We start from the raw sequence: 115,343 nt of genomic DNA, 5'->3' as shown, positions 1-115,343 counted from the left end.
CCTCCGCCGGGAAGGCCTTGTTGTCGATGCTGATGCCGCTGTTCGGGCGGAAGCCCTTGGCCGCCGTGGCATACAGCGATATCGTCGATATCGGTTGATACACCAGGCCGGCGCGCGGACTGGTGGCGGTCAGCGACTGGCTGTTCGACACGTTCAGGCGGTAGTTGGTCACCGTCTGGTCATAGGTGTCGGAGCGTACTCCCAGCAAGGCTTTCCACTGGTCGCTCAGGTCGATCTGGTCCTGCGCATAGAAGGCGTGGGCGCGCTGCTCTTCCTTGGTGTTGATCGACTGGGTCAAAGGATCGGCCACGCCGCCGTAGACCGGGTTGTAGATGTCGATCGCATAGGCGTTGGTGGCGCTCGGGTTGCGCCGCAGCTGGATGCGGCGGTCGTTGAAGCGGTAGGCGTCGGCGCCGACCAGGATGTTGTTGACCAGCGACCCGGTGCTGAATTTTCCCACCAATTCCACCCGGCCGGAAACGTCGATCGCCGAGAAGTCGCGGTAGCGGCGCTGGCGGCGCAAAGTGCGGCCGTCGGCCAACAGGTTATTGGCCTCGGTCGAGTAACCGTCGAGCGAACTGTCGCGGTACGATAGGCCCGATTGCAGTTTCCAGTCCCCGTTGAACTCATGTTGCAGGAAGACCTGGTGGCCCAGCGACTTCACCGTGATCGGGCCGTCGGCCGGTTCGCCCAGGAAGCGCGAGTTGGGCACCAGTCCCAGTACGCCTTTGACCGCCACCACGCCGCGGTCGAACGGCACCCGTTGCTCGCTGGCCTCCACCTCGTACGACAGGGTGGTGCTGTCGCCGATCAGCCAGATGAAGGACGGCGACAGGAACGACCGCTCGGTTTTTACCGTGTCGCGGAAGCTGTCGCCCTTTTCGTAGGCGCCGTTCAGGCGGTAAGCCACGGTCTCGCTGATGGGGCCGGTCAGGTCGACCGCCGTGCGCCAGGTATTGAAACTGCCGAGCGACAATTCCAGCATATAGGCCGGCTCGAAGCGCGGCTTCTTGGTGGTGATGTTGACGGTACCGCCGGGCTCGCCACGGCCGTACAGCGCCGAGGCCGGCCCTTTCAGCACTTCGACGCTGTTGGTGCTGGCCGAATCGCGCAGGCCGTTGTAGCCGCGGCTGGAGCTGAAGCCGTTGACCAGGTAGTCGGAGCCGAAGTTGGGGTCGCCGGTAAAGCCGCGCATCGCATAGCTGTCCCACAGGCCGCCCAGGTTGCTCTGGCGGGAAATGCCGCTGGTCAGATCGAGGGCGCTGGCCAGGTTGGTCACGCCGACGTCCTTGAGCAGGTCGGCGGTGAGCACGCGCACGCTTTGCGGCAAGTCCTTGAGCAGCGTGTCGGTCTTGGTGGCGCCGGTGGCCGACAGCGCGCGATAGTTCTGGCGCGCGCCTCTGACCTCGACCACGTCCGGCTTTCTGGGCTCGGTCTGCGTTTCCGCGGAGGCCGCCGCGCCGGCGTCACCGGCTGCGGCGGCTGCGACAGCCAGCGGTGCGGCGGGATCGGCCTCGCCGGCAAGCGCCGCCAGCGGGTAGGTGGCAGCCAAGAACAGGGCCAAGGTGCGGTGACGGGTGGGATACATGACAAACTCCTGGTTAGGTGTGAATGTACTAGATGAAACGTCTACTGAGACTGATTACAACATGGGCAGATCTCTCGTTTATCCTGTAATCGCCCCGTCACAAAACAGAAATAATTGTTTTCCGAATCAGAATCAGCACGCCTTGCTGCATGCCAGCCGCCCGCACCAGCCCAGTGCCGAATCGGGCCCGCCGCCCCAAGCAAGAGCGCCCTACTCCCCGCTTTCGAGCGCGAAATCGATCAGCACCGTCTTGTGCCGCAGGTTCGCCTCGTAAGCCTGGCGGCCCAGGTCCTTGCCCATGCCGGAGCGCTTGAAGCCGCCGGTGGGCAGCACGAAATCGTCGCTGCGGCCGTAGCGGTTGACCCACACCGTGCCGGCCTCCAGCTGCCGCACGCAGCGCAGCACGCGGCCGATATCGGCGGTGTGGACGCCGGCCGCCAGTCCGTACGATGGATGGTCGGCCAACGCCAGCGCCTCGTCGTCGTCGTCGAAGGTCTGCACCGTCAGCACCGGGCCGAAGATCTCGTCGCGCACCGCTTCCATGTCGGCGCCGACGCCGGTGAGGATGGTCGGCTGGTAAAACGCGCCCTCGCCGCCGAACGGCGCCAGCGCGCCGCCGGCGGCGATGCGCGCCCCCGCCTGCACGCTGCGCCGGACCATGCCGTCGATGCGCTGGGCGTCGGCCGGACTGATGATGGGCGAGAGCGTGCTGTCCTGGTCCCAGGTGTGGCCAGGACGCAACGCCTGGAAGGCCTGGGCGATGCCTGCGACCACGCGATCGGCCACGCTGCGCTGCACGATCAGGCGCGAGCCGGCCACGCAGACCTGCCCGGCGTTGCCGGCGATGGCGCCGGCCACCATGCGCGCCACCTTGTCCAGGTCCGGCGCGTCGGCAAATACCAGCTGCGGGCTTTTGCCGCCCAGTTCCAGGGTCACCGGCTTGGTGCCGCTGTGCGCGCAGGCGGCCATGATGGCGCTGCCGGTGCGGGTCGAGCCGGTGAAGGTCACCTTGGCGATGCGCGGATGGCGCACCAGGGCGTCGCCGGTGACGCGGCCGTCGCCCTGGATCACATTGAAGATCCCCGGCGGCATGCCGGCCGCAATGGCCAGCTCCGCCAGCCGCAGCACGGAAAACGGCGTCAGTTCCGACGGCTTCAGCACCACGGCGTTGCCCGCGGCCAGGGCCGGCGCGATCTTCCAGGAGGCCATCACCAGCGGGAAATTCCACGGCGCGATGGCGCCGATCACGCCATACGGCTCGGCCACCGTCATGCCGAACTGGTCGCTGCGGGTGGCCGCCACGTCGCCGCCCTCCTTATCGGCGAATTCGGCGAAGAAGCGGATGCCTTCGGCCGTAAACGGAATATCCCATGCGGCGGCGTTGGCGATCGGACGGGTCGACCCCACCGCCTCCAGCGGCGCCAGTTGCGCCACGTCGGCCTCGATCAGGTCGGCCCAGCGGCGCAGCACGCGCGCCCGGTCGCGCGGCGCCTGGCGCGCCCAATTGCTGGTCTTGAAAGCCTGCCACGCGTTCTCCACCGCGCGGTCGACCAGTTCCGCGTCGGCTACCGGCAGGGAGGCGTAGGCGCGGTTGTCGGATGGCCGGCGCACTTCCAGCGCGGCGCTGGCGGCGACATACTGGCCGCCGATGAAGTGGGCGCTATGGACCTGGACCTGGTCGGGATGAAAGCTGGGCATCGCGGAATTCCTTAGTAGACTGATTGGTGAGCCGGGAGACGGCTGGAATGAAAGCTGCATGGCTTATGCTAAGCGCGAACGCGCAGCATTTAATGCGGTCGTCATGGCCGCGGGAGGCGCAAGCTTGTGTAGTTCGGGCCTCAGCCGTAGATCGTGCTTAGCCGGCCAAAACCGCCGCCGGGTGCCGTTTTCCCTCTGGCGGACGGCTGTTACCGTATGTCCGCGACAACCGGCGTCGCGCCGGCCGCGCCGCGCAGGGGCCGCAGCAAGGTATGCTGTCGGAGTCGGGAAAAACCGTTGTTTCTGTTTCAAGGAGGCGGCAATACGGAATAAAGCGCAGCAGGGGCTATGGTGTAATGAATGTCAGCGGAACACAACGCCAACGCAAGCTGTGCAACCTGCTTCACTAACCTTCAAGGACCAACGATGAGCATCTTACGCCCCAAATACATCACCTTCGACTGCTACGGCACCCTGACCCGCTTCCGCATGGCCGACATGACGCGCGAAATCTTCGCCGACCGCGTCCCGGCCGAGCGCATGGACGAATTCGTGATGCTGTTCGCCGACTACCGCCTGGACGAAGTGCTCGACGCATGGAAGCCATACGAGCAGGTGGTCAAGAACGCGCTGTTCCGCGCCTGCAAGCGCTGGAACGTGCCGGTCACCGAGGCCGAGGCGCAAAGCTACTACAACGCGGTGCCGACCTGGGGCCCGCATGCCGACGTACCGGAGCCGCTGGCCAAGCTGGCCAAGGAATTCCCGCTGGTGATCTATTCGAACGCCGCCAACGCGCAAATCATGCAGAACGTCGAGAAGCTGGGCGCCCCGTTCCATCAGGTGTTCACCGCCGAAAACGCCAAGGCCTACAAGCCGCGCCTGGCCGCCTTCGAATATATGATCGACAACCTGAATTGCAGCCCCGACGACATCCTGCACGTGTCGTCCAGCCTGCGCTACGACCTGATGCCCGCGCGCAGCCTGGGCATCAAGAACAAGGTCTTCGTCAACCGTGGCCACGAACCGTCGACGCCCCACTACGGCTACAACGAGATCAAGGACCTGTCCGGCCTGCCGGCCCTGCTCGGACTGTAATCGCCCGCCCACTGGGAGCAAACATGAAGCTTGAATCGTACTGGCTCGATACCGCCCCGCCCTTTACCGGCGCCGCGCAGGGACAGGTGCCCGTGCGCGCCGACGTGGTGGTGGTCGGCGGCGGCTTTACCGGCTTGTCGGCGGCGCTGGCGCTGGCACGGCGCGGCGCCTCGGTAGTGCTGCTGGAGGCGGGCCGGATTGCCGGCGAAGCCTCCGGCCGCAACGGCGGCCAGTGCAACACCGGGCTGGCGCACGATTACGCCGACCTGTGCGCCCGCATCGGCGAACCGCAGGCGCGCAGCTTCTACCAGGCCTACGACGCGGCGGTCGACACGGTCGAGCGATTGATCAGGGAGGAAAACATCGATTGCGACTTCCAGCGCTGCGGCAAGCTGAAACTGGCCGCCAAGCCGGAGCACTACGCCAAGCTGCAACGGGTGTATGAGCAGTTGCGCGCCAGCGTAGATCCCGGCATCGAGCTGGTGCCGCCGGAGCAACTGGCCAGCGAGGTAGGATCGTCCGGCTTTTACGGCGGCCTGCTGCAGCGCCAGGGCGCTCAGATGCACATGGGGAAATTCGCGGTCGGCCTGGGCGAGGCGGCGGTGCGCGCCGGCGCGCAGCTGTACCAGGATGCGCCGGTCGACGACATCGTACGCATCGCCGGCGGCTTCCGCGTCCGCAGCGCGCGCGGCCCGGTGGACGCGGCCCAGGTGTTTCTGGCCACCGGCAACTCCAGCCTCGGTCCGTTCGCCTACTTCCGCCGCAGGCTGGTTTCAGTGGGCAGCTTCATCATCGCCACCGCGCCGCTGGACAAGGAGCAGCTGGACCGCATCGCGCCCGGCCGCCGCAACTACGTCACCACCAAGAACATCGGCAACTACTTCCGCATCACCCCGGACCAGCGCCTGCTGTTCGGCGGGCGCGCCCGCTTCGCGCTGTCCAATCCCAAATCGGACGCCAAGAGCGGCGCCATCCTGGCAGACACCATGACCCGGCTGTTCCCGCAACTGCAAGGCACACCCATCGACTACTGCTGGGGGGGCCTGGTGGACATGACGGCCGACCGCCTTCCGCGCGCCGGCCAGCATGAGGGCATGTTCTATTCGCTGGGCTACAGCGGCCACGGCGTGCAGATGTCGGTCCACATGGGCCAGCAGATGGCCGAGGTGATGGCCGGCCGAAGCGATTGCAATCCGTGGCGCGGCCTGGAATGGCCGGCGATTCCGGGCTACTTCGGCAAGGCCTGGTTCCTGCCGCTGGTCGGCGCCTACTACAAACTGCAAGACCGTCTGCACTGAGGCCCGGATGAACCGCACCATAGCCAAACTGCTGATCAACCGCCTGGCGCTGGCGGCGCTGACGCTCTTGATCGTGTCGGTGGTGGTTTTCACCATCACCAACCTGCTGCCGGGCGACGCCGCCGAGGAATCGCTGGGCCAGGCCGCCACGCCGGAAACGGTGGCCGCACTGCGTCTGCAATTCGGCCTCGACGACCCGGCCCCGCTGCGCTACGGCCGCTGGCTGCTGCACCTGCTGCAGGGCGACGCCGGCAACTCGCTGGTCAACGGCCAGCCGGTCGGCACGCTGATCGCGACCCGCCTGCCGTCTTCCCTGGTGCTGGCCGGCGCCACCGCCGCCGTCTCGGTGCCGCTGGCGCTGCTGCTTGGCATCGTCTCGGCGATGTACCGCGGCTCGCTGTTCGACCGCGGCATGAACATGCTGGCGGTGTCGCTGGTGTCGGTGCCGGAATTCCTGATCGCCACGCTGGCCGTGCTGCTGTTCGCGGTCAAGCTGCGCTGGCTGTCGGCGCTGTCGCACACCGCCGACATCGCGACACTGGGCCAGTTCCTCGCGGCCTATGCGATGCCGGTGTTCACGCTGTGCTGCGTGATCGTGGCGCAGATGGCGCGCATGACACGCGCAGCCGTCATCGATCAGCTGCGCGCGCCTTACGTCGAGATGGCGCGATTGAAAGGCGCGCGGCCGGTGCGCATCGTGCTGGCGCACGCGCTGCCGAACGCGATCGGCCCGATCGCCAACGCGGTCGCCCTCAGCCTGTCGTATCTGCTGGGCGGGGTGCTGATCGTCGAGAGCATCTTCAACTATCCCGGCATCGCCAACCTGATGATCGACGCCGTCACCACCCGCGACATCCCGCTGGTGCAGGCCTGCGCCATGATCTTCTGCGGCGCTTACCTGCTGCTGGTGATGCTGGCCGATATCTGTGCAATCGTCTCCAACCCGAGGTTACGCAATCTATGAAGCGCCCTGTTCCCCCATCCCCGGCCCGCCTTGCGCGCGTGTTCCGTCCGCGCCTGCCCGCATTGGCTTCGCTGCCGCCGCTGGCCTGGATCGGCCTGGCCATCGTGCTGTTCTGGCTGGCGGTGACGCTGTGCGGTCCATCCATTTCGCCGCACGACGCGGCGGAGATCGTCGACCCCGACGTCTTCGGCGGCATCAGCTGGCAGTATCCGCTGGGGACCGACTACCTGGGCCGCGACATGCTGAGCCGCGTCCTGTACGGCGCCCGCTACACGGTGGCGTTGGCGCTGGCCGCCTCGGTGCTGGCCAGCGCCACCGGCACCCTGCTGGGCCTGTACGCGGCGGTCGCCGGCGGCTGGGCCGACGCCACGCTGAGCCGCGCGCTCGACGCGCTCATTTCCATCCCCAGCAAGATGTTCGCGCTGATGATGGTGGCCTCGTTCGGCTCCTCGGTGCCACTGCTGATCGTTACCGCCGCGGTGGGCTTCATGCCGGGCGCCTACCGCATCGCGCGGGCGCTGGCCGTCAACGTGCAGGCGATGGAGTTCGTCCAGGCCGCCCGCGCCCGCGGCGAGGGAAGGTCTTACATCGCCTGCGTCGAAGTGCTACCCAATATGATACGGCCGGTGCTGGCCGACTTCGGCCTGCGCTTCGTGTTCACGGTGCTGCTGCTGAGCGGGCTGTCCTTCCTCAGCCTGGGCGTGCAACCGCCCGACGCCGACTGGGGTTCGCTGGTGCGCGAGAACATCGGCGGCCTGAGCGAAGGCGCGCCGGCGGTGCTGATGCCGGCGCTGGCGATCGCCACGCTGACCATCGGCGTCAACCTGCTGATCGATAACCTGCGCAACACGCGCCACGCCAAGGAATCCCGATGACACCATTGGTACAAGTGAGCGGCCTGCGCGTGGTCGCGCGCAACGACGCCGGCCTCGACGTCCCCATCGTCAAGGACGTGGACTTCGCGCTGAATCCGGGCGAGGTGCTGGCCCTGATCGGAGAGTCCGGCTCCGGCAAGACCACGATCGCGCTGTCGCTGATGGGCTATGCCCGCAGCGGCTGCCGCATCGCCGGCGGTTCGATACGGGTCGGCGAGCAGCAGGTGCTGGAACTGGACGCGCGCCAGCTGGCCAGCCTGCGCGGCCGCACCGTCGCCTACATCGCGCAAAGCGCCTCGTCGGCCTTCAATCCCGCGCGCACGCTGATGGACCAGGTGGTGGAAAGCGCCTGCATCCACGGCACGCTGCCGCGCGCCCAGGCCGAGGCCAAGGCGGTCGACCTGTTCCGCGCGCTGGCGCTGCCTGATCCGGAAACCATCGGCAAACGCTATCCGCACCAGGTTTCGGGCGGCCAGCTGCAGCGCGTGATGGCCGCCATGGCGTTCATTACCGACCCGGCGCTGGTGATCCTGGACGAACCGACCACCGCGCTGGACGTCACCACCCAGATCGAAGTGCTGCGCGCCTTCAAGGACGTGGTGCGCCAGCTCGGCACCACGGCGGTCTACGTCTCGCACGACCTGGCCGTGGTGACGCAGATGGCCGACCGCATCGTCGTGCTGCGCGACGGCGAGGTGCGCGAGAACGGCGCCACGCCGCAGGTGCTGAAAGCGCCGGCCCATCCCTACACCCAAAGCCTGCTGGCCGCCGCCACGCCGGCCGAACGCGATATCGGCGTCGCGGCGCCCGCGCTGACCCGGCTGGCGCCGCCGCTGCTGGAAATCCGCAACCTGGTGGCCGGCTACGGCGCGCCGGACGCCAGCGGCCTGCCGTCCAGGCGCATCATCAACGACGTCAGCCTGACCATCGCGCGCGGCGCCACGCTGGGCGTGATCGGCGAATCGGGCTGCGGCAAGACCACGCTGGCGCGGGTGGTGGCCGGCATGGTGCCGGGCGCGCGCGGCGAAGTGCTGCTCGACGGCGGTGCGCTGCCCGCCTGCGGGCACGGACGCACCCGCGAGCAGCACCAGCGGGTGCAGTTCGTATTCCAGAATGCCGACACGGCGCTCAATCCGGCCCACACCATCGGCGGCATCCTGGCGCGGCCGCTGACCTTCTATCACAACCTGCGCGGTGAGCAGCGCCGCCGCCGCGTGCTGCAGTTGCTCGATCTGGTCAAGCTGCCGGCGGCGATCGCCGACCGCCTGCCGGGCGAGCTGTCCGGCGGCCAGAAGCAGCGCATCAACCTGGCGCGCGCGCTGGCGGCCGAGCCGGACCTGATCCTGTGCGACGAGATCACGTCGGCGCTGGACACGGTGGTGGCAGCCGCCATCCTCGACCTGATGGCCGAGCTGCGGCGCGAATTGAAAGTATCGTATATGTTCATCAGTCATGACATCAACACCGTGCGCGCCATCTGCGACGACATCGTGGTGCTGTACGCCGGCCAGAAGGTCGAGTCGCGGCCGCGCGCGGCGCCCGCCGACGCACCCTTCCATCCGTATTCGCAGCTGCTGATTTCATCGGTGCCGCAACTGCGCCAGGGCTGGCTGGACCAGGTCTGCGCGCGCGGCGCCGACGCGCTGCCGCCGCTGGCGCCGGACACCGCTGCCGACAGCGGCGCCCTGTGCGCCTTCCGGCCGCGGTGCGCGGTGCGCGTCGACGGTCTCTGCAACCGCCTGCCGCCGCCACAGCAGCACCTGGAGCACGGCGGCACCATCCTGTGCCATCACAGCGGCGCCGACCTGGCGCTGTTTGAGCATGCAGCGCCCTGCGCCGAGGAGGTGGCATGAGCGCGCGCTTCGTACGGCTGGCCGAGCAGGATCGCGCCCCGGTCCACTTCTTCATCGACGGCGAACCGGCCAGGGCGCTGCAGGGCGACACGCTGCTGGTGGCCATACTGGGCGCCGCCAATTCCCTGCGCAGCTCTGAATTCGGAGACGGCCGCCGCGCCGGTTTCTGCCTGATGGGCGCCTGCCAGGATTGCTGGGTATGGACCGCCGACGGCGCGCGCCTGCGCGCCTGCTCCACCGAAATCGCCGAAGGCATGCGCATCATCACCAGGAATACGGAGGCGGCATGGCTGAACCCCGCGTAATCGTGGTCGGCGCCGGACCTGCCGGCGTGCGCGCGGCCGAGGCCTTGTGCGCGGCGGGCATTCGGCCCATCGTCATCGACGAAGGACGGCGCGACGGCGGCCAGATCTACCGCCGCCAGCCCGAAAACTTCACCCGCTCGTACGCCACGCTGTACGGCAGCGAAGCCACGCGCGCGCAGTCCCTGCACCGCTGCTTCGACGCGCTGCGCGAGCGGATCGACTATCGGCCCGACACGCTGGCCTGGAACGTCAGCGAAGGCCATCTGCACGTCGCCAGCCGGCACGGCACCAGCCGCCTGCAGTACGACGCGCTGCTGATCTGCGCCGGCGCCACCGACCGCCTGATGCCGCTCAAGGGCTGGCAATACGCCGGCACCTACAGCCTCGGCGCGGCACAGATCGCGCTCAAGTCGCAGGCTTGCGCCATCGGCGGCAAGGTGGTTTTCGTGGGCACCGGTCCGCTGCTCTACCTGGTCGCGATGCAGTACCTGAAGGCCGGCGCGAATATCGCGGCCGTGCTCGACACCTCCCGGCTGCGCGACCAGATCGCCGCATTGCCTCAGTTGCTGGCCCGTCCCGCGCTGCTGTGGAACGGCCTGCGGTTCATCGCCATGCTGCGGCGCGCCGGCGTTCCCGTGCTGTCCGGCGTGACGCCGCTGGAAATCGAAGGCAGCGCGGACGACGGCGTGCAGGCGCTGCGCATCCGCGACCGGCGCGGCGTCGAACGCCGCTACGCCGGCGACGCCGTCGCCATGGGCTACCACCTGCGGCCGGAGACCCAGCTGGCCGACCTGGCGCGCTGCGAATTCCGCTTCGACGCCGCCGGCCGCCAGTGGTTTCCTCAAGTGAGCGAGGATGGCCGCAGTTCGGTGCCCGGCGTGTACCTGGCGGGAGATGGCGCCCGCATCCTGGGCGCGGACGGCGCCGAGAACGCGGGCCGGCTGGCAGCGCTGGCGATCCTGCAAGACCTGGGGCGTCCGGTGCCGGACCATGAACAACGACGCAGCGCCCTGCTCGGCATCCGCTACACGATGGAGCGCTTCCGCCAAGGCCTGGTGCGCGCCTTCCCGTGGCCGAAGCAGCAGGCCGCGGACTTGCCGGACGAGGCGCTGGTATGCCGCTGCGAATGCATCAGCGCCGGCGAACTGCGCCGCGTCGCCACCGAATTCGGCGCCAGCGAAGCCAATCGCGCCAAAGCCTTCAGCCGGGTCGGCATGGGCCGCTGCCAGGGCCGCTACTGCGCCCAGGCCGGCGCCGAGGTCATCGCCCATGCCTGCGGCGTGCCGTTGGAGCAGGTTGGCCGCCTGCGCGGCCAGGCCCCCGTCAAACCCCTATCGATCCAGACCCGCGAGGAACAGCAATGAGCGTGCCGCAACAAGCCGATGTCCTGATAGTCGGAGGTGGCCTGATGGGCGCGTCGACCGCGTTTTTCCTGCGCCGGCGCGGCCTGTCGGTGATCTTGCTTGAACGAGGGCTGGTGGGGCAGCAAGCCAGCGGCGTCAACTTCGGCAACGTGCGGCGGCAGGCGCGCTTCCTGCCGCAGCTGCCGCTGGCCAATCGCGCCTTCGATATCTGGTGCAAGCTGCCGCAACTGATCGGCGAAGACATCGAATTCCTGCAATCCGGTCATCTACGCGTGGCCTACCGCCCGGAGCAAGCGGCGGTGCTGGAGGACTACGCGCGCGAAGCCCGCCACTACGGGCTGGATCTGGAGCTGATCGCCGGCGAGGCGATGCGCAAGCGCTATCCCTTCCTCGGCCCGGAGGTGCAGGCCGCCTCGCTGTCGCCGCGCGACGGCCACGCCAATCCGCGCCTGGCCGCTCCGGCCTTCGCACGCGCCGCGGTACGCGCGGGAGCCACGATCGTCGAACAGTGCGAGGTACTGGAACTGGAGAAGGACGGGGTGGATTTCCGCGCCAGTTGCGCCGACGGCCGCAGCTTCCGTGCCCCGACGCTGCTGATCGCCAGCGGGGCATGGGCCGGGCGCATGGCGGCCGCCTTTGACGAAGCGGCGCCGATGACGGTACGCGGCCCGCAGATGGCGGTGACCGAACCGATGCCCTATGCCATCGCGCCGGCGGTCGGCGTCGCCACCAAACTGCTGGAGGAAAGCTTGTACTTTCGCCAGGTCAAGCGCGGCAACATCGTGTTCGGCGGCTGCGGGCGGGGTCCCGCCGACATCGACACCAGGCGCGCCTATGTCCAACCCGAGCACACGCTGACGCAGTTCCGCCAGCTGGCCCGCTTGGCGCCCGCGCTGTCACGTCTGAACATCATCCGGGTCTGGAGCGGCATCGAGGGCTACATGAGCGACGACCTGCCGGTGATGGGGCCCAGCACGCGCGTTCCCGGACTGTATTACGCTTTCGGCTTCAGTGGCCACGGCTTCCAGCTCGGTCCTGGTGTCGGCGACGTGATGGCGGAACTGATCGACACAGGAAGCACGTCGACGCCGATCGCCCCGTTTTCGATTCAGCGCTTCGCCGCGGTGCCGGCCTGACAAGCGCGTTTCAGAATCTCCAGTTCGCGCGCACGGTGGCGTTGATGCGGTCGTCGGGAATGCCGCCCACCGAACCGAGGGGAGATGGCAGGCGGCTGTCGCGATCGAACAGGTTCCGCACCACGGCGGTGAGCGTCAGCGACTTCGAGATCATGTGGCTGTACGACAGGTCCGTGCGCGCGTACGAAGGCAGGCGGCTGGGCGCAAACACGTCGCCCCTGGGGATGTCGTCAAAGCCGTCCATCCAGCGCTGGGCCACGCCGATACGGCCGGCGCCGTCGAACAGGCTGCGGGCGGCCGAGACGTTGACCGAGCGCCTGGGATAAATATTGTAGGACGCGCCGGTGCCGGCATTCCGGCTTGCCACCCATGCGCCGCCGGCTTCGCATTGCCAGCCTTCGCTTTGCCAGGTGACGCTGGCTGTGGCGCCGTGCGCCCGGTTACGCTCGACGTTCTGGAACTGGTTGATGCGGAGGTCCGGGCGGAAGACGATGGCAATGCCATCGCGCCAGGCGGTCTCGAAGACACTGGCCTGCCACAGCAGCTTCGCCTGCCGCCGGATGGCCACCAGCTCGAGGCTGTCGATCACTTCCGGTTTCAGGCCCGGGTTGCCCAGCACCGTGTTGACCGTGCCGTTTCGTTCCGCTGCGGACGGGGCGCGAAACGCTTGCCCGTACAGCAGCTTTAGCGCCCCAGTGTCGCTCGGCTGGTAGATCAGCCCAAGCCGGGGCGACGCGTGTCGGCCGAAGTCGGAATAATCGTCCAGCCGGCCGCCCCACACTGCCCGCCAGTCCCGGCCGAAGCGGGAATTCAACTCCAGCGTCGCGCTGTTGACACGGCGGCGCGCGTCCGACGCAGCATTCGGCGTATCGCTCAGGAAGTCCCCCGCCACCGTATGTATCGCCACGTGCACATCGCGCACGTTCAACTTTTCGGTTGCCAAGGCCAGCGCCCAGTCGGTGCGCCACTGCGGCAACAAATCGCGATAGATCGCCTGCAGGCCGAGACGGTCCTGGCGGCTGTACAGGTCGCGCTGGACAACCCTGGCCGGCAGTTGCAGGCGGCCGCCCACGTCGTTATCCACCCACCAGCCATAGGCTTTCAGCTCAAGCGAGCCGCTGTCGCCGACTTGCCTCTTCGCGCCTGCCTGTAGCATCGCCAAGCGCGTATCGAGGCCACCCAGGTCTTGCGCGCCGGCCAGGCGCGAGCCCAGTCCCTGGAAGTCATCCGCGCCGTAGCGATGCAGGTACAGTCCGCCGTTGAATTTCCATCCGCCACTGGTGCCGCTGGATGCCTTCAGCACGGCGGTCTGGGCGAGGAAGCGATTCTCGCGCACCACCGAAATCGGCGGACCGCCCGCCGGACCAGGACGGGTGGCGATGCGTTCCTGGTCGCCCTGGCCGTTCGCCGCGAACGCCATGCTCCAGTGGCCGCCATCGCCCAACGCCTGTGCGTAGCGCGCGGCAGCTTCGTAGTAGCCTTCGCCGCCCGCCGTCACGGAGGCTTGCTGGCCGGCGTCCTCTCCATCGTGGGTACGCAGCGCCAGCACGCCATGGAAGGCATCGCTCCCATACAGCGCGGAGCCCGGCCCCTGGATCAACTGCATTTGCGCCATCGCGCCCAGGTTCAGGCCGGGAAAGTTGTATTGCGGGGACGAGCGATAGAGGTCGGTCAGCGGCACCCCGTCGAGCGTGACCGCAACGCCGGTGAACGACGTGAGGCGCGCATAACCGCGGATCGCCAGCACCTGGTTGCCGTTTGTATGCGGCATCACGAATACACCGGGCGTGCCATCCAGGGCGTCCAAGGTGCGCCGCGCGCCGCTGCGCTCCCATTCCTGCGGAGTGACCGAGGAGATGGACGAAGCGGCGGACAACAAGGTCGACGGCAGCAGCGAACTCGCGCTGACGTCGATGCGCCCGAGGTCCTCGATCGACATCGAGAATAGCTCTTCAGGCACCACCGCTCCCTCTGCCCGCCCGAACGGTGCAAAAACAGCCAGGATGACGACAGCGATCGGCAACGCACGCATGGATGCCTTCGTAACAAAATGATATCCGTTACGGTATCTCAATTTAGCCGTTGAGAATCTATCCAAACATCACACGATTGCGCCAATTTCACCCAGCCTGCCCGGGCACAGGCGGAGCGGCGCCCTTCGCCTGTCCTGCCACGGCGCATTATTGCTTGGGCTGTCAGGCCGTCATCAATGCCGCCACCTCGGTTGCGCTGAGCGCGCCGCGATAGATGCGGAACTCATCCACCTTGCCGTTGAAGTACGGGTCGCTGGCAAACTGCGAGCGGCCGATCCAGTTCCTGGTGGTGTTCTGCAGCCGGAACGGCGCCAGGAACATGCCGGTGTTGATGCCGACCTGCACGCCGTTGACGTACAGCGTGCCGGTGCTGCCCGACAGCGTCACCGCCACGTGCACCCATTGCCCCGTGGGCAGCGGCGCGTTGCTGGCGATGCTCTGCTCATTGCTCCCGCCGTTGACCGTGATGGCGAAGCGTGCCGGGCCATTGCCGGCGCGCGCGGTCAGCATCATGTAGTGGCCGGTACCGGAACCGAAGTCGAACACGCGCGCCCAGTTCTGGCTGGCGTTCCAGTACACCCAGCACGCGATGGTGGCGTCGGCCACATCGGACATGATGCCCGCCGGCAGGCTGACATAGCCGCTGCCGCCGTCCAGCGATACGGCGTTACCCTTCTTGCCCGCCACCCAGCTGGCACCGCCGGTCAGCGCGCCCGTGTGGCCCAGGCCGCTGGCATCGGCGGCGGTCGTGCCGCTGAGCTCGTTGAACGCCAGGTAGGTGTGCAGTTGAGTACCGACCACCGCCTTGGCCTCGTTGGATTTGGCCGTGACGCCCGACGGTGTGGACGCCGTCACAACGTAGTAGTAAGTACCGTTCGCCAGGCCGCTGTCGCTATAGGCGAGCAGGTCGGCGATGCCGCTGGCCACAGTGGAATACGGCCCGCCCGGCGTGGTGGCGCGCATCAGCGTATAGCTGGTGGCGTAGGCGCTGCCCCACCACGACAGCTGCACCGCGCCCGCCACGGTATAGGCGGTCAGCCCGCTGGGCGGGACGCCGCCGGCGACGGGATCGCGCGTGCAGGTCAGGGTGCCATAGCCGAGCTGGTCGTAACCGCCGCTGTTCGGTCCGTAGTTGCCGCCGCCGCCCTCGGGCTGGACCAGTTGCGCGAACTGTTTCGAGTACGGCGCCGCCAGCCCCTTGCGGTTGACATAGTGGTTGTAGACCAGCGCCCAGCAGGGCCGTGCCGTGCCCTGGCCGCCGGTGCCCAGCACGGTCTGGTTGACATTGTCGACGTTGTCGTAGGTGACGTAGGGCACGGTGTAATAGCTGGTGCCGGACTCGATCAGATTGCTCTTGGCGACATATTCCGCGCCGGCCAGGAAGCGGTTGTTGTCGTAGCCGTACAAGTCCTCGCCCTGGTTCCACGCCATTTCGCAGATCGCGCCCAGCAGCGCGATGCCCAGCGTGGCGTGGCCCTGGTCGCGTCCCGTCTCCTGCCACTGGCCCAGATAGCCGGGATGCAGGAAATACACGGCCTGGCCGATGCCGCCGTTGCCGGACTCGCCCTTGAGGTAATTGATGGCCTCGTCCCATTTGGCCTGGTCGTCGCACAACACGCCGATGGCCAGGATCGAGGCCAGGTTGCACAAGTCCCAGTTGGCCCAGTAGTGGGTGATCTCGGTGCCGTTGTGGCGTATCAGGAAGTCATGGTTAATCGGATAGAAGACGGTGAGCATCATGTTCTGGAAACGGGCGAAATCGGCCGCGGCCCAGCCGCTGTAGCCGCGCATGATCTCGGCGGCGTTGGCGAACTCGTAGCCATAGATGCCGGCCGCCAGCGCGGCGTTGGTGTCGCCGCCGATGCCGGTCAGGTCGCCGGACCAGGCGTTCATGATCGCCACCGCCTTGTCGGCGTAGTCGGGGTTGCCCGAGACCTTCCAGCGCAGCGCGCAGGCATACGCCGCCGCCACGTCGTTGTACAGCAGCGTGTAATTCTCGCTATGGACGCCATCGCTGCCGCGATAGACGACGGGAACCGGACGCGGCGTGTAGCCCAGGCTGGCGTGGCTGTTGTTGATCAGCAGGCTCCAGCTGGCGTTCCATGGGCTGGTGGTGTACTTCGCCGCCATGCGCGTGAAATCGGCATCCGTGTGCAGCAGGCCGGGGTGAACAAACCCGCCCAGCGGCGCCCCGCCCTGCAGGACCCTGCCGCCCAGGCGGGAAGATGCGCCGCCCTGCCCGTCGCCTCCCAGCCCACCGCCGCAGCCGGCCAACGCCAGCGCCCCGAGGCTGTACAGGAAGGTGCGGCGCGAGAGATCCGCATCCATGTCTTCGATAACATTTTCCACCGTTTCAGTCATGTTCTTCACTCCGTTTTGTGCTGCGGTTAAAAACTTGATCCGGCAATCAGCCGGATCCGGGTCGGCGCATCGCGCCTGGCTTCGAGCCAGCCGCCCTCATGCGAGAGTTCGACCACCTGGATCACGCTGCGACGCTGCTCGGGGCCATCGTCCTCGGCGTGCGCGCCGCGCCGCCCGGGATGGGTGAAGTAAAACAGGAAGGCGCGTTCGCCGCTGACCACCACGTCGGCGTGGCCGCCTTTCACCTGGTCGTCGGCGCCCAGGCCCGGCGTCTCCAGCAGATTGGACGGCTGGCGTTCCCAGTGCACGGTGTCGCTGGAGCGGTACACCGCCAGGCCGCGCCAGACGTCGGTGATCATCCACCACGTCCCGCGCCAGAAGAATACTTTCGGCCCTTCCCCACGGTCGTCCATGGCCCGGCCGCGGTCGGTCCAGTGTTCGAGGTCGGCGCTGTCGGCGTAGTAGATCGTCTTCTGGTCGGCCTCGTTGTTGTACCACATGCGCCAGGCGCCGCCGGGCAGGTGCACCAGCGCCGCGTCGATCACCTTGTCGGAAGCCAGCTTGACGACGCGCGCATTGCGCCAGCTGCGCAGGTCGCGGCTGGTCAGGTGGACTATCAGGCGCGGGTGCGCCCAGTCCTCGAACACGCCGGGCACCACCGTCAGGAACATGTGATAGATGCCGTCGTCGCCGCGCACGATGTCGGGCGCCCAATGCGTCGATTCGGCACCGCCCAGATCCGGCGGGAGTTCGATGTCGGCGGTGCCGAGATAGTGCCAGCTGGCGCCCTCGTCGCCCGACTCGGCGATGCCGATGCGGGTGCCGTGCACCCAGCTCGCGCCAGGCAGGCCGGGCGTGTTGGCGCGACGGTTGGTGTAGAACATCCACCAGCGTCCCAGCTCGACGTTGCGCACCACCACCGGGTCGGCCGCGCCGTCGCCGGCCGGGTCGCGAAACAGCGGCTTGGCGGCCACCGGCTCGGCGGAAGCCGCCTCCGCCGGCAACGGCATCAGCGTCCAGGCCAACAGACCGGACATTGCACCGACGATCACAACACGTTTGAGTGCCGCGCTCAGAGAATCAGAAAAAGTCATCTCGGGTCTCCACCGATTTGTATGCTTTATATTTGAAGCAGTTGCTTGTTATCGATATCAGATACTAGTGCATCGCCACACGCATGTCGATGGATTTTTGGGCCATCCGTGGCATATCAGGCACCCGCGCCGACGATTTTTGTCGTCGATAACACGAAACCTCAAAGAAAAACATTAAAACAAAGTTATCGATATCAATTTTGACATCCAGCAACGGTAGCTATGTCAAAAAATCAGCCAGACCCATCAAAAAAATCATACGTAAAGCCCGTCATTGATGACTACAATCCGGTAGTCGCTCATGAAATGTGCGCAGGCGGAGCAGCAATCCGCCTTATTTTTCACCCAAGATTGTTATCGATCACACAGCATCCAGCCTTTCCCGAATTCCAACATCAGCGCCGGCGCCGCCGTGGGCTGGGAATACCACCGACCTATAAAAAACAGGAGGAATATAATGAGGAGACTGAGACCACGAGATACGCTGCTGCGTATCTGGTCCATGGTTGTTGCATGCGGCTTGATCGCCGCCACGGCGGGCGCGGCGGACATCACCACGATCGCCACCAGCTACCAGCCGACGATCAACGAAACCATCGATGCCAGCGGCTTCAGGCATCCCGGCGTCGGCCTGACCAAGGATGTGCTGGAGAATATGCGCACCCAGGTGCGCGCGCAAAAGGAACCCTGGAACACCTACTTCAACCAGATGCTCCTGTCCGGCGCCGCCTCGACCACGCCGTCGATCAAGAACGTCAGCGGCTCCGACCCCACGCAGCCGCGCTACTACGGCCTGAACAGCCAGGGCGTGGAGTCGCTGTTCGTCACCGACGCGCTGACCGCCTACACCCAGGCCATCCTGTACTACGTGACGGGCAACGAAACCTATCGCGCCAACGCGCTGCGCATCATCCGCCTGTACTCGCTGATGGACCCGAGCCAGTTCGCCTACTACACGGACGCCCACATCCACACGGGCATTCCGCTGCAACGCATGGTGGGAGCGGCCGAAATCCTGCGCTACACCAGCTACCAGACCGCCTCGCTGGCGTGGACGGACGACGACACCAACAACTTCGTGAACAACTTCATGCTGCCGACCATCAATACCGATGACAGCAGCAACGAGCACTTCATGAACCAGCACCTGTACACGACGATCGGCGCCATGTCGGGCTGGATCTTCACCGGCAACCGCGACAAGTACAACGAGGCTGTCGAATGGTACACGGTGAACAAGACCGCCGCCGACCAGGGCCAGAACGGCGCCATCAAGGCCCTGTTCCGCCTGGTGACCAGGAACGACCTGACCGGCGAGGATGTCACGCCCGCCGTGCAGCACGTCGAGATGGGCCGCGACCAGGCCCACGGCGCCGGCGACATCACCAACACGCAAATCCTGGCGCGCTTCCTGATGGCCCAGGGGACCAAGGTCGACCCGGTCGACGGCACGCCGTCCACGGCGCCGAATGCCGTCGGCCCGTACGAATTCCTGGGCGACCGTATCCTGCAGGCGGGCGAGCTGTTCGGCACCTATATGCAGGGCTACGAGATTCCCTGGATCCCGACCGCGTCGCACACCGACGCCTACGGCAGCCCGACCGTCGTGTATCGCAAGGTGGCCGAAAATTACCGCGGTCGCCTGACCCAGAACACCTGGGAGATGTATTACTACTACAAGTACACCCGCGGCGTGAACCTGGAGCAGGTCGCGCCCAATTTCACCCGCATCTTCGCCAACCGCACCATCTATAACTGGGATGGCGGCGATGGCGGCGGCGACTTCTGGCTCTTCATCCCGGCCGCCGCGGCCGCCGAGGGCAGCAATTACCTGGTGAAGAAGATCACCGATCCGTATCGCGAAGTCGAAGCGCGCTTCACGCCGCTCGACGCCAATTCCGTGCTCAAAACGGACTCAACCGCATCCTACATCGAGACCACCGCCACCGAGGCGGGCAGCAATTTCGCCGTCTATGGTTATGGCTACGGCACCACCAGCCTCGCGTTCAAGGTCCGCACCAATGGCACCGCCACCATGCAGTTCTACGGCACCTCGGTCCAGCTGCCCAACACCAATGGCCAGTGGATGTACGTCAATTACGCAGGAGGGCTGGGTGACTTCCTGGCGGTCACGATCAAGGGCTCCGGCACGACGGTCGACATCGACCACATCAACATCAACGGCAGCAGCCTCAGCCTACCCAGCTTCACCATCGGCAACGCCGACCTGAGCGTCTACACCTACGCCGGATCCAGCCAGGCCGTGAGCGCCAATTTCGCGGCGACCGATTCCAACGCGAGCGCGACGTTGACCTACCAGATCGACAACCTGCCCTTCGGCGCCAGCTTCAACAGCAGCACGGGCGCGTTCTCGTGGCAGCCGACCCAGGCCGGCAGCTACAGCTTCGTCGTCTCGGCGAAGGACGGCACCACCGTCACCAGCAAGCGCGTCACCGTGGTGGTGGGCGCCGATCGCCAGGCGGCGGTCAATGCGGTGATTGCCGCCTATAACCCGAATCTGCTGTACGTCAGTTCGACCCTGGCCACCTACACCGCCGCTTACAACGACATCGCCGGCGTGATCTCGAGCGCGACCGATACGGTGTTTTTCCAGAAGCTGGCAACCCTGCAATCGGCCGTGACCGGCCTGCAGCTGCTGACGCCGGTGATCAGCGACGGCAGCATGAACTACACCAACATGCTGGCCTCCTCCACCTTCGGCACGCAGGTAGCGAATGCGCTGGACAACAATCCGGACAGCTTCGTCGGCTACTACCTGGCGCAGAACCAGACCCACACGCTGGACTTCGGCCCCGGCTTCAAGATCGCGGCGACGTCCTTCGGCCTGCAAGTGCGCACCAGCTTCCCCGAGCGTGTCGGCGGCACCACCGTGTACGGTTCCAACGACAACACCAACTGGACCCGCCTGACCCCGGGCCTGACCTCGGTGACGGAAGACATGCAGAACCTGCCGGTCGAGGATGACCTGCAGAACCAGCGCTTCCGCTTCATCAAGATCGCCATGATCCAGCCTTCGAGTTCAATGCTGGAACTGGGCGAGTTCCATATCTTCGGCACCCGCTACGAGACAGTGAACCTGCTGTCGGCGGTGACCTTGAGCTCGGATCAGGCGCTGCGCAACCGCATCGTCCTGGGCAACACGGTCAAGCTGAAATTCGTGTCCACCGCGCCGATCAACAGCGTCGGCGTGACCATCCAGGGCCAGCCCGCGACAGTCACCACGACGGACAACCTGAACTGGATTGCGACCTGGGTGGCCAACGCCACGGCGCCGTACGGCAAGGTGAGCTTCCAGCTGAATTACAAGACCGCCGCCGGCGCCGACGCCGAACCGACCTTCTTCACGACGGACGGCAGCGGCGTGTTCGTGGCCGACCAGACGGATCTGATCAACAACGTCACGACGCTTGCCACGGTGACCGATTCTAGCGGCCGCGACGCGGCCAGTGCGATTGCGACCGCGAACCTGCTGTTCGACAGCAACCTGAGTACGATCACCGACTACCGCGTCAACGGCAGCGGCAACGGCAGCTGGGTGGAATTCGACTTCCGCGGCGGCGGCACCGTGAACCTGTCGCGCGCCGAGATGATCGTCCGCCAGGACAGCAACACGGGCCGCCTCAACGGAGCCGTCGTGCAGGGCTCCAACGACAACACGACGTGGGAGACGATCACCAATGTGGCGAGCAGCAGCGCGGACTGGCAAACGCTGACGGTCAACAACACCACGCCATATCGCTACCTGCGCGTCTTCAACGGCAACGCGTGGTTCGGCAACATGGCGGAACTGCGACTGTACGGCACCACCAGGTCGACCGCACAGATCGCGACGGCGTCGATCACCTCCGCGCAATCGCTCAGCCCCGCCGCGACCTTGAACAAGCGCATCGTTCCAGGCAACACCGTGACGCTGAAGTTCAGCTCGAAGGTCGCCATCAGCAACGCCACGGCCACCATCCAGGGCGTGGCGGCGACCGTCGGCACCACCGACAACATCAACTTCACAGCCACCGCGATTCTGCCGCAAGGCGTGGCGGCGGGCAATGTGGGCTTCGCCATCAACTACCAGCAGCAGGACGGCACGGCCGGCTATCCGGCCAACGCCACCACCGACGGCAGCGCCGTCTACGTGGTGGACGAATCGGACGTGATCCGCAACATCTCCACCATCGCGACGCTGATCGATTCGTCTCAACTGTCCTACCACAACGCCGCAGCCACCAAGGCCAACGTTGACGTGCTGTTCGACGGCAATATCAGCACCACCTCGGACTTCCGCATCGGCAGCACCAACAGCGGGACCGGCAGCTACATCATCTTCGACTTCAAGTCCGGCAACCAGGTCAACCTGACCAGTGTCGAGATGCTGGCGCGCCAGGACCAGACCGGCCGCGCGAAAGGCGTGGTGTTCCAGGGATCCAACGACAACACCAGCTGGACCACCATCGCCGGCACCGGCGCCCAGACCGCCGATTGGCAAACCTTTACGGTGTCCAGCGCCGTGCCGTATCGCTACCTCCGCATCATCAACGGAGCCAGCTGGTTCGGCAACCTGGCGGAAGTGCGCCTGCACGGCTCGCTGCACGCCAGCGACACCACCGCGCCGGTGACCCAGGCCAACGTCCCCGGCGTCACCGTCGGCACGGTCACCACCGTGACCTTGAGCGCGACCGATGTGGGCTCGGGTGTGCAAGCGACCTACTACACCATCGACGGCGGCGCCAAGCAGACCGGCACCAGCATCGCCGTCCCGGCCGACGGCGCCCATACCCTGGCCTACTGGAGCGTGGACTGGGCCGGCAACGTGGAGCAGCAACACACGGCGACGGTCTCGCTCGACAAGACCCCGCCGGTGATCGCCGGGCTGTACGCGGACGTGACCACACCCACCAACCAGAACGTCACGGTAACGATCTACTACCCGACGGACGCGGCGGTGAAGGAATACAAGCTGGGCGACAGCGGCGCCTGGAGCGCCTACAGCGCCCCGGTCGTCGTGACGGACAACACCACGGTCTACGCCCGCAGCGCGGACGCGGCCGGTAACGTGTCGGCCGTCGCCAGCCTGGCCGTCGCCAACATCAACAAGGTCCCGCCGGCGGGCGCCAGCTTCGCGCCCAGCATCACGGACCCGACCCAAGGCAGCGTCACCCTCAGCATCGCCTATCCGCCCAGCGTGGTGCTGCGCCAGTACCGGATCGACGGCGGCGCGTGGACTGCCTACGCCGGGCCGGTGACCGTGAACGACAACGCCACGATCTACGCGCAGAGCGTGGACTCCGTCGGCAACGTATCGCCGGTGACCAGCTACGCCGTCACCAACATCGACCGCGTCGCGCCGGTGGATGCGCAGTTCTCGGCGGACATCACCGATCCGACCAACAAGGACGTGACGGTCACCGTCATCTTCCCGACCGACGCCGCCACCCGGGAGTACAAGCTCGGCGCCGAAGGTGCCTGGACAGCCTACGGCGCGCCGGTGCTGATGTCCGGCAACGGCACCGTGTTCGCCCGTGCCGCCGATGCGGCGGGCAACGTCTCCAACGTGACGCAGTATGTGGTGGCGAACATCGACCGCATCCCGCCGGTCGGCGCCGCGATGGCGGTCGACACCACCAGCCCGACCAACCAGGGCGTTACCGTGACCATCACCTATCCGGATGATGCCGCGGTCAGGGAGTTCAAGGTCGGCGACGGCGAATGGACGCCGTACACCGCCGCGGTCCTGGTGGCAGACGACAACACGGTGTATGCCCGCGGCAGCGACGCCGTCGGCAACGTATCGAACGTGACCAGCATTGTGGTCAGCAACATCTACAAGGTGGTGCCGATCACCAATGTCGCCCTGAACCCTGCTTCGCCGAACGGCAAGAACAGCTGGTACACGAGCGACGTCTCGGTGACTCTGGCGGCGAACCCGGGCGCCTACGGCGGCGCGGTGACCACGGAGTACCAGGTCAACGGCGGCGCCTGGACGGCCAGCACGGGGGATGCGATCGCCTTCGGCGAGGGCAGCTACAAGCTGGGCTACCGCACCCGCGACCAGGCCGGCAATGTGGAACAGGTCAAGACGATCGAGTTCAAGATCGACAAGACCGCGCCGACGCTGTCGGTGCTGTTGGATAAGAACGCGATCTGGCCGCCGAACCACATGATGGTCCCGATCAACGCGGCCCTGACCGCGGCGGACGCGGGTTCCAGCGTCGAGTCCGTGATCCTGACCAACATCACCAGCAGCAAGCCGGACAGCGGCAAGGGTGACATCGAGGCCGATTTCGGCACCCCGGTCACGACCTTCAGCGTGCGCGCGGAGAAGGATCGCGTCTACACCGTCACCTACACCGCGACCGACAAGGCCGGCAATGTGACACCGAAGACGGCGACCATCACCGTTCCGCACGACCAGTCGGGCCAGTAAGGCCGGCGACCCGGCGCCATCATGCCGTCTTTGTATGACGGCATGATGGCGCGCACCACGAAGCTAAGCCGCGCGCGGCACACGAACCGCCCTGCAAAACTGTGGCTGCCCCAGCGGGCTGGCCATCTGCGCATTGCCCATGTCGTCGCGCCCTCTTTTCTTCGAGATCTCGCAATCAAGCGCAACACTCGCCGGTTTATCGACAAACATTGGCAACAGCGCCCCGATCTGGGCGGTACCATCCGCGCGTCGAATGCAGACCGCCGTGATTTGCATAGTCCGATCCGGCGGATTGAGCAACGATTGCATCAACAGCGCGTTCGAGTGCTCTGCAATCTGGAAGCTTCCATCGACGGGAGAAACATCCACCCGGTCGCCGGCTTCGCCGCATGGATCATTCGTTCCCGGCTTGGCGCCCAGGAAGACCCCAGCGCCGGGAATCGGCCTTCCATCCTCCAGCAGGCGCCCTGCGATGCTCGGGCGGCTGTGCTCAACATGTGGCCAGGGCGCGCAAGCAGTCAGCGACGCAAGCCCCGCGACAAGAACTGTGCAAGCAATGATTTTTTGCATCGGATGATTCCTTAACTGTTAGCTCATCATGGTTCAAGCTTCGCGCCGCATTTGGAGCAAAACCGGGACCGAAAGAATGGATTTCGACTCATGTTCGTCTTGCCGCAGGCATCGCAGAACTTCGTCGATCGCAGGTTAAAGAAAGTGATGAGGGCGACGACCGGAATCATGAAGAGGAAGGTCTGCGATGGCGAGTCCATTGCCCAGACAAATCCAACGAACAAAATGGCTGTCCCAATTGTGAAAGGAGGCCATACCTTGCGCTTCAGCTTGGCGTTCTTACTGAAGGAAAAGAACGCTGCGGAGAACAGGCAGAGAACCATCCAGACGCCGAAGAAGATAGGAAAGATGTCACTGTGGGAGTTTTTAAGCACCGGGCTTCTCCTTTGATGTTCGCGTATGGCCGCCACTAGCCAACTCGCTGAGATGTGGCTCGAATAGCCTGTAGCTGAGCCTGTCGGCAACTGGCTTTGCCCCCAAACTTTCGTAGAAAGCGATGCCCCTGGCGTTGCTTGCCTTGACCGGCCAATCGATGCGCCCGCATCCATTCTCCAGCGCGTACTGTGCTACCCACGACATGAGCGCCCTGCCGATGCCCAGTCCTCTCCTGGAAGACAGGACATACAGCTCCTTCAGCCAACATTGCCGACGCTTTTCTGGAGTGAACTCGACAAGCGAATAGGTTAGCGTGATGGCTGCAAGGCCAAGCACCTGGCCGTCGTCCTGGAAGGCCACGGCTAAACGCAGCGGCGATTCGGCGGCGAGCAACTCCTCTACAAGGTATGAACGCACCATCTCACGAGGCAGTGACGAACCTTCGTTGTAATACGCGTGCAATTCCTCCAGCAGCTCTACCAGAGACTCGTACTGTGGTTGGGAGATGAGTTCGACTCGCACCTATTGCCCTCGTATAAGCGAAAACTCGCCTGAGCGACGATTTTCAGCGGTTTTTCGGGGTGTTTTTTATTCATGCCAACAGTTTGCACTAATTGATAATTTCACCCATGCCCGTTGCCACGCTGCGTCTGAGGTTTTGGATGAATTCAGCATCGAAGGGCTCCCAGCTGGCGAGTTCGCCGATGATTTTCAAAGGTAATTTACATCGGTACGACCGCGTTGGATTGCCGGGGAATTTTCTGTCCGTGACGTTGGGGTCGTTCTCAAATTCTCCCGTCGGTTCAACGATGTACACTCGCGGTTTGCCGTCGCCTTGGGCCATTTCCGCAGCCAGCCCCGCCGCTTTTGACAGGGCCGTGAAATAGATGTGGTTCATCACGACGCTGTCGTCGTAGTTTGATCTGAAACCCGCCGTCAGCAAATCGCCGACCTGCAGATCAGCTTTCGTACCATGGTAAAACGGTCCGGTATCTAAAAGGGTCATAAATATTCCGTCCAACGTTGTTGAATTATGGAAACTAATCCGGCTGAAGCACTACAACATCCGCACTGTACAACGCCACGCCCGCTGAGGGGAAATCGTACAGACTTCTTTTTCCCAAGCTTCATGTTTTTCATCAATTACATTCGGCATTTGGTCATTTTCATAATTGCTTCGAGACATACAACAGCGCACAATCCCGGGCGAGCACCGCCCCATCCACGACTACAACGATAAAGAATCATGATGGAGACAACACGTATTGCTGCCCCCCTGTTGGCGCTTGCCTTCGGCTGCGCCAGCCTGCCCGCCCACGCGGCCGAACTCGGCCTGGCGCGCCTCTTTTCCGACCACGCGGTCCTGCAGCGCGACCAGCCCATCGCTGTCTGGGGCACGGCGGGCGCCGGGCGCAAGCTGACAGTCACCCTCGCTGGACACACAGTGAACGGCAGCGCGAACGCGCACGGCAAATGGCGGATTGAGCTGCCGCCGCAACCTGCCGGCGGACCGTACGCGTTGACGGTGACGTCGGACGGGCAGACGGTCAGTCGCGCCGACATCCTCGTCGGCGACGTCTATCTGTGCTCGGGCCAGTCCAACATGGAATTCGCCGTGCGCGCGTCGACCAATGCCATCGGCGCCACATACGGTGCGGGCAACGACAGGATGCGCTACCTGAACATCCAGAAGAACAACGCGGCCACGCCACAGGACGAGCTCAAGGGCCCGGCCGAGTGGACGCCCCTGACGCCGGAAACGGTTGGCGATGCGTCCGCCGTCTGCTACTACATGGCGCGCTCGCTGCAGGCCAGCTACAAGATACCCGTGGGTTTCATCAACGCCAGCTGGGGCGGAACGACAATTCAAAGCTGGATCGGGGCCGAGTCGCTGCGCACCTTCGGCGACTACAAGGCAGGCGTCGCCGCCGTCGCGCAATACGGCGCCGATGCGGCTGCGGCCATGCGCGCCGAGGACGCGCGTAACGAAGCATGGTGGCGTGCGCACGACCCGGCCGCGGCCGCGCAGCGCGCATGGGCCGCGCCGGACTTCGACGACACCGCGTGGCAGACCGTCACGCCGGCCGGATCGTGGAAGGACAGCGGCCTGGCCGGCTTCAAGGACTTCGACGGCGTGGCATGGTACCGCACGACCGTCACCCTGTCGGAAGCGCAGGCCAAGGCGGCGAACGTGCTGCACCTGGGCCCCGTCGACACTTATGACACCACCTGGGTCAACGGCGTGCGCGTGGGCGGTACCAGCACATCCTGGATAGGGCGCGATTATTCCGTGCCGGCCGGCGTGTTCAGGCCGGGACGCAACCTGATCGCCATGCGCGTGCTGAACGCCGGCCAGGGCGGCGGCCCGTCGGGGCAGCCGGCCAGCCGCAACATCGGCACGGCGGACGGCCAAGTGATCCCCCTGCCCGGCGCCTGGAAAGTCCAGCGCGGCAGCGCGTTGACCGGCCTGTCCGTGCCGCCGGCGCCGTGGGACGTGCCGACCAGCCTCACCACCCTGTACAACGGCATGATCGCCCCACTGGTCGGCTATAAATTCAAGCTGGCGGCGTGGTACCAGGGTGAATCGAACACCGGCGCGGCGCAGGAATACCGCACGCTGCTGCCCATGTTGATGCGCGACTGGCGCCAGCGCTTCGACCAACCGGCGCTGCCTTTCCTGGTCGCGCAGCTGACGTCGTTCAGCTCGACGGCAAAGACACCCGGCCAGTCCAACTGGGCCGAGCTGCGCGACGCGCAGGCAGAATCCGTGGCGCACGACGCCCATGCCGGACTCGCCGTCACGCTTGACGTGGGCGACCGCTTCGACATCCATCCGACCCAGAAGACGATCGTCGGCGAGCGCCTCGCGCGCGCCGCGCGAGCCGTTGCGTACGGCGAGAAGACGGCGCCCGGCAGCCCTTACCCGCTGTCCGCGCGGCGCAGCGGCAACGACATCGTCATCGCCTTCCGCGACACGGGCGGCGGCCTGGCGACGTATTCATCCGATCGCGCCATCGGCTTCGAAGTGTGCGCGGGTACGGCCTGCCGCTATGCCGACGCGCGCGTGGCCGGCGATACCGTCGTCCTGCCCGGCGCCGGCACGGCCGGCGTCACACGCGTGCGCTATGCCTGGGCCGATGCACCGTTCGTGAATCTGTTCAGCGGCGACGATCAGCCGGTCTCGACGTTCCAGCTCGACATAACTGCCTCAAATTAAATTGGACTACCCAATGCAAGCAATGCAAGCGCAAACGACTGTACGCCGGCGGCCCGGCCTGGCATTGCTAGCCCTTTGGTTCGCGACAGCTGGATTGCACGCGGCGACCGATCCACTTGCGCCAACAGCGCACTGGAGTGCCTACACCGCCGGTCGGGCGACAACACCCCCGATGGGATGGAGCAGCTGGAACGCGTTCGGTACCGATATCGACGAGACAAAGATACTCGGCTCGGCCCAACGCATCGTCGACAGCGGACTAGCCGCCGCCGGCTATCGTTACATCAACATCGACGACGGCTGGTGGGCGCGCCGCCAGATACCCGATGGCCGCCTGGTGATACGGGCCGACCGCTTCCCTTCGTCGGTCAAGGGCAGCACCAGCAGCTTCCGCCCTTTCACCGACAAGCTGCATGCGATGGGGCTCAAGGCCGGCATTTACTCGGATCTTGGCCGCAACACCTGTTCCCAGGCCTATTCCAGCGATGACACCGACCTCCCCAAGGGCAGCGTGCTCGAGCGTGAAGTCGGCCTTTACGGCCATATCGATCAGGATATCGCGCTCTATTTCGCCGACTGGGGTTTCGACTTCATCAAGGTCGACGGCTGCGGCCTGCGCGCCTACGGCGCCGCGAGTCCGAAAGTCCGCTCAGGCCAGTATCGCGCGCTGGCGCCTGTGCTGGACCTGCAATCGGTCACCCGCTCCAACATTCCAGCGGTGCAGGCGGAATTTACCCAGATTAATGCGGCGCTCGTGCGCAACAATCCCGATGGCGACTTCCTGTTGTCGCTGTGCGTCTGGGGCGCCGCCGATGTGCGCGCATGGGGCAAAAACTTCGGCAACCTCTCCCGCACCAGCGACGATATCACGCCTTCGTGGGCCCGCTTGCTGACCAATTTCGACAGCGCGGCAAGGCGCGAGCTGTACGCGCATCCGGGCAGCTGGAACGACCCGGACATGCTGTACATCGGCAAGGGCGACTTCGACGCCAACCACCTGGTTGAAGCCAGATCGCATTTCGCACTCTGGGCCATGTTGAACGCGCCGCTGATGATAGGCGCCGACCTCAGGACCATGCCGCAGCCGCTGATGGACATCGTCGGCAATACCGACATCATCGCGGTCAATCAGGATCCTGCCGGCAACCAGGCGACGCTCGCTTATGACGCCGACGATCTCGAGATCCTGGTCAAGCCGCTGGCATCGGGCCAGAAGGCGGTCGCTATCTTCAACCGCGGCCTCGCGCCGATGGACGTCGACCTGACCGCCGAGCAGCTGAAGTTCCGCAACGACGCCCCGATCACGCTGACCGATCTCTGGACCAAGGCGGACACCACGTTTACGAACGAGACCAAGCTGCGTGTCGCGCCGCGCGAGACGCGGATCTTTCGGGTCCAGGGTACGCGCGTGCTGGCACAGGGCATCTATCTTTCCGAACGGCCTGGCAGCGTGAACCCGGCCGTCGATGGCGTGACCAGGCCGCAGCCCGATCCCACGATCTTCCGCTCGTCAGCCGGTTGGACCGGAACCAAGGGCGCGGGCGAACGCCCCATGTATGCCGGCTGGGGCGGCGCGCGCGCCGACGGCACGCCCTACGGCCAGACGATGCAGATTGCCGGCACGCCCTACGCCGCCGGCATCGGCATCCTGGCCAATTCCCGGCTGGAAGTGCGCAACAATGGTTACCGCAGCCTGAGCGCCCAGGTGGGCGTGGACGATTCCGCACAGGACCGCACGCACGGCGTCACATTCATGATCTATGGCGACGGCAAGCTGCTGGCAAAGAGCAAGCCCTTGCGCTGGGGGCAGCCGGCACAGGCGTTGAGCGCCGATGTCGCGGGCGTCAGCCTGATTGAACTGGTGGCCCGCAGCACGGCGCAAGTCAACGAGCAGTTGCCGGTAAGCTGGGGCAACGCCGCGCTGTTGTCGCCGGCTCGACCAGACTCCCGGTAGTCGTCAGCGCGGTATTGGGCGGTCAGTTATACTCAGACCCGTTCCCGATCCTTCGCGAGGCCCCATGCACCTGCCAGCTCCACAGCCGCCGTCCGGCGCCATATCGCGCGTTGTGGTGCGCTCCAGCGAGGGCCGGGCGTGGGATGGTTTCGGCGCGGAGTTGTTCACGGTCTCCGCCGGGCTGCATGCGATAGCGGCGCGGCCGCATCACCGCGTCGCCGTGCATGTCGGCGCGGCGGTCAAGGCTCACTGCGCCTGCGACGGACGCCCCAGCGCCCGCATCCAGACACAGGGCGACGTCGACGTGGTGCCTGCGGGCGTCGACGGTCGCTGGAACGACGATGCGGGCTGCACCATTTTCGGCGTCTGGATGACCGAAGACTTCGTGCGCGCCGCCACGGAACAGATGTCCGGCGCCGCAGGCCGGCGCCAGCTGCATCCGCAATTGCAGTTGCGCGATCCGCGTTTTGTGCACCTGGCGTGGGCGCTGCGGGCAGAACTCGAAGCGGAAGCCGCTTCCGATCCGCTGTACGCGGAAAGCCTGTGCACGGCGATGGTGGTACGCCTGGTCTGCGGCGAGGCGCCCGCCGATGTCAAACAACAAAAGCTGGGAACGGTACCGGCTGCGCGCGTTCTCGACTATATCGAAAGCAATCTGGCCAAGCGCCTTTCTCTGTCCGAACTGGCCGCCGTGGCCGGCCTGAGCGTACCGCACTTCAGCGCGCTGTTCCGCCAAACATTGAACATGCCGGCACATCAGTACGTGGTCCGGCGGCGCGTCGAGCGCGCCCGTACCCTGCTACTGCATACCAAGCTCAGCATGAGCCAGGTGGCGCTCGACGTCGGTTTCGCCCATCAAAGCCACCTGGCCCACTGGATGAATCGCATCCTGGGCATGACGCCCAGGGACGTTCAGAAGGCTGCCTGAGGCCCTGCCCACGCGGCGATGACGTCGACCACAATCTTCGCTCCAGGCACGTGGAGCGCGCTCACTTCGACCATCGATTCGGCCGGGTAAGGCGGCGCAAACCATAGACGGCGCAGCGCCAGCATCTTGGGCGCATCGTTCATCGAGGTCAGGAATAGCGTCACCTTGATGACACGGTTCATCGTCGTCCCGTTTGCCAGCAACACCCTTTCCACATTCTCGAACGCCTGCCGGGCCTGGAGATCGAAATCGTCGGCGCCGACCAGGCAACCGTCACCGCCGACTGCCGCCTGGCCCGACGCGTAGATGATGTCGCCGACGCGGATCGCCGCCGACCGGCCGCTAATTTTTTCCAACTTCATATGGTGTGTCCCGGGTTCCGTTAAGCAGGGCCCATCATAGGCCGCCTGCCCCTGCGCGGTACGCGGGAAACGCGTGAATTGCGCGGATTTGAAGGGTGCGCCGATATCGCGGCAGGCCGCCATCGAAACCTGCGCCGCGTCCGCGTTTGCTGCGCGCCGGCCGCGCCGGTGGCCGGTAGCATGCGTTATTCCCCACCGCGAGCATCCCATGAAACTTGAGCAAATTCATACCATCCCCGACCCTTATGCGCCATTCCTGCTGTCCCAGGCGATCAGGGCGGGTGACCTCCTCTACCTGTCCGGCCAGGCCGGCGCCGGCGACGACGGCGGCATCGTCGGCGATGGCGATTTCGACAGTCAGGCCAATCAGGCATTCCTGAATCTGGAACGGGCGCTGCGGGCCGGCGGCTCGGACCTGGAACATGTGATCAAGGTCACCATCTTCCTGACCTCGATGAGCAATTACGCCAACGTCGTCAAGCTGCGCCGCAAATGGTTCTCGCCGCCCTACCCGGCCGATACGATCGTGGAAGTATCGGCCCTGTACACGCCGGAGGCCCACATCGAAATCGAGGCCATCGCCGTCGTGCGCGAAACCGGCCAGGGAGCAAGCCGCATGGATTCATGGTGAGCCTTTCCGGCGTGCAGATCGGCCACCAGCCGCCGGCCAGCGCCGATGGATTCAGAAGGCGCTCTTGATCACACCGCCGTCGACACGCAGCGCCGCGCCGGTGGTCGCCGATGCCAGCGGGCTTGCCACGTAGGCCACCAGCGAGGCCACTTCCTGCGGCGTGCCGAAGCGCTTGATCAACGACGTCGGCCGCACATGTTCGAAGAACTCCGCTTCGACCTGCTCGAAGGTCTTGTCGGCCGATCGCGCCAGGTCCTCAACGAAGTCGCCGACGCCTCGCGATTTCGTCGGGCCGGGCAGGACGCTGTTGACCGTGATGCCGGTGCCGGCAACCGACTCCGCCAGTCCGCGCGAGACCGCAAGCTGCGCTGTCTTGGTCATGCCGTAGTGGATCATCTCGGTGGGGATCTGCACCGCGCTTTCGCTGGAGATGAAGATGATACGCCCCCAATTCGCGCGCTTCATCTCCGGCAGCACCAGGCGCGCAAGGCGGACACCGCTCAGGACATTGACGTCGAAGAAGCGCCGCCAATCCTCGTCGGGAATGTCTTCAAAGGCCTTGGGCTCGAAGATGCCGAGGTTGTTGACCAGAATGCTGATGCCCGCATGGCGTCGAACCACCTCCTGCGCGGCCTCGGGCTGGCTGAGGTCGCCGGCATAGCCCAGGACCGTGCCGCCCGTCTCCGAACGGATGCGATCGACCGCCTCATCCACGCTTGCCTGCGTTCTGCCGTTGACGATGACGCTGGCGCCTTCCTGCGCCAGCAGGTGGGCGATGGCGTAGCCGATGCCGGCCGTGCTGCCGCTGACTAAGGCGGTCTTGCCGCCGAGTTGCAAATCCATGTCGATACTCCTTGGTTGCTTGCGAAAAGTGAAATCTAATTGTCCCAATACCCGCGGTGCATGGCGATCGTCACGGCATGGGTGCGATCGCGCGCGTCGAGCTTGTGCAGGATGGTTTTCATGTGCGCCTTGATGGTGTCTTCGCTCAAGCCCAACCGGTCGGCCACACGCCGGTTGGAATTGCCATCCGCGACATAGCGGAGTACTTCCAGCTCGCGCTTGCTCAGCGTATCCTGCTGGAAGTTGTTGGCCAGGCTGCTGGCGACCTGTCGCGATAGCTGCCACTGCCCTGCGTGCACGGCAACGATATAGCTGCTTAATTCAGTACGCGCAAGGTTTTTCAGGAGATAGCCGCTGGCCCCGGCCTTCAAGCCGCGCGCCACGCGTTCATCGCCGGCGTAGGTGGTCAGGATAATGATACGGGCCTGCGGATTGAGGCTGCGGATGGCCGTGGTCGCCTCGATGCCGTTGCGCCCCGGCATTTGCACATCCATCAGCGTGATGTCGGGACGGAAGCGTTTGTATTGCTCGATGGCGCCGTCGCCATCCCCGGCCTCCGCCACCACCGAGAACTTCGGATCGGCCGACAGCACGGCAGCTATCCCGCTGCGCAGCAAGGGATGATCGTCCGCGATCATCACCCTGATCATTCCGCCGCCCCTGCTTTCCATAACAGCGCTCTCCTTTATCGTCTTGGACTAGCGTATCACCGGAAAGTCCTGCCGACATCACCCTATTGGGTATAAGCCAGGGCTGCGGGCAGCGTCAGCTGCCACTCGGTGCCGGTTTCAGCGCTACTGCGCAACACGAGCTTGGCGTTAATCCTGGCCGCACGCTCCGCCATACCGCGCATTCCCCAGTGATTCCGGCGCCCGCCGTCACCCAGGATTTCCGCAGGAATGCCGACACCGTCATCACGTACGATACACCGGAATTCCCGCATGCCGTATTGAAGTTCCACCTCTATGCGCTGCGCCCTGGCGTGACTGCAGGCGTTGGCGATCGCCTCGATGGCGATTGCCATGGCTTCCTGATAAATCGCGCCATCCAGCTGGCGCAACGCGCCGCTCATCTTCAACTGGATGGCGCTTGCCTCGCAAAGCTGCAAGCGGTTCGCGGCGGCCAGCAGCGCGTCCGGGAAGCTGAGCTTGTCGTCTTCGCCCCGCAATTCGCGTATGCGGCCGCGGCCTTCATCCACCACGTCGTCAGCCTGCTGCAGCACATTCTCCAGCTGCATGCGCATCGCGTCTTTGGGCGGCATTTTCATGACGGCGGCGTGAATATGCAGGATCAGGCTTTGCACCGATTGCAGCAGGGTGTCGTGCAGCTCCCTCGCAATGCGCTCGCGCTCGCTTACCCGTTCCTGCAGGCGATGCGCCATTTGCCTGGACATACGGTTGATGTGCCAGCGGTATGCCAGATAGGCCGCCGACAGCAGCAGCGCGCCGCATAGCGCTTTGAACCACCAGGTTTCCGTCATGGCCGGGGCGATCGTAAAGTGCGCCATGGTGTGTTGACCGGCCCATTTGCCGTTGTAATCGGAGGCCGCAACGCGAAAGTGATAATCGCCGGGCGCGAGATTGCTGTAGTACGCGTTGCGGCGGGCGCCTACCTCCTGCCAATCCGCATCGACTTCCTCCAGTCGATAGCGAAACCGTACCCGCTCCGGCATCGCCAGCGAGGGAATGGTGTAATCGATCTGCAATGCGGAGACGCCGGGAGCAAATTGCGCATGCTCCTGCACCGCCTTGCCTTCTCCGGGTGGCCCTATCGTCTTGATGATGGCAGGCTGTGCCGGCGAACGCGGTAATTGCTCCCTGGGATTCAATCGAAACACGCCGGTCGTCCGGACTATCCACAGGCGCGAGTCGGACGACAGCACCAGCGAAGGCGATGGAACGAGGCGCGGCGCACTTCCTTCCAACCCGTCAAGCTGATCCAGGCGCTCGTACTGCACGCGGTAATCCGGGACGCGTTTGAATTTGGCGATCTCTTCGCTGGCAATGCGGAACAGGCCTGCCGTGGCATTCAGCCACAGATCGCCGTTATCCAGTTCGACGATGCCGGAGATGCCGTCGAAGGTTTCGCCATTCAAGCCGCCGACCTGTTGGAACCGGCCGGCTTCAAACAGCGCGAGTCCGTTGTCCCCGCCCGCCCACACGTGCCGGCCATGCAGGTGCAGCGCCATCACCAGACCCACGGTGAGGCCGTCGGCCGGACCATAGTTGCGCCACCCGGCGCCCTCGGCGTGCGCCACGCGGCCGGGAAAGTAGCCCAGCCACAGGCCCAGCGCATCCGAGCGTGCCATCACGCTGACTTCGCCTTCGTTTCCGGTTTTCTCCCACTCGCCGCTGGACCTCCGACGATACAAGCCCAGGTGTTGTACCGCCGCCAGCAGGTCGCCGTTCTGCTCCGCCAGCACGCTTTTGACGACCCTGTTGCCGATGGTGGCGGGCAGTGCAATTCTCCGGCTGTCCTTGCCCTGGATGCGGCGTAGCGCGCCGTAGGATGAGCCCCATAGTACGCCGTCGCTGGTGCGGGTGAAGCCGGTCAGCATATCCGCCCAGCCCTCCTGGTTGGCTGGCCACAATGGCGTGATCCTGGCCTGGCCGGTATTGCTGACGGAAACGTGAAAGCCGCCTATCCAGGCGCCGCCGCTGTCATCGGCCAGGATCGCGGCGCCTATGGCCGACTCGGGAACCTCGATTCTTGCCAGGCGCCGGCTGCGAAAGCGATCTACCCCGGCGGACGTTGCGGCCCAGACATTCCCTTCCCTATCCTCGAAAATAGCGCCGACAGAAGGTCCGCTCAAGCCTTGCGGCGGCGTGGTCCGGCCGGACACTCCGCTCGCGGTGCGGTATTCAAGTCCCCCTTTAAGCCCTATCCAGAGATCGCCGCGGTGGTCGAACAGCAGGCTGGCAGGGTCGCCCAGATGCTCCCAATGCTGCGGATAGCCGCCCTGCGCCGGCCCGGCAAGCTGATTGAAACGGGCACGTCCGGCATCCCAGCTCACCACGCTGCCATCGGGCAGGTTGAACAGCACGCCGGTACCGCTGCTGACCGGCGCCTTGGCGAACTGCTCACTGCCCGGCCGGAGAAAATAGACGCCGGTATCGCACTGCGCCCACAGCACACCCTGGCGGTCACGCATCAGTGTCTTGTACTGTCCGCCGGGCACCTCCCACGAACTGGCGGGCACTTGCCAGCGCTCGTTTTCAAGGTAATACATTCCCTGCGCCGTCGCCGCCCAGACGCGACCGTCGCCGTCTTGCTCCACGCCCCAGACCGAGCGGCCAGGCAAGCCGTCCCGCTCGCTGTAGTTGCGGATGCGCCCATGCCGCAGCTGCGCGGCGCCGCCAGTGCGATAACCTATCCACAAGGAGCCATCGGCAAACGCGTTGACCACGCTGACATTCCTGGTCAACAAGGGCGCGTTGGACGGGGCGAACTGTTCGAACTGGATACCGTCAAAGCGATACAGGCCGGTCGGACCGCCCAGCCACAGCCAGCCGTCCTGGGTCTGGGTCATGGACAAAATCATGGCCGGGGCGCCATCGCGAACGGTCCAGCTGGTGTGGTGCAGATTGATCGGCGCGGCCGAAGTACTGCGGGCCTGCGACGGCAGGCAGCAGGAAAGAATTACCAACAAGGAAAATATTCTGCCGTAACTCATCAATGGACTTTTCATGGAAGAAACCGGCGATTAATTGTAATTCTGAAATTTTTGCTACCGCGAATATTGTATAGAAATAAACCACCCGATAGTGTGTATGTCCGCGCCGATCAGTTGGATATTCTGTTGGTTTAACCACGGGAGATCATCATGTTACGAACTATCACCAGGTTGCTATGCGCGGGCTTACTGATGTTGTACGCCTTCATCGGGCCAGCTCAAGCGCAAGCCCCGAAGAGCAATTTTGCGGAAGTAAATGGCGTTCGGATCCACTACCTGTCCGCCGGCAAGGGCGATCCTGTGATCCTGCTGCATGGCTACACCGAGTCCAGCCACATGTGGCTGCCGCTGATCGCCCAGCTGTCGAAAGACCATCTGGTCATCGCCCCCGATTTGCGCGGCTTCGGACAATCCGGCCTGCCGCAGGGGCCTTACACCAAATCGGTGATGGCACAGGATGTCCACGCGCTGGCAGCCAGCCTCGGCATCAAGTCAGCCAAGGTTGTCGGTCACGACATCGGCCTCATGGTCGCTTACGCCTATGCCGCCCAGTATCCGCAGGAGGTCAACAAGATCGTCTTGATGGATGCGTTCCTGCCGGGCGTGGGCAATTGGAAGGATGTCTGGCTGCTGCGCGACCTGTGGCATTTCCATTTCTATGGCGAGACGCCGCTTGCGCTGGTTAAAGGACGCGAACGCACCTACTTCGAACATTTCTGGAACGATTTCGCCGCCGACAAGACCAAATCGCTGAGCGAAGCGGATCGTAAGTTCTACACCGCCGAATACGCCCAGCCGGGCCATATGCGCGCCGGTTTCGAAGTCTTCCGCGCTTTCAGCCAGGATGCGGAGGAGTTCGCCCAGTACATGAAAACGCCGCTGACCATGCCGATGCTCGTGCTCGCCGGCGAAAAGGCATCGGGTGAATTCCTGATCCAGCAGGCGCGCCTGGTCGATACCCACGTCGAAGGCGTGGTGGTCAAGAACAGCGGACACTGGCTGATGGAGGAAGCCACGGCGGAGGTGGTGCCCAAGCTGGTCCAGTTTCTGAAGTAAGAAAAATCAGTCGATCTTGACTGTAAAGCGTGTACCAAAGCGGGCGACTTTGATGCGGGTCAAACGGCACGGGTATCGACTTTTATTTCTGCTCGCCAGGGCCTAGCATTCGGCTATGCAGACATAGGCTTCGTGTTTTTTGCTCAGCACCCGTCCGTGGAGGTTACTCATGCAACGCATAGCGCTCGTTACCGGTGGCAGCCGTGGACTGGGCAAAGCCATCTCCGTCGCCTTACAAGCGGCCGGGCATCAGGTCGCCGCAGTCTACTTGAACAACGAAGGGGCGGCGCGCGCGTTTTCCCAAGCCACGTCGATCCCCGTCTTCCGCTGGGATGTCAGCGATTTCGAAGCGTGCAGCAAGGGCGTCTGCGCTGTCGAACAGCAACTCGGTCCGATCGAGATACTGGTCAACAATGCCGGCATCACCAGCGATGCCGTGCTGCACCGGATGACACCTGATCAGTGGACCCGCGTCGTCAACACCAATCTTGGCTCGGTGTTCAATATGTGTCGCCAGGTGATGGAAGGCATGCGCGCGCGCGGGTTTGGCCGTATCGTCAACATCAGCTCGGTCAACGGCGAGAAGGGGCAGTTCGGCCAGGCGAACTATGCCGCCGCCAAGGCCGGCATACTTGGCTTCACCAAGGCTCTGGCGCTGGAGGGGGCGCGCAAGAATGTGACGGTCAACGCGGTCGCGCCCGGCTACTGCGATACCGATATGGTGGCCGCAGTCGCGCCCGACGTGCGGCAACAAATATTGAGTGGCGTCCCCGTCGGCCGGCTCGGCACGCCCGAGGACGTCGCGCGGCTGGTCGCCTTTCTTGCCGACGACGCCAGCGGCTTTATCACCGGCGCCACCTTTGACGTCAATGGGGGACAATATATGGGCTAGCGGCGGCCGGCTTGAAGCAGGCGTCACCGCCCCACCTCGTAGCGTGCAACCGTTTTAAATGATCAAGCTTACCGTGAACGGCATCGCTGTCGAAGTCATCGGCGGCGCCACTTATCTCGACGCCGCAAACGCCGCGGGCGTTTACATCCCCACGCTTTGCTATCATCCAAGGCTGCCCTCGCATGGCGTCTGCCGCATGTGCCTGGTTCGCGTCGAAGGCCAGTCCCGCGCTCAACCGGCGTGCATCACGAAAGCAAGCGCAGGCGATGCCGTCGACACCGCCTCCGCCGACCTGCAGCTATTCCGCGAGCAGGATGCGCAATGGCTGTTGGCGCGCCACCCGAACGACTGCATGCGTTGCGAGGTCAACGGATCGTGCAGACTGCAAAACCTGGTCAGCGAAAATCAGTGGGAGGAGCGCTGGGAAAAAATGTCCATCGGTTCCGCCAACCACCCCGAACACCGGCTGACCGACCACACTTCGCCCAGCATCTGGCGCGACTTGTCGAAATGCGTCGAGTGCGGCCTGTGCGTGGAAGCTTGCGGCCAGCACGGGCAACAGCAGTACGTGATCGGCTTCGCCGAGCGCGGCTCGGACCGCTTGCCGGTCACCGTGTTTGATCGTCCGCTGGCCAACACCGGCTGCATTTCGTGCGGACAGTGCACGCAGGCCTGTCCAGTCGGCGCGTTGATTGAAACCCCGCACTGGCATCAGGTCCTGCACACGCTGGACCGCCGCTTGCGCGTCTCCGCCGTGCAGGTTGCCCCTGCCACGCGGGTCGCCATCGGCGAGGAATTCGGCATGGCACCCGGCACGGTGAGCACCGGAAAGATGATCAATGCGCTGCGCGAGCTCGGCTTCGATTACGTCTTCGACAGCAATTTCGGCGCCGACCTGACGATCATGGAGGAAGCGACGGAGCTGCTTGCGCGGCTGAACACGCCCAACGCCGGCGATGCAAAATTGCCGTTGTTTACGTCCTGCTGCCCCGGCTGGGTGAACTGGGTGGAAATCAACCGCCCCGATCTGCTGCCCCACCTGAGCACGACCAAGTCGCCACAGCAGATGCACGGCGCGCTGACCAAGCGCGGCGCGTTCGCCCGCTCGCTGGGGCCGGCGTTCGCGGAAGGTCAGGCGGAGCCGTACGTGGTCAGCGTGATGCCGTGTACCGCCAAGAAGGACGAAGCGGTCCGGCCCGGCGTCTCGGGCGACATCGACCACGTCGTGACCACGCGCGAGCTGGCCAGGATGATCAGGGCGCGCGGTATCGCCTTCCATGCCTTGCCGGACGACGGCGCCTTCGACCATCCCCTGGGCGCCAGCACGGGCGCCGCGCAGATCTTTGCCGCGTCGGGCGGCGTGATGGAAGCGATGGTGCGCACCGCGGCGCATTTTCTCGGCATGGAACAAGCCCTCCCGCTGGAATGGCAGCCGCTGCGCGGCGTCGACAGGAGCGTCAAGTCGGCGGCGATACCCGGCATCGGCCGGGTCGCCATCTGCAACGGCATCGCCGCAGCGCAGCGCATGCTGCAGACGGAGATCTGGCGCGAGCAGTTCGTCGCCGTCGAGGTCATGGCCTGCGTCGGTGGCTGCCTGGGCGGCGGCGGCGAACCGAAATCGATGGACCCGCTGGTGCTGGAAAAGCGCATGCGGGCCGTCTACGCCATCGATCAACAGGCGCCGCTACGCCGGTCCCACGAAAATCGCGAGGTGCAGTTGCTCTATGCCGGCGGACTGCAGGCGCCCGGCTCCGCCCGCGCACGGGCATTGCTCCACACCAGCTACGCCGCGCGCAATTCCAAGCGCCTGCTGCTGATGCGCTTTCTCGACTGCGTCGACCGTCGCGACGGCGCCGGCGCCGCCGCCCTGTGCCATCCCGACGCGACATGGTTTACCGCTTCGCCGTTGGGCGACATCCGGGGAGCGGAAGCCATCCGGACGCTGATTGACACGCGCCTGCCGGCGCGCAAGTACGGCCCGGAATATGCCAGGCACACGATGGTGTCCGCAGCAGAGATGGAAGATCTCGGCGTGATCACGCCGGCCGGCGAGCACTGCGCGTTCAGGCTGGAGGTGCGGCATATGCCTCGGGACGGCCTATCGACGACGGTGATCGATAGCCTGGCGCGGCTCCCGTGACGCGGTTGCGCCGGCGCTTCCCAACCGGGCCAGGTGCAGGCTCCGCAACATCGACTGCTTCTTCACCTGATGCTGCTGCATGCGCCGCAGGATATCGTCGAGCATCCGCACGGCGTCCAGCACGTAGGGTCCCTTGTTGAGCATGACGCATTCGGCACGGTCTGACATGGCGGCATCGGTGACCTCGGCCCGCGATGGCATGCCTCGCTGCAGCAAGGCCACTTCGTCGGCGGTGTTGGCAAACGACAGCTGCACGATGTCGGCGTGGGCGGCGACGAACTCCAGGTCCGCCAGATCCTTCGCGGTCAGTGCCGCCAGCCGCAGCGCGCAGCCGATGGCCGCAGGCGATGAACTCCTGCAAGCAGCGCAGGTCCAACCTTCGTGCCTCATTTCCGTGGAGAGCCATAATGAGCAACACCGCCGCGTATCATTTGGCTACGACCACGCTGACGAGCGCGCCATGCCGTGCACGCGCCTGCTGATTTCGCTGACCGCGGTTGGCTTCATGCTCGAGCTAGCGCTGGGCGCCAGGTTCGGCATCGCACTCGCGTTATGGCCGCTGGGGCATGGTTTTATGCCGTGGCAACTGCTGACCTATTGCCTGCTGCACGGCAGTCTCTCGCACCTGCTCTTCAATTTGCTCGGTTTGTGGATGTTCGGACGCGCCCTTGAGGCGGAATTCGGCCCGTCGCTGCTGCTGGCCACCTACCTTGCAAGCGTGCTGTCGGCCGGGGCGGCGCAACTGCTGTTCAGCAGCGTGAGCGGCTCGACGTTTCCAACCATAGGCGCATCGGGGGGCGTATTCGGTCTGCTGCTGGCGTTTGGCATCAGTTTCCCGAGGCGCGTGGTCGTGCTGCTGATCCCGCCGCTGCCCTTGCCGGCCTGGCTGGCCGTCGCGCTGTACGCGGGTGTGGAGTTGCTGCTCGGCGTCACCGGGTGGACGCCCGGGGTCGCGCACTTCGCCCATCTGGGCGGCATGCTCGGGGGTTATCTGGTCGTCCGCCGCCACGCCACGGGCAAACGCAAGGCCGGCTCGTCCTCAGGCAGCGTGCCATGAAACCACGCCTGCTGTCTGCCGGGAAAGTGATACGGTACCGCGACGCGACAGGCTGCCGTTTGCTGCGGCCGCCTATCGACGACAGGACTTTCCCGAGGTCCGGTCGAGCCCACCTTAGCTGACAGGAACCTGTAGCGCTCGCGCGATGCCGGCGTATGAATGCGCTAGAATACCCGCTGTTTTCAACGATGCGTAGCGCTTGCTTCCGCCGTATTTGTTGCATCTTAAAATTGTCCAGCCCTGTGAGGCATCACGACCTCGTAGGGCCCGCCGCATTCACCTGCTTTTCCTGATGTAAAACTGATGACCGATGAAAAAAATGGCGCTCGCCGCCCTAGTTCTGCCAGCGCGTTCTGGAACCCACGGCATAGCGGCCTGACCGCCGGCGCGCTCGTGATGGTGCTAAACGCCGGCGTTGTGCTGGCGCAAGTGCCGCAACTGCCGAAGGCGCCGCCATTGGCGGCCACGGCGGAGCTACCACATCCGCCCGCGGACACCGTGACGGTGCAGCGTGGCGATCTACAGCAAACGGTCGATGCCACAGGAAAATTGCAATTCCATCAGTTCGCGGACGTGGACGTCCAAGTGGCGGGCCGGATCAAAGAGATCCTGTTTGCCGTCGGCGACACGGTGCAGAAAGGCAAGGTGGTGATGGAAATATCACCTGCAGTCCAGGCAAACCAGATAGAAAGCAATCGCACGCAAATGGCGCGCCTGCAGGCCGAACTGGCAGACCAGCAAGCCCAGACGGACTTTGCCGAGCGGCAGTTCAAGCGCCAGACCCAGCTCAAGGCGCAAAATGCCACCCGCGAAGAAAGCTTCGAATCAAGCCGCATGAGCCTGTCTTCAGCCCGCGCCCGGGTGGACTCCATCAACGCGCAGATCCACCAGCTTGAGTCAACGCTGAAATTCGACGAGGAGAACCGCCAGCACACGCAGGTCCTGGCGCCGATTTCCGGCACCGTCGTGGCGGTGAATGCGCGCCCCGGACAAACAGCGAGCGCCGGGCAAGGGGCCGAGCCCCTGATGCGCATCGCGGACCTTGCGCAAATGACGGTGCAGGCACGCGTGGCGGAAGTCGATGTGACGCGCCTGCGACGCGGCATGACGGCCAATTTCAAGACGCCCGGTTATCCTGGCCGCGTCTGGTCGGGCAAGCTGCGGCAGGTAATTCCGGTGCCGGCCGAAAGCAAGGACGGGCAGACTTTTTACAACGTCCTGTTCGAGGTCAATAATCCGGAACAGGAGCTGATGAGCGGTATGACAACTCAGGTGCAATTTGTCATCGCGCAGGCCAAGAATGCGGTACTGTTGCCGGCCAATTTGCTAGGCAAGTGCGATGAGCAGGGATGGTATGAGGTCAAGGTGTTGAACGAGCATCGTCAGATCGTTGCGCGCAAGCTGAAAATCGGCGTGCGCAATCAGCAACAGGCACAAGTGCTGTCCGGCCTGGAAGCCGGCGAGCAATTGGTGATCGGTCCGGAACTCGCCGCCGCGCTTCGGCCAAAGGCCGCACCGACTGTCGATGCCGCCAATGCCGCGGGCATTCCGACATTGACAGCCAGACCGGCCGCTGCGGGCGCCAGTGGCGGCACGCCGGCTGCGACTGTCGTCGGCGGCGTCGATCCAACCGCAACGCCATGAAGCGCCGCTCTGCCTTCTCCGCGCCGACATTGGCCCCCATGCCGCAGGCATCCACGCTGGCGCTGTGCCTGGCCGGCGCGCTACTGGCAGGCTGCGCGCACACGATACCCGTGGCGGAACCGCCGCCGGTACTCGACTTGCCGGCCGGCTGGTCGCAGGCCGGAAAAACGGGCACCCCGGAATGGCCGGACACCCTTTGGTGGCAACGCTTTGGCAGCGCTGAGCTGAGCCAGTTGGTAGACGAGGGGCAAAAAAGCAATCTGGAACTGGCTGCAGCGCTGTCGCGTGTGCGCCAGGCAGAGGCCCAGGCACGGATTGCCGGGGTCGCCCTGTTGCCTACCGTCGATGCGTCAGCTGGCGCCAGCCGGAATCTGCCGCTCGGAAGCCATCACAACGCCAATGTGTCGTCCAGCGGATTGTTGCAGGTCTCTTACGAAATTGATTTCTGGGGCAAGAACAAGGCTGGCATCGCCTCTGCCGAGGCATCGCTGAGAGCCAATTTCTATGATAGGCAAACCGTCGCCCTGACGGTGACGAGCGCAATTGTATCGACCTATCTGCAAGTGCTGTCCCTCCACGACCGCCTCGACGTTGCACGCGAAAATGCGGACAATGCCGAGCATGTGCTGTCGCTGGTCGAAGCGCAGAGCAGCGTGGGCGCCGCCACCTCGGTCGACCTGGCACGCCAACGTTCCGCTGTTGCCAGCCAACATGCCGCGATCCCCGATCTATTGCAACAGGAGCGCGAGGCGCAATCGGCATTGGCCATCTTGCTCGGTCGCCCGCCGCAGTCCTTCCGCATCGGGAATGGCGGACTCGATACCATAGTCTTGCCGGACGTGACGCCGGGCCTGCCGTCCGAACTGCTGTCGCGGCGGCCCGATATCCGCCGTTCCGAAGCGATTTTGGCAGCCGCCAGCGCCAACGTGGAAGTGGCGCGCGCGGCGCTGTTTCCCAGCATCCGCCTGACAGGATCAACGGGCACCCAAAGCAGCGCCTTGCTATCGCTGCTCAATGGCCAGAATTTGTTCGCCAATGTCGGCACCTCGCTGGTGGCGCCGATTTTTGATGGCGGACGTCTGCGGACCGAGCGTGATCTGGCCATCGAACAAAAACAGGAGCTGGTGAACGCGTATCACTCGACCGTCCTTGCGGCTCTGGGGGAAGTAGACACCGTGCTGGGGCAGATCAGGAGTCTCGATGAGCAGCGCCAGTTAAAAAAGGTCGAACTGGAACAGACGCGCCTTGCCTTCAATTTGTCGGAAATCCGCTACAAGGCAGGGGCGGAAGACTTGATGACCGTGCTCGACACCCAGCGCAACCTGTCGGACGTGCAAAATGAGTTGGGAATATTGAAACTGAAGCGCCTGCAGGCCACAGTGTCCCTGTATAAAGCCCTGGGCGGTGGCTGGAAGGCCGGCTGACATGCGTTTTACGTCAGCGCTCGCCCTTGCGCACGCGTGAAAGACAAATTCGCGTTCAAAAGTGGACCTTGAGATAACACGGGCGTGCCGGTTCCTCCCGGTCGCAACCGGTGTCGCCGCCGGATACGCGGCTTTGCATTCCGTCTCGTTTTTCTCAACATTAGAAAGATCAATGGTGCTGTGATTGGAAGGAAGACATCAATCACAAAGGCTACATAGACAAAGCCTTGCCAGGTCGAGACCTAGGTGAAATCGGAAACCCAGAGTTGATTGGGCCGCTGTGCCTTGAACTGGCGCTGGACCCGGTGCAGCGGGCGGCCTCGATGCCTTCACGATGCAGCTGAAGCCGGACCTTTTCTGCACCATAGACCTGCATATTGGCTTGCCAGACGCGTTCAATTTGCGGGGCCAGCACCTCATCCCAACGGCGCAAAGTTTCGGATGTACAGCCTATCTGGGCTGCGATGGACGTGATGGCCGCCCACTGCGACTCATACTCGCTGCCGGCCTCTTGGACCATGCGCACGGCGCACTCATCACTTCAGCAGAGTATCGGACTGATTTTTCTTCATGGCGGCTCCATTTTCTCAAATCTTGGAGCCTCCTTCAAACACGGGGCGATTCATTTCGGAGCAGCGGGTTTTTGTTGTCTTTAATTTCAATCAGCGCGCAGTCACCGTCACCGGGATCGTCAGCTGGGCGCTGCCTCCGGCATTATCGGTCACCGCCACCTTCAATTGATAGCTGCCGGCCACCGGCGCGCTCCAGTACGGCATGACGCTCAGGCCGTTGGACTGGAACATCATGCCCAGCGGCACCCCGGAGATCGTGATCGACACCGAACTGGCGCCATTGTCCACGATGGTGATCAAGCCCGTCATCGGCTTGCCCGCCACGCCCGTCATGGCCGCGGCCGTGATCACCGGGCCACCGGCGGTGATTTGCACCGTGTACCTGGCCTGGCCGCTCAAGCCGGTCTTGCTATCCTTGGCGGTGACGGTGACGGTGTAGATACCGGCCACCGGCTTGGCCCAGCTGACCAGGCCCGCAGTGCTGATCGCCATGCCGGACGGCGCGCCGCTCAGCGCGTAGGTGACCGGATTGGCATTGCTGGCCGCCGCCGAGAACGACAACGCCACGCCCACCTTGCCGCTGATGGTGCCGGAAGTCAGCACCGGTGCCGACAACGGCGCGATGACGACGGTGTACACGCCCTGCCCGCTGAGGCCGGTCTTGCTGTCCTTGGCGGTCACGGTGACGGCGTAGGTCCCGGTCACCGGCGCTGCCCAGCTGACCACGCCGGCGCTGCTGATGCTCATGCCGGACGGCGCCCCGCTCAGTGTATAGCTGACCGTATTGGCCGCAGCGGTGGAAACCGTAAACGTCAACGCTGTCCCGACCGTGCCCTTGATGCTGGCCGAGCCCACCTGCGGCGCGGCGGCGACGGTCAGGCCCGACAGCGTCGACAACAGGCTGGACACGTTCGGCGTGCCCAGGCCGGTCAACTGATCGTAGCCGGTCTTGGCGGTGCAAGCAGCGCAGCTGCCGTCGCTGCCGGCGGTGACATCGGCAAAGGCGGATGCGTAGGTGCCCGGCACGGCGGCGATCCCGCCATACAGCGCCGCATGCGGCGCGCCCATTGCCGCCTTGCCGCTCAGCGCGCGGGTGGCGTTGGCCACCGCGATCAGGCCGGCCCACTGCGGCGTCGACAGGCTGGTGCCGCCCACGCTGCCCCAGCGCACTGTAGTGCTGCCGGGCGCGATCATCGCCACGTACTGGCCGGACGATGGATCGGCATTGAAGGCGACATCGGCCACCGTGCGGCGCGTGGGCGTGCCCATGCCCGGCACGGCGCTGGTCTGGTAGCTCGGCGTGGCCGTGTACAGGCTGACGCCGCCGCCGGTGCCGGACCAAGCCACTTCGGAACGCAGTCCGCTGCCACTGTAGCTGAGCGTGGTGCCACCGACCGCCAGCACATGCGGCGCGACCGCCGGCCACGACACGCCTGCGCCGGAGTCGCCGGTGGCGGCCAGATAGGTCATGCCGGTGGCGGCGAATACGCTGTCGGAGGAGACGGTACCGCTGCTTTCAGCGCCGCCAAAACTCATCGAGACGATGCCTGGCCCCATCGCGTTGGCCAGCTTGGCGCCGCCCAGCAGATTGTTGTAGCTCGCGTCGGCGGTTTCGATCAGCACGATGCGGGCCAGTGGCGCGGTGGCGTGCGCCCACTGCACGTCGAGGGTGATTTCGCTGGCCCAGCCGGAGTCGTACGCGGGCTGGGTCGCGGTCATGGCGCCGCTGGCGGTGCTGTACACCACGGCCAGTTCGCAGCCGCTGGTGGAGGCGGCGGCCAACGGCAGGCTGGCCGTGGGAGCGATGGTCTTGGTGGTGCAGGCCGGCAGGCTGAATTTGGTATTGAACGCGGCCAGTTCGGCGACCACGTTCGGGTCATGCTGGGCGTCGAGGATGTAGATGGTCTGACCGGCGCCCAGCTGGGCCGCCTGGGCCGCCGTCAATGCGCTGCCGGCCGCCGGCAGCGCCGGCAAGCCATAGGCGGCGCGGATCTGGGCCGGCGTGTAGGTCGCCACCACGCCGCCGGAGGCTGCCGGTGCGGCGGCCGCTTCCGGGCTCAGGCTGCGCATGGCTTCCAGGTGACGGCCGCGCAGCGCCTGCATGGTCAGGCGGCGAGTTGAAAGGTGCTGGAATTCAGTCGGGACAGGCTGTGCGTGCACCGGTGCGGTGGCGCTGTCGGCATGGTCGTCCGGCGCCGCCAGTTCGACCGGCGCCATGTGGAACGACGGCAGCGCCATGCGCTGGGCATCTTCGGCCGGCAGCGTGCCGGCATCCAGCACCAGCGTGGTCGAGCCGGTTGCGAGGGGAGCTGCGCCCTGTATCAGACGCGGTTCCGTAGAGTTGTCAGTGCCGCCCGCGCCGCATGCGCTCAGCACGGCAGCCGCACACAGCGCGAGCGCCGGCAGCGCAACCGCGGATGGGTTAAATTTTGCTAAATATTGATCTTTCATCATCCGCCTTGGCGCCGCCATTTGTATCCGCACGGAAATTATCGCACATTATTTACGCATTACAAGTTTGGGAACGCCGGGTATAAACAAAAAGGCCGCTGATGATCGAAATCGAATCATCAACGGCCTCACTTTTGCAATTTAAGTCAACGACTTAGAGCGAGCTCGTCACTCCCACTCGATTATCAATTGGCCCTGTAAGCTACTGACTATTCAAAGGTTTTCCGGCGCCTACATTTTGACGTACCATCAGCGATACCATCAAAGGAAATCGGCAGGACAGCAGATGAGTCGGTGGTGTCTCGACACTACGAATCGCCGGCTGCACTCCCAATGATCACGTTACTCCATCTCGCGCATGGCGGCTCCATCGCCAGCGGGATCCGACGAGAACAGTGTTTTTCTTAGCAGCGCGGGTCATATGGCGATGCAAATCCAAAGCTGCGGGGGATCAAAAAACCCTCGCAAAGAAGGCGCTGATTGAATGGGCCGAAATGCGCCGATCCCGCCTGGTTCAGAACGTATAGCGATATGACAGACTGATCTGTATCCGCTCGACTGTAAGCAACTTACCGGTCGCGGTTGACGCTCAGTAGCGCTATCTAGCCCGCCGTAACTCCTCTACCTCATGTTCAACCCATGTTGGGTAACAGGCTCTAGCTCAGTCCGCGTCCCGCGATGACATCGGATGTTTTGTACCGGATCGTTCCTTCTCTACGTTCGCTAGGACCTCGACAAAAGTCCGTACCTTCACCGGCCGAAAGCGTGCCGATGGAAACACCACATGGATACCCCCAACGGACAGGCGCCACTGCGGCACAACATGAATCAGACGCCCCGTTTCAAGATCGTCCCCGATCGCATAATCGGGCAGCACCGACACCCTCCTCCCTCTCGTACGGCTTCGCGCACAGCCAAGGTGGTATCCAGAAAGATGGACGCTGAAGTACAGACCGAGCGACGTTCAATCTCATTGAATGAGAAATTCCATCGCAACGGCTCCCGTAGAGCGGTATTGTGAATCGCCACGAGTCTGCTAGTGATCCGATCGGTGGTGTCGGATCCATCTCAATAACTCAACACTGTTACACATGCTTACCCAGGAAACGACTTCCGTACATCCCTTTCCCGACTTCAGCCGTTATTGGTATAACGGCGCGACGTCAGCGCCATACCGGAGAACCAAAATGGAAACCACCGCTACCTCGAATCGCATCCACCCACTGATGGCCGCAGCCGCTGTTTCGCTGACCTTAGTCAGCTTGGTCGGCGCTGCGGCGATGGCTGGGCTTTTACCTAACTCCCATGGCGCGGTTGTGACCAGCCCGGCAATGGAAGTGATGAACAATGGCACTTCTGCGCTGGCACAGCAGTCGGCACCAACACCCATCGTGCGGGAAGTTGTTCGATACAGAACCGTAGTACATCATGAATATCCTCGTCGCCGTGACACCGCCTATGACAGCGACCGCACCCCACTGGCACAAGCTGAGCCTGCTCGCGAATATCGACCAGCATCTACTTATCAGCAGCCAGCTCAGGTTGCCCAGAACAGTCCGCTTGGCATCGGTATCGGCGCTCTGGTAGGCGGTTTGGTGGGCAGCCATGTGGGTGGCGGCAACGGCCGCACTCTGGCGGCAATTGCCGGTGCCGTTGGTGGCGGCTACGTCGGTAACGAAATCGCCAAGCACAACCAGTCCTTCGGCCAGCAATAACGCCGGCCCGACTTCAGAAAATACGGGAGGAAGCATCATGAAAATCAGGACCAGATGGGCACTGTTAGCCCTCGCCCTACCAGCTGCAGCTTTTGCCGCCGAATATCAGACCGTCGACCGACCTCGCCAGGAATGCTGGAACGAGCCGGTTCAGGCGCAGCAGCGCGGCGACGACGCCGGTGGCGCAATCATCGGAGGTATTGCTGGCGGCTTGCTTGGCTACCAGGTCGGACATGGGAACGGCCGTACAGCAGCAACGGCCGTCGGTGCAATCACAGGTGCGATGGTCGGCGAGCGTATGTCATCCCCGTCGGGCTACTACACTCAGAATGTGCAACGCTGCAGCACCGTCATTGACCATGTTCAAGTACCTGTCGAAGACGCACCAGCTCAGGTGTGGGTCGAAGAGCAGCCGGTGTACGTACCACGCGCCGAATACTATTACGTCCGTCCAGTCGACCGCGAATATCGGGAACACCGGGACCACGAGTGGCACGAACGGCGACATGAACGTGACGAAGACCATCGTTACCGCGAGCGTGACGACTAAATGACATGGCTCCGCGCGCCCAATGCCTGCGGTAATAATTGAACAGATTACAGTCGCACCAAGCCCAGCGCATTATTGGATTCCGGGCCATTGGAGCTGGCACCATAACGAATGGGAATGGTCACGCGGCCATTGGGAACGATAGCCAGTAGCATCCCTGGCTACATTTATGTAGGTACGCCCTGAGAGTGGTTCTCAGGGCGCGGTGCTCATCGCCCCTGCACATCGCTCAGTGGCTTGCAAGCGGAATGAAATGCCCTCCAGCTGCGAACAGGCCGTATCCCGGTTATTCCATGGCATGTGCGTTTACAAGCTAAACTGAGCCATCGGTTTTGCCCCGCCTGCGAAGCCACGCAACACCGTTCCAGGAGTGACGAGGATACCAACGACGACTTTGCTTCCTTGGCCTCGTACGTCGAATCTATTAGGCCTAGCAACTAGGACTGCGAGAAGCAGGTCCGAAGTAGCGGCGCGCCCCACGTGCTCTTTCGTTTCCTGCCCAAGATTCGCACGATGCGTTTCTGCTCGCAGGATTGTTCTGAAAATCCTTGTGTTGGTGGTTCGATTCCGCCCCGGGCCGCCAAGAACATACTTCACGCAACGCCCACTTATGCAAGTGGGCGTTGTCGATTCTTGGATTCGTAGTCCTCGTGTCCGGTCTATTTCCCGTCACAGCTCGCCCCCCAACTTCCTGCATCGACGCTATCACCCACCAACAAGGGTTCAATCGAATCGGTAGCTGAGCGCAAGAAGCCCGGCGTCGAGCGTACGCCGTCGCACCAACGGATTGCTGCGAATGGCGTCGTCCAGCCAGGTACGGCGCAGGTTGGCAATCGCATACCAGCGTCCGCTCAAGTGGGTTTCTATCAGCAGCGCGGCATACGGATTGGTGGCCGAACGGGGCACGCCGTCGTAGTAGCGGACGTAGTTGTCCGAGCGATATTCGACGCCAGCCTGCGGATACAAAGCGAAGCGGTCAAGCTCGATTTCCGCCGCATACATCAGGTCGAGCATGGTGCCCCGCGATTTGCCGAGGTCGCGGTAAAGGTTGACCATCAGGGCGCCCACCGGCGTCACCTGCAAGGTTCCCAATCCCAACGGCAGCGAGGAGTTTCGGTGCGCCAGCGGCATCGTGCCGCCGCTATAGCCGTCCTCCAATACCCGGGTTAACAGCTCCAAACTTCCATAGCCTGCCGGCGCCAGTTTGACGCCGAAGGTGTCGATGCGCGCGAAAAACTGCGCGTAATCGAAATTGGCGTACGGAACAGCGCTGCCCCTGCGCGACTGCGCCGGGACCGCAACAGGTGCAACGCTCACCCCCAGCCCGAGATCGCCCACTACATGGGGGGGCGTTTCCTGCGCCTGCGCGCAGCTCGCGTACAGCAGCGCCATCGCGCTCCATCGTACGGGAAACAGCGTCACCGAAAGGCTCCGACGATGAGCGCGACGTTGCTGCCACCGAAGGCAAACGAATTCGACATGGCCGCCTGCAGATCCAGTCCACGCCGGCATTCGCGCGGCACGAAGTCGAGATCGCACTCGGCATCGGGCTGGTCGAGGAAGGCTGTCGGCGGCACCATGCCATGGCGTACGGCCTGCGCGGTCAACACGAATTCCAGGGCGCCGGCGGCGCCCAGCGTGTGGCCGTGCATGGACTTTGTCGAGCTGACCAGCAGCTTGCGCGCCAGCGGGCCAAAGACATGCTTGATCGATGCGGTCTCGGCCAAGTCGCCGGCGGCGGTGCCGGCACCATGGGCATTGATGTAGCCTATCGCCGACGGCGGCAAGCCCGACTGCGCCAAGGCCTGCCGCATGGCCCGCGCCTGGCCCTCGGCATCGGGCCGGGTGATGTGGGTGGCGTCGTTGCTCGTGCCGTAGGCGACCAGTTCGGCAAGAATGACGGCGCCGCGCGCCTGCGCGGAGGCCAGCGATTCCAGCATGACGGCGGCGCCGGCCTCTCCCAGCACCAGCCCACCGCGTCCGGCAGAGAATGGCCGGCACGAGCGTTCGGGATGGTCGGCATCGAGCGGCGCCAGCACACGCAAGGCATCCCAGGCACTGACCACGCCATAGCTCAACAAGGCCTCCGAACCGCCCGCCAGCACGCGGTCGGCGTAGCCGTGGCGGATATGGCGATACGCTTCGCCGATGGCTTGCGCCGACGATACGCACGCGCTGCTGTAGTTGTTGACGCTCCCCTGAAAGCCGCAACGCAGCGCGATTTGCGCCGCCGCCGCATTGGTCATGCCGGCCACGACGGACATGGGCCGCACCCGGCTTTTGCCTTCGATGAACAGGTCGACATAGCCTGACTCCACGGTGAGCGCGCCACCCATGCCGCTGCCCCAAAACACTCCGCTGCGCTCAGGTTCCACGCCGGCGTCCAAACCCGAATGCGCCAGCGCTTCGCTGGCGGCGGCCCAGCCCAGCAACGAGAAGCGATCGAAGATCGGCAGCTCCGACGGCTTGACCAGCTCGGGCAACGGGTCGCGTATCTGCGCCGCCGGCGTTCCGGGCCGCTGGCGCTCGCCCGCCAGCCGCAACAGGCCAATGCCGCTATGGCCCGCCAGCGCCTGCTCGAAATTATGGTCGGCGCCAACGCCCAGCGCCGAAACGGCCCCCAGGCCGGTGATCACCACGCGTTGCGGGTTCATGCGCTGGCCGCCTTGTTGGCCAGGTAGCGATCGATCTGGTCGGCGATGTCCTGCACCACGTGCAGCTTGGGACGTTCGTCGCCTACCTGGATGCCGAATTCCTCCTCCAGGTCGAAGATAAGTTCGATCACGGTCAACGAATCGGCGCCCAGCGCTTCAAGTTCGGTTTGCGGCTCGATGGTACTCTCCGGTACATCGAGGCTTTTGGCCAGCAGTCTGGCAACAGCGGGGAATGAGCTCATGATAGTCTCCGAAATAACAGATTAAGGTCGGCTCAGCAGGACATGTTCGGCGGAAGGTGCTGGTTGAAGAACGCGACGGTTTCATCGGCAACGCGCTCCTTCTCGTTATCCAATGTGATGATGTGGTAGCTGTCGTGCAGAATGATCTTGCGCCGGCTCGGCGAGCTGATGCTGCGCTCGACCAGGTCGGCACTCTTGGTGCTGGCCACGTCGTCCTCCTCCGCATGGATGATCAACGCCGGCGCGCACACCTTGGACAGTTGGCCGCGCACCAGTTTGATGAGACGGTGGGCCTGGAAAATGCCTTCCGCGGACAGGCGCGAGGCGCCCGCCGCCGACGAATCGCTCACCTGCATTTCGCGGGCGATCCAGCGCCGCAGGTTTTCATTTTTCAGACCGTACGGATAGCGCTCCTGGTACGAATACCAATACCGCGCCGGCGTGTAGTAGGCCAGCGGCAGCAGGAAACGGTACTTGGGCAGGCTCCAGCCATCGTACGACAAGGTGGTGGCCAGCAGGCCGAGCGCGGCGATCTGGTCGCCGCGCTCGATGGCCAGGCGCAGCGCCAGCACGGCGCCGATGCACAGCCCCACCACCGAGACGCTGGCGTGGGTGTGCCTGAGTTGGTCGAACAGCCGCACGACTTCCTCATACCAGCGTTCGCTCCGCGTCGTGTCATAGGAATCCGCCTGGCCGGACGCGTAACCGTAGCCCGGTATCAGCGGAATAACCACGGAGTATCCTGCGCGTTGCAGGCGCTTGCCCACATACAGCATTTCCAGCGGGTTGCCCAGTAGTCCGTGCAGCGCAAGCGCGGCATGCGGACCGCCTGCCAATTCAATAGTCTTCATACCACCCTGTTCAAACAACGCTCTGTACCGGCAGCGCAATGGTTCTCAATCGTTGTCGCCACGATCGCTAAAATAAGGGAATGCCAGCGGCAGCAGCAGCAACGTGAAAAATGTCGCCGACACAATACCACCTACGATCACCACTGCAAATGGGCGTTGGGTTTCCGAACCGATCCCGTGCGACAAGGCGGCGGGCAGCAGGCCCAGCCCCGCCATCAGCGCCGTCATCAGGATCGGGCGAAGGCGTGCCAGCGCGCCCAGCACCGCACTCTGGCTCGGTGAGCCATTGCTGCGCGCGATCTCGACAATTTGCTCGACCATGATAACTCCGTTTTGCACGGAAATTCCAGCGACGGCGATAAACCCCACCGCCGCCGATACCGAAAAATGCAATCCTGCCAACGCCAGCCCGGCAATACCGCCGATCAGCACGAACGGTACGATGGCCAGCACCAGCATCGCGCGGCGCACCGAGCGGAAGGCCCAGAACAGCAGCGAGAAGATCAGCAGCACCGTGATCGGCACGATCACCGCCAGCCGCTTGACCGCGCGCTGCTGGTTTTCAAACTGCCCGCCCCAGGTGATGCTGTAACCGGGCGGCAGGCGGACCTGCTGCGCCACCAGTTGCTGCGCCTCGGCCACGAAGCTTCCCTGGTCGCGCCCCAGCAGGTTGGCCTTGACCGAAGCGTTGCGCGAGCCGCCCTCGTGGATGATGCGCGCCGCCCCCTGGCGCACCCCGATATGGGCGACCGCCCCCAGCGGCACCGTCCCCGCCCCGCCCGGCAACGGCACCGGCAACGCTGCGATGTCATCCACCGAGGCGCGATATTCCGGCTTGAGGCCAACGATGATGTCGAACCGGCGATCGCCTTCAAAGAAGGTGTTGACGGCATTGCCAGCCAGCGCTGCCTGCAGCGCAGTGTTGACGTCGGCACGTTGATGCCCAGCCGGGATGCGCTCGCGGTCGATCACGACGTAGAGCTCGCTTTGGCCACCGATGCGCACGGCCGCCAGGTCGGCCGCGCCCGGTATGCGGCCCAGCACGGCCGCGATCTGCTCGCTCTTCTGCGTTAGCACGTCCAGGTCGGGCCCTGCGATCTTGACGGCGATCTCCCCCTTGACGCCGGACAGCGCTTCCTCGACGTTGTCCTCGATCACCTGCGAGAAATTGGTCGGCACGCCGGTCAAGCGTCAAGCAGCACCGCCGGCAGTATGCCCTGTGTATTGCTGCGGACGTTAATCGCCACCTGCAAAACCTGCTCCGCATAAGCCCGCGCCTCAGTAAATTTGCGACCCTTCAGATAGCAGCTCGATGGGGAAGGCCTGACCCGCAGTGGATGTTTCTCTTAGCAGTGCGGGTCGGGTGGCAACGCAAACCTAAGGCTGAGGACGGGACAAAAATTAGCGAAAATCAACCTACCGGCGCGCCGGCGATGAACAGCAGCGAGTCGCCCGGAAGAAAGAGCAGGATCTCCACTCTGATGAAGATCACCATGAACAGCAGCGGGTAGACTCAGCCGCCATGCAGCGCCACCGACAGGTGCCCGTCGAGATTACCGGGCCATGCCACCAGTGGCGCCAGAAAGTCTTGCACTACTTGCCCTCTAAGTTAGATAACACCACGGTCACCATCAGGCCCGTGCCAGCCGGATTGGCGTCCAGCCGCACCAGCGCGCCATGGGCGTCGGCAACGCTCTTGACGATCGACATGCCCAAGCCGCAGCCCCAGACGGCATTGCCGTCCGGCCGGTAGAAGCGGTCGAACAGGCGCTCGCGCTCCTCGGCCGGCACGCCGGGGCCGTTGTCGACTACCCGCAGCCAGGGCCTGCCCTGCTCCAAGCCGGTGGCAACATCCACCTGGCCTCCCGGTTGCGTATAGCGCAGCGCGTTGTCGACCAAGTTGCTCAACAGGACAGCCATGCCTTCCAGCTGCACAGTGGCGCGCACCGCCAGCGCGTCGGCTGCGACGCCGAGATCGATGCGCCGGCTCTCGGCATAAATCGCGTGGTCGGCCACCACCTGCTGCGCCAGTCCAAGCAAGTCGCAATCGGTGCGCGGCGGGTCGCGCGGCTGTTCCTGACGGGCCAGCGTCAACAACTGTTGTACCAAATGGGTGGAGCGGTCCAGGCGTTCATGCAGCTTGCGGAAGGAAGTCTCGCGCGACTCATCGCTGCCAGCCCGCTCAGCCAGTTGCAGTTGGAGTTTCAAGGCGGTCAGCGGCGAGCGCAGTTCGTGTGCGGCGTCCGCCACGAAGGTGCGTTGCACCGACATGGCATGATCCACTTTTTGCAGCAGGCTGTTGAGCGCGAGGACGATGGGCCTGAGCTCCGGCGGCAGCCCTTCGTCATCCAGCGGCTGCAGCGCGCTGGGCGAGCGCCCGCGCACTGCCTGCGTCAGCCGCTGCAGCGGCCGCATCGAGCGTCCGACCACGATCCAGATCAGCAGCGCCATCACCGGCAGCAGCAACAGCAAGGGCGGCGCGATCCGCAGCGCCATGTGCGCGGCCACGCGCTGGCGTACGGCGATGGGCTGCGACACTTGGACCTGGTGATCCTGCCGCTGCTCCATGTAGATGCGCCAGCGCGCCCCTGCATAGGTCACGCTGCTGTAGCCTTGCTTCGCCGTGCGCGGCAGCGCCGATCCGGCCTCTGACGTGTAGACCAGCGTACCCTGTGCGTCCCACAGCTGCACCAGAAACTGATCGTCGGCATCCGGCTCGGGCGGCACCCGCAGGTTGGTGCCGAGCTGAAGCGGCAGCGCCCACGCCAGCTGGCGCAGACGCTGGTCCGATTGCTCGTCCGCTTCGTGATCCGCCAGCGAATACAGCAGCATGGCTGCGGCCAGCGTGCAGACTAGGGTCCCGAACAACAGGCCGATCAGCAGATGCGCGCGGATCGATTTCATGCGGCGATGGCCAGCTTGTAGCCGACGCCGCGCACGTTCTTGATGAATTCCGCGCCGAGCTTCTTGCGCAAATGATGGATGTAGACGTCGATGGCATTGCTTTCGATTTCCTCGCCCCAGCCGTAGATATGGTCTTCCAGTCGGGCCTTGGACACCACGCTGCCCGGCACCTCCAGCAAGGCCCGCAGCACGGCGAATTCGCGCGCCGACAGATGCAGCGGCAGATCGTTCAGGGTGGCCGAATGCGCCGCCATGTCGACCGACAGCGCGCCGTAGCTGACCAGCGCCTGCGTTTGCGGCCCTCGCCGGCGCAGCAGCGCGCGGATGCGCGCCATCAGTTCGTCGACGTCGAAGGGCTTGACCAGATAGTCGTCGGCGCCGCTGTCCAGTCCCTCGACCCGCTCCGCCGTGGCGTCGCGCGCCGTGACGATCAGCACCGGCCGCTCGCCGCCCTGCCCGCGATACTGACGCAGCAGCTGCATGCCGGGCTTCTTCGGCAGGCCGAGATCGAGCAGCATCAGGTCGTAGACATCCTGCCGCAGGGCCAGCGCCGCGCTGTCGCCGTCGCGCACCCAGTCGACCGCGTAGTTCTCGCCGCGCAGCGCTTCCTCCATGCTTTCGCCGATCATAGGATCGTCTTCAACCAACAGCAGCCGCATCGCCGCACTCCTTTAACCTCTCAAGCGATGCAGTGTAGACCCGGCTTCATTAACCGGGCATTAACGAGAACATCAACGCGTTCAGTATTCCACCGTCTTCAAGCGTTGGGTCTTGCCATAGTGATCATCGAAGCCATAAATATCAATGTGCACCCTGCCGCTGGCACGCACCTTCACCTGCGCCCAGGCATACATGCGGTCCTGCGGATTGGCGCTAGCGCCCGGCTTGGCCGTGAACGGTGACCCGCCCGAGCCGACGATCACCTGCCAGGCCTTGCCGCCGCTGGCCAGGGTGGGCTGCTGCGCGTTGAAGATGTGCTGGTGGCCGCTGAAATAGGCGGCCCCGTATTCCTCGACCACGGCCCAGAAGGCGCTGGCGTTGTCCGGGTAGATGTCCATGCCGTCCGGCTCCACGCCCGCCCTGTACAGATAGGTGTAGGCCGGCTTGTGGCCGAAAACGAAGAAGCGTTTGGCGCCGCGCGCCTTGGCTTGCCTGAAGTCCTCGGCCAGCCAGTGCGCCGGGCCGTGGCCATCGTTGCCCACAGGGTCGGTGGAAATGACAGCGAAGTGGCTGCCGCCGGCGTCGAAGGAATACGTCAGCTGCGCGAGGCTGGTGCGGTTGCCGTCCGGGCCGTCGACCGGCGGCGTGTTGTTCACGTCGTAGGCCGTGGCCTCGATGCCGGTGACGGCCTCCCAGCGCGCCGTATCCAGTATCAGGTCGCCCATGCTCTCGCGCCACAGGTTCTCGTTGTCCACGGTGGCGGTCTTGGTGGTCTTGCCGGCGGCGTCCTTGCCCTTGAACTGGATCTCGTGATTGCCGCTGACCGGCACCACGTAGGTGCCGTTTTCCATCAGGCCCGCCACCATGCCGCGCCAGTAGGCGTACTCGCGCGCGATCGCGGTCCGGTCGGCGGTGTAGCCCATGATCATGTCGCCGTTGAAGAACAGGGCCTTCGGCTTCGCCGCCTGGATCTCGCGCAGGATGCGCGACAGCGCCCTGGTGTTCTGCAGGTAGACTTTGTCCTGCGCGGTGGCCGCCGTCCCGGGGTCCTCGCGCGAGTCGCCGACGGTGGCAAAGGACATCACCACCGGATCGGGCTTGGCGGCGTGTGCTTGGCCGGCGCTGGCCAGCACCAACGCCAGTACAGCGGAGGCGCCCAGCCGTTGCAATGTAGTCGACATGCCGCCTCCTTAGAAGTCTGCGCTGGCCGAGAACGTGTAGCTGCGTTCCGGCACGAAGGTATACTGGTCGAACGCCACGCCCTTGCTGTTCGGCGAAATGGCGGTTGCATCCTGCTTGTTGAACAGGTTGTTCACGCCGAGCTGCAGCTTGACCGCCTTGACGAAGCCGCCGTTGACCTTCATACGGTAGCCGGCCGTGAAGTCGGTCACGGTGTAGGAAGCGACCTTGTAGGCGGACGGTTCACCGTCGCTGGCGTACTGGCTGCCAACGTTCTTGGCGATCAGCGAACCGAACATGCCGTGATCCTTGTACAGCACGCCCAGTGCGGCGGTCGACTTCGGCACCTTGGCGATCTGCAGGCCGGTGCTCTTGGATTCCGCGCGGTTGATGGAACCGTTGGCGTGCAGTGAGAAGCCGCTGCCCACATAGTAGGTGGCGGCACCTTCGATGCCCTTGTAGACCACGCCGCCCTGGTTATAGTAGACCAGGTCATTGCCGATGCCGGTGGAAGCGATCTTGTTGTTGAAGTCGATGTAGTAGATATCGCCGTCCAGCGTCAGGTTGGACGACTGGTGCACGGCGCCCAGTTGGTAGTTGGTCGAGGTCTGCGGCTTCGGCGTTCTGAGGTTCGGGTTATTCACGTAGAACATCGACAGGTCCGGCACCAGGAAGCCGCGCGCGGTCTGGGCGTAGGCGGACCAGTTGCCGTTGATGGCGTAGTTCGCGGTCAGGAACGGCAAGGTGGTGTCGTAGGTCTGGTCGGCCTTGGTCGGAATGCGCGTGCCCTGGTTGACAACGGCGTCCAGCGAGCGCTTGAAGTTGACGTATTTGACGCCCGGCGTCACCGTCCATTGCGGCGCCACCGCCCATTCGAATTCGACGAACGGCTGGTACTGCTTCCACGACGAGTTCTGTTCATACGACACGTTCTTCGGCGCGGTCGCCTCCTTCGGATTGGGCACGTTCAGCGTCCAGTCCAGATCGTACGTGTGGCGCTCGGTGTCCGAGTTTTCCAGCCACACGCCGGCGCGCAGCAGGCCCGCTTCCAGGCGCTTGGTCAGCTTGAAGATATCGCCGTTGACGCGGTAGGAATTGAGCTTGTTGTAGCCGGGGACGTTCTTATTGCCGGCGGCGCCGGACTTGGTGCCGTTGGCGGTGCCACCGCTGGCGTCCTGGCCGGAGAAGGTGTTGTTATCGTAGGCGTAGGTGTACAGCGTGTTGTCCAGCGCCCAGCCCTGGCCCAGGTTCGACTGCAGGCGGATGTATTCGAAGTCCGTGCGCTTGTCGTTGTAGTTGTAGCCGTAGTAGTTCTGGCTGGCGGGGTCCTTGTTCAGCGAATAGTTCTTGCCGTACAGCGCAACCTGGGCCAGCGTGACGCCCGCCTTGTCCGGCACGAAGCTGTGGATCTTGTTATAGGTCGAGAACAGCGTCAGCGTGGTGTCCTTCGCCAGCGGCACGGCAAGCTTGAACTGGTAGTTGTCTTCCTTGACGCCGCTGTAGGTCTGGTAGCCGTCGCTGGTCAGGCGCGAGGCGTTGAACATCATGCGCGCGTCGCCGAATTTTTCCAGGCGGCCGGAGTCAATCTCCGCGCCCCATACCTTGGTATTCCACGAACCGTAGGTTGCGTATGGCGAGAAGCGCATCTCCTCGGACAGCTCCTTGGAGAACAAGTTGATCGAGCCGCCGAAAGTGGCCTGGCCCAGATTGCTGGCATTGCCCGGGCCGCGCTCGATCACCATGCCGCCGATGATACGGGCCGGGAAGTAGGAGGTCGAGTGGTGGGTGGGATTGTTGGTGTCGCCGAACGGGATGCCGTCATAGGTGACGTTGTATTCGCCGTCCTGGAAGCCGCGCAGCGTGACCTTGGTCTCGCCCAGGCCCGGACCGTTGGCCGACAAGCCGGAACCGATGCTCGGCGCTATGCGCGCGACGGCGTTGAAGTCGGCCAGCGGTGTGACAGCCTGCTCGATGAAGGTAGCGGTGATGATCGACTGCGGCTGCGTCGCCTGCAGCGATGACTGCACCGGCGCGCGGTTAACGGCGTTGGAACCGGTGATCACCACGCGGCTTTTGATCGCCTCCGAATCCAGCGCCGTATTCGACAGCGGCACGTCGTCCAGCGCCGGCGGCGCGGCGGTTTGCGCGTGGGCGGCGCCGGACATCAGGGCCAGTGCCGCCAGGACGTGGGCCGACATCGCCGACAGGACCAGTTGCTGTTTTGGAGTCTTCATATTGTTTTCCAGTTTGCGGGGTGTAGAAATCGGCAAGTCTAGAAACCAAATATGACAGCATCATGAATCATTTTGATAATCTTTCACGGCTTCGCGGCAGGCGTGAGGCCCTGCTTTGAAGGGCAAAAATATGCAGCGCGCGCATCATAGCAGCCCGAGCATTAACGCTGAATTAAGACTTCATCATGAATGCTTTTAATGGGCGCTTAATGCTCCGTTACGTAGCATGCGAAGCATGCGAAAAATCCACCTCATCACCGTCATCATCATCGCCGCCGCCGGCCTGGCAGCCTACGGCCTGCGGGCCGTCGCCCCGCCTCCACCGGCAGCCAAGAAACCACCGCTGGTCGCCGTCACCGTCGCCCGGCAGCAGGATCTGCCGCTGGAACTGAGCGCGCAAGGCCACCTGGTCGCGCTGAACCAGGTCGACATCCGGCCACAGCTAACCGCCACCATCACGGCGGTCCACTTCAAGGAAGGCGACGAGGTCAAGGCCGGCCAGCTGCTGTTCACCCTCGACAGCGGGGACGCTACCGCCCAGCTGCAGCGCTTCGAGGCGCAGGCGGCGCAGATCCAGGCGCAGCTGGCCGACGCCAACCGCGACTACGGCCGCTCGTCGGAACTGGTCAAGTCCCACTTCATCACTTCCAGCGCGGTCGATACCGCCGCCAGCAAGGTCGATGCGCTCAAGGCCCAGATGAAAGCGGCGCGGGCTGACATCGACAGCGCGCGGCTGGTGGTGGCGCACACCCGCATCACCGCCCCGATCTCCGCGCGCACCGGCGCCGTGACGGTCCATCCCGGCAGCCTGGCGCAGACCACCGCCGCCGCGCCGCTGGTGACGTTGGCCCAGTTCGCGCCCATCGGCGTGGAATTCAACTTGCCGGAGCAGTACCTGCCCGCCATCCTGCGCGCCCGCGCGCAAGGCCCGGTACGGGTGCGGCTCGAAGGCGCCGACGGCGAGCAGGTCGCCGGCTCGCTCAGCTTCATCAACAACACCGTCAACAGCGACAGCGGCACCATCAGCCTGAAGGCTACCGTGCCGAACGAGCGCAGCACGCTATGGCCCGGCGCCTATGCGCGCATCACCGTGCTGGCCGGCGCCGACAAGAATGCCGTCGTGCTGCCGCCGCAGGCCGTGCTTGAGGGGCCGGGTGGCCGCTTCGTCTTCCTCGCGACGGAGGATGGCAAGGCCAGGCAGCAGGATGTGACGCTACTGCGCATCCAGGACGGCAAGGCCGTCGTTGCCGGACTGCCCGGCGGCAGCCGGGTGGTGATGGAAGGCGGCAGCAACCTGCGCAACGGTGACGCCATCCGCATCGCCGACACCGCTGCGGCCTCCGCTCCGGCCGATGCCAAGGCTGCGCCATGAACATCGCCCGCTTCTGCATGCAACGCCCCATCGCCACGCTGCTGGCGTGGCTGACTGTCATCGTCGGCGGTGTCGCCTGCTGGCTGCAGCTGCCGCTGGCCGCGCTGCCCAACTATGACACGCCGACCATCCAGGTGACGGCACGCCTGTCCGGCGGCAGCCCTGAAACGATGTCCACCTCGGTGGCGACACCACTGGAAAAGCAGTTCACCGCCATCCCCGGCCTGCTGGCGACCACCTCCAGCAGCATCCAGGGCCAGAGCCAGATCACGCTGGAATTCGACCCCTCGCGCAATATAGACGCCGCTGCCGGCGACGTGCAGGCGGCGCTGTACCGCGCCACCCGCTCGTTGCCGACCGAGATGACGACACCGCCGTCATACCGCAAGGTCAATCCGGCCGATGCCCCCATCCTGATGATAGGCCTCGATTCGCCGTCAATGAAGCTGGCCGACCTGAACGGCTATTCGGACAACCTGATCGTCCCTGCGCTGTCGACTCTGAGCGGCGTGGCGCAGGTGACGGTGGCCGGCCAGAAGCGCTACGCCGTGCGCATCGAGGTCGATCCCGACCGCCTGGCCGCGCTGGACCTGACGCTGGACGACGTCAGCACGGCGCTGAAGGCCGCCAATTCCAACGCGCCACTGGGCCAGCTGGACGGCCAGCGCCAGATGATGACGCTGAACCTGCCGCCGGGCCTGATGAAGGCCGCCGACTTCGCGCCGCTGGTGGTGGCCAACCGCAATGGCCGCAACATCCGCCTGTCCGACTTCGCCAGCGTCATCGATAGCATCGAGAACACGCAGAACACCAGCTCCATCAACGGCAAGAGAGCGATCCAGCTGTACGTGCAGCGGCAGCCGGGCGCCAACACGGTGGCCACCATCGACGCCATCCGCGCCATGATGCCGCGCCTGCAAAGCCAACTGCCGGCGTCGGTGCACATCCAGCTGCTCAACGACCGCTCGGTCTCGATCCGCAACGCCATCCACGACGTCAACCTGACGATGCTGCTGACCATAGCGCTGGTGGTGCTGGTGATCCTGCTGTTCCTGCGCCACCTGGCGGCCACGCTGATCCCCGCCATCAGCCTGCCGGTATCGCTGCTCGGCACCTTCGGCCTGATGTACGCGTTGGACCTGAGCCTGGACAATATCTCGCTGATGGGACTGACCATCGCCGTCGGCCTGGTGGTCGACGACGCCATCGTCGTCCTGGAAAACATCATGCGCCACATCGAGGAAGGCATGGATCCGCTGGCGGCGGCGATACGCGGCACCGGCGAAGTGGCGTTCACGGTGGTGTCGATCTCGGTGTCGCTGGTGGCGGTGTTTATCCCGATCTTCTTCATGCCCGGCACCATCGGCCTGCTGTTCCACGAATTCGCCATCGTCGTGGCGCTGTCCATCCTGGTGTCGGCGGCCGCCTCGCTGACGCTGATCCCGGTGCTGGTGCCGAAGTTCATCAAGACCGCCCAGCTGCACCAAGCACCGCCGGCCTGGAGCCGCGCCTTCGAGGCCGGCTTCGACGGCCTGCTGAAAGGCTACGGCCGCCTGCTGGAGCGCGCCATCGCGCACCGAACGCCGGTGCTGCTGGCGGCGCTGGGCACGTTCGCGCTCACCGCGTGGCTGTACACCAGCGCGCCGAAGGGCTTCTTCCCGCAGGAGGACACGGGGCAGATCAACGCCAACGTCGAAACGCCGCAGGACATGACCTACACCGCCCGGCTGGAGATCCTGAACCAGCTGCAGCGGGTGGTGATGGCCGATCCAGCCGTCAGCGACGTCGCCGCCAAGGTCGACCACGACACCACGTCGTTCTACATCACGCTGAAGGACGCGGCGCGGCGGCCGGCGATGGCCGACGTGCTGGCCCAGTTGCGCAAGGAAACCGCCTTCCTGCCGAATATCAAGGTGTTTTACAGCCCGGTGCAGAACCTGAAGGTCGGCGGCCGTTCGTCCAAGAGCACCTACCAGTACACGCTGCAGTCGGTCAGTCCCGGCGACCTGAATCTGTGGGCCGACAAGCTGATCGCGCAGCTGGCGCGCGGCGACGTGCTGGTCGGCTTGAACAGCGACGCTCAGTACAACGGCCTCGACGCCCGCCTGTCGGTGGACCGCGAGCAGGCCGCGACATTGGGTGTCGACATGGCCAGCGTGCGCAACACGCTGTACGCCGCCTTCGGCACGCGCCAGGTCTCGACCATCTACGCGCCGGAGGACAGCTACCAGGTCATCATGGAACTGGCCGACGAGTACCGCCGCGACGAAAGCAGCCTTGCCGCCATCAAGGTGCGCAATGCCGGCGGCGCGCTGGTGCCGCTGCGCTCCTTCACCCGCATCGACCGCGGGCGCGGCACGATGGCCGTCAACCACCAAGGCCAGCTGCCGGCGGTGACGATCTCGTTCGACCTGGCGCCCGGCAAATCGATGTCCGACGCCACGGCCGCCATCGCGGCGGCCCAGCGGGCCATCGGCCTGCCCTCCTCCATCTTCGGTTCCTACGCCGGCGCGGCGGCGCTGTTCCAGCAGTCGCAGAGCAGCCAGCTGTGGCTGATCGCGATCGCCGTTGCCGCCATCTACGTGATCCTGGGGATGCTGTATGAAAGCTGGATCCACCCGGTCACCATCCTGCTCGGCGTGCCGTCGGCGGCGGTAGGTGCGCTGCTGGCGCTGCGCCTGGCGGGGCTGGAGCTGAGCTTCATCGCCATGATCGGCATCCTGCTGCTGGTGGGCGTGGTGAAGAAGAACGCCATCATGATCATCGACTTCGCGCTGGAGGCGCAGCGCGGCGGCATGACACCGGTGGAGGCGGTGCGCCAGGCCTGCCTGCTGCGCTTCCGCCCCATCATGATGACGACGCTGTGCGCCATCATGGGTGCGCTGCCGATCGCGCTGGGGCTTGGCGCCGGCGCCGAACTCAGGCAGCCGCTGGGCATCGCCATCGTCGGCGGCCTGTTGTTCTCGCAGCTGATCACGCTGTTCATCACGCCGGTGCTGTTCCTGTGGTTCGACCGGCTGTCGCAGCCGGCACCGGTTCAGGGAAACAGCACCGTCACGCTCAGTCCCCTGCCATGATCCGCTTGCTCCAGCCGGATCTCGGCGCGGTGATGGTCGGCGATGTTGCGCACGATGGACAGTCCCAGCCCGCAGCCCCACACCTCGTTGCCGTCCGGCCGGAAGAAGCGGTCGAACAAGCGCTCGCGATGCCCCGGCGCCACGCCGGGACCGTTGTCGCGCACACGCAGCAGCGCGCGCCCGTCCTCCACCGTCGACTGCAGGTCGACGCGGCCGCCCCGCTGGGTGTAGCGCAGCGCGTTGTCGACCAGGTTGTTAAGCAGCACGCGCAGGCCGTCGCGGTCGGCCTGCACCACCACGCTGGCCGATACCTCGACGCCCAGGTCGATGTCGCGGCTGTCGGCCAACGCCGAATGGTCGGCCACGGCGGACACCAGCAGCTCGCCCAGGTCCACCGGCTGCAGCTGCGCCGCGCTCAACGCCGATTCGTGCCGCGCAAGGCTCAGCAGCTGCTGCACCAGGTGGCTGCCCCGGTCCAGCCGTTCATGCAGCTTTTCCAGCGCCTGGGCACGCGCCGCGTCGCTGTCGGCGCGTTCCACCAGCTGCAGCTGCAGCTTGAGCGCCGTCAGCGGCGAGCGCAGTTCGTGCGCGGCGTCCGCGACGAAGCTGCGCTGGGCCGCCATCGCCTGCCCGAACTTGCCCATCAGGGAATTCAATGCCAGCACCACCGGCCGCAGCTCGGGCGGCATGTGGCCGGGATCGAGCGGTTGCAGCGACGTCGGCGACTGGCCGCCGACACTGCGCGCCAGCCGGTCCAGCGGCCGCAGCGCGCGGCTGACCACCAGCAGCATCAGCGCGGCGAAGACGGCGGCAAACGCCAGCAACGGCATGCCGGCGCGCAGCGCCATGCGCCCGGCCAGCCCGTCGCGCGCCGACATCGGCTGCGCCACCTGCACGTAGCGGCCCGGGCGCGCCAAGCCATAGACGCGCCAGCGCATGCCGTTCAGCGCCACGTCCGCATAGCCGCTGACCGCATAGCGCGGCAGGCGGCCCAGTCCCGGCGACGAGATCAGGTGCTGCAGCGTGCCGTCGTTGTCCCAGCTTTGCAGCACGAACGCCTCTTCCGGATCGTTGGCGCCGGGATGCGCCAGGCTGGGCGTGAACTCGCTGGGCAGCGCCACCGCCAACTGGCGCAACTGCAGGTCCGCCAGCTCGTTGGTTTCCTTCAGCAGGGAGCGATACAGCATCGCGCCGGCGCCGGCCACGCAGGCCACGATGGCGCACAACAGGCCCACCAGCAGTTGCCGGCGTATGGTCCTCATAGCGCCGCCGGGATCTTGTACCCGACCCCGCGCACGTTCTTGATGAAGTCCGAACCGAACTTCTTGCGCAGATGATGCACGTACACGTCCACCGTATTGCTCTCGACCTCGGAGTTCCAGCCGTAGAGCTTTTCTTCGAGCTGGCTCTTGGAGACCACACTGCCGGGATTGTCGAGCAAGGCTCGCAGCACGGAAAACTCGCGCGCAGACAGCTTGACCGGCGCCCCTTCGAAGATGGCCTCGTGGCTGGCCAGATCCAGCGTCAGCGCGCCGTGCACGATGACGGAACGGGTACGCGCCACGCGGCGGCGCAGCAGTGCGCGAATACGCGCCAGCAGCTCGTCCAGGTCGAAGGGCTTGACCAGGTAGTCGTCGGCGCCGGCGTCCAGACCTTCCACGCGGGCCGGCGTGCCGTCGCGCGCGGTGATGATCAGCACCGGCAGGTCGTCGCCGCGCGCGCGCAGCGTGCGCAGCACGTCCATGCCTTGCTTGCGCGGCAGGCCCAGGTCGAGCAGCAGCAGGTCATAGCTGATCGTCGTCAGCGCCAGGTCCGCCGCCTGGCCGTCACGCACCCAGTCGACCGCGTAGCTCTCGCCGCGCAAGCCGTCCTCGATACTCTCGCCGATCATCGGATCGTCCTCCACCAGCAACAGGCGCACCTGGCCACCCTCCAAATAGGTAAAAACACTGCCATCTTACCTTGTCCGGCCAGGCAGGTCCAAGCTGCCACCGGCTCAGCGACAGCTAAGTCGGCACGGCTACAGTCGCGATGCCACCAACCCTCGGGATTACCATGACTACTCTGAACACCGATCTGTTCCTGCTGCTGGCCGCGCCGCCGGCGCCATCGCCGCTGCTGCTGTCCGCCGCCATCGCGCTGGCCGAGTCGGCCATTCTGGCCGTGCCTCTGCTGCTGGTGGCCGGTTGGCTGCGCGGCGGCGCGGACTGGCGCAAGGCCGCGCTGGAGGCCTGCCTGTCGGCCGCCGTCGCGCTCGGACTGGCGCAGTTGGCCGGCCTGCTGTTCCCCCACAACCGGCCATTCATGGACGGCATCGCCCACGCCTGGGTCGCGCACGTGCCCGACGCTTCCTTCCCCAGCGACCATCTGACGCTGATCTGGTCCGTGGCGCTGAGCCTGTGCCTGCACCCGGCGGCGCGACGCGCCGGCGCCTGGCTTGCCCTGCTGGGGCTGCCGATGGCGTGGGCGCGCATCTACATCGGTGTCCACTACCCGGCCGATATGGCCGGTGCGCTGCTCGTCGGCGCCACCGGCGCCTGGGTGGCGCGGCAACTGGGCACGCTGCCGGCGCGGGCCTATCCGCCGGTCGAACGGCTGTACCGCAGCCTGTTCCTGCCGCTGATCCGGCGCGGCTGGATGAGGGAGTAGCCGATGCGCGTGCTGCTGGTCGAAGACGATCCGATGATAGGCGCCGCCGCGCAGGCGGCGCTGAAGGCCGCGTGCTGCGCGGCCGACTGGGTGCGCAACGGCCAGAGCGCGCTCGATACGCTGGCCTGCCAGCACTACGACCTGGTGCTGCTCGACCTGGGCTTGCCGGGCAAGGACGGCATGGCGGTGCTGCGCGCAGTGCGGGACTCGGGCAACGAGGTGCCGCTGCTGATCATCACCGCGCGCGACGGCCTCGATGAGCGCATCGAAGGTCTGGACAACGGCGCCGACGACTACGTGCCCAAGCCCTTCGAAATGAGCGAGCTGCTGGCGCGCATGCGCGCGGTGCTGCGCCGCAAGGGCGGCAGCGCCGCGCCCATGCTCAGCAACGGCGCGCTGACGCTGGACCCGGCCACGCGCCAGGCGTCCAGCGGCGGGCTCACGTCGCAGCTGTCGAACCGCGAGTTCGCCCTTCTGCGGGCGTTGATGCTACGCCCCGGCGCGATCCTGTCGCGCAGCGAGCTGGAAGAGCGCATCTACGGCTGGGGCGAGGAAGTGGAAAGCAACGCGGTCGAATTCCTGATCCATGCGCTGCGCAAGAAATTCGGCACAGGCGCCATCAAAAACGTCAGGGGGGTGGGATGGATGGTCGACAAAGGCGTCTGAAGGATTCGCTGCAACTGCGGCTGTCGCTGTGGCTGACCGGCGGCATACTCGCGGTAGCCGTGCCGGCCGCCGCGCTGTCGTTCGGCGCCGCCTACGACGAGGCCAACGAGCTGCAGGACGACGCGCTGCGCCACGTGCACGCGCTGTTCGACCAGCACCGCCTCGCCGCAGGGCCGGCGCGGCAGGACGGCGACACTCCGTTTGCCGGCGGCGACGAGGCACGTGTGGTGGTGCAGCTGCTGCCGTCGCAGCCGTTGCAGGCACCGGACCAGGCGGCAGTCGACGATACGCTGCAGCAGCTGGCCGCCCTGCCTGACGGCATCCACCGGCGTACCATCGCCGGCACGTCCTACCGTATCCTGTTGCGGCGGCTGGCGACCGGCGAGCGGCTGGCGGTGGCGCAGCCCGCCGCCGTGCGCGACGAGATCGCACTGGAAGGCGCGCTGCGCACACTGCTGCCGCTGCTGGTGCTGCTGCCACTGCTGCCGCTGCTGGTGCTGCTGCTGGTACGGCGCGGCTTCCGGCCCATCGCCATGCTGGCCCAGGATATCGACCGCCGCAGCGAACATGAGCTGCAGCCGCTGGCGCCGGATTTCCTGCCGTCCGAAATGCGGCCCTTCGTCACCGCCATCAACCGGCTGCTGGAGCGCGTGGCGCAAGCCATGCAGGCGCAGCGCCGCTTTGTGGCCGACGCCGCCCACGAACTGCGCTCGCCGATGACGGCGTTGTCGCTGCAGGCCGAGGCGTTGGCCGACAGCGGCCTGCCGCCTGACGTGCAAGCCAAAGTGGCTACGCTGCGTTCCGGCCTGCGCCGCGGACGCGACCTGCTGGAACAGCTGCTGTCGTTGGCCCGCGCCCAGGCCGCACCGCCGCCGGCTGCTGTACGCGTATCGCTGCTGCAGGTGTTCCGCCTGGTGCTGGAGGATCTGATGCCGCTGGCGCAGGCGCGCGACATCGATCTCGGCGTGACCAGCGACATCGACGCAGCGCCGCTGGCCAGCGAAGTGGACCTGCTGCTTATGGTGCGCAACCTGGTCGACAACGCGATCCGCCACACGCCCGACGGCGGCCGCGTGGACCTGGCGGTGCTGGCCGGCGACGGCGGCATCGCCGTCGAGGTATGCGACACCGGCCCGGGCATCGCTCCGGAAGAGCGCGAGCGGGTTTTCGATCCGTTCTACCGCACGCTGGGCAACGCGCACACGGGATCGGGGCTGGGGCTGTCGATCGTGGCCACGGTGGCGCGCCGCCTGGGCGCGCGCGTGACGCTCGATTATGCAGACCGGCAGGCGCTGGCCGGACTGCGCGCCAGCATCCTGTTCGGCCGCTGACGCGGCTATTTCGCCTGTGCCTTGTCGATGGCGGCCAGCAGGTTGGCCATGGCCTGCTTGCAGGCAGCTGAATCCGGATGGCCGGCGCGCAGCGCGTCGAGCGCCTTGTCGATGGCCTTGTCGACCACGTGCCAGTCGGCGGCGGCGCGCGGTTTCAGGCCCGCCTCCGCCTGGTCCCACGAAGTCTCCAGGTCCTTGATGCGTTGTTTGCCGCCGGCCAGGTCGCCGGCGTCGACCAGCTTGGCAGTGTCCTGCGCGATGAGGCGGAACTTGCCCAGGTCGCCCAAGCCGGCACTGCTGGCCGCCAGCGCGGCAGGCAGCAGCGGGCTCGATGGCACGATGGCGGCGGCAGCCAGGATGACGGCCGCGCCGGCGACGACGATGTAGCGCTTGATGTTCTTGATTTGCATGTGTGCTCCTCTTGGTTAAGAAATGGATGTCAGTTCGGCGGGACGGCGGCCGGCGCCCGGCTCACCATCGCCACCAGCGCGGCGATCGCCAGCAGGAACACCAGGCTGGTGTTGACCGCGCCCCAGCCGATGCCGCCGTACTCGGTCGATTGCGACAGCAGGTCGCCCAGCGAGGCGCCCAGCGGCCGCGTCAGGATGTAGGCCAGCCAGAAGGTCAGCACCGGATTGGCGCCGTTGCACTGTGCCGCATAGATGATGGCAATCAGCGCGCCGAAAGTGATCGCCCCCAGCCTGAATCCCAGCCCCAGCTCCTCGGTGGCCAGGTCGCCGGCCGCCGTACCCAGCGCAAAGGTCAGCAGGATCGCCGCCCAGTAAAAACGCTCGCGGCGGGCGGTGTTGATGGTGGCGATCGACAGCGTGTGCTCGCACAGGTGCCAGGCCGCGAACAGCAAAGCCAGCAAGACCGCGAACACGCCGGTGCTCAGATACAGGCTGACGCCCAGGCCGTCGGTCAGCGCGTCGGTGATCTGGGTGCCGGCCACGCTGAGCAGCACCACGCACAGCCAGTACAGCCAGGGCGCGAAGCGGCGGCTGTACAGTTGCGCCGCCAGCGCGGTGGCCAGCAGCGCGGCGGTGATGCCGCCGGTGACGGCCGTGCCCAGGCCGGCGTTGACGGCCAGGTAGTCGGCGCCGGTCTCGCCGACCGTGGTGGACAGGATCTTGATGACCCAAAAGCTCAGCACTGCGGCCGGCACCTTGTTGATCAGCGCACCGGGTGCGGAAATTTGTCGATTCATGCAACACCTTGTCGGGAGAATGGGCCGGCTGGCATGGGGCAGACGATAGCGGCCAACAATTAGCAGCCCATTAGCCGGCAGTGTTGCCAATCGGTCCTCGATCAGAAACAATTCAGGTTACGTTTAGAAAAGTGGCGCAACTTCTAGTCCTGAAGCAAGTGAAAACCAAAACCGGGGGAAGCCAAAAAAATAATTGGCACCGGAAGACATAATAATGAGGAGACTAGAATGAAAAATCGTACCAAGATCAAGAAGGCGCTGGCCGCCAGCCTGTTGCTGTCGTCGGGCCTGAGCCAGCTGCAGCAGGCCCGCGCCGAGGACGACGACAAGCAGAAGTCCGAGCACGATGTTCCAAAAATACAACAGGTGGTGGTCACCGGGTCGCACGTGCCGGTCGATCCGGACAAGGTGGCCGTCAGCGTGGTCAGCGTCGATGCCGAGCAGATGTCCAAGGCCGGCGTCAGCACCAACGTGCTCGACATCCTGCGCAAGCAGGTGCCGTCGTTCCAGGGCCGCGGCAACGCCGGCAGCAGCAACGCCAACAACACCAACCAGAACACCGCCGGCGGCTCGCAGGTGCAGCTGCGCAACCTCGACACGCTGATCCTGATCAACGGCCGCCGCGCCGCCATCAGCGGCATCGCCGGCATCGGCGGCAAGGCCTTCGTCGACGTCAACCAGATCCCGCCGTCGGCCATTGAACGCATCGAGGTGCTGCCGGACGGTTCGTCCGCCATCTACGGCTCGGATGCCATCGGCGGCGTGGTCAACATCATCCTCAAGTCCAACTACGAGGGCGCCGAGGTCAGCGGCCGCTACGCGTCGGCCGACGACTATTCCGAAAAATCCGGCGCCTTCACGCTGGGCAAGAACCTCGGCCAGTTCAACCTGACCGTGGCCGGCAGCGACTCGAGCAACACGCCGCTGTTCCAGAACCAGCGCGGCTTCTCGACGCCGATCACCGGCCGCGTGTCGGCGGTGCCGGGCACCTTCGGCGGCGCCACGCCGGGCATCCTGGCGCCGGGGCTGAACACCCCGGCCGGCAAGAATCCGACCGGCGCCGGCGCCATCGCCACCAGTGTCGCCGACCTGTTCGCCAACGGCACCTACCTGCCGACCACCACCGCCGGGATCGCCGCCACCGACGACATCTCGCAATTCCAGACCTTGCTGCTCAAGCAGGAGCAGAAGGCGCTCAGCGCCAACCTGGTCGGCGAGCTGATCCCCAAGTCGCTGTCGCTGTTCAGCGACCTGCTGGTATCCAACAACCAGAGCTTCACCCAATTCCTGCCGGTGACGTCGACGCTGACGGTGCCCAAGGGTGCGCCGTACAATCCGCTCAACGGCACCTTTAGCGGCGTCAATTTTTCCTACTGGCCGCAGCCGCGCCAGTTCAACAACGACGTCGACGCGGTGCGCGCCACCATCGGCCTGAAGGGCAAGCTGGGCGACGGCTGGGGCTGGGAAACGGCCTACGTCCACAGCCAGAACAAGCTGGAGCAGCGCCAGTCCAACCTGATCTACAAGACCAACCTGCCGCTGGCCATCGCCGGCGGCTACGACGCCAACGGCAACCCCGCGACCGGCGGCGCCTACAGCAAGGTGCACAGCGGCTACACCGCCGCCGGCGCGCTGGTGCTGCAGCCGGCGCTTGATCCGTTCGCCCGCAGCGGCGGCATCAACCCAGCCGCGCTGGCCAATGTGTACGGCACCGAGGTCATCAACGGCACCAGCAAGCTGGACTCGTTCGACGCCTCGCTGTACGGCAACCTGGCGACACTGCCGGGCGGCAAACTGGGCTTCGCCGCCGGCGCCAGCACCCGCCGCGAGAAGCTCAGCGCCTATACCGATCCGAACGGCAACAACACCGGTCCCACCGCGCAGCAATGGATAGGCGGCACCTATGCCGACAACTTCGAGCACACCCGCACCGTCAACGCCGCCTTTGCCGAGGTCCGGGTGCCGGTCACCGGCGGCAAGTATGAACTGCCGGGCCTGCACGCGCTGGACCTGGTCGGCGCCTGGCGCTACGAGCGCTACAGCGACGCCGGCAGCGCGTCGGTGCCGAAGATCGGCTTCCGCTGGCAGCCGCTGACCTCGGCCTTCACAGTGCGCGGTTCGTATTCGAAATCGTTCACCGCGCCGACGCTGTACGCCAAGTACGGCCCGACCGCCACCCGCATCGTCGGCGGCAGCGTGATCCAGACCGTGTTCGGTCTGGCCAATCCCGGCCTGAACGGCATGGACGGCAATAATCCCGACCTGACCGCCAGCCGTTCGCAAACCCGTTCGCTCAGCGTGGCCTGGCAGCCGCGCGAGATCGAGGGCTTGACCCTGGGCGCCGAATATCACAACGTGTCGCAGCGCGGCTTCCCGGGCGGCATCGGCTTCACCAACATCCTGCAGAGCGTGGACCAGATGGGCGCGGCCTCGCCGTTCGCCGGCAGCCTGGCCAAGGGCAATTTCCCCGGTCTGCCCGGCGCCACGCCGTTCGCCACGCCAGGCGAGCTGAGCGCTTACCTGAAAGCCAATCCGAACAACGCGCTCAACGTCTACGCCATCGACCACTTCATGAACCTGGGCGGGCTGAAGGTCGAGTCGTACAGCGTCAACGGCGAATATGAAAAGGAAACCGAACACGCCGGCACCTTCACGTTGGGCACCATCGGCACCATCTTCAAGTCCTATCAGTTCCAGGCGCTGCCGTATCAGAAGTACTATGAATACGCCGGCACGGCCACCAATGGCGGCACCGGCGTCCAGGGCACGCTGCCGAAGTACCGCTTCTACACGTCGCTGGACTGGCGCCTGGGCAATTGGACTGCCACGCTGGGCAACAACTACTCGTCGTCCGTCACCGACATCGGCGCCGGCGGCCTGGTGTACGAGACCAGCACCACGCTCAAGCCCATCCGGGTCAAGTCGTACAGCTCCTGGGATGCGCGCGTGGCCTACAAGGGGCACGAGCTGATGGGCAAGTACGGCAAGAGCTGGACCATCGCCGTCGGCGTCAACAACATCGGCAACGTGATGCCGCCGCTGTCGCCGCAGGCGTTCACCGACAACAACGCCGACGCCGCCACCTACTCGCCGATCGGCCGCCTGTTCTACGTCACCGGCAGTGTGCAGTTCTGATGGTGCGGCGCCGACTCCTGTCGGGCCTGGGCGCGCTGCTGCTGTGCGGCGCCGCCTGGGCGCAGATCGACGCCCATCCCGCCCCGAATGCCGGCCTGATCCGCACCTGGGGCCACGGCAGCCGCGACCGCGCCTACGCGGGTGGGCTGGTGGCGGCCTGGCAGCGGGGCTTCCAGCGTAACCATCCCGGCGTTCGGTTCGAGACCACGCTGCGCGGCACCTCTACCGGCATCGGCGGCCTGTACACCGGCGCGGCCGACCTGGCGCTGATGGAACGGGCGCCGATCGCCATCGAACTGGATGCCTATGTGCCGCTGTTCAAGGCCGAGCCGTCGGCGGTGTCCATCGCCACCGGCAGCCTCGACGTGGCGCACCACAATCCGGCGCTGGTGGTGTACGTCCACCAGGACAATCCGCTGACGAGGCTGACCTTGGCAGAACTGGACGGCGTGATCGGTGCCGACCGCCGCCGCGCCGGCCGCCAGCTTCGCACCTGGGGCGATCTGGGCTTGAAGGGAGCATGGGCCCAGCGGCCGATCCACGTCTACATCACGTCCATCGCCGGAGACGATGCCCAGTTCATCGAGCACGCCGTCATGGGCGACAGCCAGAAATGGGCCGGCGACCTGCGCGAGTTCGCCGACGCCGGCGGCATCGACGGCGGCCAGCGCGTGCTCGACGCCCTGGCGGCCGATCCCGGCGCCATCGCCATCTCGACCATGGTGTACCGCAATGCCAAGGCCAGGCCGCTGGCGCTGTCGGCCGGCGACGGCGCGCCCTACGTGGCGGCCAGCAGGGAGACTGTCGCCAACCGCAGCTATCCGCTGGCGCGCGGCGTCACGATGACGTTCAACCGGCCGTTGGCGCCGCACATCAAGGCCTATCTCGACTACATTCTGAGCGACGAAGGCCAGGCGGCGATCGCGCGCGACGGCGGCTACTTCCCGCTGCAGCCGGCCGCCGCGCAGGCCGAAAGGAGCAAACTGCAATGAAACGATTGATCATGACGGCCGCCGCCGCGCTGGCCATGCAGTGCGCGGCGGCCACCGACTACCTGGCCGATTTGGCGCCCTACCAGCCGCGGCAAAGTGTCAGCGGCCGCATCCGCGTCTGGGGCAATCCCTACATTCCGGAACTGATGCAAGCCTGGCAGGACGGCTTCCGCGCCATCCATCCGGGCGTCACCTTCGACACCAATATGAAGGGCACCGAGGCGGCGATGGCCGGGCTGTATGCCGGCATCGCCGACATCGTCTTCATCGGCCGCGAACCCTACCAGCCGGAGCTGGACGCCTTCCGCGACTGGTTCGGCTACGATGCCACCGGCATCAAGATCACGTCCGGCAGCTACGCCACCCAGCACAAGACCTTCGCGCTGATGGTCTATGTGCACAAGGACAATCCGCTGGCCGGACTCAGCCTCAAGCAGCTGGACGCGCTGTATGGCGCCGAACGCCGGCGCGGCGCCAAGGGGCCGGTGCGCACCTGGGGCGACCTGGGCCTAGCCGGCGCCTGGGCCAAACGCCCCGTGCACGTGTACGGCTACGACTTCGACACCGGCATGGCCGGCTTCTTCCGCAAGACCGTGCTCAAGGACAGCTACCGCTGGAATCCGGAGTTGAAGGACTACCGCAACGGCCGCACCGCGACGGGCGACGTCATCAACGCCGGCACCTACATCCTGCAGCAGCTGGCGCAGGATCCGGACGGCATCGGCTACGCCAACGTGTTGTTTGAAAATCCCGGCGTGCGCAGCATCGCGCTGCGGGACGAGGAACAGGGCGCGGAACCGGTGCCGCCGACGCAGGACAACGCCTGGCGCCGCAGTTATCCGCTGACGCGCTACAGCACCGCCTTCGTCAACCGCGTGCCGGGGCGGCCGGTCGAACCCAAGGTGCGCGAGTTCATGCGCTACATCCTCAGCCGCGACGGCATGGCCGCCGTGGTGCGCGACGCCGCCTTCCTCCCCCTCAACAACGACGCCATCCGCGCCGAACTGCACAACATCGAATGAAACCGATCCCGACCTGGGCCGCGCTGGCGGCCATGCTGGTGGCCGTCCTGCCGGCGGCCGCCGACGACCATCTCGACACCCTGCCCGCCTACACGCCCGGCCCCGCCGTCCACGGCACGATACGCAACTACGGCTTCGGCCTGGGCGGCGTGCTCAAGCTGTGGGAGGAAGGCTTCCGCCGCTACCATCCCGATGTGAGCTTCCAGGACACGCTGCCCACCAGCGACGCGGCCTTCCCCGCGCTGGTGACCGGCGTGACCGACCTGGCGCCCGACGGCGGCGAGCCGGCCATCACCGAGGTGCTGTCGTTCTTCGAGGTCTACGGCTATCACGCGCTGGACATCACCGTGGCCTCGGGCACCTACGACGTCGACGGCAAGTCGCCCGGCATCGTGGTCTATGTCCATCCGGACAATCCGCTGGCCAGGCTGACGATGAAGCAGCTCGACGGCATCTTCGGCGCCGAACGCAACGGCGGCCTGCGCGGCTTCAAGTGGAGCGTGACCGACGCCCGCGGTGCCGAGCAGAACATCCGCACCTGGGGCCAGCTGGGCCTGACCGGCGAGTGGGCCGACAAGCCGATCCAGACCTACGGCCACGCGCCGTCCGGCACCACGCGTTTTTTCCAGCTCAAGGTGCTGAAGAACAGCGGCAAGTGGAACCCGAACATGCGCGAGTATGTTGAAACCGGCAGCAAGATGATCGGCGACGACGACCCGGGCCAGACCGGCGGCCTGCAGCACATGCTGCGCGACGAACTGTCGAACAACCGCTACGGCATCGCCTGGACCATCGTGCCGCAGGCCAAGCAGGTGCCGGGGCTGAAGCCGGTGGCGCTGGCGGCGGCCGACGGCGGCCCGTACATCGTACCGAGCCGCCAAAGTTTCCAGGACCGCAGCTATCCGCTGGTGCGCAGCCTGTACATCTACCTGAACCGCAAGCCCGGCACGCCGGTCGAGCCGAAGCTGAAGGAATTCCTGCGCTACGTGCTCAGCCGCGAGGGCCAGCAGGCGGTCGCCGCCAACGGCAACTACCTGCCTCTGCCAGTCCAGACCGTGCAAGAACAGCTTCGCAAGCTGGACTGAAAAAAAAAAGCGGCTCGGGCCGCTTTTTTTAGTTGTGCATCGCATAGCTCCACGTCAAGCCCATCCGCACTTCATTGATGTTGATCCCGTCGGCGCGCGCGTGGCGCAGGCCGACGTCGAAGGCCAGGTCCTCGCTGTGCTTCCAGATCGCGCCCACCAGCACCGAATTGGTATGGCCGCCGTTGTTTTCCCGTTCTGCAAACACCTCCATGATGGGCCGCACCGCCAGCTCCTCCGATCCCTCCAGGATCACGCCGAGGAAGCGCGTGTTGGTCTTCTCGCGGGTGCGCGTCAGGGCGGTGTTCAGGTGGACGGTGACGTCTTCGAACTTCTGCGAGGCGATGGCCGCGCAGGTGCCGCCGGTACCCGACGTGCCATGATATTCCGGCAACAGCACGCCGCACTCCATCGCGATACTGACGCCGCTGCCGCCTTCCTGCAGGCTGCCCTTGCGCAGCACATGCTTGATCGACATCGCCGTGTCGCCGATGCTGGTGCGGTAGCTGCCCTCTTCCGGCGTGCCCAAAAGGCGGCTGGTGCGCCCTTCGATGACGAATTCGAAATCGTCGCCGAAGCCGAAGTTGCCCACCACGGCGGGGGCCACCAGGCTGCTTTGCGAGCCGGCGCGCACGTAGCCCAGCGGCCCCAGCTCCAGCTCGAACACACCCGGCTCGGCGACGGCGGCATCGGTGCCCTCGAACGGGCGCATGGCCTGTGCCGGCATGGACCAGGCGGCGCAGAAGGCGCCGCACAGCAGCAGGCAAGATCGGATGGAAAAAGTGCGGTGGGTAGTCATGAAGTCTCCTGTTATCGGTTATGGTTTGCAGCTGGCTCCAGCCAACAGAGTCAGCATACGCATAGCCCTTAAACCGAAACTGAAGACTTTCTGAAACGGAAGTTAAGGCTTGGCGGCGGGAACGTCGAAGCGCAGCACGGTGGCCATCGCATCCTTGTCCTCGCCGGTGGAGACGGCAGCGTAAAGGCGGTTCAGCTGCGGCACGAAGATCGCCGTCTTGGCGCCCTTGGCGGTCGGCACCGGATCCAGCGCCACGTAGTCGTCGGCGCCCTTCTGCTGCACCACGTTGATGAAGTTGTCTCCGGCCAGGTAGATGCGGTGGTTGCGCGCATCGTAGATCGCCTCGTTGGTGCGGCCCGGCGCCGGGAAGCTGGCGACGGTCTTGCCACTGGAAGTGTCCAGCACCTGCATCACGTAGGGCTGGCGGGTAACGATGAACAGGCGGGCGTTGGCTTCGTCGAAAGCCATCGCGGCGTTAACCTGCCCGCCGCTGACGGGCCAGGTCTTGACCACGTCCAGCGTGTTCTTGTCCAGCACAGCCACTTCGTTCTTGCCGGTGACGTTGACGTACAAGTACTTGCCCTTTTGCTCGACCGCCATCGCCTCGACCTTGTCGGTATCGAAGGGACGGGACGCCAGCGTCTTGCCGCTGCGCGGATCGACACGGACCAGCTCAGACGTCGGCAGGCCGCCGTTCTTGCCGCCGGTGACGATGTACATCGATTTACCGGCCGGGTCGTAGATCATCGAGTCGGCGCCCTTGACCAGCTTGATCGAACCGATCATCTTGTAGCTGCGCGCATCGAAGATCTTGGTGTAGCCATCGCCGCTGTCGGTCACCACCAGCCGGCTCTTGTCTTCCAGGTACAGGATGCCGTGCGGCTGCTCAACGCCGGCCACCGTCTTCAGGTGCTTGCCGCTGGTCAGGTCGAACACCTCCAGCGTGCCGTGGTCTTCGGCTGCCAGGAACAGGCGCTTGCCGGCAATGTCCACGCCGAAATGGTCGAAGTCGCCCGTATAGCCCGGCAAATCGACTTTGCCCGCTTGCTGCAGTGCGGCAGGCTCGCCCGCGAACGTTGCGCCGCTGCCGAGAATTAGCAGGCAAGCGCATGCTATGGCGGTTCTTGTGATCATATAATGTCTCCTGGGTTATTAGGTTGATGATGGCTACCGCGCAAGAGTAGGCGCGCAAGCTGAAACCAACCTGAATGACATGTGAAGCAAACCTGAAACCGCAAATTCAGGTTTCATTCAGGTTTGGGCGCTAGGATCAAAGTAACGCGCCGGTACGAGCGCGTAATAGGACGTAATGGGAGACGCAATGAAAGTCCTGATAGTCGAAGACCAGCAGCGCCTCGGCCTGTTCCTCAAGCAGGGCATGAGCGAGCATGCCTACACCGTGTCGCTGGCCGGCAGCTGCGCCGAAGCGCGCGACGCGCTGTGCGAAACCAGCTACGACGTCATCGTGCTCGACCTCGGCCTGCCCGACGGCGACGGCCTCGACCTGTTGCGCGAATGGCGCAAGAGCGGCTTCAACGAACCGGTGCTGATCCTCAGCGCGCGCGACACCGTGCAGGACCGCATCGCCGGCCTGGATATCGGTGCCGACGACTACCTGCCCAAGCCGTTCAGCCTTGAAGAGCTGCTGGCGCGCGTGCGCTCGCTGCTGCGGCGCCACTCCACCGCCAAGGAGACCGTGCTGGAACACCGCGGCATCCGCCTCGACCTGCTGGGCCACACGGCCCACGTCAACGGCAAGCCGGTGGATCTGACCAGCCGCGAATTCGCGCTGCTGGAAATCTTCATGCACAACGTCGGGCGCATCCTGCCGCGCACCCTGATTTCCGAAAAAATCTGGGATGCCCATTACGACGTCGACACCAACCTGCTGGACGTCTACATGAGCAAGCTGCGCGGCAAGTTCGACACGGTACCGGACCAGCCGCTGTTCAAGACCGTGCGCGGCGTCGGCTACCAGCTGCTGTGAACACCACGGCCAGCCGCGGCCCGATGCCGCAGTGGCGCTCGATCAGCACGCGGCTGGCGATCTGGTACGCGCTGGCCGCCACCATCACCCTCACCTGCCTGTTCGCCGCCGGCTACCAGATGCTGGAGCGGCACCTGATCCACGGCCTGGACCAGCTCAACGTCGCCCAGTTCGAGCAGATCAAGGCCCACCTGCATCCCGAGCACGAGACGGTGGACCCGGACCGCATCGAGGAACGCATCCGCACCTTGACCGAGGCGTCGGCCGCGCTGTTCTACATCGATGTCCACAGCGCCAACACCGGCACCATTTTCCGTTCGCGCAACCTGGCAGGGCGCCAGATCCCGGACATCAAGGGCCAGCATTCGTTCAATGTGTCGGTCGACGCCATCGGCGAGCTGCGCGTGACCGAGTTCATCATCGGCAATTTCGACGTCAACATCGGCACGCCGCTGACCGGCGTGCGCGTGGTGATGGAAGGCTACGGCGAAGTGTGCCTGGGCCTGCTAGGCACGATGCTCGTGATCAGCCTGGTCATCGGGCTGTGGCTCAGCCGCATGGCGCTGCGGCCGATACGCGGCATCAGCGACACCGCCAACCGTATCCGCTCCGACAACCTGGACGCCCGCATCCCCGTCACCGACGTGCAGGATGAAGTGTCCGACCTGGCGCGCATGCTGAACCAGATGTTCGACCGGCTCGAATCGTCGTTCAAGCAGATCCGCCGCTTCGCCGCCGAGGCCTCGCACGAGCTGAAGACGCCGCTGTCGCTGGTGCGGCTGCACGCCGAAAAAATCCTCGTCAGCGGCGGCCTGACGCCGGCGCAGGAGGATTCGGTGCACGTGCAGCTGGACGAACTGGCGCGGCTGGACCAGATCATCGACGAACTGCTGTTCCTGTCGCGCGCCGAGGCCCGGGCCATCACGCTGGATCTGCAGCCGGCCGACCCGGCCGCCTTCCTCAACAACTTCGGCCAGGACGCGCGCGTGCTGGCCGAGCACCACGGCGTGCGCTACGCCTCCAGCCACGAAGGCGTGGCGCTGGTGTCCTTCGACGCCAAGCGCATCCGCCAGGTGCTGCTCAACCTGTTGTCCAACGCGCTGGCGCTGTCGCCTCGCGGCAGCGCCGTCATGCTGAGCTCGCAGGTGGCCGACGGCGTCTGGCGGCTGGCGATGATCGACGAAGGCCCCGGCCTGCCCGACGACCAGAAGGAACGCATGTTCGAGCGCTTCGAGCGCCTGCACAACGGGCGCTACAACGGCAGCGGCCTGGGACTGGCGATCTGCCGCAGCATCGTCGGGCTGCATCAGGGCCGCATCTACGCCCGGACCGGCAGTTTCGACCGCGGCCTGCAGATGGTGATCGAGCTGCCGGCCGAATCCGGCGGCTCGCTGGGTTTGCCTGAATAAAACATCAGAAGCGATTCAGGTTGCGTTTAGCTTGGTGCGGCATTCTGTTCCCAGCGACACCCATATAACAACCCGGAGACCCTCAATGAACCACAAACGACTGTGCCTGACCGCCCTTGCCTTCGCCTCCGCCCTGTGCGCATCCGGCGCCCATGCCGCCGACAAGATCACGCTGATGGTGGGCGGCTACGAAAAACAAATCTACCTGCCCGCCAAGCTGGCAGAGGGCCTGGGCTACTTCAAGGCCGAAGGCCTGGAGGTGGAGTTGTTGAACGAAGGCGCCGGCGTCGATGCCGAAGGCGAGCTGCTGACCGGCGCCGTGCAGGGCGTGGTCGGCTTCTACGACCATTGCGTCGACATGCAGAGCAAGGGCAAGTTCATTGAATCGGTGGTGCAGCTGGCGCAGGCCCCGGGCGAAGTCGAACTGGTCTCGACCAAATACCCGCAGATCAAGTCGATGGCCGACATCAAGGGCAAGAGCCTGGGCGTGACCGGCCTCGGTTCGTCGACCAATTTCCTGACCCAGTACCTGGCCGTCAAGGCCGGCGTGCAGCTGGGCCAGTTCACCTCGGTGGCCGTCGGCGCCGGCCCGACCTTCATCGCCGCCATGCAGCAGGATAAGATCCAGGCCGGCATGACCACCGAGCCGACCATCACCCGCCTGCTCAAGACCGGCGAGGCGCGCGTACTGGTCGACCTGCGCACCATGGAAAGCACCAAGGCCGCGCTGGGCGGCACCTACCCGGCGGCCTCGCTGTACATGACCACTTCCTATGTCAACAGCCACAAGGAGATCACGCAGAAGCTGGCCAACGCCTTCATCAAGACGCTGCGCTTCATCAACACCCACAGCGCCGCAGAGATCACCGAGAAGATGCCGAAGTCGTTCTACGTCGGCGACAAGGACAGCTACGTCAAGGCACTCGAAGGCGGCAAGGCGATGTTCACCATCGATGGCATGATGCCGCAAGGCGGCCCGGAAACCGTGCTGGCCGTGCTGTCGGGGTATTCGAAAAACCTGAAGGGCAAGAAGATCGACCTGTCCAAGACTTACACGACCGAGTTCGTCAAGAAGGTCAAGTAAGCCAACCACGGAAGGAACGATATGTCCAATTCTAACGACACCCCGGCGGTCGAGCTGATCAACGTCAGCCGCCGCTTCCTGACGCCCGACGGCAAGTCGATGGTCGCCATCCGCGATTTCAACATGACCATCGCGCGCGGCGAGTTCGTCGCCATCGTCGGCCCCACCGGCTGCGGAAAGTCGACCACGCTGAACCTGATCACCGGCCTGGCCAAGCCGTCTAGCGGCGAGGCGCGCCTGTTCGGCCAGCAGGTCAACGGCGTCGATCCACGCATCGGCTTCGCCTTCCAGACCGACGCGCTGTTCCCGTGGCGCAGCGTGATCGACAACGTGGTGGCCGGCCCCCTGTTCCGCGGAAAGGAGAAGGAGGAAGCCTACGCGCTGGCGCGCAAGTGGCTGGCGCGGGTCAACCTCAGCGGCCACGAGACCAAGTATCCGCACCAGCTGTCCGGCGGCATGCGCAAGCGCGTGGCGTTGGCGCAGACCTTCATCAACGAGCCGCAGGTGCTGCTGATGGACGAGCCGTTCTCCGCGCTGGACGTGCAGACCCGCGTGATGATGCACGAGGAGTTGCTGCGCCTGTGGTCGGAGGCCAGGGCCTCGGTGCTGTTCGTCACCCACGACCTGGAGGAAGCCATCGCGCTGGCCGACAAAGTCTACGTGCTGACGGCCGGCCCGGCCACCGTCAAGTCGATGTACCGCATCGACCTGCCGCGCCCGCGCGTGGTGTCGGAGATCCGCTACGACAAGCAGTTCATCGACATCTCCCAAACCATCTGGAACGACCTGCGCGACGAAGTCATGCTCGGCGCCGCCCGTTCCGAAGTAGCCGCCTGACGAGGACGACATGATCAATTCAAACATACAAACCGCGCCGCCGGTGTTCCGCGCCGGCACCTCGGACGTGGAAATCGAAGCGGCCGCCGCCAAGTCCGCCAGCAAGCGCCGCCAACTGGTGACGTTCTGGCGCTGGGCCATCCTGGTGGCGTTCCTCGGCGGCTGGGAGCTGCTGTCGCGCATCGGCGTGATGGACCCGTTTTTCTTCTCGTCGCCGCTGGCCATCATGGTACGGCTGTACGAGTGGACCACCGAGGGCGTCGACGGCGTCTCGCTGTGGTACCACCTGTGGGTGACGATGGAAGAGTCGCTGCTGGGCTTCCTGACCGGCTCCGTCGGCGGCATCCTGATCGGCGTGGCGCTGGGCCGCAACCGCTTCGCGGCGGACGTGTTCTCGGTCTACATCAAGGTCATCAACTCGATTCCGCGCGTGGTGCTGGCGCCGATCTTCATCATGATCTTCGGCCTGGGCCTGGCGTCGAAGGTGGCGCTGTCGTTCGTGATGGTGTTCTTCGTGGTCTTTTCCAACGCCTTCCAGGGCGTGCGTGAAGCGGACCGCTCGCTGATCGCCAACGCCCAGATCCTCGGCGCCAATTCGTGGCAGATGACGCGCTCGGTGATCGTGCCGTCGGCCATGAGCTGGATCTTCGCCTCGCTGCACGTCAGCTTCGGCTTCGCCATCATCGGCGCCATCGTCGGCGAATTCGTCGGATCGCGCTACGGCATCGGCCTGCTGATCAACATCGCCAAGGGCTCGTTCGACGCGGCCGGCATGTACGCCGCGATCATCATCGTCATGGTGGTGGCGCTGGCGGCGGACTACCTGATGTCGGCGGTGGAGAACCGGCTGGCCAAATGGCGCCCCGCCGCGCTGCATGAGACGGACTGACATGGACTGATTTTTTGCTACAGAAGTGCCTTTGTTTTACAACATCAACGGAGACAGCCCTCGCGGGCTATAAGGGAAATCATGAAAGCCTTGAAAAAAATCGCACTCGCAACCCTGGTCGGCGTCACCATGGCCGCCACCCTGCCGGCCGTGGCCGAGACGCCGGCCAAGAACTGGACCGCGCCGAGCTACAAGATCTATGCGCAGACGCTGTCGGACGAGATCATGGCCGCGCATCCCGAGCTGATCAGCGTGACCTTCCATGGCGTGCCGCCGGGCATGTCCAAGGTGTACACGATGTTTGCCGGGTCCTATCCCGACCGCATCGGCAATCCGGACGATCCGGACGATGTGATGATCATCGAAACCGGCATCACCATCCTCGATCCGCGCTGGCACCGCACCAAGGATGCGATCCGCAAGTACGTGCCGATGCTGCCGCTGCGCGACGCGGCCGGCGAGAACATCGGCCTGCTGGTGCTGGCCTATAAAAACCCGGCCGACGCCGGCTACAACGACGAGCACTTCTTCAAGGCCTCGATGAAGCTGCGCGACGAACTGCAGAAGAAGATCCCGAGCTACGCGGCGCTGTTCCAGCAAGCCAAGTAACGCCAGGGCCGCCGGCCACGCGGCCGGCGGCTGCCGATCACGCTTCTTTACGGTTCAGCCATGAATGCTATCCGTCTCACGGCGCGCAGCGCCTGCGCCGCGCTGCTGTTCGCCTGTAGTTTCGCGCCCTGTACTGCCGCACCGCCGGCAGCCGCCATCAACAGCATCGGCGATCCGGCCATGGCCCCGCTGATGGACGCCTGGCTGGCCGGTCTGCGGCAACATCATCCCGGCCTGCACAAGGGACCCCGCTGGCGCCACGAGTCCGTCGCCGCCGCCGCCGGCGCGCTGATGTTCGAAACCGCCGACATGGCGCCGTTGACCCGCCTTCCGCTGCCGTCCGAAACCGCGCCCTACGCCCACCAGTTCGCCGGCGACATGATGAAGGCGCCGCTGATGATACGCGTGGCCGGCACACTGCAGCACCCCGCCTACATCGCCGTCAACAAGCGCCCCGGTTCGCCGCTGCCGCCTGCCACCACCGAATTCATCGCCTTCGCCTTGAGCGCTGAAGGCCAGGCCATCGCCGCCAGCCAGGGCAGTTACGCGCCGCTGAACGCCGAGGACATGCAGGCGGAGCGCGCCAAACTGGACGGTTTTGTCGCCGACCTCGACCCCGCCCTGCCGGTGTACAAAGCCAAGACCGCCGTACGCGGCGCCATCCGCAGCGACGGCAGCGACGGAATGAAAAGCCTGATGGAGCGCTGGATGAACGACTTCGAGCGCCTGCAGCCGGGCGTGCGGCGCGGCGAACGCTGGGAACATCCCGGTACGCTGAACGGCTTCCACGCGCTGATGGCCGGCGAAACCGACCTCGCGCCGATGGGCCGCGAACTGTGGCCCGAAGAGCAGGCCGCCTACGCCAGCGTGCTGCCGGGCCGGAAGCCGCTGGAGATCAAGGTGGCACGCGGCGGCTTCAACACGCCGCAGCGCACCACGGCGCAAGCGGTGTTCGTCCATCCATCGAATCCGCTGGCGTCGCTGACGATGGCCCAGCTGCGCGCCGTGCTGGGCGACGGCGGTGGTGCGGCACCTGTCACGCGCTGGGGCCAGCTGGGCCTCGCCGGCGCCTGGGCCGACCGTCCGATCCATATCTACATGCCGCCGGCCGTGGCGCCGAATGCGATGTCGATGCAGGAAATGGTGCTGGGCGGCGGCCGCTGGAATCCGGCCGCGCAGCCGGGCAGCATCGCCGACACGGCGCAGGCCTTGCTGCGCGATCCGGACGCCATCGGCTTCGGCGGCCTGGAAGAAGGCGCGCCGGGACTCAAGGCCCTCGCCATCGCCCCCGCCGACGGTGTGGGGCCCGTCGAACTGAACGCCGCCAACGCCGCCAGCGGCGCCTATCCGCTGACGCGCTACATGTACATCCGCCTGAACCGCCGCCCCGGCCAACCGCTGCCGCCGCAGATCAGGGAATTCCTGCGCTACGTGTTGAGCCGCGATGCCCAGGAGCCGGTGCGCTATTCCGGCTACTTCCCGCTGACCGCCGACGAGGTCAGGCGGGAACTGGCCAAGCTGGATTGAATCACCCACGTAAAAGAACGGAGACACCATGAAAGCTGCAATCCTGATCGCTTGGGCCGGGGCTTTGTCCGCCGGCGCAGTGCAGGCCGGCCAGACCTACGGCGACACGCTGGTCGCTCAAACGCTGTCGCGCCATCCCGAAGTGCTGGCGCTGTCGCTGTACGCCACGCCGCCGAAAGCCCCGGCCAGCGTGGTGATCGCCTCCAGCAAGCTGCCCGCCGGCCAAGCCACGCCGGACAGCGCGGCGGCCGTCCAGGGCAGCGGGCAGCCGGCGCAGGTCGCCGACGGCGTCGCCGTGGCCACCATCGTGCCGCTGCTGGACGTGGCGGGCGAGCCGATCGGCGCGCTGAGCGCGACGCTGCCCGCCGCCGACGACGCGGCCCGCCCGGCACTGCTGAAACAAACCGAGGCGCTGCGGGAAGAATTGCGCCGCAAGGTCATCAACGTGGCCAACCTGCTCGATCCCTATCCCTACGTGCAGGACGCGCCCAACAGTCCCTATGCGCAGCGGCTGGTCGACCAGTTGATGGCGGCGCATCCCGAACTGCTGGTGCTTGCGCTGCACGTGCGTAACGCCAGCGGCAGCGACTATCCGATCATCGCCTCCAGCATCGGCCGCATCGGCAAGAAGGCCGATCACGACGACATGCAGGTGGTGACAACCGGCGAACCGCTGACCGGCGCCTACGGCCCGAATAAATCGCGCTTCGGCATCGAGCTGGCCATGTACGACGCGGCGGGCAGCCGCATCGGCGCGATGAGCGTCGGCTTCCACCACCACGGCGCGGACGAGGAGCCGGCGCTGGTGCAGCGCGCGCGGCAGATCGAAGCCGAACTGCGGGCGCAGATCCCAAGCCTGGCGCAACTGCTGTCCGCACAGTGAGGTGCCGTCATGAAGACCATCTGCGACCATCAGATCGGCCTGGAGGCCGGACTGGAGGCGGCAACACCATCGGCGGCGCGGCCTTCCACCGGCCGCCGTCTCGACAAACTGCGAGCGCTGCTGGCCGAATTGTCCCGGCGCGACCTCGACGTGGCCGCCGCCGCCAGCTTCCTGCGCTGCTCGCCCTCCACCGCCCGCAGCTGCCTGTACGAATTGCGCGCGGCCGAAGTTGCATGCCAGCTTCCGTCCACCCAGGTGGCGCAGTACGATTGCCTGTGCTTCCGCGCGACCTCGGACCCTACGCAGATCGGCTACTTCCTGGAGCAGCTGGAAGCGGCGCGGCTGGGCGATACGGTAACCGTCCGCAAGGCCCCATCGCGGGCGCTACGCTCCGGCGGCAGCAGCTTCCACATCCTCGGCGACGACGTCAAGTTTGCGTTGCGGCTGTCGCGGGCCAAGGCGCGGCGCGATCCGCTGGTGGCTGCGCTATTCGGCGCCGCGCCGGCGCCGGCCTGAACTCAGGGGCGCCTAAGTCTGTGCGGCCAGACTGTGAAGCGCGCAATATCGCGCTTCACTCTGGAGAGCAACATGCCCAACTATCGCACCATGTCCGTCATCGTCGCCGGCCTGCTGGCGGCCGGCGGCGTCGCCTTCGCGGCGACTCGACAACTCAACGAAACGGAAAACGACGCCCTGGCTGCGGCCAAGGCGCCGGTGACCTTGATGCAGGCGCTGAGCGCCGCTGAAAAACAGGCCAACGGACGGGCCACTCGCGGCGAATACGAGCCAGGCAAGGCCGGCGCCCGCTACGAGATCGAAGTGGTCAGCGGCGCCAAAGCGTTTGACATCAAGATTGACGCGAGCAGCGGCAAAGTGCTGTCGTCGGTGGAAGACAGGGCCGACAGAGGAGAGCATGGCGAGCACGACGAAGAATAAAACCATGAAAACGGGCTTTGTTAATGATAAAGCTCGTTTCATTAAAGCTGCATTAAGTTAAAGGATAAACAAATAAACAATAAATTGATTGGTGCACACGAAATCTTTTGAGATAATGCGAATTATTGCTATTTGCATTCACCTCACTTTACGTCGCAATGCCAAACACAACTTTCCATCTTCGGCACCTCGCCGCAGTTCTCCTGCTTGCCGGCCTGGCCGCTTGCAGCGGCGGCGGCTCCTCTTCCACTCCCACCACGCCACCGGTCACGCCCGTCGTCGAAGGCGGTCTCAGTAAATCTGCCCAACTGGGCGAACTGATCTTCAAGGATGCGTCGCTGTCCGCCTCCGGCAAGCAGTCCTGTGCCACCTGCCACAATCCCGACAACGCCCACGGCCCGACCAACAACCTGTCGGCGCAGTTGGGCGGCGCCAACGGCGACGTGCAAGGTTTCCGCGCCGCGCCGTCGCTGCGTTACCTGAACCAGAATCCAGCCTTCTTCTTCGACAAGGAAGGCACGCCGACCGGCGGCTTCGACCGCGACGGCCGCGCCATGACCCTGGCCGAACAGGCCGAACGGCCTTTCCTGGCGGCGCACGAGATGGCCAACGTGAGCAAGCAGGACGTGATCGACAAGCTGAAGAAGGCCGCCTACGTCGAGCAATTCCGCGCCCAGTTCGGCGCCGGCATCCTCGACAGCGCCGAACAGGCCTTCAGCCGCATGACTTTCGCGCTGCAGTCCTACCAGCAGGAGGCGCCGGAGTTTCACCCCTTCGATTCGAAGTACGACCTGTTCCTGGCCGGTAAAGTGAAGCTGTCCGACCAGGAGCTGCGCGGCCTGGCGCTGTTCAACAACCCGACCAAGGGCAACTGCATCGGCTGCCACACCAGCGCGCGCGGCGCCGACGGCTCGCCGCCGCTGTTCACCGACTTCACCTTCGACAACCTCGGCCTGCCGCGCAACAAGAAGCTGGCGGCCAACGCCGCCCCGGCCTACTTCGACCTCGGCCTGTGCGGCCCCGACCGCACCGACCTGGTGGCGACGCACCCGGAACTGTGCGGCGCCTTCAAGGTACCGACGCTGCGCAACGTCGCAACGCGCCAGACCTTCTTCCACAACGGCGCCTTCGACAACCTGAAGGACGTCGTGGGCTTCTACGTGCGGCGCGACACCAATCCCGAGGAGTGGTACCCGGCCGGCGCCGACGGCGCGGTGCTGAAGTTCGACGACCTGCCGCCGGAATACCGCAAGAACGTCAACACCACCGAAGTGCCATACAACCGCCAGCCCGGCATGGCGCCGGCGCTGTCGCCCGGCGAGATCGACGACGTCGTGAAATTCCTCGGCACGCTGACCGACGGCTACAAAATCAATCCTTAATCGCAGAGACAGACCATGAACAAACACCTGATCGCCACCGCCCTCGCCGCCGCCTTCCTCGGCGCCCCGCTGGCCGCCACCGCCAGCGAGGCCGAACTGCTGGCCCGCCTCGATAAAATGGCCGCCGAGCTGGAACAGCTGAAGGCCGAACTGAAAGCCAGCACGCAGAAGACCGCCGTCATCGAACAGCGCCAGGCGCAGATGGCCGCCACCCCCGCTCCTGCGGCGGTGCCCGCGCCTGCGGCCGCCGTGGCCAGCGCCCCGTCGTCCAACGTCAACGGTCCCACCACCATCCTCGGCGGCTACGGCGAGATCAATTACAACCGCCCCACCAAGGACGCCAGCGGCGCCCAGGCCGATGTGCGCCGCGCCGTGATCGCCATCGAGCACCGCTTCGACGAGAAGACCAAGATCGTCTCCGAATTCGAATGGGAGCATGCCATCGTCTCCGCCGACGACAAGGGCGAGAGCGAAGTCGAGCAGCTGTACGTCGAACGCGAATTCGGCAATGGCCTGCGCAGCAAGGTCGGCCTGTACCTGATTCCCATGGGCCTGCTGAACACCAACCACGAGCCGACCGCCTACTACGGCGTGGAGCGCAACTTCATCGAAACGGCGATCATCCCGTCGACCTGGCGCGAAGTGGGCGTCAGCCTGTCCGGCGACACCGCCGGCGGCCTGACCTGGGACACCGGCATCACCACCGGCTTCGACCTGGGCAAATGGGACGCCGCCGGCAGCGACGGCCGCGAATCGCCGCTGGGCGCGATCCACCAGGAAGGCCAGTTCGCCAAGTCGCGCGACCTGAGCGTGCATGCGGCGCTGAACTGGCGCGGCGTGCCCGGCCTGCTGCTGGGCGGCTCGGTCTTCACCGGCAAGCTCGGTCACAAGGCCGAAGGCTTCGCCGCCAACGATGCGCGCCTGACGATGGTCGACCTGCACGCCCGCTACACGCCGGGCCCGTGGGACCTGTCGGCGCTGTATGCCCGCGGCCAGATCAGCAACACCGAAGCGCTCAACGAAACGCTGGTCGGCAATCCGACGCCGGTGCCGAAGAGCTTTGCCGGCTGGTACGCGCAGGCCGCCTACCAGGCGCTCAAGTCGGGCGACTACACGCTGAGCCCCTTCGCGCGCTACGAGCAGTTCAACACCGCCAAGAGCTATGCCGCCGTGCCGCAGGGCCTGGGCGTCGCTCCTTCGCCCGACGAGAAGGTCACCACCGTCGGCGCCAACCTGCGGGTCGGCGAAGGCGTGGTGCTGAAGGCCGACTATCAGTGGTTCAAGGAAGACAAGCTGCGCGACCGCCTGAACCTGGGCATGGGCTTCTCGTACTGACATGCATTACCGTCACTGGATCCCTCTTGCTGCCGGCGCGGCGTGCGCGCCGGCCTTCGCCACCCAATACCTGAACGCGGAGCAGGCGCAGAAGCTGATCTTCCCCGAGGCGACGGCGTTCCGCCAGCAGGACCTGGCGCTGACGCTGGCGCAGATGCAGCAGGTGGAAAAGCTGGCCGGGCTGGCGGCGCGCTCGGTCAACTGGCGTGTGGTCGGCGCCTACAGCGGCGACAAGCTGCTGGGCTACATGGTGCTCGACGACGTGATCGGCAAGTTCGAACTGATCTCGTACGCGGTCGGCCTCAACCCCGATGCCAGCGTGCGCCAGATCGAGATCCTGACCTACCGCGAAAGCCACGGCGGCGAGATCCGCCTGCCGGCCTGGCGCCGCCAGTTCTCCGGCAAGGCGTCCGGCACCGGCGGCCTCGCGATCGGCGACGGCATCGCCAACATCAGCGGCGCGACGCTGTCCTGCACCCATCTGACCGATGGCGTGCGGCGCATCGCCGCCGTGGCGCAAGTGGCGCTGAAAAAATGATGCGCCGCGCGCAGCCGTGGCTGGGAACGATGGTCGACATCACGGCCGACGGCGACCCGCAGGCGATATCGGCGGCGTTTGCCGAGGTGGCGCTGGTGCATGGGCTGATGAGTTTTCACGCCCCGGCCAGCGACGTCTCGCGCCTGAACCGCGCGGCGGCCGGCGACGTGCTGGCCGTGCATCCGCACACGTGGCAGGTGCTGCATCTGGCGCAGCAGGTGGCCGACGCCTCGGACGGCATGTTCAATGTCGGCTGCGCGCCGCGCCTCGCAGCCTGGGACTGCCTGCCCCCGCCGCAGGCGGAACTGCCGGAATACCGGCCATTGCAGCCGGTATTCGTCTGCGAGGAGGGTGGCATGGTGCGCAAGCTGATCGCCGGCTGGTTGGACCTGGGCGGCATCGCCAAGGGCTACGCGGTCGATCTGGCCGTCGCGGCGCTGCGCAGCGCCGGCACTGACAACGCCTGCGTCAATGCCGGCGGCGACCTGCGCACATTGGGCGACGATGCCTGGCCGGTGATGGTGCGCCATCCGCTGGCGCCGCACCGCGCCGGCGCCACGCTCAAGCTGCGCAACCAGGCGCTGGCCACGTCATCCAACTACTACGCCCTGCGCAGCCACAACGGCCGCCAGGTCGGCGCGCTGGTCGACGGCCGCGACGGCGAGCCGGTGACCGGCGACATCAGCGTCTCGGTCCGGGCGCCGCTGTGCGCGGTGGCCGACGCCTTGACCAAGGTGGTGCGCCTCAGCGCCGATCCCCATCACCCGGCGCTGGCCCGATGGCAGGCGTCGGCGTTTATAATCTGAGCGATGCATACCCACCGTCCCCATATCAACCTGCGCGTCGAACGCTGGCATCGCCGCTGCATCTACGCCAGCATCGCCGCGCTGCTGCTGACCGGCGGCGCCTGGGTGCTGGCGCACTACTTCTTCCGCACTGCCGGCCAGTTCGGCGAAAGCGCCAGCCCGGTGGAGCCGTGGGCCATGAAGCTGCACGGCGCCGCCGCCATGGTCATGCTGTTCTTCCTCGGCAGCCTGATGAACTCCCACATCCGCCGCGCCATCAAGGCCGGCCGCAACCTGGCCACCGGCTGGGGCATGATCGCCGTCATGCTGTTGCTGATCGCCACCGCGTTCGCCCTGTACTACATCGCCGGCGAAGGCGACCGCCCCGTGTGGTCCCTGCTGCACTGGGCTGTGGGCCTGGCCGGCGGCGCGCTGTTCGTGCTGCACATCGCGGTTGGACGGCGTCGGCGGCCTTGATTTCCCTGTAAGCGAGTCATGGGTCGAATTTAATGATGGCTTAATCTGTCCTGCGATAGGCTGGCTTCACGACGATCAATCATGATTATTGAAGGGGATACCAAAGATGAAAACCAGCCATATGCCCACCGTGAATCCGCGATACTGGACTGCCATAACGCTGGCCAGCATTTGCGGTACAAATCTTGGCGACCTTTACGCCCACACCACTCACTTCGGCATCGTCCAGGGGCTACTGATACTTTGCGCGATTGCGGCCGCCGCTTTTATCGCGGAACGCAGCGATAATGCGGCCCATGAAAGCTATTATTGGCTCGTCATTATCATTATTCGTACCGGCGCCACGAACATCGCAGACTATCTGGCGTTCCGCGTCCATGTACCGATGGTCCTTCTGATTGCTGGCTTGGCGGCGGCGTTGGGCGTCCTGGCGTGGAAAGCAAAAGCTGGGGAAGGTGTCCGTACTGCTGAAGCACCTATACTGCCAGATACCGGCGGCATCTATTGGGTCGCCATGCTCATCGCTGGAGTATTCGGCACGGTTCTGGGCGATGTCGTTTCGCACGCTGTCGGCCAGGGCATCGCCTCACTTGGCTTGGGATTCATCCTTGCTTCGGTAATGTGGTGGCGGAAAAGCGGTGTTGCGACACCCGGCATTGGGCTCTATTGGTTGACTGTGGCGACCGCGCGAACTGCCGGCACGGCCATTGGCGACTGGCTGGCGGAGAACAAGATCATGAATCTTGGCCTGCCGCTGTGCACCGCGATGACCGTGTTCGCCTTCCTGTTCATCCTGCTGGCATTCCCGTGGAGACGGGCAGCGAGGGTCACACCTGCTTGACGAACGACATAGGGACACCCTTCCCGAGGGGCGGGTTTTTCAGTTCGGCGTTCAGCTCGCATCAGGTCTCTTGGGGGCGGAAGAACGGTCTGGACAGAAGTTTATGCCTTGTTCCGGCTGCGCGTCACATGGGCCAGCACCGGCATCAGCAATAGTACCAGCGGCAGCTGCACCACCAAACCGGAGATGATGGCGATGGCCAGCGGTTGCTGCATTTCCGAACCCTTGCCGATGGCAAAGGCCAGCGGCAGCAGCGTCAGGATCGCCGCCAGCGTGGTCATCGCAATCGGGCGCATGCGGTTGATGCCGGCTTCAACCAGCGCTTGTTCCATCGGCATACTGCGCACCAGTTCCTGTTGTTCAGAGTAGTAAAAGATCGCCACCTCGGTCGCCATGCCGATGATCATGGTCATCCCCATCATGGCGGAAATATTCAGCTCAGTTCTGCTGACCCACAGACCTGCGAACACCGCCGACACCGCCAACAGCGCCGTCACCAGTATCGACAGCGCGACGCGGAAGCTCTCGTACATAAACAGCAGCAATAGAAACACCAGCGCGGCCGCCGCCGCGAACACCACCAGCAAGCCCTGGAACGCGATTTGTTGTTGCTCGTAGAGTCCGCCCAGCGTGAAATATGCGCCGGCCGGCAACGCATCCGGCAGAGCCATCGTTTGCTTTACGTCGGCAATGACCGAGCCCAGATCGCGCCCGCTGATGCGTGCGGTCACGGCGACCATGCGCTTGAGGTTTTCGCGGGTGATCTGCGGCTGGCCGGTGACTGCCTGCATCGTCGCCACCCTTTGCAAGGGAAACAGGTGGCCGTCCGGCGCGCGAATTTGCAGTTGCAGCAGCGCCGCATCCGTGCTCCGCAAGTTCTTGGGTATCCACAGGCGCAGGCCCACCATTTTCGGGCCGGTGGCGACGCGCGTCGCGACCACGCCGTTCAACATCGCATCGACCGATTTGCTGATCGCATCGACATCGGTGCCCTCCTGTGCCGCCTTGGTCGGGTCGATATGAATCAGCAGCGCGTCGCCGGCCGGATTGATGCCGTTGCGGACATCGACCACGCCACCAATTTTCGCGATGCGCGCGGCGACTTTCCGCGCCGCGAGATTCAATTGCCCGGCCGTGTCGGCGAAGATCTTGATCTCCACCGGCTGCGGCACCGCCGTCAGGTCGCCGATCAGGTCTTCCATCAGCTGCGCCATTTCAATCGTCAGACCCGGCACATCGCGTTCGACGCGGCTGCGGATATCGTCCATCACCGCTTCCACCGGGCGCCGATTGACCGCCTTGAGGCGGATGAAGAAATCGCCACTGTTCGCTTCGCTCAGACCGCCGCCCAAGCCGGTGCCCGTGCGGCGCGAGTAGCTTTCCACGTCGGGCGTGCTGCGCACGATCTGCTCGACCTGGCGCAGCAGGCGGTCGGTTTCGGACAGCGCGGTGCCGGGCTGACTGCGGTAATCCAGTACAAAGCCGCCCTCGTCCATCGCCGGCATAAAGCCCGAACCGACCGCCCGGGATGCCAGGAAGCCGGCCATGACCAGCAGCGCCACCGCCGGCAGCACCAGCAGCGGGCGAAGGAACAGCGCCTGCAACGTTGTGCGGTAACGCCGCTGCAACCATCGCAGCAAGCGCGATTCCGGACGCGGCTCGGCGTCGCGCGCCCTGAGGAAGCGCTCGGCCAACAACGGAACGGCCAGCCACGTCAGCAGGAAAGAGATGAACAGGGCCGCCGCCATGGTCAGGGACAGAGCCTTGAAAAATGCGCCGGTCACGCCACTGAGGAAAGCCAGCGGCGCAAAAATCACCAGCGTCGAACCGCTGGACCCGGCCAGCGGACGGGTAAATTCGATCGCCGCCGACACCACGCGTTCGTGCATTTCCCCTTGCCCGCCCTGCAACCGGCGCACGATATGCTCGATCATGACAATCGCATCGTCGATGATCAGCCCCACCGCCGCCGCCATGCCGCCCAGCGTCATGATGTTAAAACTCATGCCCAGCACCGACAGCAGCAGCACCGTGCTGGCCAGCACCGCCGGCACCACCACCACCGCGATCATCGTCACCTTGACGTTACGCAGAAATAACAGCAGTACCAGGGCGGACAGGCCTATGCCGATCAGCACCGCATCGCGCACGCTGGTCGCCGATTCCGTCACCAGTTCGCTCTGATCATACCAGCTGGCGATGCGCACGCCAGCCGGGATATTGTGCTGGTACTCCGCCAGCTTGGCCTTGATGTCGGCGGCGATCTGTACGCTGTTGCTGCCCGGTTGCTGGTAAACAGAAAACAATACGGCATCGCGGCCATCGGCGGTCACCCGTGTCCACTCCGGCACCACCGCCTGCTCCACAGTACCGACGTCCGCCAGCCTCACCATGGCGCCGGCGGCGTTGCGCAGCACGGTCTGGCGAATCTGGGCCAGGCTTTGCAGTCGGGTGTCGGACATTACAAGATACAGCTTGTAGTGATCCTCAAGCCGGCCCACCGCCGACAGCACATTGCTCACCGACAGTATGCGCGCCACTTCGTCCAGCGTCAGGTCGTGCGCGCGCAGACGGGCCGGATCGACCGTCACGCGATACTCCTCCAGCGCGCCGCCCATAGTTTGCACGCTGGACACCCCATTGACGCCGGACAGCAATGGCCGCAGCTGATATTCCGCCAGATCGCGCAACTGCACCGGCGACAGCGTGCTCGACACCAGGCTGTAGGCAATGATCGGAAACACGGTTGGATCCATGCGCCGCGTCGTCATCTGCGTGCCCGCAGGCAGTTGGCCGAGGATCTGGGCGATGGCGGCGTTCACTTCCAGCGTGGCGCCGGCCATGTCGCGGCCCCAGTCGAAATTGATCGATACTTCGGCCGAGCCGCGGCTGGTGGTCGAACGCAGGTTGCGCACGCCCGGCACGCGCCGCACCGCCTCCTCCACCGGCCGTGTCACCAGCATTTCCATCTGCTCCGCCGGTTGATCGCCGGCGTCGAGCGACACCACGGCGCGCGGGAACGAGATGGTCGGGAACAGCGACACCGGCAGGTGGAAGGCCGCCACCATCCCCGCCATGGCCAACATCAATAGCAGGAACAAGATGGAACGGCGGTGCGACTGGGCCCATGCCGCGACGCTCATGGCGTGCTCCCGCGCACGACATCGCCGTCTTTCAGTTCGTAGTTCCCCAGTACCACCACCGGCAGTGCCGCCTCGAGCGCACCTGCGACACCCAGAGTGAGGTCCGCCTCCACCAGTTTGCGCACGGCCACGCGGCGGGCCCTGCCCTTCGCCACCTGGAACAGGTAGGCGCCCTCATCGTCAACCAACACCGCCTGACGCGGCACCGACCATGCGGAACGACTGCCCAGCTCGATCAACGCCTGGACGTGGGTGCCGACCGGCAGCCGCGCTTGCGCTGAGGCGGGAAGCATGGCAATCGCGCCGGCCATCTGAGTCTTAGGATCGACCATGTTCTGTATCGAGGCAATCGTGCTGGCGACCGCCGGCGCGCCATCCTGAAGCGGAACGAGCGTGAGCTTCATGCCGGTTTTCAGTTCGGCGATGCGCGCAGGCTCGACCGCAAGGAGTACTTTCAAGGTATCGGTGCGTCCGACCTGCACAATGGTGGCGCCGGCCGCCACGCGGTCGCCCTGCGCCACCGGGACGGCGACGACAACGCCGTCGAACTGCGATGTCAGATTGACCATGCCGTGGGCGCCGTTCAGGTGCTCCTGTGCCGTCAACATGGCTTTCGCATCTGCCTCCGCCTTGACGGCGCCGTCAACCTGGGATTGCGTGGACAGCTGCAAAGCCAGCAGCTCCCGCTGGCGTTCGAGCTCACGCCGGGCGAATGCCAATGCGCTGGCCGCCTGCTCATACGCCACCAGTACATTCGGATCGCTGGACAGGACGGCAAGCAGATCGCCGCGGCGCACAGCTTGCCCGGGAACAACAGCCATCCGTGCCACCTGCCCGGCCTGGGGCTGGCTCTGCGACTCGACCTTGCCCGCAGCAATGTCGCCGAACGCGCTCATGGTCAAAGGCATGGGTTGCATGCTGGTTTTGACTGTCTGCACCAGCACACTGCCACCGCCGGTCTCGTCGCCGCCAGCCGCCGCGTTCGCGCCCCCCGGCTGAGCGTACCACCAGGCGCCGCCAGCGGCCAAGGCCAGCAACAGCGCGGCACCGATCAAATTCTTCCGGGTCATGGTTGAGTACTTTCAAGGTTGGTGATATCGATGCCGAGCAGGGTGCGCAAGCCGATCCGCTGTTCCAGCAATGCTTGCTGAAGGCCAATTATCTCCAGCTGCTTGGCCAGCAGCGCCGAGCGCGCCAGAGCATAGGCCAGCACATCGGCATCGCCGGCGCGCAGGGCCTTGTCGCTGCGCGCCAGCACATGCACCTGTTCCTGCAAGTCGGCGTCCAGCCTGGCGGCCTGCGCGAGGTTGAGTGCCTGCTCATCCAGGATGCGCTGGACATCGTTGCGCGCAGCCTGCACCCGCACCTGGTATTCGTCGTAAGCCTTTTGACGGGTGGCCTGTTCGATCGCGATGTTGCCACGATTGCGGTTCAGAAATGGCAGCGACATGCTGATGCCGATACCGCTCGAATACACGTTACTGGAGTCGCGCGCGCGCGTAAAACCGAGGTTTATCGCGGGGAACTGTGCGAGTAGCGCGCCGCGATAACGCTGGTCTTCTGCCTGATAGGCAGTTTGCAACGCGCGCAGGTCGGGACGCCGCTGGGCAATATCGGCCAGCGCCGACTGCACCAAGGTCGCATCCACGATGCCGACCTCGCTGCCTTGCTGCAGTACCAGCACGGTGTCGGGCGCGATTCCGAGCAAGGCGTTCAGTTCATGGGCGGCCTGGTTTTGCAATTTCTTCAGGTCAAACAATTGGCGGTCGACATCCTGCAGCGCCGCCAGATTCGGCGTGACCGCGTCGCTGTTGAGCAAGCCGCTATCGAGAGCCTGGCGAGTGCGCGCATAACGGTCGGCGAACACCTGGCGGGTATCGTTCAAGACGGCCATCTGCTTGCGGCCCTGCACGACCTTGACGAACTGCAATTGTGCTTGCGAGGCCACCTGCCACTCCTGCCACAGCAGCGTGAGATCGGTTTTGGCCGCATCACGATCGGCCGCACGGTGGAGCGCGCCATGCGTCAGCAGGCTGGTGATGTCATAGCTCAGACCAGCGCTGAACGCGCGGGTCGCCCCGGTCCCGCCGCTGTTGGACATATCGCCGCTGAGGGAGAGCTGCGGGTCGGGCAGCAAGCCGGCAGAGAACGATTGCGCGTGCGAGATCATCGCATCATCGCGCACCAGCCTCAAATCAGGATTGTTGACCACGGCCAGCATCGCCACTTCGACGATATCGAGGCCGTCGTCGGGATGAAAACGGTGTGCCGCCATCGGCGGAAACGGCAGGCTGCGCGTATCCACCACCAGGTCGGCCGGCTTGCCCTCCCGTAACGGCAGCGGCTGGTAGCTGGAGCAAGCCGACATCAATACGCCAGCCAGCAGCGGGCCGCACCGCAACAGCGGAATTTTCAGTGCCAGTAACATAGGTGGGATCCAAGCAGAGCCAACAATGAGTGCAGCTTACTTGCGGAAGAATTAAGTGCACGTTAAGCCGCGACCGAACGCTGCGGCAGGCGATGCAATGCCATGTTCTCGCCCCCTACCTGTCTTTCAGCTAAGTTTGCTGTAATCAAGCCTACATATTTGCTTGCCATACTTGCCGCTTGTTCAAGGTGCCGGATCGTCCGGTGCCCGCCAAGTCAAAGGATGGTCCAGCGTGCGCGTACTACTGGTGGAAGATGATGACATGGTGGGCGAGGCGATGCAGTTGGCGCTGCGGCAGGCACATTTCGTGGTGGACTGGATCCGCGACGGCAGGAAGGCGCTGGAGGCGCTCTTCGCCAACTACGATATGGTGCTGCTCGATCTCGGCTTGCCGGGCTGCGACGGCCTGACCGTCATGCAAGCGTTGCAGAAGAATGCGCCGTTGTTGCCGGTGATGATAGTCAGCGCCCGCGACGCGCTCGGCGACCGGGTGCGCGGACTGGACCTTGGCGCCGACGACTATATCCTGAAGCCTTTCGACATGCCGGAACTGCTGGCGCGCATGCGCAGCGTGCAGCGCCGCTACCGCAAGCAGAACGAACGCCACATCGGCACCGACGCGATCCGGCTCAACCTCGACTCCCTGTGCATGTGCGTGGGCGAACTGGAGGCCCCGCTGTCCCAGCGCGAAGCGTCGCTGATGCAAGCCCTGCTCGCCAGGCCGGGAGCTATCCGCTCGCGCGAAGCGCTGGAGCGCGAGGTGTATCATGGCGACGATGAAGTGTCGAGCAATGCGCTGGAATTCCTGATTTACTCCATCCGCCGTAAATTCGGCCAGTCAACCATCCGCAACGTGCGCGGCATGGGCTGGGCGGTAGCCAAATGAGGCACCTGCGGTCACTGCAAGCTAGACTGGCGTTGTGCCTCACCGGCGTGATGCTGGTCGCCGCCGGCATCGCCGGCACCGTGTCCTACCGCACGGCCTTCCATGAAGTCAACGAGCTGCAGGACGACCAGTTGCGCCAGATGTCGGCGCTGGCGAAGCGGCGGCACATGGCCACGCCTTACGGCCTGCAAGACCTGGACAACCACGTGGTGGACGTTGGCGCACGCATCATAGTCCAGCTGCTGCACAACGGTGTCTGGGGCGAAGTGGAAGGCGGCGCGGTTCCACTCCCGCTGGCGGTCGGCGTTGCAGACGGCTTGCAGACCTTGGAGGTGCAAGGCCGGCAGCTGCGCCTGTTCATTCGCACCCTGCCCGGTGGCGATCGCGTGGCGGTCAGCCAGAGCACCGCAGTCCGCGATGAAGTGGCGCACAACGCCGGCAAGACCACCATCGTCCCCATCGCCGTGCTGATTCCCATCCTGGTGCTGGCAACGATCGCTCTGATACGGCACATGCTTGCACCGGTCATGCGCCTGGCCCACGAACTGGACCGGCGCGGCGAGGATCAATTGACCGCGCTCGACGACCGCGACGTGCCCAGCGAAGTCCTGCCATTCACCGCCGCCATCAACCGCTTGCTGCATCGCGTCGAGCAGACGATGGCACAACAGCGGCGTTTTGTCGCAGATGCGGCCCATGAATTGCGAACACCGCTGACCGCCATTTCGCTACAAGCGGAACTACTGGCCAGCCTGAATCTGAGCGAGCAGGCCCAGCCCAGGTTGCAATCCCTGCAACGCGGCATCTTGCGGGCCCGCCATCTGGTCGCCCAGTTGCTGCTGCTGGCCCGCCTGCAAGGCCGCGATCCCTTGAGCAGGGATACCGTCGCGATCGGCGCGGTATGCCAGAACGTGCTGGAGGACCTGCTGCCCCTGGCCGACCAAAAGCAGATCGCTCTCACCGCCAGCGTGGACATGGCTTGCAATGTGCAGTCCAACGCCATGGACTTGAACGCCGTGCTGTGCAACCTGATAGACAACGCCATCCGCTACACCCAGGCAGGGGGCCAGGTGGACATCCATATCGAATACATCGCTGCGGCGCTGCACATAAGCGTCAGCGACAACGGACCCGGCGTGCTGGAGCACGAACGAGAGCAGGTGCTGTCGGCATTCTATCGCGGCGCGGCAGTCAACGAATCCGGTTCCGGCTTGGGACTGGCGATCGTCCACAACATCGTTCAGCGCATGGCGGGGACGATGACGCTGAGTTCCAGCCAGCCCGATGGCAGCGGCTTGACGGTACGCATTGTCCTGCCCATCGCGCCTTCGGCAAGCTCCGGCTCGCCCCGATCAGGTCAGCAAAGCCGCACCCACTGAAGCCTTCCCTTCCTCGCCCCAGCCACGGACCTACTTCATTTTCAGCGAAAGCACGTATGCAAACCAGACCATTCCAGCAAGCCATCCTTCCCGCTCTCATCAGCCAACTCTTCCTGGTGCCGGCCTACGCGGCCGACCCGGCCGATCCAGCACCGTCCGGTGACGCTATCCAGGTGATAGTGGTGGATGCCCAGCGCGCGACCAACTCCAGTGCCCGCCAAGCCCAGGAGCAGGCTCCCAACCTGATCAACTTGATGACGGCGGCGGAGATGCGCAAGCTGCCGGATGTGAACATCGCCGAGTCGGTGCGGCGCATTCCCGGCATCTCGCTGGAGACCGACACCGGCGAGGGACGCTTCGTCAATATCCGCGGTCTGGACGCCGATCTGAACAGCACGACCTTCGGCGGCCTGCGGCTTCCGCCCTCAAACAACGCCTCGCCGTTCGGCGGCGGCCGCGCGGTGGCGCTGGACGCGATCCCCACCGGCCTCGTCGGCGCCATTACGGTTACCAAATCCAATCTTCCTGAACAGGATGCCGAAGCGCTGGGCGGCACGATTGAAATCACCCCGAAAACCGCGCCGCGCAACGGCAAACCCTTCCTCGAAGCGCGTATCGGCACCGGCAGCGAATCGCTGCGCGGCACGAATATCGCCGATCTGTCGCTCACCGCCGGCACCCGCTTCGGCGGCGGCGAACCGGGCAAAGGCGGCGCAGCGGCCTATTCGGACCATCCTTTCTCGATCGTCGTCACGGCGGCTTACTATGAGGACAAACGCGGCATCGACGACGTCGAACCGGCGTTTCTCGACGATGGTATCCACTCCCCTTTGACCTACGCCGGCTGGGATCAGCGATGGTACCAGTATCACCGTCGCCGCCATGGCGTCGGCCTGGACCTGGGCTACCAGCCGGATGCGCACAACAGCTATTACCTCCGCGGCTTCGACGCGGGCTACACCGAGTCGGTTCTGCGCCAGCGGCTGACCGTGACGCCGGACGGCAGCCCGCAGCCCGCCGCCAACGGCTTCATCGACGGCATGGGCGCCAATGGCTTCGACAAGACCTTACGCGACGAGCAAGAAACCATCAACAACAAGATCTTCGTGGCCGGCGGCAAAAACCAACTGGAATACGCGGTGCTGGACTACCGCCTTGGCTATACGCGCGGTTCCTACAACAAGCTGCATGACTACAATTCCGATTTTAACTACACGCCCTCTGCCACGGCCACCGTCAGCTATGCCAATAGCGGACCGGGCAACGTGCCGGCGTTTGCCGTGAACGGTGCGGACTATCTGAATCCGGCCAATTACGGCTTGGTCAAGTTCCAGAACAGCACAACAGACATATCGGACCACGAATGGTCGCTGGCCGCCAATCTCAGATGGGACACCCGCGTAGGCGGCTACGACGAGGAGAGCTTCAAGGCAGGCGCCAGCGCCCGACTACGCAAGCGCGTGGTGAACGGCCAGCCCTATTCGTTCGCCAATCTTCCGCCATTGCCGCTGACCGCGGCGGCGGGAGGTCCCGGCATCGTGTTCTATGACGGCCTCTATCAGAACGGTCCGCAGTTGATGCCCGGGCTGCTGCAAAGCCTGTATGGCAGCAAGCAGTTCGTGTCCGCCTCCGACGCCCAAAACGCCGCGCTTCAGTATTTGCAAGACAAGGAAGACGTCTACGCAGGCTACGGCCAATACCAGATGCGTTCCGGCCCGCTGGGCATCACCGCCGGCCTGCGGGTGGAGATGACGCGTGCCAACTACGCGGCCAATGCCAAGGGCAGCGACGCCGACGGGAATACCCTGATCCAGCCGGACAGCCGGGACCGCAACTACGTCAACTGGTTCCCCAGCGTGCAGGCACGCTATGAACTTGGCGGGGCGACGTTATTGCGCGCGGCTTACTCGTCGACCATCGCCAGGCCCGGCTTCAGCCAGGTATCGGCTTCGCTCAATATCGACCCGGGCGCCAACACGGTCACCCGAGGCAATCCCGACCTGAAGCCGACCACGGCAAATTCGTTCGACCTGTCGCTCGAACGTTATTTGCCCAACGCCGGCATTGCCTCCATCGGCATCTTCGACAAGGAGATCAGCCATTACATCGCTGCCAGCCAGACCAGCCAGACCTTCCCCAACAATGGCTTGTTTGCCGGTTTTGTCGGCGTCGCCCACGTCTATTCGTTTGCCAATGTCGGGAAGTCGACCGCGCGCGGCCTGGAGCTGAACTATGAGCAGCGCTTCACCACCTTGCCTGGTTGGCTCGGCGGCCTTGGCGCCAGCGCCAACTATACTTTTGTCGATTCGCGTTTCGAAATCCGTCCCGGCGAAACCTCGACCCTGCCATCGACTTCACGCAACACGGTCAATGCGGCCCTCTTCTATGAGACCGGCCCATGGAATCTGCGTCTGGGAATGTACTCCTTGTCGCGCAACCTGTGGGCAATCGGCAGCAGCGCTCCGCTCGACGTGTACGCCGAACGCCGCACCTCGGTGGACTTCGGCGGGTCATACGCACTCAACAAGCACGTGTCGCTGTATATTAACGCCAAGAACCTCAGCGACACGCCGCTCAAGTTTGCCGAAGGCACTACGAATCGCACCATCCAGCGGGAATACTACGGCGCCACCTATCAGGCCGGCGTCAACCTCACCTATTGACCTTGCCCACCATTTTGGACCATGACATGAAACACACCACGCGCTTTGCCCACACCCTGCTTGCCCTGCTGCTGGCTCCTTTCCTCACGCCGTGCAGTACGGCGGCCACGCCGGATTATGCCGTCCATGACCGCATCGCCTTGAGCGGCGACGGCAAATGGGACTATGCCAGCATCGACGCCAGCCAGCACCGGCTGTACGTCACCCATGGCAACCAGGTCCAGGTGGTCGAACTGGCTACGCATAAAATGGCGGGTGCCATCACCGGCACCGAAGGCGTGCACGGCGTCGACTTCGCACCGGAACGGAACCTGGGCTTCACCAGCAATGGACGCTCGGACAGCGTCACCGTCTTTGCGCTCGACAGTCTGGCCGTCAAGCAGCAAGTCAAGGTCAGCGGAAAAAATCCCGACGCGATCCTTTACGTTCCGCAAGCCCATCAGTTGTACACCTTCAATGGCGGCAGCGCCAACGTAACGGTATTCGATGTGCCTGACATGCGGATCATCTCCACCATCAAAGTCGGCGGCCGACCGGAATTTGCCGTGAGCGACGGCGCCGGTCGCATTTACCTCAACATTGAGGACAAAAATGCGATCGAGGTGATCGACATCGCGGCCGGCAAAGTCGTCGAGCACTGGCCACTGGCAGGCTGCGAAGAACCGACTGGACTGGCGCTCGATATTGCCCACGCGCGGTTGTTTACCGTCTGCAAGAACAAAACGGGGATGGTCGTCGACGCGCGGAATGGGAAACACATGGCCGACTTTGCCATCGGCACCCATCCTGATGCCGTCGTCTACGACGCCGCGACAGGCCGCATCTACGTCTCCAACGGCGACAGCGCCACGCTGACCGTGGCCCAGCAGCTATCGCCTGATCGCTATCGCGTACTGGCCAACGTGCCGACCGCTGCCGGCGCGAAGACGATGGCATTCGATCCTTCGACCAAGTACGCCTATTTGCCGGCGGCAATCGACGGCACATTGAAGGTGCTGGTGGTCGCTCCCGCAGACAAATAGCCCATGCGATCGCGCAATCATCCTTGATACGCTACCACCCGGGCAGTTGCCCCGTCAAACGCGTACTAGCGCGATTCTTGCCTCCAATCGCTAGCTCGTCTTGTATCTGCTTTCCCTATCTCCTCGCCCCGTCAATCACGATGAGAAAAGTTAACATCCCGCTGTGGTCATTTTAAAATAGCTTCAGGTGTCTCGACTGAGACGCGACAGAACCCTTGAGTCAGGGGTCGAACGTCGTTGAAATTTCGCGTAAATTTTTCGTTCTCAGTCGGGGCGCGCCACGGTCCAAAGTACTGCGGCCCGAAACAGGGCCAGTCCTTCAGGGCGCATTTGTTCAAACGTGTCCTGCCAGAGGAAAAAGCTCATACGCCGGGCCGGAGCCAGGAACTCGCTGTTCATCGTCGCACCCTTCTCGTACGCGAAGATTGCGGCCTTGTCGGGCTCACCGCGCAAGGTTGCAATCGTAATGGCGCCCAGACCCGGCTTACCCCAGTTCATCTTCAGATTTTCATCGTTCAGTACATTTTGGATGCCAGCTGTCAGGCCCGCCGCCAGCGGATGCGGCGCATTGACTAACCAGAGAAAACGTTGATTATCATCGGTACCATAGTCACGACCATTTTTGAGCGCCGTCATGCCAAGCTCACCTAGCAGATCATTTTCAAAGGTAATCAGCGGAACCTCCAGATAGCGATATTTACTACCAACATCAAGCGCATCGACCGATTCGGAAATGATGATCAGATCCTGATTCTGAGCGGCTTCCAGCGGCGTGCTTTCATCGGCAGCGGTTACCGTGAAGCCTAACGACTTGAGAAAATCAATGACCTTGTTGTCATTGCGGCGCCAAGCTTCCAATGCCGGTATGCGTTTGGGGTCTGCCGGTGGCGGCACCGTAGCCTTGACTCTTTCCAGCTTGGTCCGGTTATAAACATAGAGCACTTTTTTGCCGTGCGCGGCCGCTGGATCCACCGTCGCGGCAGAGGAAAAACCAGATAGGCCAAGCAGCACGATGCCGAGTGTGATGCAGGCAGAAGCGAAAGAGCGACGCAACGTATTCATGTTATTTTGCCCCAGGTAGTGGTGGTGGTAGCAGCAAGCCCAAAAGGAGTATGCGTCCCGGGTTGCCGGGAATTTATGCGTCGATGACTTTTGAGTCCTCAATGCGGCCAGGAAGCATTCGCCTGAGCACGTCGTCTTTCCGGATAAAGTGATGAACCAGCGCTGCTGCTGCGTGCAGACCGACGACGGCAAGAATGACGTCCGCCACGGTTGCGTGAATGAATTCGATCTGGTTTTTCAGCGCTCGGTTAGCCGGATCGAAAGCAGGAATTTTGTACAAATTGAAGATGACATCACCGCGGCCCCAAACATTCGCCAGGCCCAGGATCACTTCTGCAAGGATCAGTGCATACAAACTGAGATGAACCAGTCTGGACATGAATGGTAGTAGCCCCGTCGCAGAAAAGCGCTCGCCATGTCTGGCGCGCCACCAGAGCCGATACAGCATCACGAAACCAAGCAATAAGCCCACCCCCATGTGAATACTGCGCACAGTAATCTTCGGCGGTCCTTTGGGAAAAAAATCGATAATCTGCGCGCATCCCCACACCAATGCAAGCAAAATGACAACCAGCCAATGCAGACGGATGGTCTTAGGGTCATATCGTGTTGGCATTTATCGGAGCCCTCTCTTATTGCTATTGCGTCGGCAGCCAAATATTTTCATATCCGAAGAATACGCGGCGAACCTGAATGAATCCTGAAAAAAACTTGAAAATACTGGCATCTGCTTCTGCACGCGAAAGCATCCGCCGATTCCATGCCTGTGCGGCAAGGTGAGACGGGGAAACGTGGAACGGTGGGTCAGTTGCCGAGAGGAACGCCGACGATCATCTTGATCACCCAGCGATCCGATGCCGCGCCGTTGCCGCGTCCGACACCCAGGTTCAGATCCCAGCCGCGCACTGCTGTGTCGAGTACTGCGTACACGGTGCGCGTTTGGGGGCCGAGGCGGCGCAATTCACCCATCGCGTTGTAACTTTCGACACCGACCATGCAGTCCGAGTCGGTTCGGTAGGCCAGCTTGCCCGCCAGTTCCAGTGTGGCGGGGCTGGAGATGGGACCGGAAACTTTGAAGTCGACGTTGGCGTTAACGGCGGCTTTCCATCGCGCGCTCTGATATCCGAAGATGCCTTTCAGTTCGCCGTTCCATGGATTTTCATCGAGCCGGTAACTGACCCGGCCCAACTCCAGGTTGGCGCCGTAGAAGAAAGGGGAGTTTTGGAACGTCGGTGCAATGAATTTCAGGCGCAGCTTTGCACCGTCAGTACGGAGCTGTCCATCCGGGTCGCGCGAGGACAACAGATAGGCGCCCAGTTCCAGATTCGGCGTCCAGCCGTAAGAAAATTCTGGCGTGATGCGCAACGTATGGCGCGCTGGCTGCGCGCCAGGATAGTTGACACCGGCGGCGCCCGACACGACATAGTTGTGATGCACGTCCAGCCCGAATGTGCCGGGCATATTCATCTCGTTCATGTATACCTGGATTTCTTCCGGTGCGGCCTGAGAGGAGCCGGCCACAGCGACCAACAGCAGCCCGGCGGCGCACTGTGCGAGTGCGGCACGTGTCAGTTTGGTTGTCATTTGCAGTCGGGATCGGTGGAAGGGGTTTATCGGAACAAGCGCATCATGCGAGCGCTAGGTGAAACCAACCTGAATTCTGATCCACGAAACACGCGGCCAGTGCCGGCAGCATCCGCTGGAGTTTAAGCCCGTCTTGGTGGCCCCGTCGCTGGAGTGCCATGCTGTCGAGCGGCTAAAGATCTCGTGACGACTCAACAAGAAGCGGAAGCACAACATCGACTTGCAGCCCTATTCCTTCTGCTGGCACTGAGAGCGAAATTTGTGCGCCCAAGACTACACATATTTCCTTCACAATAGCCAAGCCAAGGCCAGAGCTGTTGGGGCGGGCCACATCGAGGCGGTAGAAACGTTCGAACACCTTGTCGCGCTCGTCTGCCGGAATGCCGGGGCCGTTGTCGACCACACGAAGCCACCCCTGGTCGGCACGCCGAGACAGCGCAACCGTTACCGTGCTGCCACGCGGTGTATGCTGGATCGCGTTGTCCACCAAGTTGGACACCAGTTCCCGCAGCAGGTGTGGTGGAGCAACCACCATGATGGTCTCATCAACGCAATCGACACCCAGGTCGATTTGCCGCTGCTGGGCCAGCGGCGCCAGGGCGTCAAGCGCCTCGATCAACACTACCGACAACTGGATGTGCGGCGCGTCTTCCTGTTGCTGACGCTTGCGCTCCAACGAGGCCAGCACCAGCAGCTGGTTGATCACCCGCGTGCCCTGCTGCACCGATTTCTGGATCGCCGTCAGCACCTCCTTCTGGGTGCCATGCAGTCCCGGACTGCGTTGCGCAAAATTGAGCTGCGACGAGATGATGGCAAACGAGGTCCGCAGCTGATGGGCAGTGTTGGCCACAAAGCGTTCGTAGGACGACAGTGCATAATCGAGCCGGCCGACATAGTCATTGATTGCGTCGGCCAGCGGCTGCAATTCGATCGCCTCGCTGCTCGCGTCAAGCGTTTCCAGCGAACCCGGACTGCGCCGCTGCAGCTTTTCTCCAAAGCGGGCCAGCGGCTTGAGTGTCCAGCGCAGGGTGATGATCAGCCCCAATATCACGATGGCCAGGATCAGCAAATGCTGGCGCATGGTCAGCAGGAACAAGTCCCGGCGAAAGGCTTCATGGCCACGCAGGGTCTGGGCAACCTGGGTGACTGCGAATTCACCTGCCGGCATATTGGGCAAGGCTTGGGCGTAGGCGATGGTGCGGGCCGGCTCGCCGCGCATGGTGGTAATGAAAAAATCCTCTTGCTCGATGGCGAGCGCTCCCGGATAGGGAGTCAGTTTTGCGTCGCCGGCGATCAATTGGCCGCTCTTGCTGCGGACCGAATAGAACACCATGTCGTGATATTTGCTGGCGAACAGTTCCAGAGCGGCCGGCGGAATACTGATCTCATAGCCGCCATCGACCGACACCAGTTGTTCCGCGATGATGCGCGCCGAGCCTTTCAGCAATTGCTCCTGCACCAGCGTCGCGATCCGATCGGTGCTGCGGTAGGTGACGATCAGGTCGATCGCCGAGATGATGACAGAGGGCAGGAAAACCCATAGTCCCAGCCGCCATTTCAGACTGTTAAGCGGTCGCATCAGGGGTCAGCATGTAGCCCAGTCCGCGCAAGGTGATGATCTGCGCGCCCGAGAACTCGAGTTTTTTGCGCAGCCGAAGAATGTAAATTTCCAAGGCCTTGGGCGAGACACAATCGTCAAGCGTGCACAGACTGTCGCACAGCGCCTTCTTCGCGACCGTGGAACCCTGGTGGCGTATCAGCATTTCCAGGATGGCGTGTTCGCGCGGGGTGGGATTCAAGTCCTGCCTGTTGATGAAGAAGCGTTTCGAATTGCTTTCGTAGCGCACGGCGCCGCAGTGCAGCACCGGATTGACCCTGCCGCTGGCACGCCTGAGCAGTGAGCGCAGGCGCGCTTCCAATTCCGTGATATCGAAGGGCTTGGCCAGGTAATCGTCAGCGCCCAAGTTGAGGTGTTCGACAATGCCGGGCAAAGAATCCTGCGCGCTGATGATCAACACCGGGGTCGGATCATCCTTCCCGCGCAAGCCTTTCAGCACGACTTGGCCCTGGATGCCTGGCAAGGTGAGATCCAGCAGGATGGCATCGTACTGTTGCGTCATCAGCAGGGTATTGGCTTCCTCGCCGCTGTAAGCTTGTTCCACGGCGTAGCCCGACTGGTTCAGCAGGCGCTTCAACCAGGACGCCAGTTCACGGTTATCTTCGACCAGCAATAGTTTCATAGCATTCCATGTTGCAGTAAGACAGCCGTTGTCGGTGTCGTATTTTGGTGCGGCCCGGCCGACTGTAGGCAAATTGAAGGGTTCGCTCTCGTATCTTGTTGTGTCGTACAGGCAACGAAAATATCGCTAGCCATATTACTCTAAAAAACCAGGAGACAGAACCCATGACAGCCAAACTCGTCCCATGGCGGCCGCGCCCGCAAGGCCGCTGACCCAGCCATGAAGGAGCTGGCCAATTTCCAGCAAGCCAGCACCTCGACCATCAGGAAGCCGGTCAAAGGCAACGATTTTGAGCGCCTGTATGGCCTGATCCACCGTAGCGTGAGCAGCCATAACCGTGCCACGCGCTGACCGACAGGGCGGTGTCCTGGCTTGGCGACAATCGCTGAGGCCAGGGGGGCATGCGTTGCCGCTTCTGATGGCAGGCTGCGGACAATGACATATGATGAATGTTCGCGCTGCCGGTCGGGCTTGCTGACGCAGGCGAGATTATTAAAATAAATATAACGGAGACTCCCCATGAAATCCATTCTCTGCGCCATCACGGCCTGGCTTTTGCTGACCGCTGCCAGCGCGTCCCATGCGTCCGATAAAATCACCATCATGGTCGGCGGGATAGAAAAACATATCTACTTGCCGGCCAAGCTGGCGGAACAACTCGGCTACCTCAGGGAGACCGGGCTGGACGTCGAACTGCTTAGCGAACCGACCGGGGTAAATGCAGAGACCGAATTGCTGTCGGGCGCGGCGCAAGGCGTGATCGGCTTCTACGACCACACCATCGATTTGCAGGCGCGGGGCAAGCTGGCGCAGTCGGTGGTGCAGTTCAGCCACACGCCCGGCGAAGCAATCCTTGTGTCCAGGGCCGCCAGCGGACACATCAAGTCGCCGGCCGACTTCAAGGGTCGGAGGCTGGGCGTGACAGGACTGGGGTCGTCCACCAATTTCCTGACGCTATATCTGGCAGCCAAAGCGGGCATCAAAAGCACCGAATTCAGCACCTTGCCTGTGGGTGCGGGCGCGACCTTCATTGCAGCCATGGGACAGGGAAAGATCGAGGCCGGCATGACCACCGAGCCCACCATCTCGCGTCTGGTGCACACAGGCGCGGCCAGCATCCTGGTGGACTTGCGCTCGCCGAAGGAGACGGAAAAGGCGCTAGGCGGCACCTATCCCGCCGCCTGCCTGTACATGGAGTCGGCCTGGGTCAACACCCACAAGCCACAGGTGCAAAAGCTGGCGAACGCCTTTGTCAAGACCCTGCGTTACATCCGCAGCCACAGCGCCAAGGAAATTGCTGACAGGATGCCGGCCGACTATTACGCGTCGGACAAGAAGATGTATATCGAAGCGTTGGAGAACAGCAAGGTCATGTTTACCGACGATGGCGTGATGCCCGCCAACGGCCCGGCCACCGTACTGGGCGTGCTGAATGCCTTCGACAAGTCGGTCCAAGGCAAGTCGATCAACTTGGCCAATACCTACACCACTGAATTCGTGAAAGCTGCCAAATAATGAAGGTACCCGCCGTCGAGCTCAACAATGTCAGCAGGAAGTTTGTCAGCCCGCACGGCAAAGTCACGTTGGCGCTGCGCGAGTTCAGTCTGACCGTCCATGCCGGAGAATTCTGCGCCATCGTCGGACCGACCGGTTGCGGAAAATCAACAGCGCTAGACATGATTACCGGCCTCAACCCACCGTCATCGGGTACGGTCCGCGTGTTCGGCCGGCCGGTAACCGGTATCGATCCAAACATCGGCTTCGTGTTTCAGGCCGACGCCGTGTTTCCATGGAAAAACGTGATCGACAATGTTGCGATCGGCCCGCTCTACCGTGGCATGGACAAGACAGCCGCCAGGGACAAGGCGGCTGGCTGGGTACTGCGGGTAGGACTGACTGGATTCGAGCAGCATTATCCACACCAGCTGTCAGGCGGCATGCGCAAGCGGGTGGCATTGGCCCAGACCTTTATCAATGAACCCAAGATTTTGCTGATGGATGAGCCATTCTCGGCGCTCGACGTGCAGACGCGGGCATTGATGCAGGCAGAGCTGCTGGAACTGTGGTCGGAGCAACAGGCATCGGTGGTGTTTGTCACCCATGATATCGAGGAAGCCATTGCACTGGCCGACCGTGTGGTTGTGCTGAGCAAGGGCCCCGGCAACGTCAAGAGCACGTATCAGATTCCCCTGGCGCGGCCGCGCGACGTAACCAAGGCCCGCTATACGCAGCCATTCATCGACCTGTCGAAACAGATCTGGTCGGATCTCAAGGACGAAGTCCAGGTTTAATCCTTACGGAGAATATCTATGCACGCAATGACAACGGGGAGCAGTTCCGGCACGCCGGGCGACGGTAGCCAGGAACGCGCAGCAATGGCACGCGCCGTCAATCACTGGCGAGTGGTGCTGTTGCTGCGCGTCGCACTGGCGCTGGTGACGCTGGGCGCCTGGGAATTTTCCGTGCAATGGCAATGGCTGGATCCGTTCTTCTTTTCGCAGCCCTCCGCGATCTACCAGCAGTTGGTGAGCTGGCTGGCTGAAGGGACGGCGCAAGGGCCGCTGTGGGCTGAGCTGCTGGTGACCATGGAGGAGACCGTGCTGGGTTTCCTGATCGGCAGTATGCTGGGCATACTATTCGGCATCGCACTTGGCCGCAACAAGCTCATATCCGACGTGCTGAGCATTTACATCAAGGTGGCCAATGCCATACCGCGTGTAGTGCTGGGTTCGATTTTCATCATCATGTTCGGACTTGGCATGGGCTCCAAGGTGGCGCTAGCGGTGGTCATGGTATTCTTTGTCGTGTTCGGCAATGCCTTCCAGGGAGTACGGGAAGCCGACCGCAATCTGATCGCCAATGCTTATATCCTGGGCGCTAGCAAGCGCCAGGTTACATTCACCGTGGTATTTCCGTCAGCCCTGAGCTGGATCCTGGCTAGCCTGCATGTCAGCTTTGGTTTCGCCCTGGTCGGCGCGGTGGTGGGCGAGTTCCTCGGAGCGCGGCACGGCATCGGCCTGCTGATCGCCACGGCGCAGGGCACTTTCAATGCGGCTGGCGTGTTCGCGGCGATGATCGTGCTGGCGTTGGTGGCCTTGGGAGCGGAGTATCTGCTGACGACTATCGAAATCCGCTTGCTGAAATGGCGCCCGGTCCAACTCTTCGAGCATGGAACATAATGGCCCCGTGCCGGCACCCTGTCGTGACTGAGCAAACCTGGCCTCCGCGCTACCCGTGCGAGTGTGATCGCCACGGCACGCAGCAGTTCCGGCTGCTATCAGCAGTCGCGGCGCGCTAGCGCGCCACCAGCCCTCTGGTAGCGAGCATCTGTTCAGTGGCGCGTAAGGTCCGCCATTAAGGCATGCCCAGACGGCGCACGATGGCATCGGTGAACTGCTGGGTCGTGGCAGTCCCTCTCAGGTCGCCGGTGGCGATGTGGTCATCGTTCAGCGTGGCGGAGATCGCCATGCGCAGCCGCAGCGCCAGGTCGTCGCGCCCCACGTGGTCGAGCATCTGGCCGGCCGCCAGCAGCAACGAAATCGGATTGGCGATGCCCTTGCCGGCGATGTCGGGGGCCGAGCCGTGCACCGCCTCGAAGATGGCGGCATCGGCGCCGATGTTGGCACCGGGCGCCATGCCCAGCCCACCCACCAGTCCCGCCAGCTGGTCCGACAAGATGTCGCCGAACAGGTTGGTACACAACAGCATGTCGAACTGCCACGGATTGAGCACCAACTGCATGGCGCAGGCGTCGACGATCATGTCGTTCATCTGCACCCGTCCTTCGTAGTCGCGCGCGACTTCGCGCGCCGCCTCCAGGAAGATGCCGGTCAGCGCCTTCAGGATGTTGGCCTTGTGCACCACGGTGATTTTCTTGCGGCCGTGCTTGACGGCGTACTCGAAGGCGAAACGGGCGATCCGGCGGCAGCCATCGCGGGTGTTGATGCCAGTCGACGCTGCCGCCGCCCGCGGATCGTCGCCGATCGGGATGTAGTATTCGTGCGCCACATAGAAGCCGCCGATGTTTTCCCGCACCAGCACGATGTCGATGTCCTCGTAGCGCCCGGGAACGAGGGTCGAGACCGGACGGACGTTGGCGTACAGCTGGAATTCCTCACGCAGCCGCACATTGGAGGAGCGGAAGCCGGTGCCGACCGGCGTGGTCAGCGGTCCCTTGAGCGCCAGACGGGTGCGGCGGATGCTGGCCAGCGTCGCTTCCGGCAGCGGATCGCCGCTGCTGTTGACGCCGGCCATGCCGGCCTGCTGGACGTCCCACGCAAACGGCATGCCGAGGGCGCCCAATACTTGGACTGTTGCGCCGACCACTTCCGGGCCGATCCCATCGCCGGGGATCAGCGTCACCGGTATTTCTAATTTGTTCTTGTTTATCATGGTTTTCTATTTACACGAATTCTTGATTGAAGGTAGACCGTACACGTATAGGCCATCTTGCCGTCCCCTAGCTGGGCCGGTCCGATTCGTCCGCGCTGCCTTTAAGAGGCCGACAACGTCAATCCCATCGAAGTTCACGGCCCGATCTCGTCACTCCGTCTTACGCCTCCATGCATCGAAAAGTTCACTACCATTGCGACCGCCTCCACCAAGGAAATCGTCGCTGAGCGACGGGGCATCAGAACACCCACAGTTTGTCGGCCGGCAGCTGTAGCCAGTAGCCGCCAGCTTCCAGCTTGTACTTGGAGTAGGCCCGCACGCTGATGCCGTCGGGTCCCTTGAACAGGCACTCGAAGCGGTCGCCCAGGTACATGCAGGTCAGCAGCGGCAACTGGATCGCGTTGTCCACCGGCGTCGCGCTGACCTTCACTTCTTCCACGCGGATGATGGTCGACGGGTCGCCGGACGCGACGCCGCGCCCCGTGCCCTGCAGCCGGATGCCGCCGACCTCTAACAGTGCATTGGCGCCGTCGCGCTGCACGACGGTGGCGGGCAGGCGGTTGTTACTGCCCATGAACTCGGCCGTGAACAGGGTGTTCGGCGTTTCGTACATGCTTTGCGGCGTGCCCTGCTGTTCGATCTTGCCGTTATTGAGCAGCAGGATGCGGTCGGAAATCGCCATCGCCTCGGCCTGGTCGTGGGTGACCATCAGCGCCGACAGGCCCATACGCACGATCAGCTCGCGCAGGAAGGCGCGCGCCTCCTCGCGCAGCTTGGCGTCCAGGTTGGACAGCGGTTCGTCCAGCAGGATC

The 115,343-nt window shown here is 64.5% G+C and carries 96 protein-coding genes and 1 pseudogene (1 of these 97 running past the window's edge); 56 read left to right on the top strand and 41 right to left on the bottom strand.

The genetic code is table 11. The features are described 5' to 3' along the window. Both ABWW33_RS20680 and ABWW33_RS20675 read right to left on the bottom strand, forming a co-directional pair. On the bottom strand, nucleotides 1-1,588 hold the 5' portion of the coding sequence (locus ABWW33_RS20680; protein ID WP_176651036.1) for a TonB-dependent siderophore receptor. Its footprint begins 593 nt before the window's first position; the window shows 1,588 of its 2,181 coding nt (coding positions 1-1,588); its start codon is at nucleotides 1,586-1,588; its stop codon lies beyond the left edge, outside the window. A gap of 210 nt (nucleotides 1,589-1,798) precedes the next feature. After that, nucleotides 1,799-3,286, bottom strand: a complete 1,488-nt coding sequence (locus ABWW33_RS20675; protein WP_353403521.1) for an aldehyde dehydrogenase family protein — start codon at nucleotides 3,284-3,286, stop codon at nucleotides 1,799-1,801. Nucleotides 3,287-3,712: 426 nt separating this feature from the next. Here ABWW33_RS20675 and ABWW33_RS20670 point away from each other — a divergent pair, with 426 nt between their 5' ends. Genes ABWW33_RS20670 through ABWW33_RS20635 form a run of 8 tightly spaced genes read left to right on the top strand, consistent with a single transcriptional unit; the run spans nucleotide 3,713 to nucleotide 12,176 of the window. Next, entirely contained in the window at nucleotides 3,713-4,381 is a 669-nt protein-coding gene (locus ABWW33_RS20670; protein WP_353403520.1) for a haloacid dehalogenase type II, read from the top strand. A gap of 23 nt (nucleotides 4,382-4,404) precedes the next feature. Beyond that, complete coding sequence (locus ABWW33_RS20665) at nucleotides 4,405-5,679, top strand: NAD(P)/FAD-dependent oxidoreductase (RefSeq protein ID WP_353403519.1); 1,275 nt, start codon at nucleotides 4,405-4,407, stop codon at nucleotides 5,677-5,679. Nucleotides 5,680-5,686: 7 nt separating this feature from the next. Then, nucleotides 5,687-6,643: an ABC transporter permease gene (locus ABWW33_RS20660; RefSeq protein ID WP_353403518.1), complete on the top strand. Its 957-nt coding sequence runs from the start codon at nucleotides 5,687-5,689 to the stop codon at nucleotides 6,641-6,643. Further along, entirely contained in the window at nucleotides 6,640-7,518 is an 879-nt protein-coding gene (locus ABWW33_RS20655; protein ID WP_353403517.1) for an ABC transporter permease, read from the top strand. The genes ABWW33_RS20660 and ABWW33_RS20655 overlap by 4 nt, the downstream gene beginning before the upstream one ends. Continuing rightward, nucleotides 7,515-9,371 (top strand): ABC transporter ATP-binding protein, encoded by a 1,857-nt coding sequence (locus ABWW33_RS20650; protein ID WP_353403516.1) that lies wholly within the window; start codon nucleotides 7,515-7,517, stop codon nucleotides 9,369-9,371. The genes ABWW33_RS20655 and ABWW33_RS20650 overlap by 4 nt, the downstream gene beginning before the upstream one ends. Continuing rightward, nucleotides 9,368-9,676 carry a (2Fe-2S)-binding protein gene (locus ABWW33_RS20645; RefSeq protein ID WP_353403515.1) on the top strand — a complete coding sequence of 103 codons (309 nt, stop codon included), beginning with the start codon at nucleotides 9,368-9,370 and terminating at the stop codon, nucleotides 9,674-9,676. The genes ABWW33_RS20650 and ABWW33_RS20645 overlap by 4 nt, the downstream gene beginning before the upstream one ends. Next, on the top strand, nucleotides 9,658-11,040 hold the full coding sequence (locus ABWW33_RS20640) for an FAD/NAD(P)-dependent oxidoreductase (RefSeq protein WP_353403514.1): 1,383 nt from the start codon (nucleotides 9,658-9,660) through the stop codon (nucleotides 11,038-11,040). The genes ABWW33_RS20645 and ABWW33_RS20640 overlap by 19 nt, the downstream gene beginning before the upstream one ends. Continuing rightward, complete coding sequence (locus tag ABWW33_RS20635) at nucleotides 11,037-12,176, top strand: NAD(P)/FAD-dependent oxidoreductase (RefSeq protein ID WP_176651045.1); 1,140 nt, start codon at nucleotides 11,037-11,039, stop codon at nucleotides 12,174-12,176. Before ABWW33_RS20640 ends, ABWW33_RS20635 begins: the two co-directional genes overlap by 4 nt. 10 nt (nucleotides 12,177-12,186) lie before the next feature. On the opposite strand, the gene ABWW33_RS20630 is transcribed toward ABWW33_RS20635, so the two are convergent. The 3 genes from ABWW33_RS20630 to ABWW33_RS20620 all read right to left on the bottom strand — a co-directional run bounded on the left by ABWW33_RS20630 (nucleotide 12,187) and on the right by ABWW33_RS20620 (nucleotide 17,664). Then, nucleotides 12,187-14,136, bottom strand: a complete 1,950-nt coding sequence (locus ABWW33_RS20630) for a TonB-dependent receptor plug domain-containing protein (RefSeq protein WP_353403512.1) — start codon at nucleotides 14,134-14,136, stop codon at nucleotides 12,187-12,189. A 235-nt stretch (nucleotides 14,137-14,371) separates the two neighbouring features. Beyond that, nucleotides 14,372-16,570 carry a LamG-like jellyroll fold domain-containing protein gene (locus ABWW33_RS20625; protein ID WP_353403511.1) on the bottom strand — a complete coding sequence of 733 codons (2,199 nt, stop codon included), beginning with the start codon at nucleotides 16,568-16,570 and terminating at the stop codon, nucleotides 14,372-14,374. Nucleotides 16,571-16,596: 26 nt separating this feature from the next. Then, nucleotides 16,597-17,664 carry a glycoside hydrolase family protein gene (locus ABWW33_RS20620; protein WP_353403509.1) on the bottom strand — a complete coding sequence of 356 codons (1,068 nt, stop codon included), beginning with the start codon at nucleotides 17,662-17,664 and terminating at the stop codon, nucleotides 16,597-16,599. A gap of 457 nt (nucleotides 17,665-18,121) precedes the next feature. Here ABWW33_RS20620 and ABWW33_RS20615 point away from each other — a divergent pair, with 457 nt between their 5' ends. Further along, nucleotides 18,122-24,103, top strand: coding sequence for a beta strand repeat-containing protein (locus ABWW33_RS20615; RefSeq protein WP_353403508.1), 5,982 nt, complete (start codon nucleotides 18,122-18,124; stop codon nucleotides 24,101-24,103). Nucleotides 24,104-24,124: 21 nt separating this feature from the next. Beyond that, nucleotides 24,125-24,688: a hypothetical protein gene (locus ABWW33_RS20610; protein WP_353403507.1), complete on the top strand. Its 564-nt coding sequence runs from the start codon at nucleotides 24,125-24,127 to the stop codon at nucleotides 24,686-24,688. 11 nt (nucleotides 24,689-24,699) lie between these two features. Here ABWW33_RS20610 and ABWW33_RS20605 read toward each other — a convergent pair whose 3' ends face one another. The 3 genes from ABWW33_RS20605 to arr all read right to left on the bottom strand — a co-directional run bounded on the left by ABWW33_RS20605 (nucleotide 24,700) and on the right by arr (nucleotide 26,054). Next, nucleotides 24,700-25,047, bottom strand: a complete 348-nt coding sequence (locus ABWW33_RS20605; protein ID WP_176651050.1) for a hypothetical protein — start codon at nucleotides 25,045-25,047, stop codon at nucleotides 24,700-24,702. Further along, nucleotides 25,040-25,570, bottom strand: coding sequence for a GNAT family N-acetyltransferase (locus ABWW33_RS20600; protein ID WP_353403506.1), 531 nt, complete (start codon nucleotides 25,568-25,570; stop codon nucleotides 25,040-25,042). The genes ABWW33_RS20605 and ABWW33_RS20600 overlap by 8 nt, the downstream gene beginning before the upstream one ends. Before the next feature lie 88 nt (nucleotides 25,571-25,658). Further along, a complete protein-coding gene (gene arr / locus ABWW33_RS20595) occupies nucleotides 25,659-26,054 on the bottom strand; it encodes an NAD(+)--rifampin ADP-ribosyltransferase (RefSeq protein WP_353403504.1) in 396 nt (131 codons plus the stop codon). A 240-nt stretch (nucleotides 26,055-26,294) separates the two neighbouring features. On the opposite strand from arr, the gene ABWW33_RS20590 reads away from it, so the two are divergent. The 3 genes from ABWW33_RS20590 (at nucleotide 26,295) to ABWW33_RS20580 (ending at nucleotide 31,147) form a co-directional block, all read left to right on the top strand. After that, a complete protein-coding gene (locus ABWW33_RS20590) occupies nucleotides 26,295-28,265 on the top strand; it encodes a sialate O-acetylesterase (protein ID WP_353403503.1) in 1,971 nt (656 codons plus the stop codon). A gap of 172 nt (nucleotides 28,266-28,437) precedes the next feature. Continuing rightward, on the top strand, nucleotides 28,438-30,219 hold the full coding sequence (locus tag ABWW33_RS20585; protein ID WP_353403502.1) for an NPCBM/NEW2 domain-containing protein: 1,782 nt from the start codon (nucleotides 28,438-28,440) through the stop codon (nucleotides 30,217-30,219). 64 nt (nucleotides 30,220-30,283) lie between these two features. After that, nucleotides 30,284-31,147 carry a helix-turn-helix domain-containing protein gene (locus ABWW33_RS20580; RefSeq protein ID WP_353403501.1) on the top strand — a complete coding sequence of 288 codons (864 nt, stop codon included), beginning with the start codon at nucleotides 30,284-30,286 and terminating at the stop codon, nucleotides 31,145-31,147. Here the strand turns inward: ABWW33_RS20580 and ABWW33_RS20575 are convergent. Further along, complete coding sequence (locus ABWW33_RS20575; RefSeq protein ID WP_176651055.1) at nucleotides 31,132-31,509, bottom strand: RidA family protein; 378 nt, start codon at nucleotides 31,507-31,509, stop codon at nucleotides 31,132-31,134. The two genes, ABWW33_RS20580 and ABWW33_RS20575, sit on opposite strands and share 16 nt — an antisense overlap. Nucleotides 31,510-31,717: 208 nt before the next feature. Here ABWW33_RS20575 and ABWW33_RS20570 point away from each other — a divergent pair, with 208 nt between their 5' ends. Then, nucleotides 31,718-32,140: a RidA family protein gene (locus ABWW33_RS20570; protein WP_353403500.1), complete on the top strand. Its 423-nt coding sequence runs from the start codon at nucleotides 31,718-31,720 to the stop codon at nucleotides 32,138-32,140. A gap of 51 nt (nucleotides 32,141-32,191) precedes the next feature. Here the strand turns inward: ABWW33_RS20570 and ABWW33_RS20565 are convergent, their stop codons facing one another. The 3 genes from ABWW33_RS20565 to ABWW33_RS20555 form a co-directional block, all read right to left on the bottom strand. Beyond that, on the bottom strand, nucleotides 32,192-32,983 hold the full coding sequence (locus ABWW33_RS20565) for an SDR family NAD(P)-dependent oxidoreductase (RefSeq protein WP_353403499.1): 792 nt from the start codon (nucleotides 32,981-32,983) through the stop codon (nucleotides 32,192-32,194). Between the two features lie 35 nt (nucleotides 32,984-33,018). Further along, on the bottom strand, nucleotides 33,019-33,654 hold the full coding sequence (locus ABWW33_RS20560; RefSeq protein WP_353403498.1) for a response regulator: 636 nt from the start codon (nucleotides 33,652-33,654) through the stop codon (nucleotides 33,019-33,021). 62 nt (nucleotides 33,655-33,716) lie between these two features. After that, nucleotides 33,717-36,671: a sensor histidine kinase gene (locus ABWW33_RS20555; RefSeq protein ID WP_353403497.1), complete on the bottom strand. Its 2,955-nt coding sequence runs from the start codon at nucleotides 36,669-36,671 to the stop codon at nucleotides 33,717-33,719. Between the two features lie 135 nt (nucleotides 36,672-36,806). Here ABWW33_RS20555 and ABWW33_RS20550 point away from each other — a divergent pair, with 135 nt between their 5' ends. The 3 genes from ABWW33_RS20550 to ABWW33_RS20540 all read left to right on the top strand — a co-directional run bounded on the left by ABWW33_RS20550 (nucleotide 36,807) and on the right by ABWW33_RS20540 (nucleotide 40,744). Beyond that, nucleotides 36,807-37,712: an alpha/beta fold hydrolase gene (locus ABWW33_RS20550; RefSeq protein ID WP_444551006.1), complete on the top strand. Its 906-nt coding sequence runs from the start codon at nucleotides 36,807-36,809 to the stop codon at nucleotides 37,710-37,712. Nucleotides 37,713-37,881: 169 nt separating this feature from the next. Then, complete coding sequence (gene phbB, locus ABWW33_RS20545; protein ID WP_353403496.1) at nucleotides 37,882-38,604, top strand: acetoacetyl-CoA reductase; 723 nt, start codon at nucleotides 37,882-37,884, stop codon at nucleotides 38,602-38,604. A gap of 58 nt (nucleotides 38,605-38,662) precedes the next feature. Further along, on the top strand, nucleotides 38,663-40,744 hold the full coding sequence (locus ABWW33_RS20540; RefSeq protein ID WP_353403495.1) for a [FeFe] hydrogenase, group A: 2,082 nt from the start codon (nucleotides 38,663-38,665) through the stop codon (nucleotides 40,742-40,744). Here the strand turns inward: ABWW33_RS20540 and ABWW33_RS20535 are convergent. Then, nucleotides 40,703-41,134: a hypothetical protein gene (locus tag ABWW33_RS20535; RefSeq protein ID WP_353403494.1), complete on the bottom strand. Its 432-nt coding sequence runs from the start codon at nucleotides 41,132-41,134 to the stop codon at nucleotides 40,703-40,705. The genes ABWW33_RS20540 and ABWW33_RS20535 overlap by 42 nt on opposite strands. Before the next feature lie 70 nt (nucleotides 41,135-41,204). On the opposite strand from ABWW33_RS20535, the gene ABWW33_RS20530 reads away from it, so the two are divergent. The 3 genes from ABWW33_RS20530 (at nucleotide 41,205) to ABWW33_RS20520 (ending at nucleotide 44,869) form a co-directional block, all read left to right on the top strand. Continuing rightward, on the top strand, nucleotides 41,205-41,801 hold the full coding sequence (locus ABWW33_RS20530) for a rhomboid family intramembrane serine protease (protein ID WP_353403493.1): 597 nt from the start codon (nucleotides 41,205-41,207) through the stop codon (nucleotides 41,799-41,801). A gap of 303 nt (nucleotides 41,802-42,104) precedes the next feature. After that, nucleotides 42,105-43,445, top strand: a complete 1,341-nt coding sequence (locus tag ABWW33_RS20525) for an efflux RND transporter periplasmic adaptor subunit (protein WP_353403492.1) — start codon at nucleotides 42,105-42,107, stop codon at nucleotides 43,443-43,445. Continuing rightward, the gene (locus tag ABWW33_RS20520; RefSeq protein WP_353403491.1) at nucleotides 43,442-44,869 is read left to right on the top strand and encodes an efflux transporter outer membrane subunit; all 1,428 of its coding nucleotides are present in this window, start codon (nucleotides 43,442-43,444) and stop codon (nucleotides 44,867-44,869) included. Before ABWW33_RS20525 ends, ABWW33_RS20520 begins: the two co-directional genes overlap by 4 nt. 245 nt (nucleotides 44,870-45,114) lie before the next feature. Here ABWW33_RS20520 and ABWW33_RS20515 read toward each other — a convergent pair. The 3 genes and pseudogenes from ABWW33_RS20515 to ABWW33_RS20505 form a co-directional block, all read right to left on the bottom strand. Beyond that, nucleotides 45,115-45,409, bottom strand: a pseudogene (locus ABWW33_RS20515) (hypothetical protein); the annotation flags it as partial. 122 nt (nucleotides 45,410-45,531) lie between these two features. Further along, nucleotides 45,532-47,895 (bottom strand): S53 family peptidase, encoded by a 2,364-nt coding sequence (locus tag ABWW33_RS20510; protein WP_353403489.1) that lies wholly within the window; start codon nucleotides 47,893-47,895, stop codon nucleotides 45,532-45,534. A gap of 658 nt (nucleotides 47,896-48,553) precedes the next feature. Then, a complete protein-coding gene (locus tag ABWW33_RS20505; RefSeq protein ID WP_353403487.1) occupies nucleotides 48,554-48,769 on the bottom strand; it encodes a LysR substrate-binding domain-containing protein in 216 nt (71 codons plus the stop codon). 310 nt (nucleotides 48,770-49,079) lie between these two features. Between ABWW33_RS20505 and ABWW33_RS20500 the strand changes: the two genes are divergently transcribed. The 3 genes from ABWW33_RS20500 to ABWW33_RS20490 are packed head-to-tail and all read left to right on the top strand — an operon-like array spanning nucleotide 49,080 to nucleotide 50,302. After that, a complete protein-coding gene (locus ABWW33_RS20500; RefSeq protein WP_353403486.1) occupies nucleotides 49,080-49,607 on the top strand; it encodes a glycine zipper 2TM domain-containing protein in 528 nt (175 codons plus the stop codon). 37 nt (nucleotides 49,608-49,644) lie between these two features. Continuing rightward, nucleotides 49,645-50,157, top strand: a complete 513-nt coding sequence (locus tag ABWW33_RS20495; protein ID WP_353403485.1) for a glycine zipper 2TM domain-containing protein — start codon at nucleotides 49,645-49,647, stop codon at nucleotides 50,155-50,157. 22 nt (nucleotides 50,158-50,179) lie between these two features. Then, nucleotides 50,180-50,302 (top strand): hypothetical protein, encoded by a 123-nt coding sequence (locus ABWW33_RS20490; protein WP_353403484.1) that lies wholly within the window; start codon nucleotides 50,180-50,182, stop codon nucleotides 50,300-50,302. 578 nt (nucleotides 50,303-50,880) lie between these two features. Here the strand turns inward: ABWW33_RS20490 and ABWW33_RS20485 are convergent. The 9 genes from ABWW33_RS20485 to ABWW33_RS20445 form a co-directional block, all read right to left on the bottom strand. After that, a complete protein-coding gene (locus tag ABWW33_RS20485) occupies nucleotides 50,881-51,549 on the bottom strand; it encodes a MipA/OmpV family protein (protein ID WP_353403483.1) in 669 nt (222 codons plus the stop codon). Between the two features lie 26 nt (nucleotides 51,550-51,575). Next, nucleotides 51,576-52,811 carry a beta-ketoacyl-[acyl-carrier-protein] synthase family protein gene (locus ABWW33_RS20480; protein ID WP_353403482.1) on the bottom strand — a complete coding sequence of 412 codons (1,236 nt, stop codon included), beginning with the start codon at nucleotides 52,809-52,811 and terminating at the stop codon, nucleotides 51,576-51,578. Further along, a complete protein-coding gene (locus ABWW33_RS20475; protein WP_353403481.1) occupies nucleotides 52,808-53,053 on the bottom strand; it encodes an acyl carrier protein in 246 nt (81 codons plus the stop codon). The genes ABWW33_RS20480 and ABWW33_RS20475 overlap by 4 nt, the downstream gene beginning before the upstream one ends. A 32-nt stretch (nucleotides 53,054-53,085) precedes the next feature. Continuing rightward, complete coding sequence (locus tag ABWW33_RS20470; RefSeq protein ID WP_353403480.1) at nucleotides 53,086-53,904, bottom strand: alpha/beta hydrolase; 819 nt, start codon at nucleotides 53,902-53,904, stop codon at nucleotides 53,086-53,088. Between the two features lie 45 nt (nucleotides 53,905-53,949). Beyond that, on the bottom strand, nucleotides 53,950-55,083 hold the full coding sequence (locus tag ABWW33_RS20465; RefSeq protein ID WP_353403678.1) for an efflux RND transporter permease subunit: 1,134 nt from the start codon (nucleotides 55,081-55,083) through the stop codon (nucleotides 53,950-53,952). A gap of 414 nt (nucleotides 55,084-55,497) precedes the next feature. Further along, on the bottom strand, nucleotides 55,498-56,808 hold the full coding sequence (locus tag ABWW33_RS20460) for an ATP-binding protein (RefSeq protein ID WP_353403479.1): 1,311 nt from the start codon (nucleotides 56,806-56,808) through the stop codon (nucleotides 55,498-55,500). Beyond that, nucleotides 56,805-57,467, bottom strand: coding sequence for a response regulator (locus tag ABWW33_RS20455; protein ID WP_353403478.1), 663 nt, complete (start codon nucleotides 57,465-57,467; stop codon nucleotides 56,805-56,807). The genes ABWW33_RS20460 and ABWW33_RS20455 overlap by 4 nt, the downstream gene beginning before the upstream one ends. Nucleotides 57,468-57,548: 81 nt before the next feature. Next, a complete protein-coding gene (locus ABWW33_RS20450) occupies nucleotides 57,549-58,649 on the bottom strand; it encodes a metallophosphoesterase family protein (protein WP_353403477.1) in 1,101 nt (366 codons plus the stop codon). Nucleotides 58,650-58,658: 9 nt separating this feature from the next. Next, complete coding sequence (locus tag ABWW33_RS20445; protein ID WP_353403475.1) at nucleotides 58,659-60,881, bottom strand: TonB-dependent receptor; 2,223 nt, start codon at nucleotides 60,879-60,881, stop codon at nucleotides 58,659-58,661. A 235-nt stretch (nucleotides 60,882-61,116) separates the two neighbouring features. On the opposite strand from ABWW33_RS20445, the gene ABWW33_RS20440 reads away from it, so the two are divergent. Together ABWW33_RS20440 and ABWW33_RS20435 are read left to right on the top strand one after the other, a co-directional pair. Beyond that, nucleotides 61,117-62,253, top strand: a complete 1,137-nt coding sequence (locus tag ABWW33_RS20440) for an efflux RND transporter periplasmic adaptor subunit (RefSeq protein WP_353403474.1) — start codon at nucleotides 61,117-61,119, stop codon at nucleotides 62,251-62,253. Further along, nucleotides 62,250-65,330 (top strand): efflux RND transporter permease subunit, encoded by a 3,081-nt coding sequence (locus tag ABWW33_RS20435; protein WP_353403473.1) that lies wholly within the window; start codon nucleotides 62,250-62,252, stop codon nucleotides 65,328-65,330. The genes ABWW33_RS20440 and ABWW33_RS20435 overlap by 4 nt, the downstream gene beginning before the upstream one ends. Here ABWW33_RS20435 and ABWW33_RS20430 read toward each other — a convergent pair. Continuing rightward, complete coding sequence (locus ABWW33_RS20430) at nucleotides 65,291-66,592, bottom strand: ATP-binding protein (protein WP_353403472.1); 1,302 nt, start codon at nucleotides 66,590-66,592, stop codon at nucleotides 65,291-65,293. The genes ABWW33_RS20435 and ABWW33_RS20430 overlap by 40 nt on opposite strands. Beyond that, nucleotides 66,589-67,251 carry a response regulator gene (locus ABWW33_RS20425; protein ID WP_353403471.1) on the bottom strand — a complete coding sequence of 221 codons (663 nt, stop codon included), beginning with the start codon at nucleotides 67,249-67,251 and terminating at the stop codon, nucleotides 66,589-66,591. The genes ABWW33_RS20430 and ABWW33_RS20425 overlap by 4 nt, the downstream gene beginning before the upstream one ends. A gap of 134 nt (nucleotides 67,252-67,385) precedes the next feature. On the opposite strand from ABWW33_RS20425, the gene ABWW33_RS20420 reads away from it, so the two are divergent. Genes ABWW33_RS20420 through ABWW33_RS20410 form a run of 3 tightly spaced genes read left to right on the top strand, consistent with a single transcriptional unit; the run spans nucleotide 67,386 to nucleotide 69,976 of the window. Then, nucleotides 67,386-67,979: an undecaprenyl-diphosphatase gene (locus tag ABWW33_RS20420; RefSeq protein ID WP_353403470.1), complete on the top strand. Its 594-nt coding sequence runs from the start codon at nucleotides 67,386-67,388 to the stop codon at nucleotides 67,977-67,979. Between the two features lie 3 nt (nucleotides 67,980-67,982). After that, nucleotides 67,983-68,645 carry a response regulator gene (locus tag ABWW33_RS20415; RefSeq protein WP_353403469.1) on the top strand — a complete coding sequence of 221 codons (663 nt, stop codon included), beginning with the start codon at nucleotides 67,983-67,985 and terminating at the stop codon, nucleotides 68,643-68,645. Next, entirely contained in the window at nucleotides 68,621-69,976 is a 1,356-nt protein-coding gene (locus ABWW33_RS20410; protein WP_353403468.1) for a sensor histidine kinase, read from the top strand. The genes ABWW33_RS20415 and ABWW33_RS20410 overlap by 25 nt, the downstream gene beginning before the upstream one ends. A 5-nt stretch (nucleotides 69,977-69,981) precedes the next feature. Here the strand turns inward: ABWW33_RS20410 and ABWW33_RS20405 are convergent, their stop codons facing one another. After that, entirely contained in the window at nucleotides 69,982-70,386 is a 405-nt protein-coding gene (locus ABWW33_RS20405) for a hypothetical protein (protein WP_353403467.1), read from the bottom strand. A 29-nt stretch (nucleotides 70,387-70,415) separates the two neighbouring features. Further along, nucleotides 70,416-71,183 (bottom strand): COG4705 family protein, encoded by a 768-nt coding sequence (locus tag ABWW33_RS20400; RefSeq protein WP_353403466.1) that lies wholly within the window; start codon nucleotides 71,181-71,183, stop codon nucleotides 70,416-70,418. Nucleotides 71,184-71,411: 228 nt separating this feature from the next. Here ABWW33_RS20400 and ABWW33_RS20395 point away from each other — a divergent pair, with 228 nt between their 5' ends. From ABWW33_RS20395 to ABWW33_RS20380, 4 genes are read left to right on the top strand one after another with little or no spacing between them, the layout of a single operon-like run. After that, a complete protein-coding gene (locus tag ABWW33_RS20395; protein ID WP_353403465.1) occupies nucleotides 71,412-74,318 on the top strand; it encodes a TonB-dependent receptor plug domain-containing protein in 2,907 nt (968 codons plus the stop codon). After that, on the top strand, nucleotides 74,318-75,310 hold the full coding sequence (locus ABWW33_RS20390; RefSeq protein WP_353403464.1) for a PstS family phosphate ABC transporter substrate-binding protein: 993 nt from the start codon (nucleotides 74,318-74,320) through the stop codon (nucleotides 75,308-75,310). Before ABWW33_RS20395 ends, ABWW33_RS20390 begins: the two co-directional genes overlap by 1 nt. Beyond that, complete coding sequence (locus ABWW33_RS20385) at nucleotides 75,307-76,332, top strand: PstS family phosphate ABC transporter substrate-binding protein (protein WP_353403463.1); 1,026 nt, start codon at nucleotides 75,307-75,309, stop codon at nucleotides 76,330-76,332. The genes ABWW33_RS20390 and ABWW33_RS20385 overlap by 4 nt, the downstream gene beginning before the upstream one ends. Continuing rightward, entirely contained in the window at nucleotides 76,329-77,417 is a 1,089-nt protein-coding gene (locus ABWW33_RS20380; RefSeq protein ID WP_353403462.1) for a PstS family phosphate ABC transporter substrate-binding protein, read from the top strand. The genes ABWW33_RS20385 and ABWW33_RS20380 overlap by 4 nt, the downstream gene beginning before the upstream one ends. Before the next feature lie 28 nt (nucleotides 77,418-77,445). Here ABWW33_RS20380 and ABWW33_RS20375 read toward each other — a convergent pair whose 3' ends face one another. Further along, complete coding sequence (locus tag ABWW33_RS20375; protein WP_353403461.1) at nucleotides 77,446-78,213, bottom strand: hypothetical protein; 768 nt, start codon at nucleotides 78,211-78,213, stop codon at nucleotides 77,446-77,448. A 102-nt stretch (nucleotides 78,214-78,315) separates the two neighbouring features. Next, the gene (locus ABWW33_RS20370; RefSeq protein WP_353403460.1) at nucleotides 78,316-79,347 is read right to left on the bottom strand and encodes a YncE family protein; all 1,032 of its coding nucleotides are present in this window, start codon (nucleotides 79,345-79,347) and stop codon (nucleotides 78,316-78,318) included. 187 nt (nucleotides 79,348-79,534) lie between these two features. On the opposite strand from ABWW33_RS20370, the gene ABWW33_RS20365 reads away from it, so the two are divergent. The 16 genes from ABWW33_RS20365 to ABWW33_RS20290 all read left to right on the top strand — a co-directional run bounded on the left by ABWW33_RS20365 (nucleotide 79,535) and on the right by ABWW33_RS20290 (nucleotide 93,732). Continuing rightward, nucleotides 79,535-80,200, top strand: coding sequence for a response regulator (locus tag ABWW33_RS20365; protein ID WP_353403459.1), 666 nt, complete (start codon nucleotides 79,535-79,537; stop codon nucleotides 80,198-80,200). Then, nucleotides 80,197-81,609, top strand: a complete 1,413-nt coding sequence (locus tag ABWW33_RS20360) for an ATP-binding protein (protein ID WP_353403458.1) — start codon at nucleotides 80,197-80,199, stop codon at nucleotides 81,607-81,609. The genes ABWW33_RS20365 and ABWW33_RS20360 overlap by 4 nt, the downstream gene beginning before the upstream one ends. Nucleotides 81,610-81,694: 85 nt before the next feature. After that, nucleotides 81,695-82,693 carry an ABC transporter substrate-binding protein gene (locus ABWW33_RS20355; protein ID WP_353403457.1) on the top strand — a complete coding sequence of 333 codons (999 nt, stop codon included), beginning with the start codon at nucleotides 81,695-81,697 and terminating at the stop codon, nucleotides 82,691-82,693. Nucleotides 82,694-82,714: 21 nt separating this feature from the next. Next, the gene (locus tag ABWW33_RS20350; RefSeq protein ID WP_353403456.1) at nucleotides 82,715-83,530 is read left to right on the top strand and encodes an ABC transporter ATP-binding protein; all 816 of its coding nucleotides are present in this window, start codon (nucleotides 82,715-82,717) and stop codon (nucleotides 83,528-83,530) included. 10 nt (nucleotides 83,531-83,540) lie between these two features. Next, complete coding sequence (locus ABWW33_RS20345; protein ID WP_353403455.1) at nucleotides 83,541-84,419, top strand: ABC transporter permease; 879 nt, start codon at nucleotides 83,541-83,543, stop codon at nucleotides 84,417-84,419. 81 nt (nucleotides 84,420-84,500) lie between these two features. Further along, a complete protein-coding gene (locus tag ABWW33_RS20340; protein WP_353403453.1) occupies nucleotides 84,501-85,028 on the top strand; it encodes a hypothetical protein in 528 nt (175 codons plus the stop codon). A 60-nt stretch (nucleotides 85,029-85,088) separates the two neighbouring features. Beyond that, nucleotides 85,089-86,555 carry a substrate-binding domain-containing protein gene (locus tag ABWW33_RS20335; RefSeq protein WP_353403452.1) on the top strand — a complete coding sequence of 489 codons (1,467 nt, stop codon included), beginning with the start codon at nucleotides 85,089-85,091 and terminating at the stop codon, nucleotides 86,553-86,555. A 28-nt stretch (nucleotides 86,556-86,583) separates the two neighbouring features. Beyond that, nucleotides 86,584-87,438, top strand: a complete 855-nt coding sequence (locus ABWW33_RS20330; RefSeq protein ID WP_353403451.1) for a hypothetical protein — start codon at nucleotides 86,584-86,586, stop codon at nucleotides 87,436-87,438. A 9-nt stretch (nucleotides 87,439-87,447) separates the two neighbouring features. Beyond that, nucleotides 87,448-87,954: a hypothetical protein gene (locus ABWW33_RS20325; protein WP_353403450.1), complete on the top strand. Its 507-nt coding sequence runs from the start codon at nucleotides 87,448-87,450 to the stop codon at nucleotides 87,952-87,954. 72 nt (nucleotides 87,955-88,026) lie between these two features. Continuing rightward, the gene (locus tag ABWW33_RS20320; RefSeq protein WP_353403449.1) at nucleotides 88,027-88,374 is read left to right on the top strand and encodes a PepSY domain-containing protein; all 348 of its coding nucleotides are present in this window, start codon (nucleotides 88,027-88,029) and stop codon (nucleotides 88,372-88,374) included. 158 nt (nucleotides 88,375-88,532) lie between these two features. Beyond that, on the top strand, nucleotides 88,533-89,756 hold the full coding sequence (locus ABWW33_RS20315; protein WP_353403448.1) for a cytochrome-c peroxidase: 1,224 nt from the start codon (nucleotides 88,533-88,535) through the stop codon (nucleotides 89,754-89,756). Nucleotides 89,757-89,771: 15 nt separating this feature from the next. Next, nucleotides 89,772-91,091, top strand: coding sequence for a putative porin (locus ABWW33_RS20310; RefSeq protein WP_353403447.1), 1,320 nt, complete (start codon nucleotides 89,772-89,774; stop codon nucleotides 91,089-91,091). Between the two features lies 1 nt (nucleotide 91,092). Next, nucleotides 91,093-91,629: an FMN-binding protein gene (locus ABWW33_RS20305; protein WP_353403446.1), complete on the top strand. Its 537-nt coding sequence runs from the start codon at nucleotides 91,093-91,095 to the stop codon at nucleotides 91,627-91,629. Beyond that, the gene (locus ABWW33_RS20300; protein WP_353403445.1) at nucleotides 91,626-92,435 is read left to right on the top strand and encodes an FAD:protein FMN transferase; all 810 of its coding nucleotides are present in this window, start codon (nucleotides 91,626-91,628) and stop codon (nucleotides 92,433-92,435) included. Before ABWW33_RS20305 ends, ABWW33_RS20300 begins: the two co-directional genes overlap by 4 nt. Before the next feature lie 3 nt (nucleotides 92,436-92,438). Beyond that, nucleotides 92,439-92,891, top strand: coding sequence for a DUF4405 domain-containing protein (locus ABWW33_RS20295; protein ID WP_353403444.1), 453 nt, complete (start codon nucleotides 92,439-92,441; stop codon nucleotides 92,889-92,891). Between the two features lie 106 nt (nucleotides 92,892-92,997). Next, entirely contained in the window at nucleotides 92,998-93,732 is a 735-nt protein-coding gene (locus tag ABWW33_RS20290; RefSeq protein WP_353403443.1) for a COG4705 family protein, read from the top strand. A 101-nt stretch (nucleotides 93,733-93,833) separates the two neighbouring features. Here ABWW33_RS20290 and ABWW33_RS20285 read toward each other — a convergent pair whose 3' ends face one another. Genes ABWW33_RS20285 through ABWW33_RS20275 form a run of 3 tightly spaced genes read right to left on the bottom strand, consistent with a single transcriptional unit; the run spans nucleotide 93,834 to nucleotide 99,303 of the window. Continuing rightward, nucleotides 93,834-96,875, bottom strand: a complete 3,042-nt coding sequence (locus ABWW33_RS20285) for an efflux RND transporter permease subunit (protein ID WP_353403442.1) — start codon at nucleotides 96,873-96,875, stop codon at nucleotides 93,834-93,836. Next, nucleotides 96,872-97,945, bottom strand: coding sequence for an efflux RND transporter periplasmic adaptor subunit (locus ABWW33_RS20280; RefSeq protein WP_353403441.1), 1,074 nt, complete (start codon nucleotides 97,943-97,945; stop codon nucleotides 96,872-96,874). The genes ABWW33_RS20285 and ABWW33_RS20280 overlap by 4 nt, the downstream gene beginning before the upstream one ends. Next, a complete protein-coding gene (locus tag ABWW33_RS20275) occupies nucleotides 97,942-99,303 on the bottom strand; it encodes a TolC family protein (RefSeq protein ID WP_353403440.1) in 1,362 nt (453 codons plus the stop codon). The genes ABWW33_RS20280 and ABWW33_RS20275 overlap by 4 nt, the downstream gene beginning before the upstream one ends. Before the next feature lie 232 nt (nucleotides 99,304-99,535). Here ABWW33_RS20275 and ABWW33_RS20270 point away from each other — a divergent pair, with 232 nt between their 5' ends. The 4 genes from ABWW33_RS20270 to ABWW33_RS20255 are packed head-to-tail and all read left to right on the top strand — an operon-like array spanning nucleotide 99,536 to nucleotide 105,253. Next, the gene (locus ABWW33_RS20270) at nucleotides 99,536-100,189 is read left to right on the top strand and encodes a response regulator (RefSeq protein ID WP_353403439.1); all 654 of its coding nucleotides are present in this window, start codon (nucleotides 99,536-99,538) and stop codon (nucleotides 100,187-100,189) included. Continuing rightward, nucleotides 100,186-101,568: a sensor histidine kinase gene (locus ABWW33_RS20265; RefSeq protein WP_353403438.1), complete on the top strand. Its 1,383-nt coding sequence runs from the start codon at nucleotides 100,186-100,188 to the stop codon at nucleotides 101,566-101,568. The genes ABWW33_RS20270 and ABWW33_RS20265 overlap by 4 nt, the downstream gene beginning before the upstream one ends. A gap of 56 nt (nucleotides 101,569-101,624) precedes the next feature. Beyond that, nucleotides 101,625-104,231: a TonB-dependent receptor gene (locus ABWW33_RS20260; RefSeq protein WP_353403437.1), complete on the top strand. Its 2,607-nt coding sequence runs from the start codon at nucleotides 101,625-101,627 to the stop codon at nucleotides 104,229-104,231. Nucleotides 104,232-104,257: 26 nt separating this feature from the next. Then, entirely contained in the window at nucleotides 104,258-105,253 is a 996-nt protein-coding gene (locus ABWW33_RS20255) for a YncE family protein (protein ID WP_353403436.1), read from the top strand. A gap of 264 nt (nucleotides 105,254-105,517) precedes the next feature. Here ABWW33_RS20255 and ABWW33_RS20250 read toward each other — a convergent pair whose 3' ends face one another. The 5 genes from ABWW33_RS20250 to ABWW33_RS20230 form a co-directional block, all read right to left on the bottom strand. Continuing rightward, nucleotides 105,518-106,315 carry a hypothetical protein gene (locus tag ABWW33_RS20250; RefSeq protein ID WP_353403435.1) on the bottom strand — a complete coding sequence of 266 codons (798 nt, stop codon included), beginning with the start codon at nucleotides 106,313-106,315 and terminating at the stop codon, nucleotides 105,518-105,520. A 73-nt stretch (nucleotides 106,316-106,388) separates the two neighbouring features. Continuing rightward, the gene (locus tag ABWW33_RS20245) at nucleotides 106,389-106,931 is read right to left on the bottom strand and encodes a cytochrome b (protein WP_353403434.1); all 543 of its coding nucleotides are present in this window, start codon (nucleotides 106,929-106,931) and stop codon (nucleotides 106,389-106,391) included. A gap of 188 nt (nucleotides 106,932-107,119) precedes the next feature. Next, entirely contained in the window at nucleotides 107,120-107,899 is a 780-nt protein-coding gene (locus ABWW33_RS20240; RefSeq protein WP_353403433.1) for a hypothetical protein, read from the bottom strand. 172 nt (nucleotides 107,900-108,071) lie between these two features. Next, nucleotides 108,072-109,478: a sensor histidine kinase gene (locus ABWW33_RS20235; RefSeq protein WP_353403432.1), complete on the bottom strand. Its 1,407-nt coding sequence runs from the start codon at nucleotides 109,476-109,478 to the stop codon at nucleotides 108,072-108,074. After that, complete coding sequence (locus ABWW33_RS20230) at nucleotides 109,465-110,139, bottom strand: response regulator (protein ID WP_353403431.1); 675 nt, start codon at nucleotides 110,137-110,139, stop codon at nucleotides 109,465-109,467. Before ABWW33_RS20230 ends, ABWW33_RS20235 begins: the two co-directional genes overlap by 14 nt. Nucleotides 110,140-110,358: 219 nt before the next feature. Here ABWW33_RS20230 and ABWW33_RS20225 point away from each other — a divergent pair, with 219 nt between their 5' ends. The 4 genes from ABWW33_RS20225 to ABWW33_RS20210 all read left to right on the top strand — a co-directional run bounded on the left by ABWW33_RS20225 (nucleotide 110,359) and on the right by ABWW33_RS20210 (nucleotide 113,318). Further along, nucleotides 110,359-110,490: a hypothetical protein gene (locus ABWW33_RS20225; RefSeq protein WP_353403430.1), complete on the top strand. Its 132-nt coding sequence runs from the start codon at nucleotides 110,359-110,361 to the stop codon at nucleotides 110,488-110,490. A gap of 168 nt (nucleotides 110,491-110,658) precedes the next feature. Next, entirely contained in the window at nucleotides 110,659-111,654 is a 996-nt protein-coding gene (locus ABWW33_RS20220; protein WP_353403429.1) for an ABC transporter substrate-binding protein, read from the top strand. Beyond that, nucleotides 111,654-112,430 (top strand): ABC transporter ATP-binding protein, encoded by a 777-nt coding sequence (locus ABWW33_RS20215; protein WP_353403428.1) that lies wholly within the window; start codon nucleotides 111,654-111,656, stop codon nucleotides 112,428-112,430. The genes ABWW33_RS20220 and ABWW33_RS20215 overlap by 1 nt, the downstream gene beginning before the upstream one ends. Nucleotides 112,431-112,448: 18 nt before the next feature. Continuing rightward, nucleotides 112,449-113,318 carry an ABC transporter permease gene (locus ABWW33_RS20210; RefSeq protein ID WP_413449507.1) on the top strand — a complete coding sequence of 290 codons (870 nt, stop codon included), beginning with the start codon at nucleotides 112,449-112,451 and terminating at the stop codon, nucleotides 113,316-113,318. A 175-nt stretch (nucleotides 113,319-113,493) separates the two neighbouring features. Here ABWW33_RS20210 and ABWW33_RS20205 read toward each other — a convergent pair whose 3' ends face one another. Continuing rightward, nucleotides 113,494-114,531 (bottom strand): isocitrate/isopropylmalate dehydrogenase family protein, encoded by a 1,038-nt coding sequence (locus ABWW33_RS20205; RefSeq protein WP_353403427.1) that lies wholly within the window; start codon nucleotides 114,529-114,531, stop codon nucleotides 113,494-113,496. 238 nt (nucleotides 114,532-114,769) lie between these two features. Further along, nucleotides 114,770-115,343, bottom strand: a 574-nt coding sequence (locus ABWW33_RS20200; RefSeq protein WP_353403426.1) for an ABC transporter ATP-binding protein, incomplete at its 5' end; no start/stop codon positions are given.

The organism is Duganella hordei (assembly GCF_040369125.1).
GTDB lineage: Bacteria > Pseudomonadota > Gammaproteobacteria > Burkholderiales > Burkholderiaceae_D > Rugamonas > Rugamonas hordei.
This window is presented reverse-complemented; position numbering and strand designations above follow the sequence as displayed.

Coding starts and splice junctions, on each gene's coding strand:
- ABWW33_RS20675 (WP_353403521.1), bottom strand. CDS start 3,286: ATGCCCAGCTTTCATCCCGACCAGGTCCAGGTCCATAGCGCCCACTTC.
- ABWW33_RS20670 (WP_353403520.1), top strand. CDS start 3,713: ATGAGCATCTTACGCCCCAAATACATCACCTTCGACTGCTACGGCACC.
- ABWW33_RS20665 (WP_353403519.1), top strand. CDS start 4,405: ATGAAGCTTGAATCGTACTGGCTCGATACCGCCCCGCCCTTTACCGGC.
- ABWW33_RS20660 (WP_353403518.1), top strand. CDS start 5,687: ATGAACCGCACCATAGCCAAACTGCTGATCAACCGCCTGGCGCTGGCG.
- ABWW33_RS20655 (WP_353403517.1), top strand. CDS start 6,640: ATGAAGCGCCCTGTTCCCCCATCCCCGGCCCGCCTTGCGCGCGTGTTC.
- ABWW33_RS20650 (WP_353403516.1), top strand. CDS start 7,515: ATGACACCATTGGTACAAGTGAGCGGCCTGCGCGTGGTCGCGCGCAAC.
- ABWW33_RS20645 (WP_353403515.1), top strand. CDS start 9,368: ATGAGCGCGCGCTTCGTACGGCTGGCCGAGCAGGATCGCGCCCCGGTC.
- ABWW33_RS20640 (WP_353403514.1), top strand. CDS start 9,658: ATGGCTGAACCCCGCGTAATCGTGGTCGGCGCCGGACCTGCCGGCGTG.
- ABWW33_RS20635 (WP_176651045.1), top strand. CDS start 11,037: ATGAGCGTGCCGCAACAAGCCGATGTCCTGATAGTCGGAGGTGGCCTG.
- ABWW33_RS20625 (WP_353403511.1), bottom strand. CDS start 16,570: ATGACTGAAACGGTGGAAAATGTTATCGAAGACATGGATGCGGATCTC.
- ABWW33_RS20620 (WP_353403509.1), bottom strand. CDS start 17,664: ATGACTTTTTCTGATTCTCTGAGCGCGGCACTCAAACGTGTTGTGATC.
- ABWW33_RS20615 (WP_353403508.1), top strand. CDS start 18,122: ATGAGGAGACTGAGACCACGAGATACGCTGCTGCGTATCTGGTCCATG.
- ABWW33_RS20610 (WP_353403507.1), top strand. CDS start 24,125: ATGCCGTCTTTGTATGACGGCATGATGGCGCGCACCACGAAGCTAAGC.
- arr (WP_353403504.1), bottom strand. CDS start 26,054: ATGACCCTTTTAGATACCGGACCGTTTTACCATGGTACGAAAGCTGAT.
- ABWW33_RS20590 (WP_353403503.1), top strand. CDS start 26,295: ATGATGGAGACAACACGTATTGCTGCCCCCCTGTTGGCGCTTGCCTTC.
- ABWW33_RS20585 (WP_353403502.1), top strand. CDS start 28,438: ATGGGATGGAGCAGCTGGAACGCGTTCGGTACCGATATCGACGAGACA.
- ABWW33_RS20580 (WP_353403501.1), top strand. CDS start 30,284: ATGCACCTGCCAGCTCCACAGCCGCCGTCCGGCGCCATATCGCGCGTT.
- ABWW33_RS20575 (WP_176651055.1), bottom strand. CDS start 31,509: ATGAAGTTGGAAAAAATTAGCGGCCGGTCGGCGGCGATCCGCGTCGGC.
- ABWW33_RS20570 (WP_353403500.1), top strand. CDS start 31,718: ATGAAACTTGAGCAAATTCATACCATCCCCGACCCTTATGCGCCATTC.
- ABWW33_RS20565 (WP_353403499.1), bottom strand. CDS start 32,983: ATGGATTTGCAACTCGGCGGCAAGACCGCCTTAGTCAGCGGCAGCACG.
- ABWW33_RS20560 (WP_353403498.1), bottom strand. CDS start 33,654: ATGGAAAGCAGGGGCGGCGGAATGATCAGGGTGATGATCGCGGACGAT.
- ABWW33_RS20555 (WP_353403497.1), bottom strand. CDS start 36,671: ATGAAAAGTCCATTGATGAGTTACGGCAGAATATTTTCCTTGTTGGTA.
- ABWW33_RS20550 (WP_444551006.1), top strand. CDS start 36,807: ATGTTACGAACTATCACCAGGTTGCTATGCGCGGGCTTACTGATGTTG.
- phbB (WP_353403496.1), top strand. CDS start 37,882: ATGCAACGCATAGCGCTCGTTACCGGTGGCAGCCGTGGACTGGGCAAA.
- ABWW33_RS20540 (WP_353403495.1), top strand. CDS start 38,663: ATGATCAAGCTTACCGTGAACGGCATCGCTGTCGAAGTCATCGGCGGC.
- ABWW33_RS20535 (WP_353403494.1), bottom strand. CDS start 41,134: ATGAGGCACGAAGGTTGGACCTGCGCTGCTTGCAGGAGTTCATCGCCT.
- ABWW33_RS20530 (WP_353403493.1), top strand. CDS start 41,205: ATGCCGTGCACGCGCCTGCTGATTTCGCTGACCGCGGTTGGCTTCATG.
- ABWW33_RS20525 (WP_353403492.1), top strand. CDS start 42,105: ATGACCGATGAAAAAAATGGCGCTCGCCGCCCTAGTTCTGCCAGCGCG.
- ABWW33_RS20520 (WP_353403491.1), top strand. CDS start 43,442: ATGAAGCGCCGCTCTGCCTTCTCCGCGCCGACATTGGCCCCCATGCCG.
- ABWW33_RS20510 (WP_353403489.1), bottom strand. CDS start 47,895: ATGATGAAAGATCAATATTTAGCAAAATTTAACCCATCCGCGGTTGCG.
- ABWW33_RS20500 (WP_353403486.1), top strand. CDS start 49,080: ATGGAAACCACCGCTACCTCGAATCGCATCCACCCACTGATGGCCGCA.
- ABWW33_RS20495 (WP_353403485.1), top strand. CDS start 49,645: ATGAAAATCAGGACCAGATGGGCACTGTTAGCCCTCGCCCTACCAGCT.
- ABWW33_RS20490 (WP_353403484.1), top strand. CDS start 50,180: ATGCCTGCGGTAATAATTGAACAGATTACAGTCGCACCAAGCCCAGCG.
- ABWW33_RS20485 (WP_353403483.1), bottom strand. CDS start 51,549: ATGGCGCTGCTGTACGCGAGCTGCGCGCAGGCGCAGGAAACGCCCCCC.
- ABWW33_RS20480 (WP_353403482.1), bottom strand. CDS start 52,811: ATGAACCCGCAACGCGTGGTGATCACCGGCCTGGGGGCCGTTTCGGCG.
- ABWW33_RS20475 (WP_353403481.1), bottom strand. CDS start 53,053: ATGAGCTCATTCCCCGCTGTTGCCAGACTGCTGGCCAAAAGCCTCGAT.
- ABWW33_RS20470 (WP_353403480.1), bottom strand. CDS start 53,904: ATGAAGACTATTGAATTGGCAGGCGGTCCGCATGCCGCGCTTGCGCTG.
- ABWW33_RS20460 (WP_353403479.1), bottom strand. CDS start 56,808: ATGAAATCGATCCGCGCGCATCTGCTGATCGGCCTGTTGTTCGGGACC.
- ABWW33_RS20455 (WP_353403478.1), bottom strand. CDS start 57,467: ATGCGGCTGCTGTTGGTTGAAGACGATCCTATGATCGGCGAAAGCATG.
- ABWW33_RS20450 (WP_353403477.1), bottom strand. CDS start 58,649: ATGTCGACTACATTGCAACGGCTGGGCGCCTCCGCTGTACTGGCGTTG.
- ABWW33_RS20445 (WP_353403475.1), bottom strand. CDS start 60,881: ATGAAGACTCCAAAACAGCAACTGGTCCTGTCGGCGATGTCGGCCCAC.
- ABWW33_RS20440 (WP_353403474.1), top strand. CDS start 61,117: ATGCGAAAAATCCACCTCATCACCGTCATCATCATCGCCGCCGCCGGC.
- ABWW33_RS20435 (WP_353403473.1), top strand. CDS start 62,250: ATGAACATCGCCCGCTTCTGCATGCAACGCCCCATCGCCACGCTGCTG.
- ABWW33_RS20430 (WP_353403472.1), bottom strand. CDS start 66,592: ATGAGGACCATACGCCGGCAACTGCTGGTGGGCCTGTTGTGCGCCATC.
- ABWW33_RS20420 (WP_353403470.1), top strand. CDS start 67,386: ATGACTACTCTGAACACCGATCTGTTCCTGCTGCTGGCCGCGCCGCCG.
- ABWW33_RS20415 (WP_353403469.1), top strand. CDS start 67,983: ATGCGCGTGCTGCTGGTCGAAGACGATCCGATGATAGGCGCCGCCGCG.
- ABWW33_RS20410 (WP_353403468.1), top strand. CDS start 68,621: ATGGATGGTCGACAAAGGCGTCTGAAGGATTCGCTGCAACTGCGGCTG.
- ABWW33_RS20405 (WP_353403467.1), bottom strand. CDS start 70,386: ATGCAAATCAAGAACATCAAGCGCTACATCGTCGTCGCCGGCGCGGCC.
- ABWW33_RS20400 (WP_353403466.1), bottom strand. CDS start 71,183: ATGAATCGACAAATTTCCGCACCCGGTGCGCTGATCAACAAGGTGCCG.
- ABWW33_RS20395 (WP_353403465.1), top strand. CDS start 71,412: ATGAAAAATCGTACCAAGATCAAGAAGGCGCTGGCCGCCAGCCTGTTG.
- ABWW33_RS20390 (WP_353403464.1), top strand. CDS start 74,318: ATGGTGCGGCGCCGACTCCTGTCGGGCCTGGGCGCGCTGCTGCTGTGC.
- ABWW33_RS20385 (WP_353403463.1), top strand. CDS start 75,307: ATGAAACGATTGATCATGACGGCCGCCGCCGCGCTGGCCATGCAGTGC.
- ABWW33_RS20380 (WP_353403462.1), top strand. CDS start 76,329: ATGAAACCGATCCCGACCTGGGCCGCGCTGGCGGCCATGCTGGTGGCC.
- ABWW33_RS20375 (WP_353403461.1), bottom strand. CDS start 78,213: ATGACTACCCACCGCACTTTTTCCATCCGATCTTGCCTGCTGCTGTGC.
- ABWW33_RS20370 (WP_353403460.1), bottom strand. CDS start 79,347: ATGATCACAAGAACCGCCATAGCATGCGCTTGCCTGCTAATTCTCGGC.
- ABWW33_RS20365 (WP_353403459.1), top strand. CDS start 79,535: ATGAAAGTCCTGATAGTCGAAGACCAGCAGCGCCTCGGCCTGTTCCTC.
- ABWW33_RS20355 (WP_353403457.1), top strand. CDS start 81,695: ATGAACCACAAACGACTGTGCCTGACCGCCCTTGCCTTCGCCTCCGCC.
- ABWW33_RS20350 (WP_353403456.1), top strand. CDS start 82,715: ATGTCCAATTCTAACGACACCCCGGCGGTCGAGCTGATCAACGTCAGC.
- ABWW33_RS20345 (WP_353403455.1), top strand. CDS start 83,541: ATGATCAATTCAAACATACAAACCGCGCCGCCGGTGTTCCGCGCCGGC.
- ABWW33_RS20340 (WP_353403453.1), top strand. CDS start 84,501: ATGAAAGCCTTGAAAAAAATCGCACTCGCAACCCTGGTCGGCGTCACC.
- ABWW33_RS20335 (WP_353403452.1), top strand. CDS start 85,089: ATGAATGCTATCCGTCTCACGGCGCGCAGCGCCTGCGCCGCGCTGCTG.
- ABWW33_RS20330 (WP_353403451.1), top strand. CDS start 86,584: ATGAAAGCTGCAATCCTGATCGCTTGGGCCGGGGCTTTGTCCGCCGGC.
- ABWW33_RS20325 (WP_353403450.1), top strand. CDS start 87,448: ATGAAGACCATCTGCGACCATCAGATCGGCCTGGAGGCCGGACTGGAG.
- ABWW33_RS20320 (WP_353403449.1), top strand. CDS start 88,027: ATGCCCAACTATCGCACCATGTCCGTCATCGTCGCCGGCCTGCTGGCG.
- ABWW33_RS20315 (WP_353403448.1), top strand. CDS start 88,533: ATGCCAAACACAACTTTCCATCTTCGGCACCTCGCCGCAGTTCTCCTG.
- ABWW33_RS20310 (WP_353403447.1), top strand. CDS start 89,772: ATGAACAAACACCTGATCGCCACCGCCCTCGCCGCCGCCTTCCTCGGC.
- ABWW33_RS20305 (WP_353403446.1), top strand. CDS start 91,093: ATGCATTACCGTCACTGGATCCCTCTTGCTGCCGGCGCGGCGTGCGCG.
- ABWW33_RS20300 (WP_353403445.1), top strand. CDS start 91,626: ATGATGCGCCGCGCGCAGCCGTGGCTGGGAACGATGGTCGACATCACG.
- ABWW33_RS20295 (WP_353403444.1), top strand. CDS start 92,439: ATGCATACCCACCGTCCCCATATCAACCTGCGCGTCGAACGCTGGCAT.
- ABWW33_RS20290 (WP_353403443.1), top strand. CDS start 92,998: ATGAAAACCAGCCATATGCCCACCGTGAATCCGCGATACTGGACTGCC.
- ABWW33_RS20285 (WP_353403442.1), bottom strand. CDS start 96,875: ATGAGCGTCGCGGCATGGGCCCAGTCGCACCGCCGTTCCATCTTGTTC.
- ABWW33_RS20280 (WP_353403441.1), bottom strand. CDS start 97,945: ATGACCCGGAAGAATTTGATCGGTGCCGCGCTGTTGCTGGCCTTGGCC.
- ABWW33_RS20275 (WP_353403440.1), bottom strand. CDS start 99,303: ATGTTACTGGCACTGAAAATTCCGCTGTTGCGGTGCGGCCCGCTGCTG.
- ABWW33_RS20265 (WP_353403438.1), top strand. CDS start 100,186: ATGAGGCACCTGCGGTCACTGCAAGCTAGACTGGCGTTGTGCCTCACC.
- ABWW33_RS20260 (WP_353403437.1), top strand. CDS start 101,625: ATGCAAACCAGACCATTCCAGCAAGCCATCCTTCCCGCTCTCATCAGC.
- ABWW33_RS20255 (WP_353403436.1), top strand. CDS start 104,258: ATGAAACACACCACGCGCTTTGCCCACACCCTGCTTGCCCTGCTGCTG.
- ABWW33_RS20250 (WP_353403435.1), bottom strand. CDS start 106,315: ATGAATACGTTGCGTCGCTCTTTCGCTTCTGCCTGCATCACACTCGGC.
- ABWW33_RS20245 (WP_353403434.1), bottom strand. CDS start 106,931: ATGCCAACACGATATGACCCTAAGACCATCCGTCTGCATTGGCTGGTT.
- ABWW33_RS20240 (WP_353403433.1), bottom strand. CDS start 107,899: ATGACAACCAAACTGACACGTGCCGCACTCGCACAGTGCGCCGCCGGG.
- ABWW33_RS20235 (WP_353403432.1), bottom strand. CDS start 109,478: ATGCGACCGCTTAACAGTCTGAAATGGCGGCTGGGACTATGGGTTTTC.
- ABWW33_RS20230 (WP_353403431.1), bottom strand. CDS start 110,139: ATGAAACTATTGCTGGTCGAAGATAACCGTGAACTGGCGTCCTGGTTG.
- ABWW33_RS20225 (WP_353403430.1), top strand. CDS start 110,359: ATGAAGGAGCTGGCCAATTTCCAGCAAGCCAGCACCTCGACCATCAGG.
- ABWW33_RS20220 (WP_353403429.1), top strand. CDS start 110,659: ATGAAATCCATTCTCTGCGCCATCACGGCCTGGCTTTTGCTGACCGCT.
- ABWW33_RS20215 (WP_353403428.1), top strand. CDS start 111,654: ATGAAGGTACCCGCCGTCGAGCTCAACAATGTCAGCAGGAAGTTTGTC.
- ABWW33_RS20210 (WP_413449507.1), top strand. CDS start 112,449: ATGCACGCAATGACAACGGGGAGCAGTTCCGGCACGCCGGGCGACGGT.
- ABWW33_RS20205 (WP_353403427.1), bottom strand. CDS start 114,531: ATGATAAACAAGAACAAATTAGAAATACCGGTGACGCTGATCCCCGGC.